Origin of the sequence: Pedobacter jeongneungensis (assembly GCF_000633455.1) — a bacterium.
Taxonomy (GTDB): Bacteria; Bacteroidota; Bacteroidia; order Sphingobacteriales; family Sphingobacteriaceae; genus Pedobacter; species Pedobacter jeongneungensis_A.
This window is the reverse complement of the sequence record NZ_AYMG01000009.1, coordinates 1-92,383: the sequence shown is the minus strand read 5'-3', so window position 1 is coordinate 92,383 and position 92,383 is coordinate 1. Positions and strand designations below refer to the sequence as shown.

Annotated in this window: 81 protein-coding genes; 42 read left to right on the top strand and 39 right to left on the bottom strand. The window is 37.0% G+C overall.

The window, feature by feature from the left end; translation table 11 throughout:
* Positions 1 to 340: 340 nt before the first annotated feature.
* The 11 genes from U859_RS0108175 to U859_RS0108125 form a co-directional block, all read right to left on the bottom strand.
* Entirely contained in the window at positions 341 to 868 is a 528-nt protein-coding gene (locus U859_RS0108175) for a hypothetical protein (protein ID WP_025142914.1), read from the bottom strand.
* A 120-nt stretch (positions 869 to 988) separates the two neighbouring features.
* Positions 989 to 1,369: a hypothetical protein gene (locus U859_RS0108170; protein WP_162799900.1), complete on the bottom strand. Its 381-nt coding sequence runs from the start codon at positions 1,367 to 1,369 to the stop codon at positions 989 to 991.
* Between the two features lie 59 nt (positions 1,370 to 1,428).
* Positions 1,429 to 2,118, bottom strand: coding sequence for a hypothetical protein (locus tag U859_RS0108165; RefSeq protein ID WP_025142912.1), 690 nt, complete (start codon positions 2,116 to 2,118; stop codon positions 1,429 to 1,431).
* A 34-nt stretch (positions 2,119 to 2,152) separates the two neighbouring features.
* Positions 2,153 to 2,830, bottom strand: coding sequence for a hypothetical protein (locus U859_RS0108160; protein ID WP_025142911.1), 678 nt, complete (start codon positions 2,828 to 2,830; stop codon positions 2,153 to 2,155).
* A gap of 227 nt (positions 2,831 to 3,057) precedes the next feature.
* Positions 3,058 to 3,333, bottom strand: a complete 276-nt coding sequence (locus tag U859_RS0108155) for a hypothetical protein (protein WP_025142910.1) — start codon at positions 3,331 to 3,333, stop codon at positions 3,058 to 3,060.
* A 109-nt stretch (positions 3,334 to 3,442) separates the two neighbouring features.
* Positions 3,443 to 4,645, bottom strand: coding sequence for a hypothetical protein (locus tag U859_RS0108150; RefSeq protein ID WP_025142909.1), 1,203 nt, complete (start codon positions 4,643 to 4,645; stop codon positions 3,443 to 3,445).
* Between the two features lie 4 nt (positions 4,646 to 4,649).
* Positions 4,650 to 8,258 (bottom strand): PAAR-like protein, encoded by a 3,609-nt coding sequence (locus U859_RS0108145; RefSeq protein ID WP_025142908.1) that lies wholly within the window; start codon positions 8,256 to 8,258, stop codon positions 4,650 to 4,652.
* 10 nt (positions 8,259 to 8,268) lie between these two features.
* Complete coding sequence (locus U859_RS0108140) at positions 8,269 to 9,078, bottom strand: hypothetical protein (RefSeq protein ID WP_025142907.1); 810 nt, start codon at positions 9,076 to 9,078, stop codon at positions 8,269 to 8,271.
* Between the two features lie 22 nt (positions 9,079 to 9,100).
* A complete protein-coding gene (locus tag U859_RS0108135; protein WP_025142906.1) occupies positions 9,101 to 9,391 on the bottom strand; it encodes a hypothetical protein in 291 nt (96 codons plus the stop codon).
* A gap of 2 nt (positions 9,392 to 9,393) precedes the next feature.
* Positions 9,394 to 10,623, bottom strand: a complete 1,230-nt coding sequence (locus U859_RS0108130) for a hypothetical protein (RefSeq protein ID WP_025142905.1) — start codon at positions 10,621 to 10,623, stop codon at positions 9,394 to 9,396.
* 1 nt (position 10,624) lies between these two features.
* Positions 10,625 to 12,439, bottom strand: a complete 1,815-nt coding sequence (locus U859_RS0108125; RefSeq protein ID WP_025142904.1) for a type VI secretion system Vgr family protein — start codon at positions 12,437 to 12,439, stop codon at positions 10,625 to 10,627.
* Between the two features lie 545 nt (positions 12,440 to 12,984).
* Here U859_RS0108125 and U859_RS0108115 point away from each other — a divergent pair.
* From U859_RS0108115 to U859_RS0108105, 3 genes are all read left to right on the top strand, one after another.
* Positions 12,985 to 15,312, top strand: coding sequence for a beta-galactosidase (locus U859_RS0108115; RefSeq protein WP_025142903.1), 2,328 nt, complete (start codon positions 12,985 to 12,987; stop codon positions 15,310 to 15,312).
* Positions 15,313 to 15,448: 136 nt separating this feature from the next.
* On the top strand, positions 15,449 to 16,801 hold the full coding sequence (locus tag U859_RS0108110) for a Gfo/Idh/MocA family protein (RefSeq protein ID WP_025142902.1): 1,353 nt from the start codon (positions 15,449 to 15,451) through the stop codon (positions 16,799 to 16,801).
* 116 nt (positions 16,802 to 16,917) lie between these two features.
* Complete coding sequence (locus U859_RS0108105) at positions 16,918 to 18,009, top strand: phosphotransferase enzyme family protein (RefSeq protein WP_025142901.1); 1,092 nt, start codon at positions 16,918 to 16,920, stop codon at positions 18,007 to 18,009.
* A gap of 418 nt (positions 18,010 to 18,427) precedes the next feature.
* On the opposite strand, the gene U859_RS0108095 is transcribed toward U859_RS0108105, so the two are convergent.
* From U859_RS0108095 to U859_RS0108075, 4 genes are all read right to left on the bottom strand, one after another.
* Positions 18,428 to 18,895: a GtrA family protein gene (locus U859_RS0108095; RefSeq protein ID WP_025142900.1), complete on the bottom strand. Its 468-nt coding sequence runs from the start codon at positions 18,893 to 18,895 to the stop codon at positions 18,428 to 18,430.
* Complete coding sequence (locus U859_RS0108090) at positions 18,892 to 19,581, bottom strand: CDP-alcohol phosphatidyltransferase family protein (protein WP_025142899.1); 690 nt, start codon at positions 19,579 to 19,581, stop codon at positions 18,892 to 18,894. Before U859_RS0108090 ends, U859_RS0108095 begins: the two co-directional genes overlap by 4 nt.
* A 158-nt stretch (positions 19,582 to 19,739) precedes the next feature.
* Complete coding sequence (locus tag U859_RS0108080; protein ID WP_025142898.1) at positions 19,740 to 20,546, bottom strand: phytanoyl-CoA dioxygenase family protein; 807 nt, start codon at positions 20,544 to 20,546, stop codon at positions 19,740 to 19,742.
* Positions 20,547 to 21,204: 658 nt separating this feature from the next.
* Positions 21,205 to 21,993 (bottom strand): SDR family NAD(P)-dependent oxidoreductase, encoded by a 789-nt coding sequence (locus U859_RS0108075; RefSeq protein ID WP_029985571.1) that lies wholly within the window; start codon positions 21,991 to 21,993, stop codon positions 21,205 to 21,207.
* A gap of 161 nt (positions 21,994 to 22,154) precedes the next feature.
* Between U859_RS0108075 and U859_RS0108070 the strand changes: the two genes are divergently transcribed.
* A complete protein-coding gene (locus U859_RS0108070; protein WP_025142896.1) occupies positions 22,155 to 24,506 on the top strand; it encodes a TonB-dependent receptor in 2,352 nt (783 codons plus the stop codon).
* Between the two features lie 3 nt (positions 24,507 to 24,509).
* Positions 24,510 to 25,625, top strand: a complete 1,116-nt coding sequence (locus tag U859_RS0108065) for a PepSY-associated TM helix domain-containing protein (protein ID WP_025142895.1) — start codon at positions 24,510 to 24,512, stop codon at positions 25,623 to 25,625.
* On the opposite strand, the gene U859_RS0108060 is transcribed toward U859_RS0108065, so the two are convergent.
* Entirely contained in the window at positions 25,600 to 26,016 is a 417-nt protein-coding gene (locus U859_RS0108060; RefSeq protein ID WP_025142894.1) for an SRPBCC domain-containing protein, read from the bottom strand. The genes U859_RS0108065 and U859_RS0108060 overlap by 26 nt on opposite strands.
* Positions 26,017 to 26,331: 315 nt before the next feature.
* Between U859_RS0108060 and U859_RS0108055 the strand changes: the two genes are divergently transcribed.
* The 3 genes from U859_RS0108055 to U859_RS0108045 all read left to right on the top strand — a co-directional run bounded on the left by U859_RS0108055 (position 26,332) and on the right by U859_RS0108045 (position 33,837).
* Complete coding sequence (locus U859_RS0108055) at positions 26,332 to 27,861, top strand: GAF domain-containing protein (RefSeq protein ID WP_025142893.1); 1,530 nt, start codon at positions 26,332 to 26,334, stop codon at positions 27,859 to 27,861.
* Positions 27,862 to 27,865: 4 nt separating this feature from the next.
* Positions 27,866 to 32,707: a chemotaxis protein CheB gene (locus U859_RS0108050; RefSeq protein WP_029985569.1), complete on the top strand. Its 4,842-nt coding sequence runs from the start codon at positions 27,866 to 27,868 to the stop codon at positions 32,705 to 32,707.
* Positions 32,708 to 33,549: 842 nt separating this feature from the next.
* Complete coding sequence (locus U859_RS0108045; protein ID WP_025142891.1) at positions 33,550 to 33,837, top strand: SelT/SelW/SelH family protein; 288 nt, start codon at positions 33,550 to 33,552, stop codon at positions 33,835 to 33,837.
* A 369-nt stretch (positions 33,838 to 34,206) separates the two neighbouring features.
* Here U859_RS0108045 and U859_RS0108035 read toward each other — a convergent pair whose 3' ends face one another.
* Positions 34,207 to 34,734 carry an OmpA family protein gene (locus U859_RS0108035; protein ID WP_025142889.1) on the bottom strand — a complete coding sequence of 176 codons (528 nt, stop codon included), beginning with the start codon at positions 34,732 to 34,734 and terminating at the stop codon, positions 34,207 to 34,209.
* A gap of 235 nt (positions 34,735 to 34,969) precedes the next feature.
* Here U859_RS0108035 and U859_RS0108030 point away from each other — a divergent pair, with 235 nt between their 5' ends.
* The gene (locus tag U859_RS0108030) at positions 34,970 to 35,740 is read left to right on the top strand and encodes an SDR family NAD(P)-dependent oxidoreductase (protein WP_025142888.1); all 771 of its coding nucleotides are present in this window, start codon (positions 34,970 to 34,972) and stop codon (positions 35,738 to 35,740) included.
* A 1-nt stretch (position 35,741) separates the two neighbouring features.
* On the opposite strand, the gene U859_RS0108025 is transcribed toward U859_RS0108030, so the two are convergent.
* Both U859_RS0108025 and U859_RS0108020 read right to left on the bottom strand, forming a co-directional pair.
* Positions 35,742 to 37,553 (bottom strand): glycoside hydrolase family 15 protein, encoded by a 1,812-nt coding sequence (locus tag U859_RS0108025; protein ID WP_025142887.1) that lies wholly within the window; start codon positions 37,551 to 37,553, stop codon positions 35,742 to 35,744.
* A gap of 92 nt (positions 37,554 to 37,645) precedes the next feature.
* Positions 37,646 to 38,344 (bottom strand): NUDIX hydrolase, encoded by a 699-nt coding sequence (locus U859_RS0108020; RefSeq protein ID WP_025142886.1) that lies wholly within the window; start codon positions 38,342 to 38,344, stop codon positions 37,646 to 37,648.
* Positions 38,345 to 38,504: 160 nt separating this feature from the next.
* On the opposite strand from U859_RS0108020, the gene U859_RS0108015 reads away from it, so the two are divergent.
* Genes U859_RS0108015 through U859_RS0108005 form a run of 3 tightly spaced genes read left to right on the top strand, consistent with a single transcriptional unit; the run spans position 38,505 to position 42,444 of the window.
* Positions 38,505 to 39,566, top strand: coding sequence for a UDP-glucose--hexose-1-phosphate uridylyltransferase (locus U859_RS0108015; RefSeq protein WP_025142885.1), 1,062 nt, complete (start codon positions 38,505 to 38,507; stop codon positions 39,564 to 39,566).
* A gap of 11 nt (positions 39,567 to 39,577) precedes the next feature.
* Positions 39,578 to 40,729 carry a galactokinase gene (locus U859_RS0108010; protein ID WP_025142884.1) on the top strand — a complete coding sequence of 384 codons (1,152 nt, stop codon included), beginning with the start codon at positions 39,578 to 39,580 and terminating at the stop codon, positions 40,727 to 40,729.
* Positions 40,730 to 40,767: 38 nt separating this feature from the next.
* Positions 40,768 to 42,444 (top strand): sodium/sugar symporter, encoded by a 1,677-nt coding sequence (locus U859_RS0108005; protein ID WP_025142883.1) that lies wholly within the window; start codon positions 40,768 to 40,770, stop codon positions 42,442 to 42,444.
* A gap of 419 nt (positions 42,445 to 42,863) precedes the next feature.
* On the opposite strand, the gene U859_RS0108000 is transcribed toward U859_RS0108005, so the two are convergent.
* Positions 42,864 to 44,117 (bottom strand): Na+/H+ antiporter, encoded by a 1,254-nt coding sequence (locus U859_RS0108000; RefSeq protein ID WP_025142882.1) that lies wholly within the window; start codon positions 44,115 to 44,117, stop codon positions 42,864 to 42,866.
* A 185-nt stretch (positions 44,118 to 44,302) separates the two neighbouring features.
* Positions 44,303 to 44,617 (bottom strand): RNA recognition motif domain-containing protein, encoded by a 315-nt coding sequence (locus U859_RS0107995; RefSeq protein ID WP_025142881.1) that lies wholly within the window; start codon positions 44,615 to 44,617, stop codon positions 44,303 to 44,305.
* A gap of 216 nt (positions 44,618 to 44,833) precedes the next feature.
* Here U859_RS0107995 and U859_RS0107990 point away from each other — a divergent pair, with 216 nt between their 5' ends.
* The 5 genes from U859_RS0107990 (at position 44,834) to U859_RS0107970 (ending at position 51,223) form a co-directional block, all read left to right on the top strand.
* Entirely contained in the window at positions 44,834 to 46,819 is a 1,986-nt protein-coding gene (locus U859_RS0107990; protein WP_029985568.1) for a sialate O-acetylesterase, read from the top strand.
* Positions 46,820 to 47,010: 191 nt separating this feature from the next.
* A complete protein-coding gene (locus tag U859_RS0107985; protein ID WP_025142879.1) occupies positions 47,011 to 49,524 on the top strand; it encodes a beta-L-arabinofuranosidase domain-containing protein in 2,514 nt (837 codons plus the stop codon).
* 73 nt (positions 49,525 to 49,597) lie between these two features.
* Positions 49,598 to 50,461 (top strand): OmpA family protein, encoded by an 864-nt coding sequence (locus tag U859_RS0107980; RefSeq protein ID WP_025142878.1) that lies wholly within the window; start codon positions 49,598 to 49,600, stop codon positions 50,459 to 50,461.
* A gap of 320 nt (positions 50,462 to 50,781) precedes the next feature.
* Complete coding sequence (locus U859_RS32470) at positions 50,782 to 50,913, top strand: hypothetical protein (RefSeq protein WP_262496787.1); 132 nt, start codon at positions 50,782 to 50,784, stop codon at positions 50,911 to 50,913.
* Positions 50,903 to 51,223: a hypothetical protein gene (locus U859_RS0107970; RefSeq protein WP_025142877.1), complete on the top strand. Its 321-nt coding sequence runs from the start codon at positions 50,903 to 50,905 to the stop codon at positions 51,221 to 51,223. The genes U859_RS32470 and U859_RS0107970 overlap by 11 nt, the downstream gene beginning before the upstream one ends.
* 219 nt (positions 51,224 to 51,442) lie before the next feature.
* Here U859_RS0107970 and U859_RS0107965 read toward each other — a convergent pair whose 3' ends face one another.
* A complete protein-coding gene (locus U859_RS0107965; RefSeq protein WP_025142876.1) occupies positions 51,443 to 51,643 on the bottom strand; it encodes a DUF3606 domain-containing protein in 201 nt (66 codons plus the stop codon).
* 384 nt (positions 51,644 to 52,027) lie between these two features.
* On the opposite strand from U859_RS0107965, the gene U859_RS0107960 reads away from it, so the two are divergent.
* Positions 52,028 to 52,258: a hypothetical protein gene (locus U859_RS0107960; protein ID WP_025142875.1), complete on the top strand. Its 231-nt coding sequence runs from the start codon at positions 52,028 to 52,030 to the stop codon at positions 52,256 to 52,258.
* An 11-nt stretch (positions 52,259 to 52,269) separates the two neighbouring features.
* Here U859_RS0107960 and U859_RS31580 read toward each other — a convergent pair whose 3' ends face one another.
* Positions 52,270 to 54,117, bottom strand: a complete 1,848-nt coding sequence (locus U859_RS31580) for an ATP-binding protein (RefSeq protein WP_025142874.1) — start codon at positions 54,115 to 54,117, stop codon at positions 52,270 to 52,272.
* Between the two features lie 286 nt (positions 54,118 to 54,403).
* Between U859_RS31580 and U859_RS0107950 the strand changes: the two genes are divergently transcribed.
* From U859_RS0107950 to U859_RS0107925, 5 genes are all read left to right on the top strand, one after another.
* Entirely contained in the window at positions 54,404 to 55,045 is a 642-nt protein-coding gene (locus tag U859_RS0107950) for a Crp/Fnr family transcriptional regulator (RefSeq protein WP_025142873.1), read from the top strand.
* A 439-nt stretch (positions 55,046 to 55,484) separates the two neighbouring features.
* Positions 55,485 to 56,051, top strand: a complete 567-nt coding sequence (locus U859_RS0107940) for a UbiX family flavin prenyltransferase (RefSeq protein WP_025142872.1) — start codon at positions 55,485 to 55,487, stop codon at positions 56,049 to 56,051.
* 170 nt (positions 56,052 to 56,221) lie between these two features.
* Positions 56,222 to 57,544 carry a tRNA (N(6)-L-threonylcarbamoyladenosine(37)-C(2))-methylthiotransferase MtaB gene (mtaB, locus tag U859_RS0107935; protein WP_025142871.1) on the top strand — a complete coding sequence of 441 codons (1,323 nt, stop codon included), beginning with the start codon at positions 56,222 to 56,224 and terminating at the stop codon, positions 57,542 to 57,544.
* Positions 57,545 to 57,982: 438 nt separating this feature from the next.
* On the top strand, positions 57,983 to 59,131 hold the full coding sequence (locus U859_RS0107930) for a prolipoprotein diacylglyceryl transferase (RefSeq protein ID WP_025142870.1): 1,149 nt from the start codon (positions 57,983 to 57,985) through the stop codon (positions 59,129 to 59,131).
* Positions 59,132 to 59,190: 59 nt separating this feature from the next.
* A complete protein-coding gene (locus tag U859_RS0107925; protein WP_025142869.1) occupies positions 59,191 to 59,979 on the top strand; it encodes an inositol monophosphatase family protein in 789 nt (262 codons plus the stop codon).
* 227 nt (positions 59,980 to 60,206) lie between these two features.
* Here U859_RS0107925 and U859_RS0107920 read toward each other — a convergent pair whose 3' ends face one another.
* From U859_RS0107920 to U859_RS0107895, 6 genes are all read right to left on the bottom strand, one after another.
* Positions 60,207 to 60,758, bottom strand: coding sequence for a NifU family protein (locus U859_RS0107920; protein ID WP_025142868.1), 552 nt, complete (start codon positions 60,756 to 60,758; stop codon positions 60,207 to 60,209).
* An 87-nt stretch (positions 60,759 to 60,845) separates the two neighbouring features.
* Positions 60,846 to 62,192 (bottom strand): adenylosuccinate lyase, encoded by a 1,347-nt coding sequence (gene purB / locus U859_RS0107915; protein WP_025142867.1) that lies wholly within the window; start codon positions 62,190 to 62,192, stop codon positions 60,846 to 60,848.
* A 116-nt stretch (positions 62,193 to 62,308) separates the two neighbouring features.
* Positions 62,309 to 62,506: a hypothetical protein gene (locus U859_RS0107910; protein ID WP_025142866.1), complete on the bottom strand. Its 198-nt coding sequence runs from the start codon at positions 62,504 to 62,506 to the stop codon at positions 62,309 to 62,311.
* 139 nt (positions 62,507 to 62,645) lie between these two features.
* A complete protein-coding gene (locus U859_RS0107905) occupies positions 62,646 to 62,867 on the bottom strand; it encodes a hypothetical protein (RefSeq protein ID WP_025142865.1) in 222 nt (73 codons plus the stop codon).
* Between the two features lie 131 nt (positions 62,868 to 62,998).
* Positions 62,999 to 63,217, bottom strand: a complete 219-nt coding sequence (locus U859_RS0107900) for a hypothetical protein (RefSeq protein ID WP_025142864.1) — start codon at positions 63,215 to 63,217, stop codon at positions 62,999 to 63,001.
* A gap of 147 nt (positions 63,218 to 63,364) precedes the next feature.
* Positions 63,365 to 63,583, bottom strand: a complete 219-nt coding sequence (locus tag U859_RS0107895) for a hypothetical protein (protein WP_025142863.1) — start codon at positions 63,581 to 63,583, stop codon at positions 63,365 to 63,367.
* Positions 63,584 to 63,788: 205 nt separating this feature from the next.
* Between U859_RS0107895 and U859_RS0107890 the strand changes: the two genes are divergently transcribed.
* The 4 genes from U859_RS0107890 to U859_RS0107875 all read left to right on the top strand — a co-directional run bounded on the left by U859_RS0107890 (position 63,789) and on the right by U859_RS0107875 (position 66,665).
* Positions 63,789 to 64,355: an RNA polymerase sigma factor gene (locus U859_RS0107890; RefSeq protein ID WP_025142862.1), complete on the top strand. Its 567-nt coding sequence runs from the start codon at positions 63,789 to 63,791 to the stop codon at positions 64,353 to 64,355.
* 8 nt (positions 64,356 to 64,363) lie between these two features.
* Positions 64,364 to 65,458, top strand: coding sequence for a S1C family serine protease (locus tag U859_RS0107885; protein ID WP_025142861.1), 1,095 nt, complete (start codon positions 64,364 to 64,366; stop codon positions 65,456 to 65,458).
* Between the two features lie 164 nt (positions 65,459 to 65,622).
* Positions 65,623 to 66,258 carry a peroxiredoxin gene (locus U859_RS0107880; protein WP_025142860.1) on the top strand — a complete coding sequence of 212 codons (636 nt, stop codon included), beginning with the start codon at positions 65,623 to 65,625 and terminating at the stop codon, positions 66,256 to 66,258.
* 209 nt (positions 66,259 to 66,467) lie between these two features.
* Entirely contained in the window at positions 66,468 to 66,665 is a 198-nt protein-coding gene (locus U859_RS0107875) for a cold-shock protein (RefSeq protein ID WP_025142859.1), read from the top strand.
* A gap of 591 nt (positions 66,666 to 67,256) precedes the next feature.
* Here the strand turns inward: U859_RS0107875 and U859_RS0107865 are convergent.
* The 4 genes from U859_RS0107865 to U859_RS0107850 form a co-directional block, all read right to left on the bottom strand.
* A complete protein-coding gene (locus U859_RS0107865; protein WP_025142857.1) occupies positions 67,257 to 68,444 on the bottom strand; it encodes a class I SAM-dependent methyltransferase in 1,188 nt (395 codons plus the stop codon).
* Positions 68,445 to 68,647: 203 nt separating this feature from the next.
* Positions 68,648 to 69,913, bottom strand: coding sequence for an aspartate kinase (locus tag U859_RS0107860; RefSeq protein ID WP_025142856.1), 1,266 nt, complete (start codon positions 69,911 to 69,913; stop codon positions 68,648 to 68,650).
* A 1-nt stretch (position 69,914) separates the two neighbouring features.
* A complete protein-coding gene (locus U859_RS0107855) occupies positions 69,915 to 70,382 on the bottom strand; it encodes a GNAT family N-acetyltransferase (RefSeq protein ID WP_025142855.1) in 468 nt (155 codons plus the stop codon).
* A gap of 1 nt (position 70,383) precedes the next feature.
* Positions 70,384 to 71,085, bottom strand: coding sequence for a YggS family pyridoxal phosphate-dependent enzyme (locus tag U859_RS0107850; RefSeq protein WP_025142854.1), 702 nt, complete (start codon positions 71,083 to 71,085; stop codon positions 70,384 to 70,386).
* Between the two features lie 69 nt (positions 71,086 to 71,154).
* Between U859_RS0107850 and U859_RS0107845 the strand changes: the two genes are divergently transcribed.
* From U859_RS0107845 to U859_RS0107815, 6 genes are all read left to right on the top strand, one after another.
* Positions 71,155 to 71,718, top strand: coding sequence for a DUF4296 domain-containing protein (locus tag U859_RS0107845; RefSeq protein ID WP_084153042.1), 564 nt, complete (start codon positions 71,155 to 71,157; stop codon positions 71,716 to 71,718).
* Positions 71,719 to 71,724: 6 nt separating this feature from the next.
* Positions 71,725 to 74,103 carry an endonuclease MutS2 gene (locus U859_RS0107840; RefSeq protein WP_025142852.1) on the top strand — a complete coding sequence of 793 codons (2,379 nt, stop codon included), beginning with the start codon at positions 71,725 to 71,727 and terminating at the stop codon, positions 74,101 to 74,103.
* Positions 74,104 to 74,445: 342 nt separating this feature from the next.
* Positions 74,446 to 75,534, top strand: a complete 1,089-nt coding sequence (locus tag U859_RS0107835; RefSeq protein WP_025142851.1) for a PQQ-dependent sugar dehydrogenase — start codon at positions 74,446 to 74,448, stop codon at positions 75,532 to 75,534.
* Positions 75,535 to 75,829: 295 nt separating this feature from the next.
* Positions 75,830 to 76,531, top strand: coding sequence for a CoA transferase subunit A (locus tag U859_RS0107825; RefSeq protein ID WP_025142850.1), 702 nt, complete (start codon positions 75,830 to 75,832; stop codon positions 76,529 to 76,531).
* Entirely contained in the window at positions 76,531 to 76,887 is a 357-nt protein-coding gene (locus tag U859_RS0107820; RefSeq protein WP_025142849.1) for a DUF4260 domain-containing protein, read from the top strand. The genes U859_RS0107825 and U859_RS0107820 overlap by 1 nt, the downstream gene beginning before the upstream one ends.
* The gene (locus U859_RS0107815; RefSeq protein WP_025142848.1) at positions 76,887 to 77,549 is read left to right on the top strand and encodes a CoA transferase subunit B; all 663 of its coding nucleotides are present in this window, start codon (positions 76,887 to 76,889) and stop codon (positions 77,547 to 77,549) included. Before U859_RS0107820 ends, U859_RS0107815 begins: the two co-directional genes overlap by 1 nt.
* A gap of 175 nt (positions 77,550 to 77,724) precedes the next feature.
* Here the strand turns inward: U859_RS0107815 and U859_RS0107810 are convergent, their stop codons facing one another.
* Both U859_RS0107810 and U859_RS0107805 read right to left on the bottom strand, forming a co-directional pair.
* On the bottom strand, positions 77,725 to 78,375 hold the full coding sequence (locus U859_RS0107810) for a uridine kinase (RefSeq protein ID WP_025142847.1): 651 nt from the start codon (positions 78,373 to 78,375) through the stop codon (positions 77,725 to 77,727).
* Complete coding sequence (locus tag U859_RS0107805; protein WP_025142846.1) at positions 78,372 to 79,898, bottom strand: LysM peptidoglycan-binding domain-containing protein; 1,527 nt, start codon at positions 79,896 to 79,898, stop codon at positions 78,372 to 78,374. Before U859_RS0107805 ends, U859_RS0107810 begins: the two co-directional genes overlap by 4 nt.
* 283 nt (positions 79,899 to 80,181) lie before the next feature.
* On the opposite strand from U859_RS0107805, the gene U859_RS0107800 reads away from it, so the two are divergent.
* Both U859_RS0107800 and U859_RS0107795 read left to right on the top strand, forming a co-directional pair.
* On the top strand, positions 80,182 to 80,661 hold the full coding sequence (locus U859_RS0107800) for a Dps family protein (RefSeq protein WP_025142845.1): 480 nt from the start codon (positions 80,182 to 80,184) through the stop codon (positions 80,659 to 80,661).
* Between the two features lie 104 nt (positions 80,662 to 80,765).
* Positions 80,766 to 82,601, top strand: coding sequence for a UbiD family decarboxylase (locus U859_RS0107795; protein WP_025142844.1), 1,836 nt, complete (start codon positions 80,766 to 80,768; stop codon positions 82,599 to 82,601).
* A gap of 38 nt (positions 82,602 to 82,639) precedes the next feature.
* Here U859_RS0107795 and U859_RS0107790 read toward each other — a convergent pair whose 3' ends face one another.
* The 3 genes from U859_RS0107790 to U859_RS0107780 form a co-directional block, all read right to left on the bottom strand.
* Entirely contained in the window at positions 82,640 to 83,524 is an 885-nt protein-coding gene (locus U859_RS0107790) for a hypothetical protein (protein ID WP_162799899.1), read from the bottom strand.
* Complete coding sequence (locus tag U859_RS0107785; RefSeq protein WP_025142842.1) at positions 83,521 to 83,895, bottom strand: hypothetical protein; 375 nt, start codon at positions 83,893 to 83,895, stop codon at positions 83,521 to 83,523. Before U859_RS0107785 ends, U859_RS0107790 begins: the two co-directional genes overlap by 4 nt.
* Before the next feature lie 61 nt (positions 83,896 to 83,956).
* A complete protein-coding gene (locus tag U859_RS0107780; protein ID WP_029985564.1) occupies positions 83,957 to 84,274 on the bottom strand; it encodes a hypothetical protein in 318 nt (105 codons plus the stop codon).
* Between the two features lie 368 nt (positions 84,275 to 84,642).
* On the opposite strand from U859_RS0107780, the gene U859_RS0107775 reads away from it, so the two are divergent.
* The 7 genes from U859_RS0107775 to U859_RS31960 all read left to right on the top strand — a co-directional run bounded on the left by U859_RS0107775 (position 84,643) and on the right by U859_RS31960 (position 90,505).
* Positions 84,643 to 85,599 (top strand): hypothetical protein, encoded by a 957-nt coding sequence (locus U859_RS0107775; RefSeq protein ID WP_025142841.1) that lies wholly within the window; start codon positions 84,643 to 84,645, stop codon positions 85,597 to 85,599.
* Positions 85,600 to 85,611: 12 nt separating this feature from the next.
* Positions 85,612 to 86,268, top strand: a complete 657-nt coding sequence (locus tag U859_RS0107770) for a hypothetical protein (RefSeq protein WP_025142840.1) — start codon at positions 85,612 to 85,614, stop codon at positions 86,266 to 86,268.
* Positions 86,235 to 86,678 carry a histidine kinase gene (locus tag U859_RS0107765; protein ID WP_025142839.1) on the top strand — a complete coding sequence of 148 codons (444 nt, stop codon included), beginning with the start codon at positions 86,235 to 86,237 and terminating at the stop codon, positions 86,676 to 86,678. The genes U859_RS0107770 and U859_RS0107765 overlap by 34 nt, the downstream gene beginning before the upstream one ends.
* Positions 86,572 to 87,021 (top strand): sensor histidine kinase, encoded by a 450-nt coding sequence (locus tag U859_RS0107760; protein WP_162799898.1) that lies wholly within the window; start codon positions 86,572 to 86,574, stop codon positions 87,019 to 87,021. The genes U859_RS0107765 and U859_RS0107760 overlap by 107 nt, the downstream gene beginning before the upstream one ends.
* The gene (locus U859_RS0107755) at positions 87,014 to 87,673 is read left to right on the top strand and encodes a response regulator (RefSeq protein WP_029985563.1); all 660 of its coding nucleotides are present in this window, start codon (positions 87,014 to 87,016) and stop codon (positions 87,671 to 87,673) included. The genes U859_RS0107760 and U859_RS0107755 overlap by 8 nt, the downstream gene beginning before the upstream one ends.
* 105 nt (positions 87,674 to 87,778) lie before the next feature.
* Entirely contained in the window at positions 87,779 to 90,199 is a 2,421-nt protein-coding gene (locus U859_RS0107750; RefSeq protein ID WP_025142836.1) for a hypothetical protein, read from the top strand.
* 162 nt (positions 90,200 to 90,361) lie between these two features.
* Positions 90,362 to 90,505: a hypothetical protein gene (locus U859_RS31960; RefSeq protein WP_162799897.1), complete on the top strand. Its 144-nt coding sequence runs from the start codon at positions 90,362 to 90,364 to the stop codon at positions 90,503 to 90,505.
* Between the two features lie 125 nt (positions 90,506 to 90,630).
* Here the strand turns inward: U859_RS31960 and U859_RS0107740 are convergent, their stop codons facing one another.
* Positions 90,631 to 92,226, bottom strand: coding sequence for a hypothetical protein (locus U859_RS0107740; RefSeq protein WP_025142835.1), 1,596 nt, complete (start codon positions 92,224 to 92,226; stop codon positions 90,631 to 90,633).
* Positions 92,227 to 92,383: the final 157 nt, after the last annotated feature.

The window sequence follows — 92,383 nt, the reverse complement described above, 5'->3', positions numbered from 1 at the left end:
AGCTATAGCAGGACGAGACAAGGAGCAAAGTCCTAATTATATAAAGCAAATTGCAGGTTTAGCCATAGCCTGTAATGCTTACGGCATATTAATTTTAAATTATTGCGATATTAAATTTATTAAAGCAAATGAATTCGATAAGCGCTTTTAGAGAGCTGTTTTAATATCTGTGAAGAGTTAAAGATTGAAATTATAGATTATGTAATCTGCAACCCACAAACGTATTTGAGTTTACGGGAAGGTTATAAGGACTAAAATAAAACAGGTTGCCTCAATTTTGAGGCAACCTGTTTTTATTACAATATACGTTTGACGAAAAAATAACCAATTATACAGTCTTTCAATTTTCCATTTCATCAAAAGAAAGATCATCCATCAAATTAATGAACTTTATATGAGGTAGACTTTTTTTCAATAAAACAATTTTATCATCAGAAAGAACCACGCTAACCAAATCAATTTCTTTTAAAAACTTGCATTTTTTTAATTTAGTCACAATTGATTCCATATTAGAATCAGGACAGAATGGAATGGCTAATGTTTCCAATTTGCACTTTGTAATGCCACTCGGAAGATCTAATACATACAAACTCTGTAGTCTGAGGTGCTTTAAATTTTTGAAATTATTAATCTTCTCTGTCAGCTTATAATAATAGGGATTAATTGGCATAACATTACCTGGTGGAAAAATGGTCTGCCCAGGATTAAGTAATATTAAACTTTCCAACTGCGGATATTTTTTTAGATAATCAGAAATATTGGGATCAAAATCTGTTACTGTCACCATTAGGTTTTTATCTATCGATTGGCTCATTACGGTGTAATAGTTTAAGAAAAATAAAGATATGATTAAAGTAATTATTTTCATTCCGGTATATTTTAATCCTACCCATTAGAGCAAAATACGAAGATCTTGCATTGGCATACAAATTTTTTTCTAACCTTAAATATGTAATGTTGCCTCAATTTTTGAGGCAACATTACTATCTTACAAATAACTTTTCTGAAGAAGATGGTTCAAGATCGGTCCGGTAATTAAATAGAATATTAATGAGGCAACAAAAAAGGCTATCCCGATGATATATTTCGTCTTTCTATCTAACTTATGCAATAGAAGAGATAAATATGCGCCTGTCAAAGAAAAAAAATAGCCTATGGTGTTAACTTTATTTAAAAATTTAAGCATCCTGACATCATTATTATCTACGCTATATACAGCACTGATAGAAATTAACTGACCTTCTTTTACTGGTGTAAACATTGCCTCTTTTATCTGATAGAAGATACCATTAGGGCCAAATAGCAGTAGCAATAATTCGATCGCGCAGCTGGATAAGGCTATAATGTATATAATTTTTAAAGTCTTCATATCATAATTGGTAACTTGGAACATTCTTCAGCCAATAGTTAAAGAATGTTTTGATAATTTTATTGACTTCCGAAGAGTTCATCATTTTCTTTTGCCATGGCAGCTTGCGCTAACCAATAATCTACTCCTGTTTTTCCAGCACCATCTGGGTCAATGCTAAAAAAATCAGGTATTATTTCATAGATTTTTCTCGTCTCAACTTCTTTAAGAAAATAAGTTATGCACTCTAGTAATTTTAAAAATGAGGAAAATATAATTTCACTTAGTCCTTCAATATCACCATAATAGTCATAATCAAAAAATCTTATTGGAAATTCATTATTTATTATTTCTCTTCTCCCGTCAAAAATCAATGGCCCCATATCATTTCCTTCTTCCCCAAATGGATAAATTTTATTTGCAATCAAGTTTTCCGCAAGGTCATTGTTTAAAACATCTATAATTTCTTTCAATGGTTCATTGGGAAAAGAATGTGGTAATCGCACTAAAGAGCAATCGCAATCCAAAAAAAAGTATAACTTATGCCATTCTATAAAACTTTCAGGAAATTTGACCTTGAATTTTTTTTCGATGTTTTGATAATCACTCACGTTGAATTTTCCATTTATGGGCTTCCAATTGTGCCAACCGCTGTCACTTACAGTTGAGGCCATCATATTCTTTGGCGTTTGCTCTTTAAACACGGTGTTTAATTCCTCGTTAAAAAACTGTTTAAAAAAGTCATTTATTATCTTTTCTTTATTTTCCATTTTGGACAATCATGAATAGGCAATATTGAAGCTGTTAATCATCAAAACTCTCACTAGCTTTTTCAGCTTCTATTCTCTCTAGCCAAAAGTCGACACCTGTTTTCCCTGCACCTTCCGGGTCAATTCTTAAAAATTCAGGCAAGATTTCTGATAAGGGTGAGGTATTAATATTTTGGAGTAGATAGGTTATGCATTCAAGTAGTTTAGTAAAACAAGAAAAAATAACCTCACTTAGACCATCAAGATCACCAACATATTCATAATCATAAATCCTAATAGGAAATTCATTATTATCCCTAGGTTCACGTGCGTCAAACACATAAGGTCCTATTTCGTCATTGTCCTCAGCAAAAATAAACAGCTTAGATTTTGCTAAGTCTTTAGATACATCGTAATCAAAGTTATCAATTATATCTTGTAGTGGTTGTTTAGGTGATGAAAAAGGTAGGTCTATAATTCTACAGCTGCAATTCAGAAAGAAATATCGTTTATGCCATTCAATGAGGCTTCGAGGGAAAATTACATTAAACCTCTTTTCTAAACCATGATAATCATCATAGGATAACGCTCCTTCAATTGGCTTCCATTTGTAATACCCATCATCACCAACTGGAGAATCCATCATTTCTTTTGGGGTGATCTCCTCGCCATAACCTCTCCAATAATCTGTGTAGCTAAAAAAACTACTATAAAAATCTTCTATTATATTCATGATAAAAAACCAACTGTAAATGTTATACTAATTTATGAATTACATCCGAGCATCTATTTTAAATCTAGAATCAACAGTGTGCTTATTTTTCATGTCAATGTCTTCGGTAAACTTACCGAGCTTCACAACTCCCATATATTTTTTTTCATCTTCATCCCAGACATAATCTGCATAAACGTTGTAAGTGACAATTGCCCTCGTGACCTCACCCGCACTATTTTTATATTTTATTTGGTTTGTAATTTCAAAATAATCACCTGTCGTAGGATTTTTATATATTTTCCCGCTGATTTTATTGGTCCAGATGAAGAAAGTTTTGCACTTGTTTTGAGCCTTAGGAGATTATTTTCAAAATATTGTTTGGCTTCCTCAATTGATATTGATTTGTCAAGTACATTTGAATTGGGTTGTAGCAGATCTTTTTTACAACCTTGTACCAAGGCTAGGCACATTACAATTAAGCAAGCTATCGCTTTGCCTTTTAAGAGTGTTAATTTTTTCATTGTTAATTTAAATTTTAAAGTGAGAGGGATGATTTGCAATTAAAAATAATTCGTTTTCTAAATGCTGTTTAATATTTTTGACATATCTGTAACTTCACATTCTGTGATATTATTCCGGATCAGCACCCGTTGGTGGTGCCTCTTCCTGTAATTTTGCAATAATCTCTTTCATTTTGGGCAGGCCGAAATAATTATGCTGTTCTATTATTTTAATTACCTCGGGATGCGAAACCGAAAGGTTGTATAATGAAGAGCCAGGAAGATTCCAAACATCAGATGATGCAGGAGATTTATACTTTTCTATAGCAGGGTTTTCGATATTGGCAATGTTGGCTACAATTTCAGCTTTTTCGACATCAGTAAATTTTTTAGAGGGGTCTTCGTCGAAGATTTTATAGCTAGGATCCTTTGTATCTCCATCGTATAGTGTAAATATAAAATAGCCTAACGCATAAATAAAATGATTGTCAGTAGCACTGGTATTCTCCTCCACATATTTTAATAAATTTTTTCTGATCTGTAATTTATTATAACTGTCTTTAATAAAAAACAAATCTGCTATATATTGTCCTCTTACAGGATTTGCTTGTGTGTTCTCTTTATATAAAGAATCAAGCATCATTTTGTCTATTTTTGACTCTTTATCGTAACTATATCTTTGAAGTAACATACTTAAGAAACCTTTATCGTTATTTAAAAGCCATGCTAAACTCGCTTTATCATTATTGAATAAATATTTATTCCTGTGGATATGATAAGGTTCAATATTAATTGTATAACTATTATCTTTATTAACTTTGATTAGATCGTCTAGCAGTTGGAATCCAAAAAAGAGATGCTCTTTCCTTAGTAAAAAATAGTTGTCGTAATATAATGGGTCTTCAAATTCATTTTTAACCATTTTTTTATAATCTTCTCTTTGGTTCCCAAATAATGTAATATAACTCATTGTTACATTCATTTTATAATGATGACTTTTTAAATTTTCAATTCCAAATACCTTTTTAATCCTTTGATAAAACGAATCATCCGTAATAGATTTAAAGCCGTTGTTTTTTAATCCTTCAAACATTACTATGGAAGCTAATTCTAAATCTCTAGAAGTTAAATGATATGGATGTTCGATGAATTCACCGTCATCTTCATCACTTTGTATTCTTTTTTGGTCTTTTAGATGTTGTTTTATTTCCTCAATTAATTTTATTGAAAGCATTTGTTCTTGTTTTTTTTGAACTATGTTGTCATTATTTTGCTTGTTTTTGCAACCACCTAGTATGGATATGGCGATAACGAAGAATAATACTCTTTTCATTTTATTAATTTGTTTTATTTGTTTTATCTTTTTCTTTTATAGCAAATTTTTTGTTTATTTCCTCAGAGCTTATATAAGTATCGATTTTTTTTAATTTATCCACTTCTTTAACTTCATAATCACTTGGAATGTAGAAGCCTACAAGTTTTTTTGTGATTTTTTTATAAGTAAAGGATTCACCATAACTGCTAAAGCGGATAGAATTTCCTTGATTGCCGCCTAGTAAAATAAATCGATTATCCTTTGTTTTTCCATATAAAAATCCTGTGTGTCCTTTACCGGATCCATCTGTACTTTTATAAACCACTAAGCAACCATAAATAGCATTTGGAATTTGTTTGTACTTTTCATTGTATGTAGGTTCTAATGAACTAGCGGAATTAAAATGATTATATGGTTTTTTCGTTTTTGGATTATTGGTTTTATGAATACACCAATTCATGAAAGCTGCACACCATGCTCCATATTCTCCATTCGTTGGTTTACTGTTATTATTGCAATATTCAAGATAGCTCTTTGCCCTAGAGTACATGGGTTCTTCTGACTCTAAATTTCCTTTCATCGCTTTGGCTTCACTTAATGCTATTTCCATCCAAGGGGCACGATTACCTAATATTTTAATATCAATATTTTTCCAGTCACATTCAACAACCTTAAATACATTAGAGGTATAATTATCAAAAGCATTTTGCTTTAGTGTATAACTGTTGCCAACTTCGTGACCTACTCCTTGAGAAATTGGTTTACTTTCCGGAAATCCGTTGGATAAGGCAATCAATCCATTCCATTTAAAAAAGGCCATTGATGTTAGTACAGCAATCTTAATATCCTTAGATACGATGTCAGGATTTTTAAGGATATCTGTTTTTTCATATTTTAAAGTATAGGCATTTGCTTTGGTGTAATTTTCCCTTCCGGTAAGCTGGATTAGACCTTTGCCCCTAAAATTCCAGCCATCGCCTTCCTGGGTATTTCCGACCCTATTATTTACACTTCGGTTTTTATCGGCATAAGCTAAATTGGCTATCATCTTTTGATTCGCCGCATGGTCTTTGGTCCGCCCATATTTATAAGCGTCTTCATGGTGTTTGGTGAAATAAGAAAACGGGGGACTGTCGCGCTCACCTGTTTTTTTATTCAGGTTTCCATTTATAAGTGTATCAGCACTATAATCCATACTCTCACCACTTTTTAAATGTAATTTAGTGCTTGATTCGACCCTGATCTGGGCAAAGAAATGTGCTTTTACCCAGCAGGTGTTCATGCCAAGTTCTGCCATATATTTATTGTAGGTATGGGCAACTGTTGTGAGTGTCTCATTATCTGCATCTCCAAATATCTGCTTCAATTCTGCCGTAGTAATATCCTTATTGCACCTTGGGCAGCTGCTGCTATTGTGTCCTTCCTGTCTCCCAATCCCCACGAGTACCTTACCACCATTTGCAGGCACGTCATTTTTGAAAGCCATCAAGGTGTTGCTGATGCCAAAAAACTCCATTTCTTCGATCACGGCATAAAAACGGTGCAGTTTTTCACTATAACTTTTTTCCCAGTTTTTGGCCAGGGTAAAATCAAATTCAACTATGCCGTCAGGGTTTAAGGGATATTCTTTATGGTGTACAAGTGTGTCTTTTCGAAGGTGATCCATTCCCAGCCGGCTTTCTTTACGGTATATTTTTACCGAGATGTTTTTTGCACTCAGGTTCCGGGTACGGATGCGGCATTGCATCTTACTGCCATATAAGGCCTGTATAACTGCTTTACCATCGGTTAAAAATTCAATGTTTACAATTTCTTCACCCGTAACCAGTTTTAGTTTTTGCAGCGGCTGGGGGATATTTCCGCTTAAAATTTCATATTTTTTATCGGCAGCATGGATCTTGAAATAAAATTCTATTCCCTCTTTTAACAGTTTTGAATATTGGGCGGCGTGTGGTACAAAAGCATATTTTCCGGTATCCAGTACCTGGTTTTGGGGTACCTTGAAACCATTGATAATATGCATGGCCCTGGCATTGCCATCACGATCGATAAAACCATATTCCAGATTAACAGTAATGCCCTCTGCCGCTTTAAATTTAAGGTAAGCGTGGTTTTTTTCTTCCCAGCCTGTTTTTGTCTTTTTGCCCCCTTCGGGGTATTCCCATTGTGCAAGTATAAGCTCGGGCTGGGCGACGGTTATTTTAACCGATACCTTTGCGCTTGGCTGTACCAAATAGGCCTGTACTGTGTATTCGCCGGGTTCTTCGAATTGATGGCTTACCGTTTCACCTGTTTTGGTTTTAAATGCTTCAACAAGCTTCCCTTCATTGTCTTTACATATCCATTTTACCGCAGCATTTTCTTCGGGAAGGGCAGGCAAAATCTTAAAACGGTCTTTTACACTAAATGTGACCTGTTCTTTTATCCTTGTACTTTCAACAGAAGCTATAACCGATGTAAGCCCATTCTTAATGGCATGTATTTGCTCTGATTGTTTTGAAGCACCGTTAAAGCAGGCTGATACTACATAGGAACATTCATCATTACAGATTACCTGTGTAATGTTCCCGGTAGAGGTTAATAGGGTAGGTATGCCCGGACCACCTGTTTTGATTACTTCCCAGGTAATGGTGCTGATATCGCCAGGTACGGCCAGGGCTGGAAAAAGGCTTTTAAGTCTGAATTCTACAGGTACCTGTATCCTCACTTTGGTTTTTCCATCTAGCGTGGTTACCGTTTCAATCCCATTTTGTTTTATGGTGTAAGCCCTGGTTACTTTTTTATCGCCATTGGTTTTGCCATAGGCCTCAATAAGGTAAGTTCCTGCTTTTTTGAAGGTAATGGTGATGGTTTCGCCTGCATCGCTCCTCAATTGCATTGGCTCACCATTTGTATCATAAACTACCCAGTTTACACCCTGTTTTTCTGCATCGCTTGGCTGTCCGTTAAACTCAGCCCTGAAAGTAACAGGGCTATTGAGCGGTTGCAGTTTATCATAGGTTAAAGGATTAATTGATTTTACGGTTGCACCGTCCTCGTCTTCGTTTTTTGCCAAAGCACTGGTATATATCAACTCCTCTGTAATCAAGGGGCCATCAGCTGCCCAGTTGCCTGCATTAGCATTTTCGAGTTCGTGGGAAGTAATATTAGCCTGTTGACCGTGCTGTACAATTTTTATATTTCCGTTTTTTGCTGTGCATATTGCCGTACTTTTATCTGTTAGCACATAAGCGCCATTTGGAAGTTCTACTTTTTCATAATAATCTTTCCATTGCAGTTTGGCCGTGCAGGGCACAGGTTTGCTTGGATCTGGTACTTTGCATTGACCAAAGTTCAGGTTGAGCAGTTTATTCTCTAAAGTGGTTGCAATCAGTTTGGTTTCACCGTTATCGTTGATCACGTATTTATTATGACTGAGTACTTTCAGTGGTTTGGGAGAAGGATCGAAAGCTTTATCGCAGGTGCATTTTGCACCATGGCATGCCAAAATCTCGGTAATTTCCTCGTTTGGTGTAGCACTGTCAGAATCTTGTGTGGCAGGCTGCCCTGATACCTTTGGGATATCGGCAACTTCAGTAGCTGTGGCATTATCTTTACCATCAGTTGGTTCAGGGTCTGTGCTCCAATTCATTTTGGTATATTTAATTGGTTGTTAAAGTAATTTTAAGCGTCTTTTTATAACTGTTTGTGCTTAAGGTATAACAGCTTTCTAATGCATTACACCAACCCGTACGCTTATCCAGCTGGTATTGCCCGTCAATGCGGATTTCGCTGAGGTAATCATCTGTTTTGGTTTTAAGCCAATTGTTAAAGCCAGGTTGATTATGGATTTTGTCCCATTTACCCGAAAAAGTAATTAACTGTTCGGTTGCAGAAGTATAAAGCAACCATTTTTCGTTAATTTGGATAGGGAAGGGGCACAAAGCATGCACCGTTCTTTTGCAATAAAAGGTGTTGCCTATAAAAGGGGCATCATAAATATTTCTGAAATATTCGTTCAAAAACAGGTCTTGCATAATGTAATGCATCAATGTTTCGCCAGGCAACATTTTTTTGTCGATTTCTGTCAGGGCCGGTTCTACCCAGTCGCCCGTAAAAGTATCAGCTAAATTTTTCCTGATATTCAGCCACCTTTGCCATAATTCAGTTTGTTTTTCGATAGTAACGGGTGCCCTGTTTAAACCCAGTTTTAAGGTTAACTGATGCAATGTTGCCGAAACCTGCTGTGCAAATGCATCGGCATTGTTATTTGGTAAAACATTGGGTAATATTGGTTTACGGATAATTTCTATATGTTGATTTCCAGACCAAAAGGAAGTTTTGTGTGGAAAAATTTCTACATTAAAAAGTCTAATAAAATCCTCATGCTTAAGCGCTGTTTGTTCGGTAATTTCTATTTTACAAAGCATGCTTAACGTTTTTTCTAAAGATTTATATTGAATTTTACTCATATTCTCCTTTGGTTAAATCATTTTAAATACTGCCTAAAATGTATACATATAGTGTTATTTTAACTGTTAAAAAGATAATCATCACTAAAAAGAACAGCCAGAGCCTTTTTGGCCTGTAATCAGAAATAAGGGCTATTAAACAGATGGGTATTTGTACGATTTCTAAAAATGTGCCGTATAAAAAAAACATGGAGGTAATAGAAAGAATAGCAATAGGCGGGTTTAACGGAATAATTATCGTAGCCAGATAGAAAAGGCATATCATAAATGTGATGATACTCAGGTAAATATTGATTTTCCAAAACAGTTTCATGCTTAATATTTTGGTAACTTTTCTTTCAGTTTTTCATATAAATCGTGCCCGCCTCTGTAAATCTTTGATATGGTAGTTTCTTCAGGAGCTTTAGGGTTAGGATCTGTCCTGGCGGTGATCATATCTGATGGCTTTTTAACAGTATGAATTAAGGCTTCAATAAAAATAGATGAAACCTCTTCGGCAACTGGTTTAAAGTGCTTACTCGCTGCCCCAAAATCGCTTAAGCCGCCTGAGTTTTTATCCCGCATCCTGTTTCCCAGGTACCATTTGGCAAAATCTTCTATTTTATCAGCGCAATCCAACACTAAAGTTTCTTTTTCATACTTAATCTCATTGTTATTGATTTTGCCGCCAAGCATAGCCATAAAATAGAAAGCCCTGTTATTCCATTTATTGATAAAGTAATCTTGTAAAACCTCATGTATGGTGGTGAAATGTGCTGTAGAGTCTACAATTTTATCTGGCTGCTTTTCGTCCATTCCGGCTACATATGCACCAATATCACCTTCCAGGTTCACCATTGCACCATAACTGCTTCCGGAAACCGGAAAAATCGACTTTGCCCTTCTTTTTGAATTTCCGGCTCTTAAGTTCGATAAAAAGCCGGCACCTCCGCCCAAATCTCCAACCCATGTATTTAATTCAAGGCCTGTTCCGCCCTGGGTAAGTATTTTTGCATGTCTGGCAGCCCAGCTTCTTCTGGAGTCTAATCCGATAATTAAATGTCCAAAATCTAAAGCTTTATAAGGCGTATCGTACACTTCTGCTGATATATAAAGTGCCTGAAACAGATTACCCTTACAACTAATGGAGCATTTTAATTTTATTCTGGCGTCGTACTTTACATTTGAACCCGTATATACCGTAAAGGCCAGATTTCTTGAAGTACTTTTTTCATTTGTATAATCTACGCTCCATAACGAGCCGTAATAAATACCCCTTAGTGTATTAATCCTTTCGCCTACATCTGTCAGCTCATTTTGGATCAGCATATCTTCGGCGTCTTTAACTAATGCAACTAACTCTTTGAAATTTTTCGCCTTTGCATGCACTTTGCAGTTACATACTTTGTTTTCAACAGGCTCATAACGGTCATACTTAACTTTATCCGCGCTCTGCAACATCAGCTCTTTGGTTGCATTAAAATCGATATTCCCATCGGTTGCAGACCATTTAGTGCTTTCTGCATTTTCAGTTATCGTTTTGCTGATGTATTTGATCGTACCCATATCAAAACAATTTAACTTTACTGCCGCTTTTGTTTACAATCTCTTTGCTGCTATGTAGTTCTATATTATCTTTAGTACTGTTTAAATTAATCTGTTCTGCAGTTTTTTCTATACTGGAAGCCGTTTTATTAATGTTATCGTTAGCAACCATGCTGATGTTCTCGGCCATTACCGAGTGGTTTTCGCCCGCATTGCTTGCAATATTTCCTCCGGCATTGTTGTAAAGATGTTCGCCTGCAGCTATTGAAATGTTTTGTTCGGCACTGATTGTAATATTTTTAGCTGTGATGTTGATGTTTTCGGGGGCACTGATTTCGATACTTGATGCGCTGGTGTCAAATCTGATGATATTGTGGTTTTTATCGGTAATGGTAATGGTTTCAGCACCGGAAGTGTCGTTAAATTCTACCGTATGTCCGCTTCTGGTTGCAATTGTTTTTAAATGATTATCATCATCACCTCCTGCGCCATTTAAACCATGGAAAATACTTCCCAATACAATGGGCCTGGCAATATTACCTTCCTCAAAAGTTATTGCAACCTGGTCGCCAATTTCGGGAACAAATACAAACCCCCTGTTTGTATTTACCTGTGCACTGCTGCCTGCATCTGGTGTAATTATCCTTAACCAATCGGTAACGTCATTGTTGAGGCATTCCCATTTAAACTTCACTTTAATCCGGCCATGGCCTTGCGGATCATTATTATCCACCACATCAGCCAGCTGCACTTGCGGCTCAGGCCTTTTATAATGTTTTACCAAAAGATATTCTGTTGAGGCGACTAAACCTTCGAAAGTATTATGGTACTTGCCCGCTACATCAATATGGTGATGAATACTGGTGATCAGGAATTTACCCAGGCTTTCGGTAATGAAAGCAAGTTCCTGTTTAATACTCATCATGATTTCGGCAATACAGCCAATGCTGAGTGCTGCATTATCGCCTTTGGCACTTATTTTTAAAAACGCTGATGTATTGGCTTTTTCCTCATTTTCTGTATAAGTTTTAATTTCCTTATTGCTGTTTATAGAGATCAGGGCCTGTTGATGATGTGTTTTGCTAAAGGTTCGGTTAGCAGCTTGTACTGCATGCTCAAGATCGGGTATGCCATCGGTTTTGCCATTGCTTTCACTTTGCAAAATCTCATCTTCATCGGGGTGGTATGTGAAATTTTTAGTTTTGACCGGAGAAATTTCCATGGCATACTGCAAATCCTGCACATCGCGACCATAAATCAGTTCTATTTCCTTTTGTTCATCAGGTTTACCAAAATTGAGTTGTTTTCCATCATAGAAAAACCACTCATGGTATTCGGCCGATAAGCGGTTTAAAAATTCAAAATCGCTTTCCTTATATTGGATAAGATAATTTATAGGTGTTTTGCGATTAGTATTGGTTACTATTTTAAGGTCATTTGTAGCTGTATCTTTTGTAGCCAGCATTACAATTTCTTCCAAACTTTTATCAAGGTAAGAACCCAGGTCTGCTCCCCGTTCAATTAAAATGGTTGGGCTGTAACCACTCACCACAATTACCCCGTGATAGCCATGCCTTTGGTCAAGAGATACTTTGGTAACCAGCCCTGTAAATTCCTGCAATTTATCGGTTTCATAACCAAAAGAAGCTGTAAGTGTTTTGCCTACAAAATCGCGGCTGTTATCAAGCGTAACTAATCCGGGCAAACCCAATTGGTTATGTTTAAACCGAAGCTCGAAATAATGGTGGGCATTAAATCGTTGTTCCAGATCGAACGAATCAAAGTGCCTGATGGCTTTGCCTTCGATATTGATTTCGGTAATGAGTTTGTCTTCCATTAGCGCTTATTTTAGAAAAACCAGTAAATAAATGCACTCTGTTTTTTACACTAAGGCAAAACTTCGTCCAAATTCTTTTTATGCAAGTTGATTTTAGGGCTGTTTAGCTCGCTATGATGTGCAAAATCTTTGTTTCTTGCTTTGTATGCGCTTTTTTGATTTTAACACCGTGGAATAAAAAAAGAAGATACTTCAGTATTTATGTGGAAAAGTATAAGAGGTTTTACTAATTTTCTACACTATATTTTGTAGTTGTGGAAATACTTCTACATCTTTTTAGATCAGATGGTCTTAAAAACCTCATGTTGAATCATGTTTTATTCGGTTTTAAGCTTTTAATTAACACACTGGCTTTTAAAAATCAATTTATTTCTTTAAAAATGGATTAAACCCAATTGCAAAATAAGCGTGCGGTTTAGGCTTAATAAAAATGTGTAGCCTAAAAATTAGTCAATCGTTTGCGCTGATATTTATGTTGTTTTGCTCATTTGCTTGTTCTACTTTTAAAAAATACAAATCAACAAAACCCAATATAACCTAAACAAATGCGTGCCTTTTTGCTTAAAAATATACTTGTTATAGCATTTTTAATTGGCCTGACTGTAAATGGCCGGGCCCAAAAGCAAACTACCTTTGCCATTGGTGCCGATGCTTTTGAGCTCAACGGCAAACCTTATATAATACGCTGTGGCGAAATGCATTTTGCCCGTATACCCAAGGCCGAGTGGAAACAACGTTTGCAAATGGCCAAAGCCATGGGCTTAAATACCGTATGTGCCTATCTATTTTGGAACATGCACGAAAAACAGCCCGATCAGTTTACCTGGGAAGGGCAGAGCGATGCAGCAGAATTTTGTAAACTGGCCAAAGAGGTAGGTTTGTATGTAATATTAAGGCCCGGGCCATATTCTTGTGCCGAGTGGGAGTTTGGCGGTTTCCCCTGGTGGCTGCTTAAAGATAAAAACATTCGTTTGCGCACACAATACCCGTACTTTTTAGAAAGATCGAAAAAATACCTTTTAGCGGTAGGCAAACAGCTGGCACCTTTACAGATCAGTAATGGTGGCAACATCATTATGGTGCAGGTAGAGAACGAATACGGGAGTTATGGCAACGATAAGGATTACATGAACATCATTAAGACTGATTTAAAAGAAGCTGGTTTTACCGTTCCCTTATTTCATTGCGATGGCCCTTCGCAGCTAAAAAATGATCATCCTGATGGATTATTTGCGGTAGTAAACTTTGGCAGCGGACCAGAAGCCAATTTTAAAGCCTTAAGGGCCATACAACCAACTTGTCCGCTGATGTGTGGAGAGTACTACCCGGGCTGGTTTGATAGTTGGGGCAGGCCACACCATAAAGGCGATACCCAGCGCATTGTAAACGAATTAAAATATATGCTCGATCAGAAAGCATCTTTTAGCATTTATATGGCACACGGTGGTACAAGTTTTGGTACTTACAGTGGCGCCAATGCACCGCCATACCTGCCGCAAACCAGTAGTTACGATTATGATGCACCTATTGATGAGGCTGGTAATGCCACCGAGAAGTTTTATGCCATCCGTAAACTTTTTGCCAATTACCTGCAAGAGGGGGAGGTGCTGCCTGATGTACCAGCAGCAAACAAGATACAGAAACTACAGCCCGTTAATTTTTCATCAGTAGCTGTGCTTACCAAAAACCTCCCTAATCCTGTATTAGCAGATACAGCCATGCTAATGGAAGATTTAAACCAGGATTTTGGTTCGGTATTGTACGAAACTGCATTGGCGGCAGGTAAAAAGGCTACTTTGAATTTTAAAGATATCCACGATTATGCCCTGGTATATATTAATGGTAAAAAGATTGGTGAATTGGACAGAAGAAAAAATAAATTCAGCATCGAAATTCCTGCCAGAACGGTTAAAAGTACATTAAGAATTTTAGTAGAGGCTACGGGCCGTGTAAACTATGGTTACCAGATGCACGATAGAAAAGGCATACATGGTGAGGTATATTTAGCTGAAAACGGAAAACAAACCGCTTTAAAAGGCTGGAAAAATTATCCCATCAGGATGGGGGAGGTAAATATCCCGCTGCGTTACGAAAAACTGAAAGACCAGCCTGCTGCGGCAGCTTTTTATAAAGGTAGTTTTAATGCCGATAAGCTGGAAGATACTTATCTCGACATGGGTAAATGGAATAAGGGATTAGTTTGGTTAAATGGAATGTGTTTGGGCAGGTACTGGAATATCGGCCCTACACAAACCATGCTGGTGCCTGGCAGCTGGCTTAAAAAAGGTAAAAACGAAGTGGTGGTTTTCGATCTTTTCGGAATTGAAAAACCAGGCTTAAGCTTTTTAGATAAGCCTATTTTGGATGTGGTGAATGAAAAACAGCCCGAACTGCACCGTAAAGCCAGCCAGAAATGGATTTCGGAAGCACAACAGCCTTATGCCGAAGGTAGCTTTGCCAACGATAACAAATGGCAAACGGTGAATTTTAAACCGGTAACAGCAAGGTATTTCTGTTTAGAAGCGCTATCGGAGCAAAAAGGACAGCCATACACCACCGTTGCAGAAATTGTACTGCTTGATGATAAAGGCAATGAAATTCCGCGTAACGATTGGAAAATTGTTTTTGCCGATAGCGAAGAGCTTGGTGGCGATGATGGAAATGCGGCCAATGTGTTCGACCTCCAGTTTACCAGTATCTGGCATACCCAATGGGAAGATAAATCGCCAAAACCACCACACCAGGTCGTAATCGACCTGGGCAAAAACTACAATATTAAAGGATTAAAATTACTGCCAAGGCAGGATAATGCAAATGGAAGGATTAAAGATTACAGGTTATATTTTAATCAAAAACCATTTAAAAATCTTTAACCTGAAAACGCCTGTTAATGTATTGTAGATGAAGTGGTTTTGTTGTGAAAAAAGGCGAAATAATAGCTAGTAAAACGTTTGTTCAGAAATAATCGGATCAATTAAAAAACTAAACAATAAATATTAAACAACACAAATGGAACGTAGAGATTTTATCAAAAATGGTGCATTTACGGCTGCTGGTTTAACCATCCTGCCAACCGGAAGTTTATTTGCATCATCAGACAGCGGAAAAGTAAGATTAGGCTATATCGGTGTAGGTGCACGTGGAATGAGCCATATCTCGGAAGGTGCTTTAAGGGATGATGTGGAGATTGTAGCAATTTGCGATACCCAGGAAAGCTCGCTTAAAGTTTGCCGCGCTTTTATCGCTAAAAAAGGAAGGCCTGCCGCAACCGAATATACCGGTGGGGTAGATGCTTATAAAAAATTGATAGAACGTAAAGATATCGATGCGGTAATTATTGCAACGCCATGGCAGTTTCACCGCGATCAGGCGGTTGATGCCATGAAAGCAGGTAAATATGTAGGCTGTGAGGTAATTGCTGGTTTAACCGTTCAGGATCACTGGGATATTGTAAATACTTCCGAAAAAACTGGCATGCCTTACATGACTTTAGAGAACGTTTGTTACCGCAGAGATGTGATGGCAGCCCTAAACATGGTTAGACAAGGCCTTTTTGGAGAATTGATACACCTGGAAGGTGGCTATCAGCATAATTTAAGAAACGTACTTTTTAACAACGGTAAAGATTATTATGGCGGTGGGGTAGAGTATGGACCAAAAGCTTTAAGCGAGGCGCAATGGCGTACGCAGTTCAACATCGATCAGGATGGAGATTTGTATCCAACGCACGGGGTAGGCCCGCTGATGCAATATGCCAATATTAACAGGGGAAATAGCTTTACCAGTTTGGTATCGTTCAGCTCTAAAGCCAAAGGATTGGCGGCTTACGTAGAAGAAATGTCGCCAGGCCACCCAAATGCCAAAATCAATTATAAAAACGGTGATGTAACCACTACCATGATCAACTGTGCAAACGGCGAAACCGTTTTGTTAAGTCATGATACACACTTGCCGCGCCCATATTCGATCGGTTTTAGGGTGCAGGGAACAAAAGGACTTTGGATGGACGTAAATAAATCGGTTTATATCGACCATAAATCGAAAAAAGACGATGTATGGGATCCGGCTCAGGAATGGTTTGCTAAATACGATCACCCGCTTTGGAAAAAATATGAAGCAGAAGCTGTAGGCGCCGGTCACGGTGGTATGGACTGGTTTGTATTTAACGGATTTATCCAGGCCGTGAAACAGAAAAAACAAACGCCGATTGATGTATATGATTCAGTTACCATGAGCGTAATTACGCCACTTTCTACCAAATCGTTAAAAGAAGGGAACATGCCACAAAAATTCCCTGATTTTACCAAAGGAAAATGGAAAGACCGTAAAAATACTTTCGCTTTAGACGATAGCGGCTTTTAGTCTCGGTTGCGGGTAGTGCCTTATAGCCTGCCCGCATATTTTAACACGCAACTTTATCCAGGTATATCAATGTAGGTTAGCCTGGAACAATTTTCATTCAAATATATTAACATCTTATGTTTCAAGAAGTCTTAGGTGCTTATGGACTTAACGTAGAAAAATTTAAAATTGAACCTTTCGGCTCGGGTTTAATTAACCATACCTGGAAAGTTTATAGTGAAGAATTAGCCTATATTTTACAAGAAGTAAATACCGAGGTTTTTCGTCAGCCTCAAAATATTGCCCAAAATATCGAAACGATAAAGAAATATCTAGATCAAACTGCTCCGAAGTATTTGTTTGTTGCGCCTATATCTACATCAGATGGTCATGATTTTGTGGTGATTGATGATCATTTTTACCGCGTTTTCCCTTTCGTTGAAAACTCTTGCTCAATTGATTTTGTGCACCATCCGGAGCAGGCTTATCACGCTGCAAAGCAGTTTGGTAAATTTACGAGGATGTTATGCGCTTTCAATGTGAAAAAGTTAAAGCCAACCATTGAAGATTTTCATAACCTGCCCTTACGTGTTGAACAGTTTAAAACTGCACTAGAACAAGCCACTAAGGAACGCATTAAAGAAGCGAAATTCGCTATAGACGAAATTATCAGGCATTACGATATTGAAGAACAATATGGCCACATGGTAGATAGTGGCGCACTTAACCTGCGTGTTGTACATCACGATACTAAAATCAGCAATGTGCTATTACAGGTAGAAACCGGGGTAGGTTTATGTGTAATCGATCTGGATACGGTGATGCCGGGTTACTTTATAAGTGATGTGGGCGATATGATGCGTACTTATTTATCAGAAGCGAACGAAGAGGAGAAAGATTTTAGTAAAATAGCCATCAGGGAGGATGTATTTGCAGCGATACATAAAGGATATATGGAAGAAATGGATCCGGTTTTAAGTTTTACCGAAAAACAGTTCTTCATTTACGCGGGTAAATTTATGATTTACATGCAGGCAGTAAGGTTTATAGCCGATTTTTTAAATGGCGATACTTACTATAAAACCAATTATGCTGATCATAACCTGGTTAGAGGCTTAAATCAGATCGATTTATTGAATAAATACATCGCAAAACAGCCTGAATTCGAAGAGATTATCAGGAAAATAAACCAGGATAGGTTAAGCGAATCTAAAACAATATTAAACTGATAAGGTAAAAGGTAAGGTGTTCGGTTTTTTATGCTTCATCGTTTGAGCTGGACATCCTTTTTACCTTTATTAATTAGAAACATACATACATCTATAATCAACGGTCTGTTGAATTTGAAATTTTTACTTTTACCATCGACAGATTTAAATAGAAAAGTCGTCATTGCGAGGAGGAACGACGAAGCAATCTTTCATGCTTTTAATGATACAATAGAGATTGCTTCATCCAATGAAAAATTGGCTTCGCAATGACGATTTATCGAGACAAATCATCTCCTTAAAAGCCTATCGTCATACTTTTTTAAAGAAATTAACCCTTTAAATAGCTTTATTTTAACGAATAAAGCGCAAACGCTTGCCAGTTAGATATGGTAGGGCTATGATATGGTACATCATTAAAAAAGTAGTATTAAAGCAGCTAAGCCCTTTGCTCTCTCCCAATCGGGTCAAAATATTCCTCTTCATCCTCAAATTCACTTGATTTATTAATCTTGAATACCCAATATTTCATCAATGGATAATTAAATCCATAAGAAACAACACTGTCAATCAGCAATCTCCCGATTTTGTAGTCTACATTCAGGCTTTTTTGCAATAAATATGTTCCTCCTGATTTTAAGGAAATACTCCCTAAAACCACCGTGAAAAAGCGGATCAGTTGGCCACTCGCAGAGCTGCAGTAATCGCCACTGCCCTTAAATGCCCAAAAACGGTTGATGCAAAAGTTAACAATACCGCCAACGGTACCAGAAATCAAGATTGAAATGGTAAAATGAATATGAAGCCATTCGGTTAAGAGCACCATTAGGCCATAATCGGTTACACCACCAGAAAATGCCGATACCTGCGCCTTTAAAAAAAGCTTTACCGATGGCCAGTTGATCATGCCTTTTCCTCCCTGTCTTTAGCATCACCGGCTTTTAAAAGTTTAAAGGTATCGATGGTGTTCAATACCAGTAACAAGGCTACCATGGCAATGGCAAAATAGGTAATGCTGCCAGAAATCAATGTTTCGGTTATAAGAACAATCGAAATGATTATACGCAGTTCAGTTGGCCCTAAACGGCCCGAATCGATCTGATAATGGCCTGTTATCTTATAGCGGAGTTGACTAATGATCATAGACCAGCCATAAAGTACCACAAAAAGAAAGGCTAAAATGTGGGTGAGCCCTTCTGCATAAAAATAATACCCAAAACCGATAAGGATAATGCTGAGCCAATCCATAATAATATCAAGTGCAAATCCGTACCATTTTCGTGGTGTTTCACGGTAATAAGCCAATCGGCCATCCAGCGAATCGCCGAGCCAGTTGATGAAAAATCCTAAAATTCCGATCAGTAAATAATTTCGACTGTAGAAATGGGCTAAAATAAATGCAGAAAACACAATTAAAGATCCAAACATTCCGATACCCGTCATCATGTTAGGAGATACCCATGCAGGAACTCTCTTCAATAAAAAAAGGATCAGGCTTTGCTCGCCCTTACGTAAAATATTGGTCCGTTCCCGATCTGCAAATACCCTTTTGCCTTTTGTATGGTCTTCGTTCTGTTTAATGTTATCCTCCAATTTATACCCCAACCAGTATTACGCCAAATAGTATCGCGGTTCCTGGCCGGTAAAATTTTAAACTGATTTTCTTTGGTATAGCCTTAGAAAAATCACTTATCCGCTTTAGCTTTCCTGATCTGACCAGGTAACTGAATAATAGTACAAATAACATATATTTATTTTACAATCCCTGCAAAACGCTGGTAAAACACCGTCGGACTATTCTCATTTTTTGGTGCATACTTTCCTGCAATAATAGGGATGTAAATTACACGGCGTCTGCTTTCTTCGCCACGTACAGCCGATTCTGCAACCCTGTGCCATAATCTGCCATCGTGTATGGTTAAATCTCCGGCTTCAGGCAAGATCGATACTTCTTCTGCATCTGGTTTGTTATCAAGGAAATATTTCTTGCGGAATAACATTTGGTAAATGCTTTGTTTGTGTGTTCCAGGGATAATCTTTAATCCGCCATTTTCGGGTTGTAATGTACTTAAGTGGATGCCTACATTTAACATAGGGTTCAACTTTGTACCGTAAAAAATATCCCTTAAACCATCGGTATGCCAACCCATTTTGCTGAATTTGCTGTCTGGTCCGTTAATGTAATGGTTAAATACCATGCCGTCTTTTTCTTCCGTACCCAATCGTGCCCCATCGCCAGCCAGTTGAAGCAGTGCGTTAAAACGTGGATCCAATAGTAAACCGCTTAACGTTTGATGCTGTTGATTAAGAAAAGCGAAACGTTGTACAATCGGCGAGCCATCGAGGTCTTTTCCGTATTTAATGGGCACTCCGTTTATTTTTTTGATATCTTGCTCAATCCATTTTTTTTCTACCTCTTTAGAGGCATTAATGATGGAAGAAACAGTTTCCGGTTTAATGAAATTTTTGAAATGGATAAAACCATGAGTATTAAAAAAATCAAGTTGCTGCTCAGTTAACTGTTCGGATAGGGTAAAGGTTGGATACGATGTGGCCATTGTAGAAAAAATTAAAGGTTTAGGAAAAAAAGAATATTGGAAATAGTGTTATGCGCAACAACAGCACATTCGCATGGGCGAGTGGTTCGGTGCTGAAAGGAAATAAAACGTCTTAGTTTTATCCGACATAGTCTATAGAATTAGTAGTATTTAATACAAACGTAACATATTTTTAATATTCCAAAGAATTTTATTTAAAATAATTGAAAATAATTTTTATTTGTGTAGGGAATTTAGCTTATTTAACCACAAAGAACGCAGAGTGAAGGCTCAGAGGGCGCAAAGCTGCGAGGCTAATTAATTCCATTAATTTACTCTTGAGAAATTAGCGTAAACTTTGACAATCTTATAGGCGTTGAGCCCGAAAGATTGTCAAAGTAATCGATTTAAATGGTCGCTATTGAACATTGGAAATTGATTATTGGTCATTAATTTAAGTAAATAACTTTGACAATCTTATATGCTTTGAGCCCACAAGATTGTCAAAGTAATCGACAATTAATAGGCCCTTCTACTTCGCTCAGGGTGAACCAACGAGATCAGAATCGGTCGTTATTGAACATTGGAAATTGATTATTGGTCATTAATCTAACTACAGATTTTGCTTTTCGTTCAAACTTCGGACTTCCGACTCCTGACTTTCTGACTTTCTGACTTACTATGTCTTATAAATCCCGGCAGCCATTTTCTCAATAAATCCCTTTGGCAGGATCCTATTCGCATAAACACTGATGATATTCGTAAAACCCGGAATAATCTCCGATTTTCTGGCGAACATTCCCTTAACCGCAATTTCGGCTACTTCATCCGGCTGCATGTTAAATTTTTCAGCCATTTTGCTAAAAGCATCCAAACCCGCACGGCTGGCAAAACCAGTATCAACTGGCCCTGGACTTAAACAGCTTACTGAAACGCTGGAATCTTTAAGTTCGAAACGCAATGCCCTCGTAAATGATAGCACAAAAGCTTTGGTTGCAGAATAAATGGCCAGTGTGGGCACCGCCTGGTAAGCCGCAGTACTGGATACATTGAGGATATAAGATTGTTTTTCTTTCGAAAGTATTGGTAATAACAAATGACATAACGAAGCAACAGTATTCATGTTTAACTGGCACATTTCCAACTGTGCGGCTAAATCCAGTTCAACAAATTTTCCCCACAAGCCATAGCCCGCATTGTTAATCAGGATATTGATTTGATAATCTTTATTGCTTGCCCATTCTAAAACCATTTTTGGCGCATCATTACTGCTAAGATCAATCGGCAGGATATCTACTTCAACACCATATTTGTTTTTAATCTCGCTTTGCAGCGTACTTAATTCATCAGCTGAACGGGCAATAAGTAACAGGTTGGTTTTTCTTCTGGCCAAAGCAATGGCTATTGATTTACCGATTCCTTTACTGGCTCCGGTAATCATTGCGTACTTAATCTTTACTTCCGACATCTTTTTTATTCAAAACGGTTTAACGCAAAGATCATATAAAATAAAACTTGTGGCTTATTTATTTTTAAATCAGTAATGTGATGCATACGAAAGTATCTTTTTTGCGCTATTATTTTTAACAAGTCTAAATAATGCTAGCTTTGCCGAAATTTCAAGTTTTGATGAAGCACATATACACAAAATTTTTAGCAACAGCTTTTTTTATTCTATCAGGGATCACACTCTTTGCTCAAACAGAGAAAGGAACAATTAGTGGCAAGGTTGTCGATTCGCTAGGGAATAGCATACCTTTTGCCAATATACAAATCAGAAAACAAAACCTTAGAACCACTTCAGATAAAACCGGAGACTTTAAGTTAGCTGCTGTTGCCGTAGGAAACCAGCAGGTTAGGGTTTCCATTACAGGTTTCGATCAATTTGAACAAACGGTGTTGGTTACTTTAAATGATACGGCAAAAATTACCATTGTTTTGAAAGAACAAAGTGAAGGGCTTAATGATGTTATTGTTTCGGCAAGCAGACGACCTGAATCTTTATCTCAAACGCCATCTTCGGTAACGGTACTTACTGCTAAAGAATTGAATACACAATCTACCATCAGTCCGAATTTGGCCAATATACTTTCCTACAGTGTGCCGGGATTAGGTTTCTCTACTAATCAAACAGGTAATTCAGGTCAGACTTTACGCGGACGGAACGTGCTGGTATTAATAGATGGTATTCCACAGTCCACGCCTTTAAGGGCAGGAGGAAGGGATATTCGCAGTATAGATCCTTCTGTTATTGAACGTGTTGAGGTGATTAAAGGTGCAACCGCAATTTATGGCAATGGTGCTGAAGGTGGATTGATTAATTACATCACTAAAAAAGCCGATAAAGGCAAATCATTTGGAGGTTATACCCAGGCCGGGATTACCGGAAACCTAAAGGGAGATAGCACCATTGGCTACCGTTTTTCGCAACAGCTTTATGGTAAAGAGGAGAAATTCGACTACCTGATAAGCGGTATGTTCGAGAAAACAGGAGTTTTCCGCGATGCAGATGGTTTGGTACTTTCGCCTGAATATGGTTTGGGTGAAACTAAATCTTACAATGGGTTTATAAAACTAGGCTATAATTTTACACCGAAACAACGTTTACAGGTGATGTATAACTATTTCAGCTCGAGGCAACATTCTAAATATATAACCAAAGATGGTGTTTATGGCCAGTCGCCGGCCATTGGAATTTACGGAACCAGATTGGGTGAAGATGAAGGAACAAGATTTAATCACAATGCTAACTTACAGTATACCAATCAGCAGATTTTTGGTAAAACCGATTTAACCGCCAATGTATATTATCAGGATTTTTATACCATTTATTCTAATTCAGCATCATTTTTCGGCAGCGGCCAATCGGCCATTACTTCAACTAAAAAAGGGGCGAGGGTAAATTTAAATACGCCATTTAACATTACCGAACAGGTGCCAATGCAGTTAAACTATGGTTTGGATTTAATGAATGATAAGACTGCTCAAAGCTTAACTGATGGCCGTTTATGGGTGCCGAATATGAATATGACCAATTTTGCACCTTATTTGCAAGCTTCTGCAACTTTATTTAACGATTTAACCATTAAAGGGGGATTAAGAGTCGAAAACATCAATATCAATGTGGATGATTTTAATACTTTGGCTACAGGAGCAAATGGTGCAGGGAGTATAGCCGTACAGGGTGGTAAATTAAACTACAATGCCTTGGTTTTTAACGCGGGTGCACGTTATTCTAAATTTAAATTCTTTAACCCTTTTGTGAGTTATGCACAATCGTTTTCGGTGTTTGAACTGGGTAGGGTGTTGAGGGCAGCAAAAAGCAACACTTTATCTCAACTGGAAACCAAGCCAATTATTGTAAACAATTATGAGGCAGGTTTTAGCAGTACAATAGAAAAATTAAATTTTAGTGCTGCTTACTACTACAGCACTTCTAAATTAGGCGCTAATCTTTTAGAGGTTAATGGTACTTATATCTCTCAACGCATCCCTGAACGGGTTTATGGATTTGAAATACAGGCAGATTACCAGGTTTTGCGTGATTTAAGCATCGGTGGTAACTATGCTCAGGTAGAAGGAAAAGGCGATGTAGATAATGATGGTAATTTTAATGGTGATAAGGATGTATACCTGAATACCACGAGAATCCCACCATCAAAAACAACAGTTTACTTTAAATATTCAGGTGTTAAAAACTTAAGTGTAGATGTAAACTGGATGCGAGTAGGAAACCGTGATCGTTTTAAAGCCAATGCGACAGGTAAATATCTGATTGGTGAAGGACCAGTAAAAGCCTTTAACTTGTTTAATGTTGCAGCAATATATCAGATCACCCAACCATTAAAATTATCTTTAGGTATAGAAAACTTACTGAATAAAGTTTATTATCCTGCTATATCTCAATTTTACGGCAGTAATGTAAACTATGTGAGGGGAAATGGTCGTAGGTTTAATCTGTCGGCTGGTTATGCCTTTTAAGCAATGAAAAATAAGAATTTTAAAAATGTTGTCAGGAATATTCACCTTTGGCTAGGCCTGGCTACTGGTTTGGTGGTTATGATCATCAGCATTACTGGTGCGCTTTACGTATTTGAAGAAGAGATCAGGGATTTTACCCAGAAAGATTTTAGATATGTGGCCGTTCAGCAAAAACCATTTGTAGGTTTAGATCAGGTTATTTCCAAATTCGAAAAACTTTCACCAAAAGATCAGTTAAGGCTGATTAGGATTGAAGATGCCATACCGAATGCAACGATAGAAATTACCACCAAAAAAGCCGCTGTTTATTATTTTAATCCTTATGATGCCTCTCTGGTGAAAAAAGGTAAAGAAGATTGGCTCGAGGTGGTTGAGCATATCCATACTTCGCTGTTGTTGGGCAAAACAGGAGAATTTATCATGCAATGGTCGGTGGTCATTTTTGTAATTATGCTCATTACCGGACTGGTGCTTTGGTTCCCCGGACAGATGCGTTTATTAAAACAATCTTTAACCATTAAAAGAAAAGCTTCATTTAAACGGCTTAATTACGATTTGCATAACGTATTGGGTTTTTATGCTTCCGTTATACTCTTAATTACTGCATTAAGCGGTTTATATTTTGCTTTCAAAGGCGTAAAAAATGCTGCAAGTTTTTTTACGGGCAGTAAACTGGGGCAAGGGAAAGCCATCGTTGCTGCTAAACCTGTGCAGATTGATTCATTGCCTATACGTTACAATAAAATTTATACCGAGGCAAAAATCAAATATCCCGGAGCTATTGCAACCAATTTTTCTTTAAGGGGTAAAGGCGAACTGCGTTTAAGAATGATCTATCCCTATCGTTGGGCCAGGAACCAGAATACTTTTTTCTACAATGCGGCAACAGGAGTAATGCTTAGGGCCAAGCTCTATAAAAACTTCAATGGCGCCGACCTGATAGAAGCTACCAATTACGACTTACATACCGGTAGGTTACTGGGATTGCCAAATAAAATTATTTCTTTCTTAGCCGCATTAATTGCAGCGAGTTTGCCCGTTACCGGTTTTTTTATCTGGTGGAAGAAACGTAAAAAAACTAGAAAAAAAATGGCTACAACTGCTCAGCGTAAGCTTTAAACTTGTTTAATACCGATTGGCAAAACTCCTGTTGCATATCAAAATTAAGATCAGCAACCGGCTCAAAAATTTCGTTAAGGGTAACAGGTGCACTCCCTGCAAAGGTAATTGTGGTTTTTCTTCCATCATGCAATATGTAAGCTATGTTCTGGTGTGTAGTAATTTCGGTATAAGTTCCTTTAAAATCGAAACTTTCACTCCCGTCTTTTTTCGCCATCGCAAATAAAAAACTACCACCTTCAATCAAGTGGTTTTCTATTTTTTTATTGTTCCATTCGGCCGATGGAGCATTCCACTTTATAATGTGTTCAGGTTCATTCCAGAGTTCCCAAACAAGATCTATCGGTTGGTTTATGATAACACTAGCGGTTAAAGCAGTTTCTTTATTCATGTTTTTCTAAATAATGTGTTAAATTAACTGCTATTACTAAATTTTTATGTGGCCATTAGAGACAAATAAAGGGTGATTCGAGAAAGGTTGTAAACAGGTTTTAAAAATAACATTCTTATTGGTTGTATTTTGGGTATTATTTTTATGATTTTTAATGCTATAAAGTACTTAATCTATATTTTAGTTGCAATATGCCTCAATAAGTTTGTTTAAAGGAAAATAATCTTATAACATCAATTTGTTGGCAGCATAATTGTTAAAAAATGGAATCTTGTGTTTTCCAGCCACAAGTTTACCCATCAACGATAGTCGGAAATGTCAGAAATACGAAATTATGATGCAGAATTCTGCGGAAATTTACCCATACACCATATAAACTCCATTCAGGACTACGGATACCTGCTGGTTCTGGATAATAAAACGCTGGATATTATTCAGGTCAGCGAAAACCTGAGTATCATCACAGGTCAGTTACCGGCGCAGGTTGTAAATAAACATTTGTCTTCTTTTTTTAGTAGCCAGGATGTAGAAAATATTGCTAAATTCATTAATGGTAATGCCAAAGACAGAATTCCAATAAATATGGTATTCGAAAACGAAGGTGAAAAATTGTTTTTTGATGGTTTGATCCATATTAAAAATGATTATTCCCTGCTGGAAATAGAAGCTTCTTTAAAGGAAGGGCAGAAAAGCTTTTCGGATGTTTTTCAGGAAGTAAGGCAGTTTATTTCGGCAATGGAAAGCGCTTCAACATTAGAAGAGGTTTGTAATGTAGCCATTAAACAATTGCGGAAAGTTTCTGGTTTTGATGGGGTTAGAATGTACCAGTTCGATGCCAATTGGAACGGAACTGTGATTGCAGAAGAGATTTCGGGAGCATTAGAAAGTTACCTCGGACAAACCTTTCCAGCCTCTGATGTGCCTAAACAAGCCAGGGCACTTTACCTTAAAAATCCATTCAGGCTTATTCCTAACAGGACTTATCAAGCTGTTCGGTTATATCCGGTAATTAATCCGTTAACCAACGCATTTATCGATCTTTCAGACTGTAATTTGCGAGGCGTGGCGTCGGTGCACCTGGAGTATATGCAGAATATGAACGTTTGCGCTTCTATGTCCATCCGGGTTTTGCGCGAAGGCAAACTTTGGGGATTAATTTCCTGTCACCATATCGAACCAAATTTCCCCAATGTAGATATGCGCTATATTTTCGAATGGCTCTCCGTGGAGATTTCGAATAGAATTGCCGCCATTTTAAATCAGGAAGATTATAATCAATCGGCCTCCAGGTTAGAAAAAAGAGCGGTTATTACTGATTTTATTTATGCTAAAGATGATATTATAGAAGGATTGCTGGATGATGAAAACCTAAATATTCTTTCTTTGTTTAATGCTGGTGGAGCTGTGGTAAAGATTGGGAACCGCCTGGAATACCTCGGTAATGTACCTGATAAACATGAGGTGTATAACCTCATGTTATGGCTTGAGGGAAAAGAGACTGAAAAGGTTTTTTCGAGCAGCCACCTCAGTGAGCTGTATGATGAGGCCAAGGCTTACGAAAAAATAGGCAGCGGTATTTTAGTCATCCCTATTGATGGCCGCAGAGGCGATTATGTAATCTGCTTCCGCCCGGAGGTAATAAGGGAGATTAAATGGGGTGGAGATCCCGAACAGGTAATTAATTTTGATAAGGATGGGAAAAACTATCATCCACGTAATTCGTTTAAACTTTGGTTGCAAACGGTTTATGGTCAATCATTGCCCTGGAGCGAAAATGAGCTGGGGATCGCCGAATCATTGAGGAATTTTATATTTGAATTTAGAACAAAGCAACTTTATAATTAACCTGATGGAAAAAAAGCAGGAAAAGGAAAAGCATGATCTTATAGTTAATAAGCGTTACGATAAATATATTGTTGCTATTGGCGCTTCTGCCGGAGGTTTGGAGGCTATTCACGAATTTTTCGACCACATGCCCGCAAATTCGAGTTTTTCCTTTGTCGTAATCCAGCACCTTTCTTCAGATTATAAAAGTTTACTGGTAGAGCTGGTAGGCAAACATACCCACATGAAGGTGTTTGAAGCCGCAAATGATATGGCCATTCAGCAAGATTGCGTATATATCATTCCCAACAATAAACTCATGACTTTGGTGAAAGGAAGGTTAAAACTGGCCGAAAAATCGCAGATTAAAGCACCAAATACGGCAATAGATCATTTTTTATATACCCTGGCCAAAGATAAAAAGGAGAAAGCCATTGCCATTATCCTATCCGGAACAGGAACTGATGGTACCAAAGGCATCCAAAGTATTAAAGAAAATGGTGGGATGGTGATTGTTCAGGATCCGGCTTCTGCCAAATTCGACGGTATGCCCAATTCGGCCATCGCCTCAGGCAATGCTGATCATGTGATGATCCCTTCAAGGATGCAGGAAGAGCTTTTTAGTTATGTAAATGAAGAGCCAGTTAAGGTACTCGAAAACGGTAAGGTAAATGAAGAACTGCTTGATGAAATATTTAAGCTGGTACACAACAGCAGCGGCAACGATTTTAACCTCTATAAAACCCCAACCATTATCAGGCGCATTGGCCGGAGGATGAATGAGAGGGGCATGAAAAAATTAGACCGTTATGTTGCCTTTTTACGGGAGAATGAGCATGAAGTGAAAATTTTAGCTCAGGATTTTCTCATCGGTGTAACTAAGTTTTTTAGGGATGAGCAGGCTTTTGCGCAGCTTAACGAATACGCCTTACAGGATATTGTAGCACGAAAAGAAGATGGCGATGTAATCAAAATCTGGATATGTGCCTGTAGTACCGGAGAAGAAGCTTATTCTGTTGCGGCAATGGTAAATGATTGTGTAGACCGCTCTGGTAAAAAAATCGAGATTAAAATATTTGCTTCTGATATTGACGAAAAAAGTATTGAAATTGCTTCCAAGGGTCAATACCCGCTTACCGTAAAGAAAGAAATTCCAGCCCAACTGTTTAAAAAATACTTTATACAGGAAGGGAAATACATCAGCGTGATCGCAAGCTTACGTAAGCAGGTTGTGTTTGCAAAACACGATGTAATTAAATCGCCGCCCTTTATCAAAAACGACCTGGTTACCTGTAGAAACATGCTTATCTATGTAAACAGCATCCTTCAGGAAAAAATTCTTTCGATATTTCATTTTTCGCTTCTGCCCAATGGTTACCTCTTTCTCGGCTCAAGCGAAACCGCTTCATCCATGAAAGCTGGATTAACTGAAATTTCGGGTAAATCGAAAATTTATCAGAAAACCGGAAAAATCAATTATTCCACGTACAACACCTATAATACCGGCTCCAGAACCGCCGCTGGTTTAGAGCGGAAAAAAGGTAGTATTACTGAAACGATACAAAGCCCGCTCGAAAAACGTCTGGCCGATTTTCTTTCGTCAGATCTGGGTTATGTAGCGGTATTTATAGATAAAGCCTATATTATGCAGGATGCTGTTGGCGATTACCGTCAATATTTATCCCTGCCCGAGCAAAGCATTGAGCTGAATATCTTAAAAATGGTACCGAGAGAGGTATCGGTAGTACTCAATACCGGACTGAGAAAAGCCTGGAAAGAAAATAAAAAAGTAGCCTTAAAAAAGATCCGTTTTAAGAATAATGTATTTGTTAATATCTCTGTAGTACCGTCTGATCCGGCCAATACCAATGGATTTACCATGGTGGTTTTTGCCGAACATGTTTTAGAAATAGTTGCCGGTAAAGATGAACTGGCACTGCCCGGTTTTCATGACGCTACGCAGTCCGAATATGTATTCGAACTGGAAGCCGAATTGAACGAAACCCGTTCGAACCTGCAGATGGCCGTTGAAGAAATGGAGACGACCAACGAGGAGCTTCAATCCAGTAATGAAGAACTGCTTTCCGCCAATGAAGAGCTGCAATCCAGCAACGAGGAGTTACAATCGCTAAATGAGGAACTTCATACCTTAAATACTGAGCATCAGCTTAAAATCAAAGAACTCATCGAGTTGAATGATGATCTGGACAATTATTTCAGGAGTACGGATATCGGGCAGATTTTTCTGGATGCCGGAATGATTATCCGCAAATTTAACCCTGCTGCCATCAGTATGGTGAACTTGATTGAAGCAGATATTGGCCGTTCGATTGAACATATTTCGAATAATATTAAAGCTGAAAGCTTTACCGGTGATATCAGAAAAGTATTGTTAAACGGCCACATCATTGAAAAAGAAGTACAACTAAAAAACAATACCCGTTCGTTAATGCGTATTATGCCTTATTTAAGGAAAGATAAGCGAGTGGATGGTGTAGTGATTTCTTTTGTTGATATTTCAAAGATTACCGAACTTAATAATATCATCAGCGGAGTTTTCAATGCAAGTTTAAATGGTATTTTGGCCTTCAGGGCCGTAAGGGATGCCAAACATTTTATCATAGATTTTGAATGCAGCACCTTTAATGATTCTGCGCTGAGTATTTTAAACAAGAATAAAGCAGAATTAACAGGGGCCAGGCTGGTTAAAATGATACCTGAACTGGTTGTAAGCAACCTTTTTAATAAATATGTTGGCGTTGTTGAAAACGGAAAAGTGCTCGAAACAGAACTACAGTTTTCTAAAGAACAATGGTGTCAGCTTATTGCCGTAAAAATGTCTGATGGTTTTGTGGCCACTTTGACTGATATCAGTCAGCAAAAACTGGCTGAACAGAAACTGAAGAAAAATTATAACGAGCTTTTAGGCACACGCGAAAACCTGCGTCAGCTCAATGCCGACCTGGAGTTGAAGGTGAAAGAGCGTACCATGAAACTTTCCGAAAGTGAAGAACGTTTCAACCTGGTATCGCATGCCACTAACGATACCATTTGGGACTGGAACCTGGCGCAAAATACCATGTGGCGGAGTGACAACTTTACCACGATGTTTGGTTATGAAAAAGATGCTCAAACGGATAATATTGCCTTTTGGTTTGATAAAGTCCACCCTGATGACCGCGAACGTGTAAAAACAAGTGTTTACGATGCCATTAACCACAACGAAACACAATGGACATCGCAGTACCGTTTACAAAAAGCCGATGGTAGTTATGCTACTTTGCTCGATCGTGGAAGTATTTTACTGGATGATCTGCAAACCCCTTACCGCATGGTGGGCTCTATTGTTGATATTTCGAAACTGGTAGATACCGAAGTAAAACTGAATTCTACCGAACGTAAATTCAGAAAGATTTTCGAATCCAACGTCATCGGGATCTTATTTAGCAACACCGAAACCGGTAGGATAGAAGATGCCAATGATATTTTCTTAAAACTTTTAGGTTATACAAGGTCTGATTTCGAAAATGGAAATATCGATTGGATGCAGATTACACCTGAAGCTTTTATGCCAATCAGTAAAATATCTGCTAAATTGTTAAAAGAAGAAGGCTTTTGTCCGCCTTTCGAAAAACAGTACCTTAATAAAGACGGCGTTCCTGTAGATGTTTTAGTTGGTTCTGCACTGCTCGATGAAGAAGTACCAAACGGTGCTGTAACCTATGTGATTGACATCAGTAAACAAAAACATACCGAGAAAAAGCGTATAGAGCTCCAAAAACTCATCAAAAAACAGCAGGACGAGTTTTATAGCATCTTCAAAAATGCACCTGCATTAATTACCATCCGCAGAGGTGAGGGGCTTAAATACGAATTTGTGAACGAAGCCTTTAAAACCTTTGATGGAGGTACGGATTATATCGGCCGCTCAAGGATTGGGAATGGATCTAAATTTGAATCACCCGAACTTTTGGAAATTGAAGATCGGGTAATGCAAACAGGCAAAACATATGTAGCCAATGCCTATAAAATTGATCAGGTAAATAAAACTACAGGTAAATCAGTAGAAAAGTGGTTCGATATGATCTTAAACCCTGTATTTTCTGATAAAGGTGTAATAGATGGGATCGCTTTCTTTGGCTTCGAAGTCACCGATTTAATGAAAGCGCAACAGGCCACAAAAGAGCTGATGCACCGTAAGGATGAATTTATGAGTATTGCCAGTCACGAGCTGAAAACGCCTATTACCAGTATCAAGGGCTTTTTGCAGTTTGCGCTTAGAATGGCCGAACAGCAGAAATTCGAAAAGATTTATGAGTTCGTAGATAAGGCCAACCGACAAATTGGAAAACTTACAGCGCTGGTTGAAGATTTATTGGATGTAACCAAGATACAGGCTGGTAAAATGACTTTCAACTTCTCTGACTTTAACATTGCCGGAGTGATAGAAGATGCCATTGATGGTTTGCAGGAAAGTTTGAACAGGCACAGTATTGTGCAGCAAATAACTGATGTACAGATACATGCCGATCGTAACCGTATTGAACAGGTATTGAGTAATTTTATCTCAAATGCCATTAAATATTCGCCCGATGCTGATAAAATTGAAGTTTCGGCAAAAACAGAAGAAGATTACCTGTTGGTTGCCGTTCGGGACTATGGTATTGGCATTCCTAAAGATAAATCGCAATTTGTATTCGACCGCTTTTTCCGGGTAGAAGCCTCATCACATAGCTTTTCAGGGCTTGGCCTCGGTTTATATATCTCAGCAGAAATTGTTGAAAGGCATGGTGGCGATATAGGCGTAAACAGTAAGGAGGGTGAAGGTTCTGAATTCTGGTTTAAAATTCCATTGAAAAATAAATAGCTGTTTGTTATAAGTTGAATATTTTCTAAGCCTCGTCATCCTGAGCGGAGTCGAATGATCGCTATTTACTTATTTTAACCTATTTGGAATTTATAATGTATGATAATCAAGACAAAGCAAACAAAATGTGCTTAATCAATGTATTAATAATTCCTCTAACACGGGAGTAATTTGAAATGGGGTAAACATGGATGTGGATACCCCTTTTCTATTTTGATAACAATTGAGCCTAAAACTTGTTTAGTTCATTTTGTTCAGTGTTATTGAAATACTCCTTCAGGTTGTGTAATTAATCCCAACTATTTGGGCATCGTGGTGTTGCTTTAATATGGATGATAGGGCAAATTTAATTTTAGGCATTGTTTTTTTGTTGGCAGGAATTTTTGTTTTTTATATTATTTTTAGACCCGATAGAGAGAAGAGAAGGTAAAGGTTAATCTGACCTCTTCTATTTTTACCGCAAAAGCCACAAAGAAAAGGCGAGGAGATCGCAGCGTTATTTTTTATACCTCAAATTTCAAACATCCGATCCTTGACTTAAGGACTTATTTTATATATCATTAAGAAATAAAGGCAGTAAGAAAACTTTGACAATCTTCTGAGCATTGAGCCAAAAAAGATTTTCAAAGTTATTAATTGGACTAATGCATATTGATTATTCGTTATTTACTTTCATCATCCATCTTACATCTTCCATAATTTTCCTTATCATTAATGTTTATTGATTAATCCTAAAACAATTGCTATTGGTCATGATAGATTGATCATTGGTTATTTTACCCCCATCATTCCTTTTCATATCACATCTTCCATTACTTTACGTATTCTTGTGAAAAAAAATCATGGAAAAACCGCTCATAAACATCACCTATTGTCCTAAATGTGGCTGGATGCTTCGTTCGGCATATATGGCGCAGGAAATTTTAATCACTTTTGTTGATGAGGTAAAAGGAGTAACTTTATTACCAAGTGAAACTTCTGGGGTTTTTACAATAACCGTGAATGAAAAATTGATTTTCGATAGGAAACAGATGCAGCGCTTTCCTGAGATTAAAGAATTAAAGCAGCTTATCCGTGATGAAGTAAATCCTTCAATGAACCTTGGCCATTCTGATGTTAAACAAGGGTAATACAGGTTGCTAACCTAAAGTCAAAAAAACTGCTAAATTTTTTTGGAAATGGAGGTTCGGTTTTTTATAGGGGTTTTCAGCCCCGCTCTTTGCTAAATTCCGATGAAAAATCGGAATACCGCTTTCGATCGGGTTTATAGATTATGGATAGTTGTACAATGGCTAATAACTAACCTGACCTTAGCGAGCTGCCAATTTTTCATCGGCAGCTTGGGGGCAGGACTGCATTCCCCAAATGCTACTATAATTGCTTCCCAGACTAAAATTGATAAGTATTTTAGCGTGTTTACTAATAAATTGTGAAATTTAGACCCCGTAGATTTTTAAAGTCTGCGGGGTTTAAATAGTCTTATTAATTATTTTTTATACTTACTTCTGAACCTTAATTTCAGTTCTACGGTTTAAAATCCTACCTTCTTCAGTAGTATTTGGACTGATCGGATCTTTATCACCGTGACCAACAATGGTAAAATTGTTGCCATTTAAACCTGCATTAACAAAATAAGATTTTACGGAGTTTGCGCGGTCGATTGAAAGCGACATATTGTGCTCTGGTGTGCCCTCTGCGGATGAATACCCATTAAGTATAAATTTAGTATCAGGCGATTTTTTCATTTCGGCTACTGCTTTATCTAAAATAGGAAAAGAAGAAGTTTTAAGTACGAACGAATTAAACTCGAACTGGATGTTATCTAAATTAAAATTCGGTTTTTCAATCGGTTCTGGTTTTTCTGGTTCTGGCTCAGGTGCTGTTTTTTTCTCTTCAACAGGTGGCGCTGGCTTTTCAACAGGAGCAGGTGCTGGTTTTGCTACCAGTTTTTTGGTTTTACAAGAGTACATGGTAAGTGTACCTAAAGCAATAAGCGTGGTAAATAGGAGATTTTTTGTAATGTTCATGTTTAAAGATTAATTTAAGTTTATTGTGTGTTTGTTGCCCAAACATACTAATAAATGATTATACGTATAACGGTGTTTTATTTAAGAAGTTATATTTTCCGTATTAATCATAATAATTTAGTTGCCATTTCCTGATCTCCTTCGATGTAACTTATTTTAAATCAATGCGGTTTTAATGCTATTTTCTGCAAACATATTCCCTTTAATTTTCTTTAACTATTATAAAAAATTAGATATGGATCGTTTTAAAAACAAAGTAGCTTTAATTACGGGAAGCAGCCAGGGAATAGGCGCCGCATGTGCGTTAAAATTAGCAAAAGAGGGCTGTGATATTATTTTAAATGGACATAAATTTGATGAGCGGGGCGAAAAACTGATTGCCCAGATCAAAGAACTGGGACAGAAAGCGGTATTTTTAGCCGCCGATTTAAGCAAGGCGAAAGAAGCTGTTAAGCTGGTAAACGATGCCGTAAAAGAATTTGGTCAGCTCGATATTCTGATCAATAATGCAGGTGTAGAGAAGAAGGCCGATTTTTGGGAGGTAACAGAAGAAGATTACGACCTGGTAATGGATACCAATTTAAAAGGTGTTTTTTTTGGAATCCAGTCTTTTGTAAACTACTGTCGCGAGCATAAAGTAGCTGGCACGGTAATCAATATGAGTTCGGTACATGAAGAAATCGTATTTCCACATTTTGCGGCTTATTGTGCAAGTAAGGGCGGTTTAAGAATGCTGACCAGAAACCTGGCTACAGAACTGGCCCCTTTTAACATCAGGATTAATAATGTAGCGCCTGGTGCGGTTTCTACACCGATTAATCAGGATTTATTAGAAGATAAAGAACAATTGGAAAAAGTATTACAGAACATCCCTTTAAAAAGAATGGGCAAGGTAGAAGATGTGGCCAATGTGGTGGCTTTCCTCGCGTCAGATGAAGCTGCTTATGTAACCGGATCAACTTATTTTGTGGATGGTGGTTTAACTTATCATTACGAAGAACAATAGGCTAACCGGTTTCGCGACTCAGTTGTTTATTCAGTTCTACAGCCGCACTGATTAAGGCAAGGTGTGTAAAAGCCTGGGGGAAATTGCCTAAATGTTCGCCTTTTCTGCCTAGTTCTTCGCTAAATAATAAAAGATGGTTGGAATAACCGATCATCTTTTCAAAATTTTCTACAGCACGCTCCACTTCCCCGCTTTTGGCGAGTGCTTCTATAAACCAGAAAGAGCACATGTTAAAAGTACCCTCTTCACCTTCTAAACCATCTATTTTGGTCATGCCGTTTTTGTAGCGGTAAACCAGTACATCCAGCAACAGTTCTTCATCAATCGCTTTCATAGTAGAAAGCCATCGGGGTTCTAATGGTGAGATAAAATGTGTTAAGGGCATCAGCAGCGCACTCGCATCTACATGTGTAGCACCTTTATACTGTACCCAGGCCCCCAGTTTCTTATTCCAGAAATTATGGTAAATATCTTCGTAAATCTCGCTGCGGATGTTGTGCCATTCCCTTTCAGGGTAGGGGAACGATCGGTTTTCGGCAATTTTAATCGCCCTGTCCAATGCTACCCAGCACATCAAACGCGTATGTAAGAATTCCTTTTTCTCACTCCTGATTTCCCAGATCCCATGATCAGGTTTTTTCCATTGTTTAATTACGCATTCAACCTGCTTTTCAATCAATGTCCAAAATTCGTAGGTAATCGGTTTGTGCGATTTGTTGTAAATATACACCGTATCAATCAGTTCGCCGTAAATATCGATTTGCAACTGACTTGCAGCTTCATTACCTATGCGTACAGGTTTAGATGAATGGTAACCTTCAAACTGATCGGCTTCTACTTCTTTAATTTTCGCATTTCCATCTATCTGGTACACCAGTTGAAGGTCAACTTTCTGGCAGAGGTTAAATATCCAGTCCATAAAAGCTGTGGCTTCATCAAAAAAGCCAAGTCTTAAAAAAGCGTACATCGTAAAAGCGGCATCCCTGATCCAGGTGAAACGGTAATCCCAATTCCTGTCCCCGCCAATGGTTTCGGGCAGGCCAAAAGTTGGAGCAGCTACTACCGAGCCAAATTCGGCTGAAGTAAGCAGTTTGAGGGTTATGGCCGATCTCCTGATGATTTCGTCATAACGACCTTTATATGTAGTCTGGTTGATCCATGTCCGCCAATAATCTACTGTTTTGCGGTAGCCATGTTCGGTATAATGGTTTAAATCGGCTCCTTCTTGCTCATCCTCAATAATTTCCATGATGATGTGTGCGGTTTCCGATTCCTTAAGCGTAAAAGCAGCGTAACCCGTACCTTTTTCTATATGCAAGGGCACATCGGCTTTTAATTTTAGGGTTAGTTTTTCGGTTTTCGAAAAGAAAATCAGTTCATTGCTTTCATGATGAGTAGTATGTGGACTTTCAGTATAACCAAAACTGGGTACGCAGAAAACCTTAAAAGTAATATTGCCCCTGATGGATTTAATCTGCCTTACAATGGCACTGGGAAAATCCACTTCCTTTGATAGTGGCATATAATCACTGAGTTCGGCAATGCCTTGGTCGGCAAAAAAACGGGTAAGCAGAACTGCCGTTCCAGGCAGATAAAGCTGTTTGCTGGTACAGTTTTCCAATTGTGGCTCAACAGAAAAATAACCACCTTTTTCCGAATCGAGCATGGAAGCAAAAACGCTAGGTGAGTCAAACCTAGGGGCACACAAAAAATCAATTGATCCCTTTAAAGAAACCAGCACAACGGTTTTCAGGTTACCAATAACGCCATAGTTTTCTATAGGTTGAAAAGGTCTTTTTTTGTGCTTTGCCATATTTAAGGTATTAACTACCTAAGCAAAGGAATAACGCTTCGGTTTTGTTTTACCTTTTACAGCACTACCAGAAGTATAAAATACAAAATTAATTAAACCTTCAAATTTGGCATCAGGTTTAAAAAAGCCTGGGCATTGGCAGCATATTTCTTTTTGTCGAGTTTGAAATAAAATGCCCCTTTTTTAGAGCCTGTTCTGTCTTTTTCAGCCAGTTTGATCAATAATCCGGTTGAAGTAATCTTACGGCTGAAATTTCTTGTATCAATTTTGGTATCGTTTACCTCTTCAAAAAGGATGTGCAACTGCGGTATGGTGAATTTTTTAGGCAACATTTCGAACAGAATAGGGTGGAGGGCTGCTTTGTACCTCAGTTTTTTCCGCGCATCTGCAACCATTTCATTATGGTCGAAAATCAGTTTAGGCCTCTCGTTGATCAAAAACCATTCTGCTTCGTAATCGTCGTTTAACTGTGCTTCATATTTATGAATATCAATCAAAGCAAAATAACCTACAGAAAGCGTACGTTCTATCGGATCGCGCTTAGGCTCGCCATAAATCTGCAGCTGTTCCAGGTACACACCTTCTAAACCTGTCATTTTTTTTAACACCCTGTTTGCGGCATCATCGGGGCTTTCATCAGCACCAACAAAACCGCCCATCAAGCTCCATTTATTTATTTCGGGCTCTAAACCGCGCTTTACAAGAAGAATTTTAAGGTGCTCGCCATCAAATCCAAATACGATACAGTCAACAGCAACAAGGTAATGCGGCTGTCTGGAATATTCAATCATTTTTTATAAGAGGTTTTAAAGGCTTAATATGTTCAATTTTTCACGAATATAAAAATTAATATTAATTGTCGTTTTGACAATTAATATTAATTTTATAATTTGGCGGCTTAGACGGGTGAAGTAAAATGACTTCCTTTTTCTAACCAATTGAAAATATAAGATGAACCAAACATTCGAACTCGACAGTAATCCGCATACCAGGTTAAATATATTAACCGGAGAATGGGTTTTAGTTTCCCCACACCGTACTAAAAGGCCCTGGCAGGGTAAGGTTGAAGCGCTAACACCCGATAACCGCCCCGAATACGATCCTAAATGTTATTTATGCCCGGGCAATGGCAGGGCAGATGGCGATAGCAATCCTGATTATACCGAAAGTTTTGTTTTTAACAATGATTTTGCAGCCTTGCTGGAAGATACCCCTGCCGGAAATATGAACGAGAATGATTTATTGGTTGCCAATAACCAGCGCGGACTTTGCAGGGTAATTAGTTTTAGTCCAAAGCATAACCTTACACTACCAGAAATGAGTGTGGAAGCCATCACCGCGGTGGTAAATGTTTGGCAAAATGAATTCAATAGCCTTGCCGAAAACGATTGGATCAAATACATCCAGATTTTCGAAAACAAGGGAGATATAATGGGTTGTAGCAATCCGCATCCGCATGGACAGATCTGGTCGCAGGGCGATATCCCATTGGAAATTGCCAAAGAGACTGAACGTCAGAAAACTTACTATGCCATTCACAGGAGAAGTTTATTGGCCGATTATTTAAAGCTGGAATTGAAAAAAAATGAGCGTATTGTATTTGAAAACGATCATTTCGTGGTACTGGTGCCTTTCTGGGCGGTTTGGCCTTACGAAACCATGATCATCAGTAAACGCCATGTAAACAGTATCAAATTGTTTAGCGAGGCAGAAAAGAAATCATTGGCCGGGGCGATTAAAGTACTCACAACTAAATACGATAACCTGTTCGAAACCGCTTTCCCTTACTCAGCAGGGATGCACCAAACGCCGGTAAACAACGGATATTACCCTGAATGGCACTGGCACATGCATTTTTATCCACCATTGTTGCGTTCGGCAACCGTTAAGAAATTTATGGTGGGTTATGAGATGCTGGCGAACCCTCAGCGTGATATTACACCTGAATTTGCCGCAAACCGTTTAAAGGAAATGTCTACCATACACTATAAGATCAGCAAGACTGAAGACTAAAAATATTGATAATGAATGCACAACATTTAAAAAATACATTTAAAAAGCTTTTCAATGCTGAACCGATTTTAGTGCGTTCTCCCGGAAGGATTAACATCATTGGAGAGCATACCGATTATAATGGTGGTTTTGTAATGCCTGCTGCAATTGATAAGGCCATTTATGTCGCTATATCTAAAAGAGAAGACGATGATATACACCTGTTTTCAGAAAGCTATCAGCAATTTGATATCTCATCGGTTAAAGATTTAAAAAAATCAGAAAATAGCTGGGCCAACTACATTTTAGGAGTGGCCGATCAGTTAAAGGAAAGAGGTTATAAACTAGGTGGTTTTAATTTTTATATTGATGGCGATGTGCCATTGGGTGCAGGTTTATCATCTTCGGCTGCAGTTGAGTGTGCCACAGGTTTTGCACTCGATCAGCTTTTTTCGCTTTCCGTTCCGAAAATGGATATTGCTTTAATCGCACAAAAAGCAGAACAGACTTTTGCAGGTGTTAATTGCGGTATTATGGATCAGTTCGCTTCTGTGTTTGGTAAAAAAGATCATGCGATTATGCTCGATTGCAGATCAATGGAATACAGTTATATCCCGCTAAAATTGGACGGATATAAACTGCTGCTGCTAAACACCAATGTAAAACATGCGTTAGCCGATTCGGCATATAACAAAAGAAGAGCGCAGTGCGAACAGGGTGTTGCCTGGGTTAAAGAACATTATGCAAATGTAAATACACTCCGTGATGTTGATTTAAACATGCTTGAGGCTTATGTTAAACCCATGGACATAGATGTATACAACAAGTGCCGTTTTGTAGTAGAAGAGATTGCCCGTTTGTTAAGCGCAGCAGAGCAATTGGAAAACGGAAACCTGCAAGGCCTGGGCAAACTGATGATAGAAACGCATGAAGGTTTGAGCAAAGAGTATGAGGTAAGTTGTAAAGAACTCGACTTTTTGGTTGATGCTGTTAAACCACTTGATGAAGTATTAGGCGCCAGGATGATGGGCGGTGGTTTTGGTGGCTGTACCATTAATATTGTTAAAGAAGAGAAAATTGCAGATCTCATCGAAGAACTTGCATCAAAATATTTACTGGAGTTTGGACTTAAGCTGGATGCCTACACTGTACAAACCGATAACGGTACCAGTTTATACAATTAAAATAAAATTACCTCAGGTACACTAACCAAAATAAATCAATGAAGAACAATTTATTAGACACGAAGGATTACATTGTATTTGCAATCTACTTCGTTATTGTAGCCGCTTACGGGCTCTACATTTACAATAAGAAAAAATCAGAATCTACCGGTTCCAAAGATTATTTTCTTGCCGAAGGCTCTTTAACCTGGTGGGCCATTGGTGCGTCATTAATCGCATCGAATATTTCTGCCGAGCAGTTTATTGGCATGAGTGGATCGGGCTTTAAAATGGGCTTGGCCATTGCAACTTACGAATGGATGGGCGCTTTAACCTTAGTCGTTGTAGCCGTTTTCTTTATCCCGGTTTATTTAAAGAACAAAATTGCAACAATGCCGCAATTCTTACACCAGCGTTATAACGGTACAGTAGCTATGATTATGGCGGTATTCTGGTTATTGCTGTATGTGGTGGTAAACTTAACATCGATCCTTTATCTGGGTGCCTTGGCTGTAAGCAGTATTTCAGGCTTTGATTTGCGTTTTTGTATGTATGCCATTGCCGTTTTCGCCATCATCATTACACTTGGCGGGATGAAGGTAATCGGTTATACCGATGTTATCCAGGTATTTTTCCTGATTTTGGGTGGATTAGCAACTACTTATCTGGCGTTAAACCTGGTATCTACCCATTATGGTACTTCAGGAATTTTTGAGGGTTATAGCTTAATGACTTCAAAAGCTTCAGAGCATTTCCACATGATTTTGAAACCAGATAATGAAAATTATATTGATTTACCGGGTTTAAGTGTGTTGGTAGGTGGTATGTGGATTGTGAATTTAAACTATTGGGGTTGTAATCAATATATCACCCAGCGTGCTTTGGGTGCAAATTTAGAAACTGCCCGTGGCGGGATTCTTTTTGCTGCATTCTTAAAATTATTAATGCCGATCATAGTGGTTTTACCGGGCATTGCAGCTTATGTATTATATAAAGATGGTGCTTTCCAGTCAGAAATGATTCAGGGTGGTTCGGTAAATCCTGACCGCGCTTATCCGGTATTGTTAAACTTGCTGCCTGCAGGTTTAAAAGGACTTTCTTTTGCTGCATTAACTGCTGCTGTTGTAGCCTCATTAGCTGGTAAAGCGAACAGTATTGCTACCATTTTTACTTTGGATATTTATAAGAAGGTATTAAATGTTGAAGCATCAGAGAAAAATCTCGTAACAACAGGTAAAATTTCGATTGTTGTGGCCATGATCCTGGGCGTAGTAATTGCCCCATACCTGGGTATCGATAAAAAAGGAGGTTTCCAATACATTCAGGAGTATACAGGTTTTGTATCTCCAGGTATTTTTGCCATGTTTATCTTGGGATTCTTCTGGAAAAGAACAACTTCTGGTGCCGCATTATTTGCGACCATTGGTGGTTTTGCCCTTTCAATCTTGCTTAAATTCTTACCTAACCTTACCGATCTTTCGTGGTTATCAGGAAGTGGCTTCTCTGTAAAAAATGCTGTTGGTGTTTACGAAATTCCATTTTTAGATAGAATGGGCTTCGTGTTTATATTCTGTATCCTTGGTATGGTAATCATTAGTTTAGCAAGTAACAAAGCTAAGGCCGAAGCTAAAGGCCTGGCCATTGATGCTAAAATGTTTAAAACATCAACCAGTTTTGCAGTTGGCGCTTTAATCATCATAGGCTTATTGGTTGCGCTTTACAGCGTTTATTGGTAAACCATTCAGATCAATCACCATTTACTTTGACAATCTATTTGGCGCAATACCTGTAAGATTGTCAAAGTTTTCTTAACTGCCTTAATTCCTTAATGATTAAGCAATAAGTCCAATTAATTACTTTGACAATCTTTTGGGGTCAGTACCTGTAAGATTGTCAAAGTTTATCTCTATATTCTCTGTGAACTCGGTGGTAAATCATGGAAAATGCAGATCTCTGGGATATTCCTTCAGATTTATCACCTCGGTATGTCACCCTGAGCGGAGTCGAGGGGGCTATTGAGCTTATGACATATCACGATTTATCGTTTACTTTGACAATCTTTTATGCACAGTGCCTATAAGATTGTCAAAGTTTATTTATCTATGTGAATTCTGTGATTTTTTCTCCGTGAACTCGGTGGTTGAAAAACACCAAATTATCCTTCATCCTCCGTAGCCAGTTTCTTCACCAGCCAGGGGAGCGTAAGTCCCTGCCCGATAAGCGTAAAAAGTACAACCACAACAGAAATAAAAATAATGGCATTACGCTGCGGGAAAGCACTTCCATCAGATAAAGTAGCCGGTAATCCGATGGCAATAGCCAAAGAAACAATACCCCTCATACCCGACCAGCTGATGATCAAACTGTTTTTAAAATCCAATAACGCCTCTTCTGTAATCTTATGTTTTCCTTTTTGAAAAGCTTTCTGAAGGTTGAACCGCTGTAGAAAAACACGTGCCATCCTGAGTAACAAAGCGACAATGGTAATCACCAAAGAATAACCAATATATGGTAAAATATCTGCACTATTGATGTTTCTATAAACATACGGAAACTGCAGTCCGATTAAAATGAAAATCAATCCGTTCAATAAAAAAATAATAATGTCCCAGATATTTTTCGATTGGTTTTTAAGCTGTTCCGGGAAAACCTTATTGCTGAATCTCGAAATACCCAAACCCAGCATTACCACTGCAATTACGCCCGAAACATGTACCTCTTCTGCAATTAAATAAGTAACAAAAGGCATCAGTAACATAAAACTGATGGTAGCTAACCTGTTATCGTGTATTCTTTTAAGGATGAAAGCCAGGATTCTCGACATGACCATACCAATCAAAAAACCTCCCGCCATTAAAACAGCAAATTCTAAAGATGCTTTCCAAAATACAAAAGCAGTTCCCGTTACTGCCGCCACAGCAAAACGGTAGGCTACCAGCGCCGAAGCATCATTAACCAAACTTTCGCCCTCTAAAATGGTATTCGTTTTATGTGATAAGCCCAATCCTTTCGTAATGCTCATGGCAGCAACTGCATCCGTTGCAGAAAGTATGGCACCCAATACGAATGATATCGGCCAGCTCATCCCCGGAATCATATAATGTGCCACCACAGCAATGCCAACCGCGGTTATAAACACCAGCGATATAGCCAAAGTAAGTATGGTATTAATATTGGTTTTAAACTCTTTAAACGAGATGTTAAAAGCAGCATCGTAAAGTAACGGCGGTAAGAAAATCAGGAAAATAATCTCCGGATTAATATCAATAGGCGGTAAAGAAGGTATAAAACCAACTGCTATACCAGCAATAATCAATAAAATAGGATAGGGGATTTTAATGTGATCGGCAATTGATGATAAACCGATCATTACCGCTAAAATAAATATTACAATGGCATAATTTTCCATATCTGTTTATGTCGATTGTTTTACATGAGCATCGGAACAATGCCGGCAAAATATAGGTTTAGAACCGGATAAAAAAGTTTATCGTCAAAAACTAATTAACAGAAAGCAAATATTGATCAATATTTGCCGCTATAAAAACAAAAAAATTAAAGGATAAGGATGTAATAGAGAGCTTTAAAGAAAAATTACCGCTGTAACCTTGGTCTTTTGCTTTTAAAAGGCTGGTTGGTTTTTGGTTTAGCTGCTTTGGCTGTACTGTCCTCTTCCGATATTTTAACCGTTATTACATTTCCTTTAAAAGTTTCATCATTTAAAGTGGATACAATGTTTTTGGCATCAGGAAGACTGTATATTTCCAAAAAAGCATAACCCTTACATTTGCCCGTAGCCCTGTCGCGCACAATTTTAATTGTTTCTACCCTGCCGTGAAGACTAACCAGTATTGCCAAATCCATCTCTTGGATGTTGTCAGGAAGGCCGCCTATAAAAATCTTAACCATTAATTCAGTAATTTGAGGAACGTCCGGCAAATTCGATCTTGAACCCAGAGTTGTTCTTTTAGACCTGCAAAATAAGCAAAATGATATTCTTACCCAAACAATTGAACGAATTTTGCCTCATTTTTAACACAAAAATGTGAAGTGCTGATGAATGTATTGATGTTGACCGGTAGAAAGTGTAAATTCGCTTTCTAATCATTCAAAAATAGGTCAAATATGAGCATCCCGAGGATAAAATCTTTATTTCTAATTGCGTTACTACTCTTTAGTTTCCAGTTTTTACATGCGAAAATTTTGTTGCCATCGGTTTTTAGCAATAATATGGTGCTGCAGCAAAAAACAAATGCTGCTATTTGGGGCGAAGCCACCGCCGGAAAAGCCGTTAAAATTACGGTTTCGTGGAATAAAATCAATTATGGCGCTATTGCAGATGCCAATGGCAATTGGAAAATCAAAGTTGGAACACCAGCTTATGGCGGACCTTATACCATCACCATTTCGGATGGAGAACTATTGGTGCTTAACAATGTATTGATTGGTGATGTATGGATCTGCTCAGGCCAATCCAATATGGAAATGCCCCTGGCTGGCTGGGGGAAAATAAGTAATTACGAAAAAGAGATTGCAGATGCCAAATTTCCCAATATCCGTTTATTACAGGCAGAACATATTACAAGTAATACTCCACTTAGCGACGCTAAAGTAACCAACGGTGGCTGGCAGGAATGCAGTCCGAAATATATTGCCGAATTTTCATCTACAGCCTATTTCTTTGCCCGCGAAGTGTACGAGAAAACAAAAATTCCAATAGGACTAATCCACACCTCATGGGGCGGAACCATTGCAGAAGCCTGGACCAGTGCCGAATCGCTTAAAAAAATGACCGATTTTTCTGCGGCAGTTGATAAAATCCAACAAGCAGCTAAAAATTCTTCAACGGTTTCATACGACGAAAAAGTAACCAACTGGGTTAAAATGACCACAGAAAAAGATTCTGGTTATCAGGCCGGACAGCTTAAATGGGCCACAGCAGAAACTACAGGCTGGAAAAGCATGACTTTGCCAACGTTGTGGGAAGAAGCTTCACTTAAAAATTTCGATGGCATTGTGTGGTTTAGCAGGAAAGTGAATATTCCGGAAAATTGGAAAACAAGCGGTATAAAACTTAACCTCGGAACCATAGATGATAACGATATTACTTATGTAAATGGTGTAAAAGTTGGCGAAACGGTCGGCTATAATGTAGGTAGAAGCTATGCCATACCTGCAGATTTACTCAAACCAGGCGAAAATATAATTACCGTACGTGTTTTTGATAGTGGCGGCGGCGGTGGCATTTATGGCGAGGCCAAAGATTTAAGTGTGACAAATAATGCGGGTGAGAAAATTTCGCTTGCGGGAGACTGGAGATATAAAATTGGACTTAATTTTAATAACATCGGGCCAAAACCTGCTGATGAAAGTGGCCCTAACCGACCAACGGTTTTATATAACGCCATGATTAATCCTTTTATTCAGTTTTCAATCAAAGGAGCCATTTGGTATCAGGGAGAAAGCAATGCCGACAGGGCTTATCAATACCGTGAATTATTTCCAGTAATGATTAAAGATTGGCGTCAGAAATGGGGGCAGGGTGATTTTCCATTTTATTTTGTTCAATTGGCTAATTATATGCAGGTGGATAATGCCCCGGTTGAATCGGCCTGGGCAGAACTGAGAGAGGCCCAGCAAAAAACACTGGTTTTACCAAATACTGGCATGGCTACCATTATTGATATTGGCGATGCAAAAGATATCCACCCTAAAAATAAACAGGAAGTTGGCCGAAGGTTGGGTTTAATTGCCTTAGCCAAAACTTATGGTCAGAAAAATAATTATTCAGGGCCGGTTTACCAATCGGCTAAAGTTGAAGGAAAACAGATCCGTTTAACTTTTGGCAATACCGAAAATGGATTAAAAGCGGCAGATGGTGCAACACTTACAGGTTTTGCCATTGCAGGAGCTGATAAGAAATTTCACTGGGCCAAAGCAATGATACAAGGGAACCAGATTGTAGTAAGCAGCGATCAGGTTGCCAATCCGGTTGCCGTGCGCTATGCATGGGGAAATAATCCTGTAGCAAATCTTATCGCTAACGATGGCCTTCCGGCCTCGCCATTCAGAACGGATACCTGGCAAGGTATTACTTCTGGCAAAAAATAAATTTTAAAATGACCTTTTTTAAAAAGCCCAACAATTTATCATATCTAAGTTGTTGGGTTTATGTTTTTATGTATTCAAGTATTTGATTATTAGCTTTTTATTTGCTTTTGTCTATTTTTACTAAATCGTTTTATTATTCACTCATATTTGTTAGTTTTATAACAATAATTATCTAACCAATAATCCTTTTTATGAAGAGAATAGTAACCACCATTTGTTTCCTGATTTCCAGTTTAGCCATTCAAAATTTACAAGCCCAAAATTTAACCGAGTTTAATAAAGCACCTTTAAAACAACAGGTTTATGTGCAGTTGCCTATCGGTAGCATAAAAGCGAAAGGATGGTTGTTAAAGCAGCTGGAACAACAGCGTGATGGTGCAACAGGAATGGCCGAAGAACTATATCCTGAAAAAGATAACCTGGGTAAAAATACCGATTGGCTTGGCGGAGATGGTAACGGATGGGAGCGGGTGCCTTACTATGTTAAAGGTTTGGTGGCTTTAGCTTATACATTGGATGATCCTGCACTTAAGGCTAAGGCACAAAAATATATCGATTGGACATTAAATAACCAGCAGCCCAATGGCTTGTTTGGTCCGCCAAAAATGAAAGATTGGTGGCCACGTATGCCTATGATGTATGCCCTTCAAAGTTATTATGAGGCTACAAATGATAAAAGGGTAATTCCTTTCCTTTCTAAATATTTTAAGTACCAACTGGCCAATTTAGATGCTGATCCTTTAAAAGAATGGGGCAAATCAAGAGCTGGCGATAATATGGAAATTGCCATCTGGCTTTACAATAAAACCGGCGATCAGGACCTGTTAAAGCTGGTAGAAAAATTAAAAGAACAAGCTTACCCCTGGATAGATATTTATACCAATAACGAATTTTACTTTTATGGGGATGATTTTCAGCCAAAACACATGGTTAATGTAGCTCAGGCATTAAAATTTCCTGTTGTTTATGCACAACTAAACGATCTGCCTGTCAATCGCGATGCCCTTTTAAAAGGAATCCAACACATCATGCACGATCATGGTCAGCCAGAAGGTTTGGGCTCAGGTACGGAGTTTCTTGCCGGTACCAGCAGCATAGAAGGGGTAGAAACCTGTACCGTAGTAGAATGGATGCAGAGTTTAGAAACTGCTGCCAAAGTAATCCATGAGGCTAAAATTGGCGATCAGCTCGAAAAAGTTGCTTTTAATGCTTTACCTGCTCAGTTTAGCAGAGATTTTAAAAATCATTCATATTATACCTTACCCAATCAGGTACAAAGTGTACATGGCGATCATGGCTTTAATCAGGATTATGGCTCTGGCATCGTTTCAAGTCCATATTCAGGTTATGGCTGCTGCCGCTATAATATGCATATGGGCTGGCCTTACTTTGTAAAAAGCAGTGTAGTGGCCACACCAGATCATGGCCTTGCCGTAATTACTTATGGGCCAATGGAAATAGAGACGCTGGTAGCAGGAAGTAAAAAGATAAAGATTACCGAAGAAACCAATTACCCATTTGAAGAACAGATTAAACTCAATATCGGTCTTGCAGCGTCAACATCATTTCCGTTAATCTTGAGAATTCCAACCTGGAGCATTAAACCTACCATAAAATTAAATGGAACCTTATTAAGCGGTGTAAAAGCAGGAGAAATGTTTACGATCAGCCGCGAATGGAAAAATCAGGATCAATTGGAGCTCAATTTCCCAATGCAGATAAGCACTCAAACACAGGTAAATAATTCAGTAAGTGTAATGCATGGCCCGATTGTTTATGCATTAGAAATCAAAGCCGAAAATAAAATAACAAAAACACATCCCGTTGAAGGTTTTGCAGATTATGAAATCCGTCCCGCATCACCATGGAATTACGGTCTGTTATTAGCTAAGGGAAATTTAAACAAAACCGTTAAAGTTGAAAAATCTACCATGCCCGAAAATCCTTTTATCGCAGCAGCATCACCTGTGAAATTGAAAATTCAGGGTAGAAAAATACCATCCTGGGGTTTAGGATATAACAAGGTTGCTGCTTTTGATGTGCCTTTTAGTCCGGTTTCCTCGAATGAAAAAGACGAAGAAATCACTTTAGTGCCTTACGGATCAGAAAATATCCGCTTAAGCTGTTTTCCGGTAATTGGTCAACCTAAGAAAGTAAGTAAAAGCCTGATTGAAAATTTTGATAAAGGAATGGCTGCCGATTGGGTTTTTTACGGTGGTGGCTGGTTTTGGAAAGATGGACAAGTTAATTCGGCCTCAAATGCTGGCTCTGGCGGTTACGGTATCAATGGTTCTAAATATGTAGCCAATGGCACAGATTTTAAAGATTTTACCTACCAGGCCGATGTAAAGATCAATACCGCAGGCGATGCTGGTTTAATGTTCAGGGTTTCCAATCCGGCAATCGGACCTGATGCTTACCAGGGGTATTACGTAGGTCTAAATCAACTTGATGGAACAGTACAGTTAGGTAAAGCGAGCGATCAAAAATGGATTGTTTTAAGCTCAGTAAAATACCCTGTTGAAATGAACAAAGTGTACACACTGAAAATTGTTGCAAGAGGCGATAAATTTGATATTTTTATAAACGGATCGGCTAAAGCCGTTCTTTCTGCAACTGATAGCCAATATCAATCTGGTAGTATAGGATTAAGGGCATACAAGGCATTGGCCAGCTTCGATTCAGTAAAGATTAACGCTTTTTAACATCGGTTAATGTGCATAATAAACTTTGCGGCAGGAAATTTGTTGACATGTTAGCAATAAAAAAATAAAAATTATGAAATTATACAAATCAATCCCTTTAATGCTCTTTGGCCTGGCCCTTGCTGCAGGTTGTGTAAGTAATAAAAAATACGCTGAACTTCAGGATACTTATTCGAAATTGAGAGAAAGAAATCAGGAACTCAGCAATAAATATCAGGATAGCCAACGCGAACTTAGCGGAAGCACCAGCAGGGTAAAAAGTTTAGAAGAACAGATTGCTTCAGAAAGAGCTAATGTTACCGCTTTACAAGACGCCCTGAACAAATGTTTAAACTCGAGTAACCAAGGGAACGTTAATATCTCGAAACTGGTTGATGAAATTAACAGTTCGAATAAATACATCAAACAACTGGTAAATGCCAAAAACAAAAGTGATTCGCTTAACATGGTATTAACCAATAATTTAACCCGTTCATTAAGCAGGGAAGAACTTGGAGATGTTGATGTACAGGTGCTTAAAGGTGTGGTTTATATCTCTTTAGCCGACAATATGCTTTATAAATCGGGTAGTTACGAGGTTTCTGATAAAGCTGGAGAAACTTTAAGCAAAATCGCTAAAATCATTAAAGATTACGATACTTATGATGTGTTGATTGAAGGTAATACCGATAATGTGCCAATTACGCAGACCAATATCCGTAACAACTGGGATTTAAGCGCCTTACGTGCTTCATCAGTGGTTCAGGTATTGCAAACTAAATATGCTGTCGATCCTAAACGCTTAACAGCAGGTGGCCGTGGCGAGTTTAACCCAATTGCAGATAATGCAACTGCTGGAGGGAAAGCCAAAAACAGACGTACACAGATTATTATTACGCCTAAGCTGGATCAGTTTATGGATCTGATTGGAAAAGCTCCTGAGCAATCACAAAAATAAGTTTATCAATAATACCGTTTTAAAAGGCTGAAATTAATTTTTCAGCCTTTTTTATAGGTAATGTTTTTCTTTTTAATATTTAGTTAACTGCTCGGGCCATCTAAAATATATATCTTTATAACTATAATTCTATGATGGTTTTCGCCATTTATTAATGTATATTTGATTATATCAGTAATCTTATTATTATTCTTTTCTCTCACTGATGTACCATTACGGTATTCTCTAATCTTTTATTTAGGTGAGTATTTATTATTCCGGTCACCGAATTGTTTATGCAATGATGATTGGTCTTATTCAAAAATAAACATTTAAGATTCATGAGTAGAGACAAAAAGAAAGAGGCCAGTGTAAACAAAAAAGCACCCTCAGATTATCAGTCCGGGAAAGGTAAATCTGCAAAAACTGAAATTGATCCCTTCGCCAAAAAACCGGGTAAAAATGGCAAATAATGATCAAAAAGTTCAGGCAAAGGTTTTTTTGTATGAATTGAACAATACCAGGCACGAATATGGCTTTTCAGCAAACGAAGAGTGGACATTGGATTTAGCGACAAATACACAGAAAAAAGACCTGGAAAATAAATATTATCCTATTCTATCATTAACTGTGGCACCAGAAAATATTATGGGTATGCTCGATCTTTTAGAAGATAAACTGGGAAATGCGGTTAGCAATATCAAAGATAGCCTTGACCATAAGAAAATTTCAAAAGAATCGATCAATCTATTGGCTTATTGTGTTGCCAGGTTAAAGCATTAAGCAATGTAAAAGTTGCATCACAGATTATCATCTTGATGATTCATCTATTTGTATGAAAATCAATATAAAATACAGTCTTCTGTAAGATTGGAGAGATTGTCATTCCCAACCCGATAGCTCGCAGGTTGGGAATCTTAAAGCCTATCATCTTAAGATTCCCGCTTTCGTGGGAAAGATGACATTTTATTAAGTGCAGTTAAAAGCTCAAATACCAAAAAATCAGGAAATACTGATTGTTTTCTTTTGTTGGTTTAAATAAGCCGTAATTTGATTCAATGTAATACACCTGGTGGCTCTAACTGCTGATTTCAAGACCTCAGAACTCACTCCAAGGCGGTTTGCCCAATAATTACGGTCTGTTTCTTCGGATAGTAGGATAATTTCTTCCTTAATGCCTGTGGTTTGATTGAGATTTTTCATAGATGGATGATTAATTCGGTAATAACACTTAAAAACCCGTTTTGTTTGATAAAAATAGCTTTTTTTGTTTGAAATAACAAGCTGTAATGCAGTTAGTTGTGTTAAATAATCGTAATCTCTATGTTTTCTATAGTTTAATTAGTAAAAATCGATTTATCAGGTACGGCACTATCGATACAATCCAAAGCTTACTGAATAGCTAAATTGTTTTGCTAAGTAAGAATAACCCATATAATGATTGGAAAAATCAGAATTGATATATTTACTTATTTAATTAGAAAAAAAACGTTTTAGTATAGCTTTAAGTTGTGCGTATAATTGTGTTTATGTATTTTTAATTCTACATTTTTTGATTATAATTGCCAAATTTTTTTACAGATATTTATGAGTGATAAAAGAAGGGGAGAGGTTATTCAGATCAATATTGAACTAGGCATTGGAATCATAATGGATGAAAATGGTCAGGATATTCATTTTCGTCTGGATGCAATACCCAATGAAATTATAATAAATTCGAAAGTAACTTTTGAGATACAGTTAACAGCCCAAGGTCTTTCTGCCATGAATGTTGAGGTGGAAAAAGAAAAACTCTGGCCCAGCCTATGTAATTTATAATTGCTAAGAATTTATTCTGTAGTAGGCAAGCTGAAATAAAAGGTAGAACCTTCTCCGAATTTACTTTCCGCCCAGATTTTTCCCTGATGCCTTTCTATTACTTCGGCGCAGATATATAAACCAACGCCAAAGCCCGCAATGGTTTGCGTAACCAAACTCTCTACCCGGAAAAACCGGTCGAAAAGCTTAGGGATATCGCTTTCTTTAATACCTATTCCCTCGTCTTCTACACTCACCACTAATTCACCTTTTCTTTTTTCGCATTTTATGGCAATTAAAGATTCTTTTTTTGAATATTTGGCCGCATTACTGATCAGGTTGTTCACCACATTGCCGATTTTTTCCCGGTCAGCATTTACAATCATCCCCTCAGATCCGATTACCTGTATAAAATGACTTGGTAAAATTACCCTGTTTTCTTCTGCAATGGTTTTAATCAAATCTACAAGGTCGAAATCTGTTCTATTTAGTAAAATTTTGCCCGATTCCAGTAGGGATACATTTAAGAAACCATCTATCATCAACGACATTCTTTTCAACTGAACATTAATCTTATCCAGCGTTTCTGTCGTAAATTCATTATCGGTTTCTTTAAGTTTATATTGTAAAAGCTGCACATAAGCGTTTAAGGCGGTTAATGGTGTTTTAAGCTCATGACTTACCATTCCTATAAAATCATTTTTTCTGATCTCATCCTGTTTATGCTCTGTGATATCCAAAACAGCTCCGGCAATATAAACACCCTTTCCCTGTTCATTGTAATAAGCCTTTCCAGCCGTTCTTAACCATTTTGTTTTGGCTTTAATCCCGTTTATATTGATCTGATATTCAATATTAAATGCTTCTTTGTTATGTAGTGCTTTCCTGATGCTACTGGTTAGTAATGTTAAATTTTCGGGACTGATGAGCGATTTTGCTTCATCCAGACTTAATTTATTGCTATCCAGTTCGTAAATCTGCTGTGCCCTTTCTGATAAAAGTACTTTTTTGCTTTCGATATCAATATTCCAGGAACCCATTTCTGAAGCATCCATAGCAATTTTTAGAATATCTTTCGCCTTAAGCAGTTCCTTTTTAAAGTTTACCTGTTCAGTAATATCTTTAATAATTACTAAAATGCTGGTTACTTCATTTTTATCGTTTTTTAGCGGCTGGTACATGGCTATAAAGTAGCCATCAGCTATGGGTGTCGAAATTTTAAGTTCATTTAATGTTAAAGGTTCACCCGTTTTAAAAATATCCTTTACACGGCTTAATATCTGTCTTTGTAAACCAAGTTCCTGTCGTGATTCTTCTTGTGGGATGCCAATTACTTCTTTTCTGGTTTTGCCCCAAAGTTTTAAAATATTATCGTTTGCATACTCCGTAATTAGCTCCCTGCCCCGTAGTACGCACATACCCAAGGGTGCCTGCTCAAAAAAGCCCCTAAATCTTGCTTCGCTTTCAGAAAGTTCGAATAAAATATGCTCGAGATCATTTTCATTGGTGGGAATTTCTTTAAGCGAACAAACGATATATTCAACTGGATTTTGACCCTGAAACACCGGAGAAAATTCAAGCTCCCAATTCACATTTGGTGAATTGGAATAAATGGGATGGATAATTAAACTGTTTTTTGTTTTAAGCTCGCTTACTTTGTGTACTGTTTTAATGAGTAAATCCTTTTCCCGGTTAGATAACAGATTAGGGATTGCATCAATGTCGTAAAACTTTAATTCCCCTCCAATCCGCTCTATTAAAGCCTGATAAGCATCATTATGCTCCACTACCACCAATACAGGTTTTATCTTAAAAATAATCAGGGGTGATTTGGAGTGTTTTAATAATGCTTTTAGAAATGAAGAGGTTAAATCGATCATAAAATTGAATTGGCGCTTTACCAAATATAATCTTTAGGACGTTAATTGCCAACAGATTTGCTATGAAAGCATAATATTTATACTACAAAAATGTAGTATATGTACAGAGGTTATGTAACTTTTCAATATATAATCACTAGAAAACAGTAGTGAGCATTTATTTTTATGGATAAATTATTTTTAGCTAAACATTTTTCCTGGATCTGTGTTTCAGAAATAGGTAGATAATATTTTCGTTTGTCGTTCTTTTTGAGCGATTATTTTGCAGTTACACAATAGATAAAACATGAATCCCGAAAACATTTATTCAGAAGATAAGTGGCTACCTTTTAATGGCTTTTCGCCATTGATAAAAGTATATAGATTGTTTCACGACTTAACGCCTGAAATAGAATTTATCATTAATAGCCATACCTTTCCTGTTACTTTTAAAAAAAATAAGTTTATAACTTCCCCATTGCACCGCGATAAATGTACATACCTCATTTTAAATGGTATTGTAAGGGGGTATATGAAAGAAGATAACCAGGAAATAACCACCTGGATTGCAAAAGAAAACGAATTTGTTGGTAACATTAGTAATTTTTGGGATGAAAGCCAGCCTACTGAGGAGTATGTACAGGCTCTTGAAGATGTAGTTGCTATAGCTGTTCCCTACACCATGTCGAAACTGTTATACCTTAATTACCAGATTGTAAACTATGTAAGCCGGAAAATAACCCAGCTACATTATTTGCAGGCCTGCGAAAGAGCACTTATTTCAAGGTTACAATCCGCAGAGAAACGATACCTCAGGTTTATGAAATCTTATCCGGAACTGGTTAACAGGGTTCCTCTAAAATATATTGCTTCATTTTTATGCATGAGATTGGAAACCTTAAGCCGAATCAGGTCAAAGCTGGCGCTGCAGTTTACAGAAATACAATAATCATGATTGAAAGATCGCATATGAGATACTAAGGTATTTGAGTTCAAATGTTATTTTAATATCAAAAAAATGTAAAGTGAAATCGTAGAAATAACGGTATGGAATTCTAAATGTATTGGCATACTGAGTAAAAGTGACTAATTTGTAATACATTTTGCTTAATAATGTTATAGAAAATATTGTGTTTTTACCTGATAAAATAGTTTTTTTATTTTTTTAATAAAAATTATTGCATTGTTAATCAGGTTGTTATATTTTGTTTTTGATTTAAATACGTCATTTGTACGATTTAACATTTCTTGCTTACATTTTTTTAAAAATTTATATATATTTGTTCTTACCCTTTCGAGGGTATGTTTTTCATAGGTAGATGTAGGGTCAGAACAATGTTCTGGCCCTTTTTTTATTTTAATCCCTCCAGAAAACCTATTTTTGTTTCATGATGAAAAAGAAAGTAATTGTTGCTGTTACAGGTGCCAGTGGTGCTATATATGCCAAGGTTTTATTCGATCAGTTATATGCGTTGAGAGATCAGATTGAAGCGGTTGGTGTGGTAATGAGCGATAATGCAAAAGAGGTATGGCAGTTCGAACTCAACAACCAGAACTATAACGATTTTAAAGACTTTACTTTTTATAATAAGAACGATTTTAATGCGCCTTTTGCGTCAGGATCGGCAAAATACGACACCATGATTATCGTTCCTTGCTCAATGGGTACTTTAGGCCGTATTGCGCATGGCATATCGAACGATTTGATTTCGAGGGCTGCAGATGTAGTGCTAAAAGAGCGAAGAAAGTTGATTGCTGTAGTTAGAGACACGCCTTTCAGCTTGATCCATATTAACAACATGAAAATGGTTACCGAAGCAGGTGGAATTATCTGTCCTGCAAATCCATCTTTTTATAGTTTGCCCAAAACCATAGAAGAAGTTGCAGGTACAGTAATTAGCAGGGTGTTGGATTTAGCAGGTTTTGAGCAGGAAAGTTATCGGTGGAATGAATAAAGTTTGGAGTTTTAAGTTGGGAGTTTAGAGTAAACCAGTCTGCTCTGTTAAATTTTCCAAACTCCAAACACCCAACTGCAAACTAGTCTTTTGTTAATTCACTGTAATTTGTGCGCTATGGCCTGTACAAACTCCTAACTCCGAACAAATTTCTTATCTTTGCAGGCTCAATGAAAAAGGTCGCATTTTATACATTAGGTTGTAAACTCAATTTCTCTGAAACATCAACCATCGGTCGTTTATTTACCGATGCCGGTTACGCTGTGGTAGAATTTCAGGATCAGGCCGATGTGTATGTGATTAATACCTGCTCTGTTACCGAGCATGCGGATAAAAAATGCCGTAAAGTTGTTAAAGAGGCTTTAAAGTATTCACCTAATGCATTTGTAACCATTGTAGGTTGCTATGCGCAATTAAAACCACAAGAAATTGCCGAAATAGAAGGTGTTGATATGGTTTTAGGTGCTGCAGAAAAATTCAGGATTGTAGAATACATTACCGATTTAACCAAGCAGCCTAAAGCTGTGGTTCATCAGCAAAATATAGAAAAAGTTAACCATAATTTTATTGCCTCTTATTCAATTGGCGATAGAACACGTACTTTCTTAAAAGTGCAGGATGGTTGCGATTACCCATGTACCTATTGTACCATTCCTTTGGCTCGTGGCGCAAGCCGTAGTGATACCATTGAGAATGTGGTTAACCGTGCTAAAATGATTGCCGAAAGTGGTGTGAAAGAAATCGTATTAACAGGAGTAAATCTTGGCGATTTCGGGATCCGTAACGGCCAGCGTGAAGATAAATTTTTCGATCTGGTTAAAGCACTGGATGAAGTAGAAGGAATCGAAAGAATCCGTATTTCATCAATAGAGCCTAATCTTTTGAGTAACGAAATCATCGAATTTGTGGCTACATCAAAAAGATTTGTTCCGCATTTTCATATTCCTTTACAGTCTGGTTCCGATAAAATTTTAGGTTTAATGCGCCGCCGTTACCGCAGGGATTTGTACGTAGAGCGTGTTGCCAAAATTAAAGAGGTAATGCCACATTGCTGTATTGGTGTAGATGTGATTGTGGGTTTTCCTGGCGAAACAAAAGAAGACTTTTTAGATACTTATCAGTTTTTAAATCAGCTTGATATTTCTTACCTGCATGTATTTACTTATTCTGAACGCGAATTAACTGCAGCGGCTGAAATGAAAGGTGTGGTAACGGGAAGTGAGCGTAACGAGCGTAGTAAAATGCTCCATATTTTATCTGATAAAAAACGCAGGGCTTTTTACGAATCTCAAATAGGTACCGAAGGCGAAGTGCTTTTCGAAGCTGACCAAAAATCAGGCTATATGCACGGCTTTACTAAAAACTATGTAAAAGTACGTGCCAAATACGATCCTTTGATGGTAAACGAATTAAAAGCCGTTAAGCTTTTAGAAATTACCGCCGATGGTGAGGTTGAAGTTGCGGAGCTGGAAACGGTTTACGCGCACCATTAAAAGACTTTAGTCGGAAGTCCTTAGTCCGAAGTCTATAATTATAGCCTGTCATCCCCTCGGTTTGTCATCCTGAGCGTAGTCGAAGGATCTTAAGTGATGGAAAATGTAAGATGGATGATGGAATTGATGCGACGCTGTCCAACAAATGTTTTGCTTATCGATTTTGTCTTTATTCTTATCCCAAGGATTGCTATAATAAGTTAATTAAACCTGATCGGAGCGGGCACGAATCCCGATTCTTTCAATCGGGAGAGTAAAGTGTAGAGCAGGGCTGTAATAACCGATGAAAAACTGAGCCTCTCTTTCCAAAATAAATTTTAACACACTTTTTCAGCTTTCAACCGTGGTCTTTGGTCTTTCTGCTTTGACCTTTAAGCCTTTCCTCTTTAGTCTTTCAGCTTTGGTCTTTCTTTCCTATCTTCGCAACAAAATATTTGTATGTTTCCTACCGTTTCACATTTTTTAGAATACCTTTTCGGCATTAATTTACCGCTTCCATTTAATACTTTCGGTGTTTTTGTGGCACTGGCATTTGTGGCCGGCTATTGGGCTTTTACCAAAGAACTTAAGCGTAAAGAAGCGCTGGGCATACTTCATCCAATTAAAAAAACAGTTGTAATTGGTAAACCCGCTACAACATCAGAGCTGATTATGAATGGCCTTTTTGGCTTTGTTATTGGTTATAAACTGGTATATGCCTTATTAAATTACAGGCTTTTTGTAAGCGACGCGCAGGGCATACTCATGTCGGCTAAAGGAAATATTATCGGTGGTTTGTTCTTCGCTGGTTTATTCGCCTATTGGGATTACACTGAAAAAAATAAGCATAAATTAGATAAACCAAAAGAAACGTTGGTTACTGTTCACCCATATCAAACCATGAGCAACCTGATTGTTTGGGCCGCAATATGGGGTTTCTTAGGGGCTAAATTCTTTGATAATTTAGAATATTGGGATGATTTTGTTCAGCATCCAATCGAAAGGTTATTATCTTTTAGTGGCTTAACCTTTTACGGTGGTTTAATCTGTGGCGGTGCAGCAGTACTAATTATTGCTAAAAGAAACGGCATAAAACCCCTGCACATGCTTGATGTGGGTGGCCCGGGAATGATGCTGGCTTACGCTGTAGGTCGTATCGGTTGTCATTTAGCTGGCGATGGCGATTGGGGAATTGTAAACCTAAATCCGAAGCCTTTTTCTTGGTTGCCAGATTGGTTATGGTCATATAAATATCCAAATAACGTGGTAGGCGAAGGAATTCCAATTCCGGGTTGTAACGGTAAATTCTGTAACGAACTGGCCCAGGGTGTATATCCAACTCCAATTTATGAAGTCATTATTTGTTTCATTCTTTTTGCCTTTTTATGGAAAATTAGAGATAAAATAAAGGCACCTGGCTTAATGTTCGGTATTTATATGATTTTAAATGGTATCGAACGTTTCTGTATCGAATTAATCCGTGTAAATTCAAAATACCATGTTTTTGGTCTTCGCTTTACCCAGGCCGAAATGATTTCTACATTCCTTGTAGTTGGTGGGATTGCACTAAGTGCTTATGCCTTAAGGAACAAGAATCAACTGGCTTAAACCGTTCTTAAATATTCATTTAAAATCCAACAACAACTATGTTTGGTTGTTAAATAGCTATGAATTACGAATTACTATGCAATAAGGTGATATCGATTGTAAAGCTTACCGGAAATTTTATCCGTAAAGAAGCCATGCAATTTGATGCACAAAAAATTGAATACAAAGGATTAAATGATATGGTTTCTTATGTTGATAAAACAGCAGAACAGAAGCTTGTTCAAAATCTTGAAAAATTGATTCCTGATGCCGGTTTTATAACTGAAGAGAAAACCATCAGCAGGGCAGGAAAAACCTATACCTGGATCATCGATCCTTTAGATGGTACAACAAATTTTATCCATGGCATACCGGCTTATGGAATTAGTGTAGCCCTTTACGAAGATGGATTGCCTGTTGTAGGGGTAGTTTACGAATTAAACAGGGGAGAAATGTTTTATTCATACAAAGGCGGCCTGGCTTTTATGAACAAAAAGGAAATTAAAGTTTCTGTTAACCCTGATTTAAAATCAAGTTTATTGGCTACCGGATTTCCCTATTATCAATTTGATAAACAGCCTCAATATTTGAAGTTATTGGCCGAAATGATGCAAAAAAGTCACGGTGTACGCAGAATTGGTGCAGCAGCAGTAGATTTGGTATATACCGCCTGCGGACGTTTTGATGCTTTTTTCGAGTTCAATCTTCAACAGTGGGATTTTGCAGCCGGATGTTTTATTGTGCAGCAGGCAGGAGGAGAGGTATACGATTTCTCCGGAGGCAATGATTACTTTGAGAAAAGGGAAATATTAGCGACTAACGGTAAACTTACCGCTGAAATGTTAACTGCAATTAAGCAGTATTTTTAATCTATAACTCGTCATTGCGAGGTACGAAGCAATCTTAATGCGGGCGCTAGTAGCGATCGTTGTAAGATTGCTTCGTCTTACCTTCCCGCAATGACGACTTTTCTAATAGATTTCTCCATTCCGCTACGCTCTATCGGATAGAGACGAAGAAACTAAGCACATAAAAAAAGGTCCCGATTTACACCGGGACCTTTTCACTATATATGTACTATGAAAAATGCTTAATCTTAAAGCGCTTCAGAAACTACTTCTGTAACTTCAGGCACCATTCGCTGTAATAAATTCTGAATACCTGATTTAAGCGTAATCGTAGATGATGGGCAACCACTGCACGAGCCACGTAATTCTACAGTAACTACACCTTCATCAAAAGATTTGTAGGTAATGGCACCACCATCCTGTTCTACAGCCGGACGAACGTAATCGTGAAGGATCTGCTGGATTTTAATTTCAGTTTCCGAACCTTCAAAAGCCGGAGCTTCTTCAGTTGTTGCTTCTTTAATTTTTAATTCAGATTCTACCGCTCCTTTAACAAATTCTTTCAAAATGGCTTCAATATCTGCCCACTCAGCATCATCAGTTTTAGTGATGGTAACAAAGTTACTGGCGAAAAACACACCAGAAACAAAGTTGAACTTAAATAACTCTTTAGCAAATGGAGAATGTTCTGCACTTTCTTTAGTCGCAAAATCTTCACTGCCATTGATTAACAGCTTGTTTACCATGAATTTCATGGTAGCTGGATTTGGAGTCTGTTCTGTATATACGTTAATCGTCATGTCTTAATCAATTTGAATAAACAAAATTAACAATAAGTCATTAATAAAACCTTTAACTGCTGTCTGCTTAACGTCAATTTAATCGGCTTAAAAAACGCCGGTGTAATTGAAAGGGGTAATCGTTCTCAATTGCACTTTTATTTCTTCAGTAACATTCAGTCCTTCAATAAATTCTGCAATACTTGCCGCATTGATTTTTGAGTTTGTTCTGGTCAGTTCTTTTAAAGCCTCATAAGGATTTGGATAGTTCTCTCTTCTCAATACCGTTTGGATTGCTTCTGCTACAACTGCCCAATTATCATCTAAATCGGCATGTAAGGCTGCTTCATTTAACAAGATTTTATTTAAACCCCGTAGAGTAGAATTGATGGCAATTAGCGTGTGGCCGAAAGGAACGCCAACGTTTCTTAAAACGGTAGAATCGGTTAAATCTCTCTGTAAACGAGAAATGGGTAATTTAGCAGCAAAAAACTCAAATAAGGCATTTGCAATGCCTGCATTTCCTTCTGCATTTTCGAAATCGATCGGATTAACTTTATGTGGCATAGCCGACGAACCAATTTCTCCGGCTTTTATTTTCTGTTTGAAATAATTTTTAGAAATGTAAGTCCAGATATCCCTGTCTAAATCGATAATGATGTTATTGATGCGTTTTAGCGCGTCACATTGTGCGGCAAACTGATCGTAATGCTCAATCTGTGTGGTGTGTTGTGCACGGGTTAAGCCTAAAGTTTCGTTTACAAACTGGTTAGAAAAATCAACCCAGTTTACTTGAGGATAAGCAATATGGTGTGCGTTAAAGTTTCCGGTTGCACCACCAAATTTTGCACTGTTCGGGATAGTTTTTAAACTTTCCAGCTGAATGCTTAAACGTTCGGCGAAAACCAAAAATTCTTTTCCCAGTTTAGTAGGAGAGGCCGGCTGACCATGCGTATGTGCCAGCATCGGAATATCTTTCCACTCTGTAGCCAGTGCATATATTTTTTCGATCAAAGTATTAATGGCCGGATAGTAACTTTCGTTTAAAGCCAGCTTAATAGAATAAGGAATGGCCGTATTGTTAATGTCCTGAGAAGTTAAACCAAAATGGATAAACTCTTTATAGTTTTGGAGTGAAAGGGCATCAAATTTACTTTTAATAAAATATTCAACCGCTTTAACATCATGATTGGTTACTTTTTCGGTTTCCTTAATTTCCAGGGCATCGGTTTCTGAGAAATTTTCGTGGATTTTACGTAATTCGGCATAAAGATTTTTGTCAAAATTTTCCAAGCCAGGCAAGTTGATCTCACAAAGTGCGATAAAATATTCGATTTCTACAAAAACACGGTATTTAATCAGTGCTTCTTCAGAAAAGTAAGCAGCTAAACTTTCGGTTGTTTTTCTGTAACGACCATCAACAGGTGAAATAGCTTGTAGTGATGTTAAATTCATTATGCGGATTATATTTTTGCCGCAAATTTACTACAATTGATGGATTTTAAGGTCTTGATAAATAAAATAAAAAAAGCCTTAGGTTACTAAGGCTTTTTTGTAATGGTTAGATAAAACTATTTTTTAGTTGTATCAGCTTTTAGAGTGTCTTTAACGGTTGTGTCTTTTACAGTAGTATCTTTAACTGTAGTATCAACAACTGTAGAATCAACTTTAGATGAATCTGTTCCGCCATCTTTCTTTTCTGATTTACAAGCAACTACAGATAGAGATAAAGCCAGAGCTAAAAAGCCCATTTTGAATGCATTTTTCATTTTTTTAATTTGTTTGGTTTTAAAAATTAATTAATTACTAATTTATACAAAAAAGCCTGAAAAGTAACCTGCTATTCTTAAATAAAAAAGGTCGCGATGTAAAAATCGCGACCTTTTTTATATTATCTAGTTAAATTAACTAGTGTTTTACTTCTTCTTTAGTAGTAGTAGCTTTAACTGTGGTGTCTTTTACAGTAGAATCTTTAACTACAGTGTCAACTTTAGTAGTATCAGTAACAATTGTAGAAGAATCAGTAACTGTAGTATCAGCGCCATCAGCTTTTTTAGTTGAATCGCCACAAGCAGCAACTGTTAAAGATAAAGCCAGGGCTAAAAAGCCTAATTTGAATGCATTTTTCATTTTGATATATGTTTTAGGGTTAATATATACTATTAATACCCTAAATTTAAAAAGGTAACCCCATTATAGCCTGTAAAATAAAAAAGCCTCCCGATTTTTACATCGGGAGGCTTTTTTTATGTTAAGTTAGACTAGTGTTTAACTTCAGTTTTCTCAGTAGTAGTTTTTACTGAAGTATCTTTTACTGTAGAATCTTTAACTACTGTATCTTTTTTAGTAGTATCAGTGATTACAGTTGAAGAATCAGTAGCTGTAGTATCAGCACCTTCTGCTTTTTTCTCTGAGTTACAAGCAACAACTGATAAAGATAAAGCTAAAGCTAAGAAGCCTAATTTGAATGCATTTTTCATTTTGAATATTTTTTAAGTAATTAATTAATTTACCTGTTAATACCCATTACTGAAAAAGGTAACCCGAAAAAATAAAAAAAAATGAAAAAAAAATAAAAAAGGCTCCTGATGTGTAATCAGAAGCCTTTTTTATATGGTAAAGTTAGACTAGTGTTTAACTTCAGTTGTAGTAGTAGTAGCTTTTACAGTAGTATCTTTTACTGTAGAATCTTTAACTGTAGTATCTTTTGCAGTAGTATCAGTAACGATAGTAGAAGAATCAGTTAAAGTAGTATCAGCACCTTCAGCTTTTTTCTCTGAGTTACAAGCAACAACTGATAAAGATAAAGCTAAAGCTAAAAAGCCTAATTTGAATGCATTTTTCATTTTTGAATTTTTTTAAAGTAATTAATTTCTTATTAATGCCGCAAAGGTAGAAAGGTAACCCGATAATTTGAAAAAAAGTTGAAATATTTTTTTACCCTTTCCTTTGGGTTACCGTTTGGGGTATTTTGTATTAAGCAATTATAGTAGCTATAAATATTTTTTTGTCTAATATTGGGTTACTATTTACCGAAAAATGTATTAACTAGTGAATAACAGTTTAAAGGGTTCAGTTCCAACAGATAGAGAAGTTATTTTAGGTATTCTAAATAACTCTGAAGATGCACTTAACAAGTTATACAAGGCTTATTATGCAATGGTTTTGCAATTTATCCTTAATAATAATGGTGATGAAGACGATGCAAAAGATGTTTACCAGGAGGCCATTATTATTTTATATAACAAAATTAAGGAGGGTAATTTTGAGCTGAGCAGCAAACTTAAAACCTACATTTATTCGGTATGCCGCCGCATCTGGTTGAAGAAACTCAACCTGAACAGTAGAAAGGCCGGCAACATTACCGATTATGAAGATGTGTTTGCAGTGGAGGAAGATGTGGAGGAGCATGAAGAAAAAGATGCTGCATTTGTAAAAATGCAATCGGCACTCGATCATCTTGGCGAACCTTGTAAAACCATTATTCAGGATTTTTATATCCACAATTTATCCATGCAGGATATTTGCGAGAAGTTTGGTTATACCAATACGGATAATGCAAAAACGCAGAAATATAAATGCCTGCAACGGTTAAAGAAAATATTTTTTCAACCATAATAATTGAAATGAGAAACGATTTGGAGTTAGATGCAATTATTGAAGATTACCTTTTGGGTAAACTTAATGTACAGGAAACTGAAGCTTTTGAACAGTTACGTCGTAATGATGCCACAGTAGATCATAAAGTAGTTTCGCATAAGTTCTTTTTAGAATCTATGGGAACGTTTGCCGGGCAGTTGCGTTTAAAAGAACAATTGAACCAGATCCATGCAGAAATCGATGTGGAAAGCTTAGCTAACGTACTAAGGCCGCACCCATCAAAGGTGGTGCAGTTATGGCGTAAACATAAATCTGCAATTGCGGTTGCCGCTTCTTTTCTAGTGCTTTCACTGGTTTCTATTTATTCCATCCAGCACAGCAGTAAACAGGAAGAACACTACAGGCAATTGAGCAATCAGGTAAATAAGGCTATAAAAACACAAAATAGCCTGATCAGAAAAATCAATAATAATACCACCACATCTGATAAACCAAGTGTTCAGAATAGTTTTGGCGGTACCGGTTTTGCCATTTCTACCAATGGTTATATTTTAACCAATCTTCATATTATTAATGGTGCCGATTCTTTATATGTACAGAATAGTAAAGGGGAATCATTCAAAGTAAAATCGGTTTATACTGATCCTCAGAATGACATTGCGATTTTAAAAATCAGCGATAAACATTTCAGCAACTTATCATCTATACCTTATAGTATTAAAAGAAGCATGAGCAGCATTGGCGAAATGGTATATACTTTAGGTTATCCAAAAGATGACGCGGTATTGGGAGAAGGTTATGTGAGTTCGAAAAATGGTTTTATTGGTGATACCACTCAATATCAGGTTGCCATTTCGGTTAATCCTGGAAACAGTGGCGGACCAGTTTTAGATAACAACGGAAATTTAGTTGGGATTATCAGCGGTAAACCAGATCAAACAGAAGGTGCAGCTTTTGCAATTAAATCAAAATACATTTTAGAAGCCATGAGGGCGATCCCCCAGGATTCATTGGGAAGCAATAAGCTTTCTGCCAATAAAAGAAGCCTGCTTTCTGGCCTAAAACGCACAAAGCAGATCGAAAAAATACAGGATTATGTATTTATGATCAAAGCATACTAAGTTAAAACCCCCAAACAAATTAATATTGTTAAACCCTGTAGATCTAAAATCTTCAGGGTTTTTTATTGGAATTGTAATTTAGACGTCTTAAAATAATATTATGTCTATGTATTTACTATACTATTGATTAGATTTGTTTTAATCAACTTAAAAATTATCATATTATGAGCATAAGACTAGGCGATACCGCACCAAATTTTCAGGCTAACACCTCTATTGGTGAAATCGATTTTTACGAATATTTGGGTGATAGCTGGGGCGTACTGTTTTCTCACCCTGCAGATTATACCCCTGTTTGTACCACGGAATTGGGAAGAACGGCTGCGCTGAAAGGTGAATTTGAAAAAAGAAATGTTAAAGTTTTGGCATTAAGTGTCGATTCTGCCGAATCGCACAAAGGCTGGATCAATGATATTAATGAAACGCAAAATACTTCGGTTGAGTTTCCAATTATTGCTGACCCGGATAAAACTGTGGCCAACCTTTACGATATGATCCACCCTAATGCCTCAGAAACATTAACCGTTCGGTCATTGTTCGTCATCAGTCCTGATAAAAAGGTAAAATTAACGATTACTTATCCGGCCTCTACAGGAAGAAATTTTAATGAAGTATTACGTGTAATCGATTCTTTACAGCTTACCGCCAATTATAGCGTGGCTACACCAGCCGATTGGAAAGATGGGGAAGATGTAATTGTGGTGAACAGCATCAAAACCGAAGATATTCCGGCTAAATTTCCAAAAGGGCATAAAGTAATTAAGCCATATTTACGTACTACACCTCAGCCGAATAAATAATTTGAACAATCTGCTTTTTGAAACGCAACATTCTTGTTGAACGATCAAAAATTGGTTGCATTACAGGTTCAAATGGTTATATTTGATAGTTTTGTTTCAATATTAACGCTCAAACTGATTGTTTTTCTGTTTTAATAGTCAATTGGTTGAATGAAATGCTGATCAAAGCGTAAAAGGTTTATTTATTTTATACAATTTTTTATTTTTTTATGGCAACCGGAAAAGTTAAGTGGTTTAACACTCAAAAAGACTTTGGATTTATTGTGCAAGAAGACAATAAAGACTTATTTGTACATTTTAAAGATGTTTTAGGTGGAATCGAAAGCTTGAAAGAAAACGACACAGTAGAATTTGAAGTAGCTGAAGGCAGAAAAGGTTTACAGGCAGTAAACGTTAAAAAAGTTTAAGCAATCATATAACGATTATTTCTTCATCCCTACAAAAAGCCTTTCAAGAGAAAGGCTTTTTGTATTTTGCAGCGCCTCGTTTGTCATTCTGAACGCAGTGAAGAATCCCTAACGATGAAATGCTGGACTTTGGACTGAACTTTACACAAAAGCTAATTGTCATTATGTTGATTGTTAACTACTTACAGATTATTTATTGTATTCAGAATGACAGTTTGCAAATGTTATATGGATTGGTTTTGACATATTTTTTTTGAAAAGTAGTAGCTGTGGCACTTCGGTTCCTATAGTCCCGCCATTTGCTTAATCCCGATTGAGATCCTCTAAGGATAAAATATAATACTCAGATTGGGATAATGCTGTCTGTCGGGTTTATTTTACAAATAATAGTTGTACTATTTAAGCCAGCTAAACCCGATCTTAGCGAGATGCCGATATTTTCATCGGCAGAAGCGGGAGCGGGGCTGTGGTATCCCAAAGGCTTCTGAACCTGCTTTCCTAAAAAATAGTTGGTTTTTGATTTAATATTTTTTGTAGATGAAAGATTCTTCACTGCGTTCAGAATGACAGCCAATTCATTTAGAATAACAATTAGTAATACTGTATAATCGAAGCTTTTAAAATTACATTTTCTCCGTTGGCAATCTTTGTGAAAATCAAAAACTGCTCCTGATCTGCTTTGATTTTATATTTTTTTACCAGATCTTCAGGTTTTGCCGGATAATTCCTGACAATAACATTTCCTTTTAAGTTTTCCTGTTTTTTGAGTTCGCCAGTAGTTAAGATGGTCTCAATTTTAAATATCCTACCTGGGAAATCTTTGTTTATGGTGCTGGTGGCAAATAATTGCGTTTGTGGATGCAATTTTGAAAGACCATAAGTTGAGCCAATTAAATTAAAAGCACCTGATTTTAATAATGCTGCATCCGGCTCGTACAAATAATTATCTATGCTTAAACTTTCAGTAAACTGTACTTCTACATTAGCTGCCAACCGGTAAAAAAAAAAATCTTTTTCAACTCCGTTATTTAATGTTGCGGCAATAATTTTGGTGTCTTGATCAAATCCTTTGTCAATTATCCATAAAAGTTCTTTACACTCGTTTTTTACACTTACGATGTGTATTTCACTCACTTGGTTTAATTCGGCCAGTCCAGCTGAAATATCAAGCAATGGGGCGGTTTTGATAATAATCCTTGATGTTTTTTTTAATAATGCATCCAGGTTACCCACAATATCAGGTGTGCAATCTTTCAACATAAAAACCTTGCCCTTTTCTGCTCTCCGTGCCGGATCTACATAAATGGTGTCGAATGCTTTATCAGTATTTTGAATATAAGCAATACCATCCTCTGGCTTAAATTTGATATTTTTTAACTCCAGTGCCTGTGCATTGTGTTGCGCTATTGCCGATAATTCGGGATTGATTTCGCAATGGGTAACTTCTTGTACTTTTTTAGAGAAATAATAGGTGTCAATGCCAAAACCTCCCGTAATATCGATTAAAGTATTGCCCTTGGCCAGTTTTGATTTATAATTTGCAGTAATTTCGGAAGAAGTTTGCTCGATAGATAACGTTGGAGGGTAGTAAATATGCGCTGTATTAAACCAGGTTGGTAATTTCTTCTCCGATTTCTTTTTTGCGGTAATCTGGGTGGCTAATTCTGCCGAAGCAATGCCCTCGAACGGACTTTTAGCTAAAGCGATCTGATTTACATCTGCATTTAAGTTTGCGTTGATGTAATCTTGTACAGGGTTAGCTAAAAGTTTGTTGTTCATGGGGTTAATTTAGGTCGTTGCTTCAAAGGCTAAAGTACTATTGTCTGATTTCTACAAAAAGGTCGTCATTGCGAGGAGGAACGACGAAGCAATCTTTTATGTTCGCGAGCTCTGCTACAAAGATTGCTTCGCCGGCTGAAAAAGCCTTCTCGCAATGACGATCCTCAGAATGACAATATTTTTAGATTAATAATATTTTGGTTTTAGACGCTATTTTTCATCACCATCTGACAGGTATGGCGGCTTTTTACTTCGAGTAAAATATCTTTTTCAACGGTTACACGATCAATCGTCTGTTGGTTGTAATAACGGATGGTTACCAGTTCCAATCCTTTGTTGTATTTTACCGTAAATTCATCAGAAAGGTCTTTAATTAGTTTTTCAATCTGAACAGGATGATCATCAATACTTACCGAAAAGCTGATTGCAGAGTTAAGCATGGTATTGATTTTAATTTTATGCTTATGAAAAAGCTCAAAGATATTGCTCAGGTTTTCTTCAATAATAAAGGAATAATCTTTTGGGAAAATAGAAATTAATGCCTGGTTTACCTTAAAAATAAAAGAGGGGATAGGTAAAGGATTGTTTTCTTTGGTAATTGCTGTTCCTGAACCCTCTGGCTGAATAAAAGACCTTACAAAAAGCGGAATACCTTTGTTTTGAAGCGGTTTTATGGTTTTGGGATGGATTACCGTTGCACCATAATAAGTAAGCTCTATCGCATCGTGGTAGGATAGCTGAGCGATTTTTTCAGTCTCATCAAACCATTTTGGATCTGCATTTAATACGCCTGGAACGTCTTTCCAGATGGTTAAAGCCGCTGCATCCAAACAAGAAGCAAATATAGCAGCTGAATAATCAGAACCTTCGCGACCTAATGTTGTTGTATAATTTTCACTTGTTCCGCCGATAAAACCTTGTGTTACAATGATATTGTCGGTTAACAGCGGCACTAAATCTTTCTGTATAATCTGATTGGTTTTTGCCCAGTCTACTTTTCCTTCCTTGTAGGTATTATCGGTTTGGATGTAATTGCGTGCATCGGCCCAGAGCGCCTTATTTCCTGTTTCATTTAACCATGCTGCTACAATTTTAGTAGAAACTACCTCGCCAATGGATACAATCTGATCGTAAATATAATCCGGATTATTATCAGGTTCATCCTCAATCAACCAATCAATTTCGACAAAGGTATTGGCCACATCATCATAAACCGGATGGTGTTTGCCTTGAAAAAGTTCGTCTATAATGTTGAAATGAAAATGTTTAATTTCTTCGAAAATTGCATGTGCCTCATCATTTTGTGAGAGGAAAGCATATGTTAGGTCTTCCAATCTGTTCGTGATTTTACCCATGGCCGAAATTACGATCAGCAAGTTCCCTTTTTTGTAATCGCGAACAATATTGGCCAGATTTTTTACACCTGCCGCATCTTTTACCGAGGCACCTCCAAACTTAAAAATATCCATATTAAAATGCCTTGATTTGTGCTGTAGATAGGGCTGCATTTAACCAGCCGCTTTCTAAATTTGCTTTATATTTATTGTAAAAATTGATGGCTGGTTCATTCCAATCTAGCACTTGCCATACCATGCCACTGTAATTGCCGTTTTTGGCTTCTTCTATTACTTTTTCGAATAATATTTTGCCTAAACCTTTTCCCCTGAATTCTTCAGTTACGATAAAATCTTCGAGATATAACCTGCAGCCTTTCCAGGTAGAGTAGCGGGTATAATATAAGGCAAAGCCAACAATGATATGATCTACTTCTGCTACAAAAGCCTTCCAGACAGGGGTTTCGCCAAAACCGGCATCGATAAAGTGATCTAAAGTAACAGTTACTTCTTCTGGTGCGCGTTCGTAAACGGCAAGCTCATTAATTAATTCTAATATTCTCGGGCAATCTTCAGCGGTTGCAAACCTGATGTTAAAATCCATATTAATTGGCCGTAATGTCGTTTTTGAAATGTTTAATTATTCTTTTTCCGAAAATACTACTGCCAATGCGCACCATTGTACTTCCTTCTTCGATCGCGATTTTATAATCTGCGCTCATTCCTGTCGATATTTCTTTGAAAGCATCATCTTTACGGAAAAAACTCACTTTAATGCCATCAAAAAATACTTTTAGTTCATGAAACTCAACCGTAATCTGCTTTTCGTTTTTGGTATTGGTAGCAATGCCCATCATGCCCACTATACGGATATTTTTTAAAGCTGAATATTCTTCAGCACGTAATAATTCGATCACTTCATCAAAACCAAGTCCGAATTTAGTGTCTTCATCTGCGATGTAAACCTGTAATAAACAATCGATTACGCGTTTATTTTTTTTTGCTTGCTTATCAATTTCCTGAAGTAATTTCAAACTGTCCACCCCATGTATCAGTTTTACAAAAGGCGCAATATATTTTACCTTATTGGTTTGCAGGTGGCCGATCAGGTGCCACTCAATATCCTTAGGAAGCTGCGCTTCTTTATCAACCATTTCCTGCACATGGTTTTCTCCAAAAATACGCTGTCCGGCGTTGTATGCTTCTAAAATTGATTCTATTGGTTGTGTTTTCGAAACTGCAATTAGTTTTACCCCGTCTGATTCAACTTCGCTTTTATATTGTTTAAGATTATCAGCTATGCTCATTTATAACTATTTTTGGTAAAATTAATAACCTTGCCGCAATTTGGGCAAAAAATAATATTTTAATTAAGGATGAAGAGATTAATATGGGTTTTAATGACGGCTATATTATGGTTTGGCTGTAAGCCAGGTATACCTGATGACATTATTAAACCTGATAAGATGGAAAAGATTTTATACGATATGCATATTGTTGATGGCTACATTGCGAACATCTATGTGGTAGATTCGGCGAAGAAGGTGGCTGCAGCTTATTATAAAGGTATTTATAAAAAATTCGGTATAGATTCTGCAGCATATAATAAAAGCCTGATCTGGTATAATACCAATCCTAAAGAGCTTGAGGTGATGTATAAAAACATACAGAAATCTTTAACCCAGCAGAAAAAAGCTGTTGAAATAGCGGATAAGATGATCCAGAAAAAGAAATTTAATGCAGATTCATTGGTGATTGCGAAGAAGTTTAAGGCCGATTCTCTCGCGATCAGAAAAAAAATGAAACCCGATTCTTTATCGAAAGTAAAAGCTACGGCTCAAATTGCAAAAAAGAAAAAACAGGCCGATTCACTCATTAATATAAAGAAAACCGGAGCAATGCAAGTGGTATCAGCCCCAACTCCGGTACAGGTACAATAAAATAATATGTTATATCCCGATAATTGTTTAGAACGTTTAGGTTTTGTAGAGATCAGGCAGCTGATCAGCAAACATTGTTTGAGCCCCATGGGACAAACGATGGTGGGCAAGATGCAGGTGATGAACCGTTTTGATCAGATTGATAAATTTTTACGACAAACAAACGAATTCAAGAGTATCCTGCAAAATCAGGAACCTTTACAGATCAATACTTTTTTTGATATTAAATCACTGGTTGAAAAAATCAGGGTAGAAGGTACTTATCTTTTAGAAGATGAGTGGTTTCAGGTATATACTTCCTTACAGACCGTTTTTTCGGTGCTCCGCTTTTTTGAAGAAAGGGCTGAAGTTTACCCAACGCTCGAAGCTTTATTTGAGCATTTGCCCATCGAAAAAAACATCCTCCGTAAAATTGAAACGGTAATTGATGCCAAAGGCAAGATTAAGCCCAATGCATCGAAAGAGTTACAAGAGATTACCTCTGCCATTTCTAAAGCTGAGCAAGATGTTCGAAAGCGTATGGATTCGATCTACAAACAGGCCATTGCAAACAATTGGGTTGCCGATGGTAGTTTAACCATTCGCGATGGCAGGATGTGTATCCCGGTTTTAGCCGAGAACAAGCGCAAGCTTAAAGGATTTGTGCATGACGAATCTGCCACAGGGCAAACCGTTTACATTGAACCGGAAGAGGTTTTTACTTTAAATAACAAATTACGCGATTTAGAATTTGATAAACGCCGCGAAATCATTAAGATTTTAATTACGCTAACAGACGATCTTCGTCCGTATTCTCCATTATTGCTTTCTTACCATGGTTTCCTTACTAAACTGGATTTTGTGCGTGCAAAAGCATTATTTGCCTTAGATATTGAAGCCGAAATGCCTGGTTTATTAAAAGAACCTAAAACCAAACTGATCAATGCGAGGCACCCTTTATTATCAATCTCTTTTGCAGCCGAGAAAAAAAGTGTTACACCTTTAAACATTCATATTGATGCCGAAACGCGTGTAGTGCTGGTTTCTGGACCTAATGCTGGTGGTAAATCAGTTTGTATGAAGACCGTTGGTTTGTTGCAAATCATGTTGCAAACAGGTTTATTGATTCCTGTCGATGCCAATAGTGAAGTGGGTATTTTTGAGAATATTTTTGCCGATATAGGCGACGATCAATCTATAGAAAGTGATTTAAGTACCTATAGCGCACACTTGAAAAAGATGCGCTATTTTGTAGAACATGCTTCGCCAAAAACAATGGTGTTGATTGATGAGTTTGGTACCGGTACCGATCCACAGTTTGGCGGGCCAATGGCAGAGGCTGTTTTAGAGGTATTGAACAATAAAAAAGTGAGAGGTGTAATCACTACCCACTATTCTAATTTAAAGCTGTTTGCAGGGAATACACCTGGATTGGAAAATGCATCGATGCTTTTTGATAATGCAAAGATGAAACCGCTTTATATTTTAGAAATGGGCAAACCCGGTAGTTCTTACGCATTCGAAATTGCACAGAATATTGGTTTGCCAAAAGAAGTGATCCAGTTAGCCAGAGAGAAAACGGGCTCTAACCAAAATAGGGTAGATACTATGCTTGTTGATCTGGAGCGTGAGAAGAAAAACGTTTATGATGCGAAAGTAAGTTTGGCCAATCAGCAGAATAAAGCGAAAAACCTGGTTGCCGAAAATGAAAAGTTAAAAACATTTTTAGAAGAGAATAAGAAAATCCTGATTAAAGAAGCGAAGCAAGAGGCTCAGAATATCATTAAAAACGCCAATAAGCTGGTAGAAAATACCATTGCAGAAATTAAAGAGAAACAGGCAGATAAGGAAGTTACTAAAGAGCTCCGCCAAAACCTGCAGCGCGAACTGGTTAAAAATACTGTACCAAAGGAGCGTCCTAAACCGTTGCCAGTGATTGTTGGAGGCGAAATTGAAGTGGGCGATCTGGTTAAATTTATAGATAGTGAAACCATTGGTCAGGTTTTAGAAATTAACCGTAATGAACTGGTTTTGGCCATTGGCGATCTACGATCGACAGTGAAGAAAAACCGTGTACAAAAGGTAAGTAACCGGGAAGCTAAAAAAGTGATTCAAAGCAGCGCACATTCATTCGCCGGACGTATGAATGAGGCGGTATCAGACTTCAGGGCAGAATTAGATCTGCGTGGAAAACGCACGGAAGATGCCTTATTCGAAGTTGAAAAATACCTGGATAAAGCCATTATGCTTGGTTTTCCATCTATTAAACTGATTCATGGTAAAGGTGATGGGATTTTGAGGAAAATGATTAGAGAGTATTTGCGTAAATATAGCCAGGTGAATAGAATGGAAGATGAACATGCTGATAGAGGTGGAGATGGAATTACCTATGTGTATTTGAATTGATTTGAGATTTGAGATTTGAGATTTGAGATTTGAGATTTGAGATTTGAGATTTGAGATGTGAGATGTGAGATTGGAAAATCGATTTACTGTTTCGATTAGATTCGTCATTGCGAACTGAAGAAGGGGAATGTGCGATGGAGTGAAGCAATCTTTCTTGCTTGACGATAGGGTAATGGCGAACGCATTAAGATTGCTTTTAGTTGTGGTGTCGGATGTTACCATCCGACACTGAATCAAATTTTTTGGAAAATCTGTCAGATGGTAACATCTGACAGCACTTCTAAAGGTTTAAAAAACAAAACTTTATGGCCGCAACCGTGTTATTTCTAAAACGTTACGGCTATGAAAAAAATCTTACTCTGCCTTTTTGTGGTATTGGTTACCACAACTTGCAAAAAGACCGATAATGGTAATGAAGATCCAGGTGCCTTACCTGATGTCGAATTAAAAGCAAAAGTCGTTGTTTCTGGATTAAGTCTTCCGTGGGAAATGGTATACGGACCTGATAATTTCATCTGGTTTACTGAAAAAGCGGGTAAAATTAGCCGTTTGAACCCTTCCACAGGTCAAATTACACCACTACTTACCATTTCAGAAGTACGTACCAATGGCGAAGGAGGTTTATTGGGTATGGCCTTACATCCCGATTTTACTTCAAATCCTTATGTTTACGTAATTTACGGATATGGAAGTACTTATAAAGCTAAAGTAGTCCGTTATACTTATGGCGCAGGTAATTTAACCAGCCCGCTGGTTTTACTCGATCAGATTCCTGCGGCATCAATTCATAACGGTTCACGTTTGTTAATTAGCGGTGGTAAACTTTTTATCAGTACCGGCGATGCATCCGATACGGCCAACCCACAGAATATAAACTCTTTAGCGGGTAAGATTTTAAGAATTAATTTAGATGGCACCATTCCTTCAGACAATCCTTACCCAAATAATCCGGTATGGTCTTTAGGGCATCGTAATGCACAAGGTTTAGTTCAGGTGGGTAATAAAATATTTTCTTCAGAACATGGGCCAGATTCTGATGATGAAATCAATATTATTGAAAAAGGACGGAATTATGGATGGCCAAATATTAAAGGTTTTTGTAATGAAAGTGGCGAACAATCGTTCTGCAGTTCGAACAATGTAGTAGAACCTTTAATCAACTGGACGCCTACCATTGCGCCAAGTGGTTTGGCTTATTATAACAATGATTATATTCCTCAGTTTAAAAACTCGTTATTGTTGGCGGTACTAAAAGGAACTAAATTGATGCAGCTTAAATTAGATGATGCGCAGACTAAAATAACAGGTACAAAAGATTTTTATGTGAATACTTATGGTCGGATCAGGGCTGTTTGCCAATCGCCTGAAGGTAAAATTTATATCTGTACCAGTAATGGAAGTGATGATAAGATTGTAGAAATAGCGAAATAAGCTTATTTCTTTTTATTGCCAGGGCACTTTTTGCAACGTTTACCTTTTTTAAATTTTTCACAACATTTTTTGTGTTCAGCAGTACAGCTGAAAATAAAACCCATCCCTTTTTGAAATTCCGGATCAGTGGGTAATATGAATTGGCTTTCTTCTCTCTCGTAAATCATTGCAGTACAAAGGTAATGGTTATTTAGATTAATTCCAATTGATAAATATTCCCGAGAGATTTAAAATTATAATTGCTGCATTTCTGAAGGCAATTTGTAATTTAGCGAACTAACCAAAAATTCGTAAAATGATAAATAAAGTGGTATCTGGTGCTGAAGAGGCCATTAAAGATATATCAGATGGCGTAACCATCATGCTTGGCGGTTTCGGTCTTTGTGGTATTCCTGAAAATTGTATCAATGCTTTAGTAAATAAGCAGGTTAAAAATTTGACCTGTATTTCCAATAATGCTGGTGTGGATGATTTTGGTATTGGTTTAATGCTAAAACAGCGTCAGGTAAAAAAAATGATTTCTTCTTATGTAGGCGAAAATGCAGAATTTGAAAGACAGTTATTAAGTGGCGAACTGGAAGTAGACCTTATTCCCCAGGGTACTTTGGCCACCCGTTGCTTAGCAGCGGGATATGGCATGCCTGCAATTTTTACTCCCGCAGGTGTAGGAACTGAAGTAGCAGAAGGTAAAGAAGTTCGTAATTTTGATGGTAAGGATTATTTGATGGAATATGCATTTGACGCCGATTTTGCCATTGTAAAGGCCTGGAAGGGTGATACGGCAGGGAATTTAATCTTTAGGTCTACAAGCCGGAATTTTAATCCGGTAATGGCTATGGCGGGGAAAGTTACCATCGCTGAAGTGGAAGAATTGGTAGAAGCAGGTGAATTGGATCCTGATTATATCCATACCCCTGGTATTTATGTTCACCGGATTTTTCAGGGCAAAGACTACGAGAAAAGAATCGAACAGCGTACTGTAAGATCAAAATCATAATGAAGAAAATCATTGCAATTGAAGAAATCGGTATGTTTCTGCTGGCAGTATTCGCCTTTTCAAAGCTATCATTTCACTGGTGGGTATTTCCGGCACTCTTACTTGTACCAGATTTAAGTATGCTGGGGTATCTGGCAGGTACAAAAGCAGGTGCTTGGTGTTATAATTTATTTCACCATAAGGCGGTTGCAATTCTAACTTTCCTAATCGGATTTTATTATCAGGTACCAGCATTGCAGTTATCGGGCATTATATTGTTTGCTCATTCCTGCATGGATAGGGCACTAGGCTATGGTTTGAAATATAGCGATGCATTTAATCACACACATTTAGGCTTAATCGGAAAAAATAAATAATGGCATTTTCAAAAGAAGAGATCGCACAGCGCATCGCTAAAGAAATAAAAGACGGATACTATGTTAACCTTGGCATCGGCATACCTACGCTGGTAGCCAACTATATTCCAAAGGGGATTAATGTGGTATTGCAATCAGAAAACGGTTTATTGGGCATGGGACCATTTCCTTTTGAAGGAGAAGAAGATGCTGATTTAATTAACGCGGGAAAACAAACCATAACCACTTTACCTGGATCTTCTATTTTTGATTCGGCCATGAGTTTTGGGATGATCCGCGCACAAAAGGTAGATCTAACCATTCTGGGCGCGATGGAAGTATCCGAAAACGGAGATATTGCCAACTGGAAAATTCCGGGTAAAATGGTTAAGGGAATGGGAGGAGCGATGGATTTGGTAGCCTCTGCCAAAAATATCATTGTGGCCATGCAGCACATCAATAAGGCAGGCGAAAGTAAATTATTGCCAAAGTGTACCTTGCCATTAACTGGTGTGAAATGCATTAAAAAAATTGTAACCGAGTTGGCGGTTTTAGATATTTTGCCAGAAGGTGGTTTTAAACTTTTGGAGCGAGCACCGGGTGTGAGTATCGAATTTATACAGCAATCTACGGCTGGGAGATTAATTGTAGAGGGGGAAATTCCGGAAATGAGATTGGATTAATTTTGGTGGTTTGTGGGACACAAACCACCAATTAGAATGATCGTCATTCCCGCGCAGGCGGGAATCTTAATGGACCCTGTAAACCTATCAAGGCATTAGGATTTCCTATCAAATTGGGAGTGACAATGCCTCACAAAAAAGGAGTCAAGCTTTTAAAGCTTGACTCCTTTGATATTTACTGTATATCTACTAAAATACTATTCCTCAAATCATTCGAAATATCTTCTGTAATGGCGATAATTTCATCTGGCTCATTGGTATTATTCATCACTACCTTATTGCATTGCTCGCGGTAGGGTAGCAGGTATTCTTTATAAGCTGGCACTACATGGTTATGCCATTTGTATAATACATCTTCTTCAGGATAACCACGTTCTAAACCATCGCGTTTTATACGGCGGTCTAAAGCTACCTGCTCATCTGCGTCTACAAAGATGGTATGATCCAATAACGCAGCAATTTCTTTAAAGTGCAGGATGAAAAGGCCCTCTACGATAATAATAGGCGCCGATTTGATTTCCAATATTTTAACAACAGCCAGTGGATTATTAAAGTTATATTCTTTTTTGTAAACAACTTCTCCACTCATTAACTGCTTAATGTCTCTTAAAAACTGTTCGCTATCAATTGTTGATGGAAGATCGAAGTTATATAACTTGTTTTCTTCCTGTGTCATATCGCCGGCAGGAATATAATAATCATCCTGTGATACCAGGGTTACTTCATCTTGTTTAAAATGATGAAGAAAGCAGTTTAGGAAAAATGTTTTGCCCGATCCGCTACCGCCGGCAATACCAATTATAAAAGGCTTTTTGTTTGAACTCATTGAGCACTGTATGTTAAATTGCAGAAAAAACGTTTGTCTAAAGCACCTAATGAATCGGCTACAGCTTTAGTCATTACAATGATAACATCTTTTGTAGATTCGTTCTCTGTAAATTTACCAACAACTTTGGCAAAGGTGGTGCGGTTGGTCATTGGGTTGGTAATTTTGATTACCCTGCCCACAGGTGCCGTACGGTGTAAAACTAACATTTTTGTGCCATCAAGATCCTGATCAGCAATCCAAACTGCAGTACCTTTTTCTTCAATCTGGCTTAAGCCGTAAACACTTGGGTCGCGACGCAGTTTAGGGTCTTTAACCATTGTACTATCAGGCTCATTTCCCTGCTCTTCTTTTGAAGCTTCATTTACCGATTTTGGTTGCGGTGGTTTAGGGATAATCAGTTTTTGGTCTACTTTAATGTTATTGTCGTCCAGTTTATTTGCTGTTCTGATCTGATAAGCTGTTAAATTGTATTTTTTCGCAATAGAGAAAATGTTTTCACCAGTAGCTACAGTATGAATAAAACTTTCTTCTTTTGCTACCACAGGAATTTCTTTTGTTTTTGTTTCGGCCTGCTTTTCTTTTGGAACCTGAACATCAGCAATAATCCCGCCCGGAACTTTTAAAACCTGTCCGATGGTAATGGCGTTATCAGGAAGATTGTTCATTGTTCTGATCTGATAAGCCGTAATGCCATATTGCTTAGCAATGGTGAAAATGGTTTCGTTCCTTAAAACGGTATGCGTACCAGCTGTATCGCTGGATTTATTTTCTTGTACCGGCTTTTCTTCAACAGTAGCCGAAACTACTTTAGTTTCGTCGATGTTTTTTGTTGCCGGGATTTTCAGTTTCTGACCAATCCGGAGGTTATTGCCCGAAAGGTTATTGGCTTTTTTTACTTCTTCAACTGTAGTGCCATATTTCTCTGCAATTTTTCCTAAAAACTCTTTAGGCGCAACGGTATGCTCGATCATGGTTTGATCTGAAGATTGCGTATTAGCTAAGGGAGCTTCGGTATTACTTTTTGCTGGTGGAGTAGATGGACTAGCTGTGGCAGTTTGCTCTCCATTTTTTGCAGGGATTTTTATAACCTGGCCAATGCTTAGGTTGCTGCTTGTTAAATTATTTAAAGCTTTAATTTCATTTATTGTTGTGCCATATTTTTCGGCCAGCATGTTCAAATTCTCTTTTGGCTTAATGGTATGTTCTATTACATTGGCCGTTGAAGAAGTTGTTTCTGTATTGGATGATCCGCCGGATGCTGTAAAAGGAATATTTGTAGGGACTTTAATGATGACCCCAACCTGTAGGTATTTGTTTTCATTAAAAGCCATGATATCCTTTGGCGATACATTGTATCTTCTTCCGATGGAATAATAAGTGTCTTTTGCTACGGTTTGGTGAACGATCAGTTTTTTGCCTTTATTATTTTCTACACCGATAGAGTCTCTTGCTGTGTTGGCTTTGGCATTTGCAATATTCAGCGCAAATAACACTACAGCAGATAAATATATTTTATGCATTTATTTTTATCTAAATTTCTAAGTCAAAGGGAGCAATTATACGAATAATATTGTTAACCATCTTATCTTATACTACTCGTTTTTAAGTAAAAATAAGATGACTTTAACCTCATTATTTCGATATGCTATTCATTAACAAATGTTTATAAAATTGTAATTTGAGTGATAATGAATATTAAACGGTTTAATAAATAACGTATTGTTCAAAAGACAAAATTGAGCAAAACTTTTCTAAATTTGAGTTGTTAGGTACACATTAAAATACATCATAAATTATAATAAAATGGACGCTAAAGAAATAAGCTTAAACGAAAAAGAAGTTAAACCAGTTGTAGATCTGTTGAACGATTATTTGGCTAACTATCATATCCATTACCAAAAATTAAGAGGCTGCCACTGGAATATTAAAGGACAGAACTTTTTTACCCTTCATGTTAAGTTTGAAGAGTTATATACCAACGCGCAGCTAACCATCGATGAAATTGCTGAGCGTGTTTTAACCTTAGGTAAAGCACCGCATAGCCGCTTTGCTGATTATATTAAAGAATCGAAAATTAAAGAAATTGATACGATTGGCCTGAAAGATCTTGATATGGTTGATGCCATTTTAGATGATATGGCTAACTTGATTGAGCTGGAAAGGGAGCTTTTAGAAGCAACTGATGAGGCTGGCGACGATGGTTCTAATGATATGGTGAACCGTTTTATGCAATTTAAAGAAAAAAATACCTGGATGTTAAGATCTTTTGCCGGGAAAAAATAACAGCGTATTAATAGGTTAAGGGCCTTATGTAAGTAGCTTTATTGTAAAATCTCTTATATGGGGCTTTTTTGTTTCGTAGAAAATCTAAATATTTATCTTTGGGCATGGCGTATAAAAGTTTAGCAGAATGTGTTTCCGATCTCGAAAAGCACGGTCATTTAATCAGAATTAAAGAAGAGGTAGATCCCTATTTAGAAATGGCAGCCATCCATTTGAGGGTGTACGAAAACCAGGGACCGGCATTATTATTCGAAAAAGTTAAAGGAAGCCCTTTTCCTGCAGTTTCCAATTTATTTGGAACTTTAGAACGTTCTAAATTCATTTTCAGGGATACCTTGCCAAAGGTTCAGCAACTGGTATCATTAAGAAATGACCCCATTAAAGCATTAAAAAACCCTTTTAAATATGCTGGTTCTGCCATGTCGGCATTATCTGCTTTGCCGTTAAAAACGCCTTCTGCAAAAAGTAAATTTTTAAAAACAAGCATCAGTCAGTTGCCGCAAATTGTTAACTGGCCGATGGATGGAGGCCCTTTTGTTACCATGCCTCAGGTTTATACCGAAGATATAGATAAACCGGGTGTATTAAACGCCAATCTTGGGATGTACCGCATTCAACTGGGCGGGAATGATTATATCCAGAATAAAGAAATCGGTTTGCATTATCAGATCCACAGGGGAATAGGGGTGCATCAATCCAAAGCAAATGCTTTAGGCAAACCGTTAAAAGTGAGTATTTTTGTTGGTGGCCCACCGTCGCACCCTTTAGCCGCTGTGATGCCATTGCCGGAAGGTTTGTCGGAAATGACCTTTGCCGGTGCTTTGGGCGACAGGCGCTTCCGTTATTTTTACGATGATGAAGGTTTCTGCATTTCAGCTGACGCGGATTTTATCATCACCGGAACAGTTTATCCAAACGAAAATAAACCTGAGGGTCCTTTTGGAGATCACTTAGGTTATTATAGCTTAACACATCCTTTTCCGTTAATGAAAGTGCATAATGTGTACCATAAAAAGGATGCGATATGGTCGTTCACCGTTGTTGGTCGTCCACCTCAGGAGGATACCAGTTTTGGAGCATTAATACACGAAATTACAGGTTCGGCCATTCCGCAGGAAATACATGGCTTAAAAGAGGTTCATGCTGTAGATGCTGCTGGTGTTCATCCATTGCTTTTTGCCATCGGTAGCGAACGTTATACACCATATTTAAAGGAAAGAAGGCCTCAGGAAATTTTAACCATTGCCAATCACATTCTGGGTAAAAACCAGTTGAGTTTGGCCAAGTACCTTTTCATAGCAGCTAAGGAAGACAATCATCAACTGAGTACGCATCATATTGAAGATTTTATCAAGCATATATTAGAGCGGATCGATTTAACCAGAGACATCCATTTTTATACCAATACCACCATCGATACGCTGGATTATAGTGGTGATGGCTTAAACAGTGGTTCGAAAGTTGTAATCGCAGCAGCAGGTGACAAAAAACGGGAATTGTGGAATGGGATTGCTGAAGATTTGAAATTGAGCGATGCCTTTTACCAACCAAAAATTGCCATGCCGGGTGTTTTGGTTTTAGAGGGTAATAAATACCTCAATCCTGAGAAAACAGCCGCGGAAATTGCTATGCTGAATATGGCGTTGATTGATCAGAATTTAGCTGGTCTGCCTTTGATTATATTGGCCGATGATGCTGAATTTACCGCTGCAACAATTGATAACTTTGTTTGGGTAACTTTTACAAGAAGCAATCCGGCAGCCGATATTTATGGTATTAACGATTTTACGATCAATAAACACTGGGGCTGTAAGGGCTCTATGATTATCGATGCACGAAAAAAGCCTCACCACGCACCCGAATTGATCAAGGATGGAGTGGTAGAGGCTAAAATTAATGAAATGAGTAAAGAAGGGGGAGCGCTGTTTGGGGTGGTTTGATGGAAATAGTGTTGATCTTATTAGTTATTAAAATATTGTTACAGCTTAACTTTTAAGCTTAATGCATAGAAAGACTGTTTCTCGAAATTTTTCGCTGGATTTTCTCCATTTGTATAATCAATGCCAATTTTTGATGTTTTTTTACCATCCTCAGAGCGAAAAAATGTATAGTTGAAACTTGTTGTAACGAAATTATGCTCAGCCTGCGTTAATTCAATAATATTTTCATTTAAATCATATCTATACTGCCAATCAAAATTAAATTCAAATTTTTCACGTAAGTTTTCATCTTTTGGAAGCAGTGAAATTATAGAAGTCACGCGAAATAAAGCACGGTAAATGCTACCGGCTGAATTTTCATCTTTAGTTTCAATTCTGTTTTCATTTTCTAATCCAATATATGGAGAATACAGAAATTGGAATACATTACCAAAATCGGAGGTATTGTTAGGGATCCAAAAGTATTTAGGGTCCTTTGCTTTTCCTTTAAATACTGGAGTGAAATATAAATTACCCTGAAATGAAGTGTTCTTTTTAATATTATCTTCATTGTATTTAAAAGCCGTAATAAATATCGGAGACCATTTTTTTTGTGATAAATCCCTACTTTGCCATTCAGAAGAAATACCGGCTTGCCAATTATTTTGGATTTTATCTATTAAAGTATTTCTATGGAATTCAAAATATGGGCTTAGAGATAATACAGATTTACTTTCTTTTAGAAAATCATAGCCAATTGCTGCATTAACTAACCAAGATGCACTTTTGTCTTTTGGTTTTGTAAATGACAATACAGCTGGTTCCGCTTGATCATTTTTACTTTGAAAGGATTGTCTCAAAGTAAAACCGTCTAGAAATTTACTCTGGCCATAAGTAAAAAGCATACATAAAAAGCAGAACGATGTGAGTAATAATCTTTTCATAACTTTGATTTAATTAATTTTAAACAATCAATAACTTTTTTTAAATCTTCACATTCTTTCACAGTAATGTTCTTTTGAGATCCTAGATCATTAGTTACTTTTTGGAAATAATTTTTTAAAGCTCTTTTTTGATACAAGCTTAATCCGAGATCAAATTTTAAATCACTGTTATCCTTAAAATCATTTGGTTCAAAACCGCTCATATCTGAAAGTGCCAAATATGTATAATGCCTGATGTATTCATCTACATTTTCTTTTTCAATTAGAAGATTAAATAATGAATTTAAATTTTCTGATTTTAATGCGGGAAGAAATGTTTTAAGTTGGTCAATATCAGAATCAGTTACTGATAAATAAATTTTACGTTTCATATTTTAATTGATTAATTACTTATTTCATGCTATATGTAACTTTATGCTATTAGCACAAAGTCTAAAGGTTTACTGTTACATTATCTGTTTCAGCATATACTTTAATTCCTTTTAAATCTGGAGGGAAGTTATCCCAGAAAAAAGGTTTAGAATGGATTGCTGTAATTACCTCTAGAACAATGCCTGTAGGTTTATTAGCTACAAAATCAAATTCATATATGCCATCTATCGGAGGGACAACATAAACAAAAGGATTTAGCTGTGCATTTAACCAACCACTAGAATTAACTGTGCCATTAGCCTCAATTACTAAGGTAGGAGGATTTTTTTCGAGAATTTCGAAAGTAATATTAATTACTGATAATACTTTTTTTGTCATGACTTTAGCTTTTAGGTTTCGATTAATTACCCATATTTTTAATATCGGGTTCAAAAAATGATCAGTTTTATTGAACCATTTTCTTAACCAAAGCTAGTTTTGAAAGGCTATCCAAATCAAGCGTGAAAACATTGCAATTTATACGCGTGAAAAGCGCAATTGGATACCGTAAAATCGCGGTATTTTAAAATACTTAGATGTAGTGCAATTATTAGAAAAGCAGGGTAGAGGCTATTGAGATGATTTTTGTTGCTTGAAAATGAGTTTGTTGAGTGTTTTTTGTTAATCTTGCAATTTTCTATTTCAAATAAGGTTAGTGTATATTTAGGTATAAGTTATTTTATAAACCTCAAACTAAATTAAAAGCTATGAACTATCTAAAATTAATTGATCTTGAAAAGTCAAGACGGAGCTTACTAATTCTTACCTCCGCTATCGCATTTATTTTTACTTCTTGTAAAAATCAGCAGGCAAAGAGCCAAGTCGCTACAGACTCTTTATATGCTTTACCAAACACCTATGTTACAACAAATGAAAGTGGTAGGAGGTTAGACTGGTTCGATAAGTATAAATATCCAGTTTTAGATTCTATGACATGGAAAGAAGAACGCGTACATGAAACTAAAAAATTAAATTTTGACAGTTTGGATATTGCTATTAAATTTTTCGATTCACTTATTTCAGGTACGTCTAGTAAAGACACAATAACAGGAGTTCGTGTTTATTTCGCTTCTCAAACATTAAAGCCAGGAGGATGTGGTAAACTGACTTTAATTTTTACTGCTACAGTTGGCTATAGAAAAACGGATGTAGGAAAATACTATACTTTTAACAAGGAAGTTTTTGATGCCAGTTTACTCGATACTAAGACTGCAAAAGAATGGGTTAGTAATTATCAGCAAAAAAAATGGGTGAATCTTTCAAAGTATACAATGGATGCTACAGATACCTGCAAATATGAATCGAAGCATATATTCTTCTCATTAAAACAAATAAAATCCATAATTGACGAAATGAAATACCAACAAGCCAAACATTCGGCCATTGTTAAAGGATTTGGTGTTCGTTTTGCATCTTACACAGATCAGGATTATTTATTTCTCAATATTAAACCCATTAAATATCACAAAAGACTCACCATTGGTTTTACATTTATAGATTGGGAAGGTGAAGATATTGGAATTAAGCAGATTGATGCCGGAGAGTTTTTACAGCGATTACAATATACTAAAGAGCATAAAGATACGCGTGGAGATACATTTGACACAGGAATACCTGCTCCACCACCGTCAGATACAAAAGAAGCATTAGATTCTCAGATTTAATAAAAAATTATCATGTCTATTTTAACGTATATCTATCTCGCATCACTAGCTGCGGCTGCAATAACCGGATTGTTAAAATTCCGGGTTAGCTTACCCGTTCATTTAAAGGGCATCATTTTAATGATGCCCTATATTTTATTGGTAGAAATTGGCGCAGCATTTTTTAGAGACCTGATCAAAGGTCAGAATGTATTGCCCCAATACAATATCGTTCTATTGATCGAATTTCTGGTTTACGCCTGTTTTTTTAAGGAAATCATTATTTCGGAATGGATAAAAAAGATAATATCCGTCTTTATGATCTTATTCCCTGTATTTTGGTATATTTCAGTATTCTTTATATTTAAAATTACAGAGTGGAATAGTTATATTTTTCTGGTAGGTGGCACTTTTACAATTATATGGGCTTTAATTTACTGCTATCAATTGTTAACCTCAATCGAAAATGTGAGCCTCAGTAGTTGTGGTGAGTTCTGGATTGCACTTGGCATCATTATTTTTTATTCTTGTCAGGTTCCCTTTATGGGTATATACAATTTTCTGATCGTTAATTATCCATCATTGATTATGAACTTTCAGGTTGGCCTTCAGGTAACCAATATTATTATGTATTCTTTGTTTACGTATGCTTTTTTATGCAAAAAGACCATTATAATGAAGTATTCTTAGCGGTTTTACTCACTACAGTTATTTTTCTGTTCCTATCAATAGCAATCGTTTTCCTGATGCTGTATTTTCAGAAAAAGAAATTCCAGTATGCTAAAGAAAAAGGAGAACTGGAAAAACAGTATGGCGAGCAATTGCTGCAATCGCGACTCGAAATGCAGGAGCAAACATTCGAAACCATTAGCCAGGAGATACATGATAATGTAGGGCAACTCTTGAGCTTGGCCAAGTTACAACTGAGCATTGCAGAACAAAATGAAGTGGGTGATAAATCATTAATTACCGAAATTAAAGGAAATGTTGGTAATGCCCTTAGCGATTTACGTGATATTGCAAAAAAGTTTAAGTACAAGCCGCATCCAGGAGTTAACCTTGCTTCAGGCCGTAGAGCAGGAGCTGCAGCGCATAGGTAGGGCAGGGGTTATTCTTTGCCATGTTGAAGTAACAGGTAACGAAAGGCAGATTGCAGAACAAAAGAAAATAATCATCTTCAGGATTGTGCAGGAAAGTTTGCAAAACATATTAAAACACGCCCAGGCCACTGCAATCAATGTTGAATTTGATTTTTCAGAACAGCTAAAAATAACCATCGGGGATAATGGTGTTGGTTTTAGTGCAGGTGAAAAAGTGAAAATTGAAACCGGGTTGGGGCTTCAGAATATTGTAAAACGCGCTGCATTGATTAATGGAGAAGCTACAATCAACAGTATTATTAATAATGGAACTAAAATTACCTTAACTATTCCTTATGCCTGATCAGATTAAAAATATAGCCTTGGTTGACGATCACGTGTTGTTCCGCAAAGGATTGGCTGCATTGATCAGCTATTTTCCATCCTATAACATATTATTTGAAGCTGCTAACGGAAAAGATTTTATCAGGCAGTTAAAAATATATGATGTACCTGATATTGTGCTGCTCGATATCAACATGCCCGAAATGGACGGGTATAGTACAGCTTCATGGTTGCGGACAAATCATCCAGAGGTAAATGTACTTGCATTAAGTACGATGGATGCAGAAACTGCCATTATAAAAATGATTACTAATGGGGCTAAGGGCTATGTGTTAAAAGATGCTGAACCTGAAGAACTTAAACGTGCTTTTGATGAGGTCATTAGTAAAGGGTATTTTTATAATGAGCTGGTTACAAGGAAGGTGATGCAGTCGCTAAGTTTGTTAGCCACAAATTCAAAAATATCAGACTTTGTAAAACTTACCGAAAGGGAAATGGAATTCCTGAAATATACCTGTACCGAAAAAACATACAATGAAATTGCCGCAGAAATGTTTATTAGTCCCCGCACCATTGATGGATATAGAAATTCTTTGTGCGAAAAATTACAGTTAAAAAGTCGTACAGGATTGGCTTTGTATGCGGTAAAAAACGGAATTGTTAAAATTTAGATCAGTTTTAATTCAGTTAAAGTTGACGATGTGTTTAAGTCACTAATTTGAGATAATTTGATAATCTAGGTTAAAATTTAGATTTTTAGATATATCATTCCAAATATGCTTTCAAAATTTCATATCATCCTCACCTTTATCTTACTTTTTATACTAAAGGCAAGGGCCCAGGATACAAAATTAGATAGCGTTGCCTTAAACATCAACCGTTATGGCTTAAAAGCCGCTCAATCTAATCTTTTTGTTCATTTTGATAAAAGTATTTATACTAATAATGATCAGGTATGGTTTACCGGATATCTGCTAAAAACGATTACTAATTTAGATCAGTATCACACACTTTATTTATCGCTGATTAATAATAGTGACAGCAGCATTGTACTTCAGGACAAATTTTTAATTGATAAAGGTTTTGCCTACGGGTCGCTTACACTGCCCGATTCGCTGCCGGGCGGCTCGTATCGTTTTGTGGCGAATACCAATATAAAAAAAGATAATCAGCCAGATGGTGAATTTGTTCAGCCCATTACCATTAAATCTACAACTGTAAATCCTTTAACAGCCAATATTTCTATTTTTAAGGCCTATGACGAGCAGAGTAAAAATGGAATAGCATTATTGAAAATTTTATCAGGTGATAACCGTTTTATTGAAAATGCAGAAATAAAATATCATATCGGTAAGGATAAACAAACATTGCTCACGGGTACAGCTAAAAGCAGTGTAATAGGTGAACTGATGATTAACTTCCCTGCTGATAAGATTACAAAAGATAATAATCAGCTTAATGTTTCCATCAAAAAAGGTCAAGATATCAGGTATGTAAAATTTAATCTTCCAGTCAGAAACCTTTCAAATTATCAAATTCAATTTTACCCCGAAGGTGGTTATCTGGTTGACCGCTTAACCTCTAAAGTAGGATTTGAAATTAAAAATCTGGAAGGCACTGCCATAAAAGCAACAGGTATTTTATATGAAAATGACATGGTGATTGATACCCTTCAAAGCAATTCTACAGGGCTTGGTTCATTTTCAATTTGCCCAAAGCAATCAAAAAAATATTATGTTAAACTTTTTGGGAATAAACAGGAAAATATCAGTTATAATTTACCGGCAATATTAAAAAATGGTGTTGTTTTAACAGCAGGTACAGCCGTAGCTGAAAATGATTTCAGAGTACACCTGGAGGCTAATAACAATCAAAAAGTACATGTTTTAGTGCATAATTTCTCTGATATTTTCTTACACACCAATTTAATACTAATCCCTAATCAGACCCAAAGTATAAGGTTAAAATTAGACTCTGTTCCTCTAGGATTAAATACAGTGACTATTCTGGACAGCAACTACCGGCCAATGGCCGAAAGGATTTTCTTTGCACATTACGATCAGCTTAATCAGACTGAATTATCGACAGATAAAAATGAATACGGCACAAGAGATCAGGTGAATTTAAAACTAAATGTGACTGGTAAAAATAAAGCTCCGGTGGCAGCACTGGTATCTGTTTCCTGCACCCAAACCAATAGGATTTCAGTGGGTAGTAATCAAAATATTATTGATTATTTCTATTTACAACAACGTTTAAAAACGCTTCCTAACCGTCCGATGGGTTTAAAGTATGTTGACCAGGATTATCTAAATGATGTACTTCTGGTTAAAACCTGGAACAGGTATAAATGGCCTGAAACGGAAATGATTAATAAAAAAGAAATGCTCTCGAGCTTTGAATATCATGGCGAAATAACCAGAAAAAATAAGCCTTTAGATCAGCCGGTTGAGTTAACAATCATCGCCGGAGAAAATCTGAATTTTCTGAATACCGATAGCATGGGAAAATTTAATTTACCCTTTGCCAATCTTGTTATTAAAGAACCAAAGCGTCCTGTTTGGTTAGGGATGACAACAGCTAAGTATGACCTGTATAAAGTTAGAATAGACAATCCACAGGATGAACTAAAGAAATATTTAGTAAAGCAAAATTTAGAACAACTAAACGCAAAAAGTGGTGTGTTTAGTGAAGATAATCAAAGTCTAACCTCAATTACTGGTACGCAGCTAAAAGAAGTAACGATTACGAAAAAAAGGGATGAAAGAATCGAATTTATTAAAAATTCTTACGTTAACAGATGCGGAGATTATGTTTGTAGGAATAATATTTTAAATTGCCCTAATCATATGGCCGATAGTGGTAATAAAAACCCTGTAAAAGGTGAAGTTTATGTTAACGAAATTGGACTTGCAATTATGTATCATGGATGTGCGGAGCTTGAGTCTAAACCTAATGTGATTCTTTTGAAAGGAATCAATCTTCCAAAAGATTTTTATGTATCTGATATTACCAATAAAAATGAGCCTATCAATTTTTCGACAGTTTATTGGAATTATCAGGTGATGGTTAATGGTGAAACACCTGTTAGTTTTAATACCGGCGATTTAACAGGAGATTTTAAAATTGTTGTACAGGGCGTAACAAATGGTGGAGTGGTTTATGGTGAGAAAGAGATTACGGTGAGGAATAAATAAAAGAGGTTGTCTCCAAAGGCTGTCTCTTTTTGTTGAGAAAAAACATTTTTTCTGGTTTGAAACTTTGATGTATTGACTTGAAAGTCGGATGTTTAATGTTTATAATTGAGTTTTGTGTGATCAAAGCCACCAGTTTTTAAACCTCATTACCAGGATCGTATCATGGCCTTTCCATCAACATTTGATGAGCTGGTAGCCAAGAGCTATCCAGTCAGGGTAGTAAATGATGTGATTGACAGGCTCAATATCCAAAACCTGCCTAATCCCTACCAACCTAAGACTACATTGGGCTACCAAAATGCTTAATTTTAAATCATGAAAAAGTCTCTCAATTTTAGTCGAGAGACTTTAAAAAAGCTATTCTTTAGAATTTAAAACTTAAGTCAATGTTAAAATTTTATTTTTTTTATTTTAACATTTTAATCTTAAAATTATTTTCTAATTTTTCTTGGTTCCACTGAAATATACATTGACCCTGTAGATACATCATTTGTCACATATACATCTTTATAGTATGGAGGAGTAGAGCCATCACGAGGAGGTCGACTGGGAGTGTATTCAATCTTTTCTTTTCTTAAAATTATAGGATTCGAAAAATCTAAAATTCCTTCACCTAGATCATTAGAGCCTGTAGTTGTCTTGACTTGATATGAATTTGTGTTTGTAGTAGTTGTAGTTTGCCCAAATTTAATACCTAATTTAACCTTCTCTCCAAAGGTAGGATCATATTCAAAATTCGAAGCATATTGTGTGGTATTTGTATAAGATAATGTAGTTTCTGTTGCGGGATCAAACTCTTGTGCAATAAATTTCCATTGCGCTCCATAATTATCTAAATCCCAGGCAGCTATTGGTTCATATAAAAAGCACTCTCTTGGTGTTATGCTAACTATATTATAATATTTTTGATTTTGATCTAGTTGGTATTTAACATCAAATAGATCTTTCCCTTCTAAAGAAAATATTTTGTTTATTTGAAGAGCTCCACCATTTTTTGAATTTATCAAAATAGCTATCCTAATGTCATATTTGCCATTAGTCCAAAGTGTTATGCCGTTACCAGGCCTAACATTCGGGTATTGTGTAGTAGCTTTTGGATCATCGGTGTGTGAACTTATTTTATCATAATTATTATCTGCTAATTTAATGGAAATGATATGTTCGCTATAATCATTATTGAATTTACCTCTGTTTACACCAGCTTGAGGATTCAATCCATAGTAAACATAATCTCTTTGCCAGTCTAATTTTTTATTATACGCATCAATAATCGCTTGGTCTAAGGCTTGTGGATTAGTTTCTGCTATACCATCAGGAGCAATTCTTGATGTTTTTATTGGTGTTAAAGAACTTTGTAATTGAGAATTCAAGCTTAGGGTTTTGTTTATTTTGGTAATACTACCATCAAACGCATTATCAGCTAACGAAATTATACCACTCTTATTATTAATAACCGTCTTGCCAAACTTATTAGAACCAACAACTAATCTTTCGTTTTCTTTTACAACAACAACTGGGAAATTAGGAACTGAGCCGTTTGGTATTTTTGTTATTTCTCCTTTTGAATTGTACAAATCAATATTCGTGAAGTTTTTATTCTCAGGAGATACTGCTACTTGTGGTATCTCTGACTCAGTTTTCCAATTGTCAGGGGTAAAGTTTGGTAATTCTGGAACCATGATAGTTAAAGTGGGTAGACTATTGATTGCTGAATCTAATTTTTCTTTTGATTGAGCATACTTGGATATTACCTGATAAAAAGTTTGATCGGATGTAATTTTTTCATCCTTTATCATTTGGAAAAGAACATCATTATCTCTGTCAAATTGCTTTAAAGCTTCATTTTTTATGAATAATCTTAGATTGGGTTCTTTTTCTAATGCAATAGCTAAGACCTTTGAAAAAATAACTTTAGAGTCTTGTTTTTCATTAGGCACTGGAACAAATGAAAGGTTCTCCTGTTTAATTTCTTTCTTGCATGAGAATAATAGCGCAAGAATTGCTAAGTAATAGATTTTGTGTTTCATATTAGGTTTTTATTTTAACTGCAAAAATAGTTAAAAATCTAACATGTATGATTAATTATGTATTAAATGTAAAAAAATATTATATGTTTTGTGTGTTTAAAATCTATTGTATGTAGTGCTATTATCTCATTAACTGTAAAATAAAAAAGCCATAAAT

Bases quoted from the DNA above. Each gene is read 5' to 3' on its own strand.
- U859_RS0107765 (WP_025142839.1), top strand. From the start codon at position 86,235: ATGCAAAAAGACCATTATAATGAAGTATTCTTAGCGGTTTTACTCACT.
- U859_RS0108170 (WP_162799900.1), bottom strand. From the start codon at position 1,369: ATGAAGACTTTAAAAATTATATACATTATAGCCTTATCCAGCTGCGCG.
- U859_RS0107825 (WP_025142850.1), top strand. From the start codon at position 75,830: ATGATAAATAAAGTGGTATCTGGTGCTGAAGAGGCCATTAAAGATATA.
- U859_RS0107930 (WP_025142870.1), top strand. From the start codon at position 57,983: ATGTTTCCTACCGTTTCACATTTTTTAGAATACCTTTTCGGCATTAAT.
- U859_RS0108150 (WP_025142909.1), bottom strand. From the start codon at position 4,645: ATGAAAAGAGTATTATTCTTCGTTATCGCCATATCCATACTAGGTGGT.
- U859_RS0108070 (WP_025142896.1), top strand. From the start codon at position 22,155: ATGAAGCACATATACACAAAATTTTTAGCAACAGCTTTTTTTATTCTA.
- U859_RS0107760 (WP_162799898.1), top strand. From the start codon at position 86,572: ATGCCCTTAGCGATTTACGTGATATTGCAAAAAAGTTTAAGTACAAGC.
- U859_RS31960 (WP_162799897.1), top strand. From the start codon at position 90,362: ATGGCCTTTCCATCAACATTTGATGAGCTGGTAGCCAAGAGCTATCCA.
- U859_RS0107815 (WP_025142848.1), top strand. From the start codon at position 76,887: ATGGCATTTTCAAAAGAAGAGATCGCACAGCGCATCGCTAAAGAAATA.
- U859_RS0108045 (WP_025142891.1), top strand. From the start codon at position 33,550: ATGGAAAAACCGCTCATAAACATCACCTATTGTCCTAAATGTGGCTGG.
- U859_RS0108140 (WP_025142907.1), bottom strand. From the start codon at position 9,078: ATGAGTAAAATTCAATATAAATCTTTAGAAAAAACGTTAAGCATGCTT.
- U859_RS0108080 (WP_025142898.1), bottom strand. From the start codon at position 20,546: ATGGCCACATCGTATCCAACCTTTACCCTATCCGAACAGTTAACTGAG.
- U859_RS0108065 (WP_025142895.1), top strand. From the start codon at position 24,510: ATGAAAAATAAGAATTTTAAAAATGTTGTCAGGAATATTCACCTTTGG.
- U859_RS0107965 (WP_025142876.1), bottom strand. From the start codon at position 51,643: ATGAAAAATCTCAATCAAACCACAGGCATTAAGGAAGAAATTATCCTA.
- U859_RS0108165 (WP_025142912.1), bottom strand. From the start codon at position 2,118: ATGGAAAATAAAGAAAAGATAATAAATGACTTTTTTAAACAGTTTTTT.
- U859_RS32470 (WP_262496787.1), top strand. From the start codon at position 50,782: ATGAGTAGAGACAAAAAGAAAGAGGCCAGTGTAAACAAAAAAGCACCC.
- U859_RS0107900 (WP_025142864.1), bottom strand. From the start codon at position 63,217: ATGAAAAATGCATTCAAATTAGGCTTCTTAGCTTTAGCTTTATCTTTA.
- U859_RS0108125 (WP_025142904.1), bottom strand. From the start codon at position 12,439: ATGGAAGACAAACTCATTACCGAAATCAATATCGAAGGCAAAGCCATC.
- U859_RS0107895 (WP_025142863.1), bottom strand. From the start codon at position 63,583: ATGAAAAATGCATTCAAATTAGGCTTTTTAGCTTTAGCTTTATCTTTA.
- U859_RS0107875 (WP_025142859.1), top strand. From the start codon at position 66,468: ATGGCAACCGGAAAAGTTAAGTGGTTTAACACTCAAAAAGACTTTGGA.
- U859_RS0107860 (WP_025142856.1), bottom strand. From the start codon at position 69,913: ATGGATATTTTTAAGTTTGGAGGTGCCTCGGTAAAAGATGCGGCAGGT.
- U859_RS0107785 (WP_025142842.1), bottom strand. From the start codon at position 83,895: ATGAAACGTAAAATTTATTTATCAGTAACTGATTCTGATATTGACCAA.
- U859_RS0107800 (WP_025142845.1), top strand. From the start codon at position 80,182: ATGGACGCTAAAGAAATAAGCTTAAACGAAAAAGAAGTTAAACCAGTT.
- U859_RS0108035 (WP_025142889.1), bottom strand. From the start codon at position 34,734: ATGAACATTACAAAAAATCTCCTATTTACCACGCTTATTGCTTTAGGT.
- U859_RS0108015 (WP_025142885.1), top strand. From the start codon at position 38,505: ATGAACCAAACATTCGAACTCGACAGTAATCCGCATACCAGGTTAAAT.
- U859_RS0107985 (WP_025142879.1), top strand. From the start codon at position 47,011: ATGAAGAGAATAGTAACCACCATTTGTTTCCTGATTTCCAGTTTAGCC.
- U859_RS0107950 (WP_025142873.1), top strand. From the start codon at position 54,404: ATGAATCCCGAAAACATTTATTCAGAAGATAAGTGGCTACCTTTTAAT.
- U859_RS0107790 (WP_162799899.1), bottom strand. From the start codon at position 83,524: ATGAAAAGATTATTACTCACATCGTTCTGCTTTTTATGTATGCTTTTT.
- U859_RS0107865 (WP_025142857.1), bottom strand. From the start codon at position 68,444: ATGAACAACAAACTTTTAGCTAACCCTGTACAAGATTACATCAACGCA.
- U859_RS0107795 (WP_025142844.1), top strand. From the start codon at position 80,766: ATGGCGTATAAAAGTTTAGCAGAATGTGTTTCCGATCTCGAAAAGCAC.
- U859_RS0108155 (WP_025142910.1), bottom strand. From the start codon at position 3,333: ATGAAAAAATTAACACTCTTAAAAGGCAAAGCGATAGCTTGCTTAATT.
- U859_RS0108025 (WP_025142887.1), bottom strand. From the start codon at position 37,553: ATGGCAAAGCACAAAAAAAGACCTTTTCAACCTATAGAAAACTATGGC.
- U859_RS0108130 (WP_025142905.1), bottom strand. From the start codon at position 10,623: ATGGGTACGATCAAATACATCAGCAAAACGATAACTGAAAATGCAGAA.
- U859_RS0107940 (WP_025142872.1), top strand. From the start codon at position 55,485: ATGATGAAAAAGAAAGTAATTGTTGCTGTTACAGGTGCCAGTGGTGCT.
- U859_RS0108115 (WP_025142903.1), top strand. From the start codon at position 12,985: ATGCGTGCCTTTTTGCTTAAAAATATACTTGTTATAGCATTTTTAATT.
- U859_RS0107780 (WP_029985564.1), bottom strand. From the start codon at position 84,274: ATGACAAAAAAAGTATTATCAGTAATTAATATTACTTTCGAAATTCTC.
- U859_RS0108175 (WP_025142914.1), bottom strand. From the start codon at position 868: ATGAAAATAATTACTTTAATCATATCTTTATTTTTCTTAAACTATTAC.
- U859_RS0108020 (WP_025142886.1), bottom strand. From the start codon at position 38,344: ATGATTGAATATTCCAGACAGCCGCATTACCTTGTTGCTGTTGACTGT.
- U859_RS0108055 (WP_025142893.1), top strand. From the start codon at position 26,332: ATGTCAGAAATACGAAATTATGATGCAGAATTCTGCGGAAATTTACCC.
- U859_RS0107840 (WP_025142852.1), top strand. From the start codon at position 71,725: ATGTTATATCCCGATAATTGTTTAGAACGTTTAGGTTTTGTAGAGATC.
- U859_RS0107905 (WP_025142865.1), bottom strand. From the start codon at position 62,867: ATGAAAAATGCATTCAAATTAGGCTTTTTAGCCCTGGCTTTATCTTTA.
- U859_RS0107960 (WP_025142875.1), top strand. From the start codon at position 52,028: ATGAGTGATAAAAGAAGGGGAGAGGTTATTCAGATCAATATTGAACTA.
- U859_RS0108095 (WP_025142900.1), bottom strand. From the start codon at position 18,895: ATGATCAACTGGCCATCGGTAAAGCTTTTTTTAAAGGCGCAGGTATCG.
- U859_RS0108145 (WP_025142908.1), bottom strand. From the start codon at position 8,258: ATGAATTGGAGCACAGACCCTGAACCAACTGATGGTAAAGATAATGCC.
- U859_RS0107850 (WP_025142854.1), bottom strand. From the start codon at position 71,085: ATGAGCATAGCTGATAATCTTAAACAATATAAAAGCGAAGTTGAATCA.
- U859_RS0108010 (WP_025142884.1), top strand. From the start codon at position 39,578: ATGAATGCACAACATTTAAAAAATACATTTAAAAAGCTTTTCAATGCT.
- U859_RS0107980 (WP_025142878.1), top strand. From the start codon at position 49,598: ATGAAATTATACAAATCAATCCCTTTAATGCTCTTTGGCCTGGCCCTT.
- U859_RS0108110 (WP_025142902.1), top strand. From the start codon at position 15,449: ATGGAACGTAGAGATTTTATCAAAAATGGTGCATTTACGGCTGCTGGT.
- U859_RS0107755 (WP_029985563.1), top strand. From the start codon at position 87,014: ATGCCTGATCAGATTAAAAATATAGCCTTGGTTGACGATCACGTGTTG.
- U859_RS0107880 (WP_025142860.1), top strand. From the start codon at position 65,623: ATGAGCATAAGACTAGGCGATACCGCACCAAATTTTCAGGCTAACACC.
- U859_RS0107995 (WP_025142881.1), bottom strand. From the start codon at position 44,617: ATGGTTAAGATTTTTATAGGCGGCCTTCCTGACAACATCCAAGAGATG.
- U859_RS0107820 (WP_025142849.1), top strand. From the start codon at position 76,531: ATGAAGAAAATCATTGCAATTGAAGAAATCGGTATGTTTCTGCTGGCA.
- U859_RS0107920 (WP_025142868.1), bottom strand. From the start codon at position 60,758: ATGACGATTAACGTATATACAGAACAGACTCCAAATCCAGCTACCATG.
- U859_RS0108000 (WP_025142882.1), bottom strand. From the start codon at position 44,117: ATGGAAAATTATGCCATTGTAATATTTATTTTAGCGGTAATGATCGGT.
- U859_RS31580 (WP_025142874.1), bottom strand. From the start codon at position 54,117: ATGATCGATTTAACCTCTTCATTTCTAAAAGCATTATTAAAACACTCC.
- mtaB (WP_025142871.1), top strand. From the start codon at position 56,222: ATGAAAAAGGTCGCATTTTATACATTAGGTTGTAAACTCAATTTCTCT.
- U859_RS0108075 (WP_029985571.1), bottom strand. From the start codon at position 21,993: ATGTCGGAAGTAAAGATTAAGTACGCAATGATTACCGGAGCCAGTAAA.
- U859_RS0107885 (WP_025142861.1), top strand. From the start codon at position 64,364: ATGAGAAACGATTTGGAGTTAGATGCAATTATTGAAGATTACCTTTTG.
- U859_RS0108060 (WP_025142894.1), bottom strand. From the start codon at position 26,016: ATGAATAAAGAAACTGCTTTAACCGCTAGTGTTATCATAAACCAACCG.
- U859_RS0108050 (WP_029985569.1), top strand. From the start codon at position 27,866: ATGGAAAAAAAGCAGGAAAAGGAAAAGCATGATCTTATAGTTAATAAG.
- U859_RS0107750 (WP_025142836.1), top strand. From the start codon at position 87,779: ATGCTTTCAAAATTTCATATCATCCTCACCTTTATCTTACTTTTTATA.
- U859_RS0107740 (WP_025142835.1), bottom strand. From the start codon at position 92,226: ATGAAACACAAAATCTATTACTTAGCAATTCTTGCGCTATTATTCTCA.
- U859_RS0108160 (WP_025142911.1), bottom strand. From the start codon at position 2,830: ATGAATATAATAGAAGATTTTTATAGTAGTTTTTTTAGCTACACAGAT.
- U859_RS0107855 (WP_025142855.1), bottom strand. From the start codon at position 70,382: ATGGATTTTAACATCAGGTTTGCAACCGCTGAAGATTGCCCGAGAATA.
- U859_RS0108105 (WP_025142901.1), top strand. From the start codon at position 16,918: ATGTTTCAAGAAGTCTTAGGTGCTTATGGACTTAACGTAGAAAAATTT.
- U859_RS0107845 (WP_084153042.1), top strand. From the start codon at position 71,155: ATGAAGAGATTAATATGGGTTTTAATGACGGCTATATTATGGTTTGGC.
- U859_RS0107970 (WP_025142877.1), top strand. From the start codon at position 50,903: ATGGCAAATAATGATCAAAAAGTTCAGGCAAAGGTTTTTTTGTATGAA.
- U859_RS0107925 (WP_025142869.1), top strand. From the start codon at position 59,191: ATGAATTACGAATTACTATGCAATAAGGTGATATCGATTGTAAAGCTT.
- U859_RS0107770 (WP_025142840.1), top strand. From the start codon at position 85,612: ATGTCTATTTTAACGTATATCTATCTCGCATCACTAGCTGCGGCTGCA.
- U859_RS0107775 (WP_025142841.1), top strand. From the start codon at position 84,643: ATGAACTATCTAAAATTAATTGATCTTGAAAAGTCAAGACGGAGCTTA.
- U859_RS0107835 (WP_025142851.1), top strand. From the start codon at position 74,446: ATGAAAAAAATCTTACTCTGCCTTTTTGTGGTATTGGTTACCACAACT.
- U859_RS0107990 (WP_029985568.1), top strand. From the start codon at position 44,834: ATGAGCATCCCGAGGATAAAATCTTTATTTCTAATTGCGTTACTACTC.
- U859_RS0107805 (WP_025142846.1), bottom strand. From the start codon at position 79,898: ATGCATAAAATATATTTATCTGCTGTAGTGTTATTTGCGCTGAATATT.
- purB (WP_025142867.1), bottom strand. From the start codon at position 62,192: ATGAATTTAACATCACTACAAGCTATTTCACCTGTTGATGGTCGTTAC.
- U859_RS0108005 (WP_025142883.1), top strand. From the start codon at position 40,768: ATGAAGAACAATTTATTAGACACGAAGGATTACATTGTATTTGCAATC.
- U859_RS0107810 (WP_025142847.1), bottom strand. From the start codon at position 78,375: ATGAGTTCAAACAAAAAGCCTTTTATAATTGGTATTGCCGGCGGTAGC.
- U859_RS0107910 (WP_025142866.1), bottom strand. From the start codon at position 62,506: ATGAAAAATGCATTCAAAATGGGCTTTTTAGCTCTGGCTTTATCTCTA.
- U859_RS0108030 (WP_025142888.1), top strand. From the start codon at position 34,970: ATGGATCGTTTTAAAAACAAAGTAGCTTTAATTACGGGAAGCAGCCAG.
- U859_RS0108135 (WP_025142906.1), bottom strand. From the start codon at position 9,391: ATGAAACTGTTTTGGAAAATCAATATTTACCTGAGTATCATCACATTT.